67 protein-coding genes and 6 pseudogenes are annotated in these 87,194 nt (G+C 66.4%); 41 read left to right on the forward strand and 32 right to left on the reverse strand.

From position 1 onward, the window contains the following. The first annotated feature begins 58 nt into the window (after positions 1–58). On the forward strand, positions 59–433 hold the full coding sequence (locus ABZ420_RS09075) for a helix-turn-helix domain-containing protein (protein ID WP_357119224.1): 375 nt from the start codon (positions 59–61) through the stop codon (positions 431–433). 100 nt (positions 434–533) lie between these two features. On the opposite strand, the gene ABZ420_RS09080 is transcribed toward ABZ420_RS09075, so the two are convergent. From ABZ420_RS09080 to ABZ420_RS09110, 7 genes are read right to left on the reverse strand one after another with little or no spacing between them, the layout of a single operon-like run. Beyond that, complete coding sequence (locus tag ABZ420_RS09080) at positions 534–1,295, reverse strand: alpha/beta fold hydrolase (RefSeq protein WP_357119227.1); 762 nt, start codon at positions 1,293–1,295, stop codon at positions 534–536. Between the two features lie 2 nt (positions 1,296–1,297). Next, positions 1,298–2,560: an FAD-dependent oxidoreductase gene (locus tag ABZ420_RS09085; protein ID WP_357119230.1), complete on the reverse strand. Its 1,263-nt coding sequence runs from the start codon at positions 2,558–2,560 to the stop codon at positions 1,298–1,300. Beyond that, positions 2,548–3,474, reverse strand: coding sequence for an MBL fold metallo-hydrolase (locus tag ABZ420_RS09090; RefSeq protein ID WP_357119233.1), 927 nt, complete (start codon positions 3,472–3,474; stop codon positions 2,548–2,550). Before ABZ420_RS09090 ends, ABZ420_RS09085 begins: the two co-directional genes overlap by 13 nt. Beyond that, positions 3,471–4,415: an aromatase/cyclase gene (locus ABZ420_RS09095; RefSeq protein WP_357119236.1), complete on the reverse strand. Its 945-nt coding sequence runs from the start codon at positions 4,413–4,415 to the stop codon at positions 3,471–3,473. The genes ABZ420_RS09090 and ABZ420_RS09095 overlap by 4 nt, the downstream gene beginning before the upstream one ends. Then, positions 4,412–4,666, reverse strand: a complete 255-nt coding sequence (locus ABZ420_RS09100; RefSeq protein WP_357119239.1) for a phosphopantetheine-binding protein — start codon at positions 4,664–4,666, stop codon at positions 4,412–4,414. Before ABZ420_RS09100 ends, ABZ420_RS09095 begins: the two co-directional genes overlap by 4 nt. A 24-nt stretch (positions 4,667–4,690) precedes the next feature. Further along, positions 4,691–5,905: a ketosynthase chain-length factor gene (locus ABZ420_RS09105; protein ID WP_357119242.1), complete on the reverse strand. Its 1,215-nt coding sequence runs from the start codon at positions 5,903–5,905 to the stop codon at positions 4,691–4,693. After that, complete coding sequence (locus ABZ420_RS09110; protein ID WP_357119245.1) at positions 5,902–7,170, reverse strand: beta-ketoacyl-[acyl-carrier-protein] synthase family protein; 1,269 nt, start codon at positions 7,168–7,170, stop codon at positions 5,902–5,904. The genes ABZ420_RS09105 and ABZ420_RS09110 overlap by 4 nt, the downstream gene beginning before the upstream one ends. Positions 7,171–7,369: 199 nt before the next feature. Here ABZ420_RS09110 and accA point away from each other — a divergent pair, with 199 nt between their 5' ends. Further along, on the forward strand, positions 7,370–9,061 hold the full coding sequence (gene accA, locus ABZ420_RS09115; RefSeq protein ID WP_357119248.1) for an acetyl-CoA carboxylase carboxyl transferase subunit alpha: 1,692 nt from the start codon (positions 7,370–7,372) through the stop codon (positions 9,059–9,061). 10 nt (positions 9,062–9,071) lie between these two features. Beyond that, entirely contained in the window at positions 9,072–10,421 is a 1,350-nt protein-coding gene (locus ABZ420_RS09120) for an acetyl-CoA carboxylase biotin carboxylase subunit (RefSeq protein ID WP_357119251.1), read from the forward strand. A 21-nt stretch (positions 10,422–10,442) separates the two neighbouring features. Here the strand turns inward: ABZ420_RS09120 and ABZ420_RS09125 are convergent, their stop codons facing one another. From ABZ420_RS09125 to ABZ420_RS09135, 3 genes are all read right to left on the reverse strand, one after another. Beyond that, entirely contained in the window at positions 10,443–11,375 is a 933-nt protein-coding gene (locus ABZ420_RS09125; protein ID WP_357119254.1) for an AfsR/SARP family transcriptional regulator, read from the reverse strand. A gap of 431 nt (positions 11,376–11,806) precedes the next feature. Then, positions 11,807–12,172: an HPF/RaiA family ribosome-associated protein gene (locus ABZ420_RS09130; RefSeq protein ID WP_357119257.1), complete on the reverse strand. Its 366-nt coding sequence runs from the start codon at positions 12,170–12,172 to the stop codon at positions 11,807–11,809. Between the two features lie 102 nt (positions 12,173–12,274). Continuing rightward, entirely contained in the window at positions 12,275–12,745 is a 471-nt protein-coding gene (locus ABZ420_RS09135; RefSeq protein ID WP_357119259.1) for a hypothetical protein, read from the reverse strand. A 134-nt stretch (positions 12,746–12,879) separates the two neighbouring features. On the opposite strand from ABZ420_RS09135, the gene ABZ420_RS09140 reads away from it, so the two are divergent. Continuing rightward, positions 12,880–14,889 (forward strand): polyprenyl synthetase family protein, encoded by a 2,010-nt coding sequence (locus ABZ420_RS09140; RefSeq protein WP_357119262.1) that lies wholly within the window; start codon positions 12,880–12,882, stop codon positions 14,887–14,889. Positions 14,890–15,057: 168 nt separating this feature from the next. Here the strand turns inward: ABZ420_RS09140 and ABZ420_RS09145 are convergent, their stop codons facing one another. Continuing rightward, positions 15,058–16,008, reverse strand: a complete 951-nt coding sequence (locus ABZ420_RS09145) for a TIGR03564 family F420-dependent LLM class oxidoreductase (protein WP_357119265.1) — start codon at positions 16,006–16,008, stop codon at positions 15,058–15,060. An 89-nt stretch (positions 16,009–16,097) separates the two neighbouring features. After that, positions 16,098–16,856: an IclR family transcriptional regulator gene (locus ABZ420_RS09150; RefSeq protein WP_357119268.1), complete on the reverse strand. Its 759-nt coding sequence runs from the start codon at positions 16,854–16,856 to the stop codon at positions 16,098–16,100. Positions 16,857–17,140: 284 nt separating this feature from the next. Between ABZ420_RS09150 and ABZ420_RS09155 the strand changes: the two genes are divergently transcribed. The 9 genes from ABZ420_RS09155 to ABZ420_RS09195 all read left to right on the forward strand — a co-directional run bounded on the left by ABZ420_RS09155 (position 17,141) and on the right by ABZ420_RS09195 (position 25,589). Next, a complete protein-coding gene (locus ABZ420_RS09155) occupies positions 17,141–18,184 on the forward strand; it encodes an NrtA/SsuA/CpmA family ABC transporter substrate-binding protein (protein WP_357119271.1) in 1,044 nt (347 codons plus the stop codon). Between the two features lies 1 nt (position 18,185). Beyond that, entirely contained in the window at positions 18,186–19,031 is an 846-nt protein-coding gene (locus ABZ420_RS09160; RefSeq protein WP_357119274.1) for an ABC transporter permease subunit, read from the forward strand. Continuing rightward, positions 19,028–19,783, forward strand: coding sequence for an ATP-binding cassette domain-containing protein (locus ABZ420_RS09165; protein ID WP_357119277.1), 756 nt, complete (start codon positions 19,028–19,030; stop codon positions 19,781–19,783). The genes ABZ420_RS09160 and ABZ420_RS09165 overlap by 4 nt, the downstream gene beginning before the upstream one ends. After that, entirely contained in the window at positions 19,784–20,833 is a 1,050-nt protein-coding gene (locus ABZ420_RS09170; protein WP_357119279.1) for an ABC transporter substrate-binding protein, read from the forward strand. It begins immediately after the preceding gene. Next, complete coding sequence (locus tag ABZ420_RS09175; RefSeq protein ID WP_357119282.1) at positions 20,830–21,960, forward strand: LLM class flavin-dependent oxidoreductase; 1,131 nt, start codon at positions 20,830–20,832, stop codon at positions 21,958–21,960. Before ABZ420_RS09170 ends, ABZ420_RS09175 begins: the two co-directional genes overlap by 4 nt. After that, positions 21,957–23,120 carry an LLM class flavin-dependent oxidoreductase gene (locus ABZ420_RS09180; RefSeq protein ID WP_357119285.1) on the forward strand — a complete coding sequence of 388 codons (1,164 nt, stop codon included), beginning with the start codon at positions 21,957–21,959 and terminating at the stop codon, positions 23,118–23,120. The genes ABZ420_RS09175 and ABZ420_RS09180 overlap by 4 nt, the downstream gene beginning before the upstream one ends. A 12-nt stretch (positions 23,121–23,132) precedes the next feature. Further along, entirely contained in the window at positions 23,133–23,840 is a 708-nt protein-coding gene (locus ABZ420_RS09185; RefSeq protein ID WP_357119287.1) for a class II aldolase/adducin family protein, read from the forward strand. 33 nt (positions 23,841–23,873) lie between these two features. Further along, positions 23,874–24,824, forward strand: coding sequence for an ABC transporter substrate-binding protein (locus ABZ420_RS09190; RefSeq protein WP_357119288.1), 951 nt, complete (start codon positions 23,874–23,876; stop codon positions 24,822–24,824). 90 nt (positions 24,825–24,914) lie between these two features. After that, a complete protein-coding gene (locus ABZ420_RS09195; RefSeq protein ID WP_357119290.1) occupies positions 24,915–25,589 on the forward strand; it encodes a DUF6461 domain-containing protein in 675 nt (224 codons plus the stop codon). A 275-nt stretch (positions 25,590–25,864) separates the two neighbouring features. Here ABZ420_RS09195 and ABZ420_RS09200 read toward each other — a convergent pair whose 3' ends face one another. From ABZ420_RS09200 to ABZ420_RS09210, 3 genes are all read right to left on the reverse strand, one after another. After that, complete coding sequence (locus tag ABZ420_RS09200) at positions 25,865–26,203, reverse strand: hypothetical protein (protein WP_357119292.1); 339 nt, start codon at positions 26,201–26,203, stop codon at positions 25,865–25,867. A 73-nt stretch (positions 26,204–26,276) separates the two neighbouring features. Then, a complete protein-coding gene (locus tag ABZ420_RS09205; protein WP_357119295.1) occupies positions 26,277–26,792 on the reverse strand; it encodes a hypothetical protein in 516 nt (171 codons plus the stop codon). A gap of 197 nt (positions 26,793–26,989) precedes the next feature. Then, positions 26,990–27,415, reverse strand: a complete 426-nt coding sequence (locus tag ABZ420_RS09210; protein WP_357119298.1) for a hypothetical protein — start codon at positions 27,413–27,415, stop codon at positions 26,990–26,992. A gap of 919 nt (positions 27,416–28,334) precedes the next feature. On the opposite strand from ABZ420_RS09210, the gene ABZ420_RS09215 reads away from it, so the two are divergent. The 8 genes and pseudogenes from ABZ420_RS09215 to ABZ420_RS09250 all read left to right on the forward strand — a co-directional run bounded on the left by ABZ420_RS09215 (position 28,335) and on the right by ABZ420_RS09250 (position 34,191). After that, complete coding sequence (locus tag ABZ420_RS09215) at positions 28,335–28,517, forward strand: hypothetical protein (protein ID WP_357119301.1); 183 nt, start codon at positions 28,335–28,337, stop codon at positions 28,515–28,517. Positions 28,518–28,714: 197 nt separating this feature from the next. Beyond that, positions 28,715–29,350, forward strand: a complete 636-nt coding sequence (locus ABZ420_RS09220; RefSeq protein ID WP_357119303.1) for a hypothetical protein — start codon at positions 28,715–28,717, stop codon at positions 29,348–29,350. A 187-nt stretch (positions 29,351–29,537) separates the two neighbouring features. Beyond that, positions 29,538–30,200 carry a YcnI family protein gene (locus tag ABZ420_RS09225; RefSeq protein WP_357119306.1) on the forward strand — a complete coding sequence of 221 codons (663 nt, stop codon included), beginning with the start codon at positions 29,538–29,540 and terminating at the stop codon, positions 30,198–30,200. Positions 30,201–30,438: 238 nt separating this feature from the next. Further along, positions 30,439–30,882, forward strand: coding sequence for a hypothetical protein (locus tag ABZ420_RS09230; RefSeq protein WP_357119309.1), 444 nt, complete (start codon positions 30,439–30,441; stop codon positions 30,880–30,882). Between the two features lie 390 nt (positions 30,883–31,272). Continuing rightward, positions 31,273–31,806 (forward strand): annotated as a pseudogene (gene sigC / locus ABZ420_RS09235) (RNA polymerase sigma factor SigC); the annotation flags it as partial. A 125-nt stretch (positions 31,807–31,931) separates the two neighbouring features. Further along, positions 31,932–32,570, forward strand: coding sequence for an ABC transporter ATP-binding protein (locus ABZ420_RS09240; RefSeq protein WP_357119312.1), 639 nt, complete (start codon positions 31,932–31,934; stop codon positions 32,568–32,570). Next, entirely contained in the window at positions 32,567–33,409 is an 843-nt protein-coding gene (locus ABZ420_RS09245; RefSeq protein ID WP_357119315.1) for a metal ABC transporter permease, read from the forward strand. The genes ABZ420_RS09240 and ABZ420_RS09245 overlap by 4 nt, the downstream gene beginning before the upstream one ends. Then, positions 33,406–34,191, forward strand: a complete 786-nt coding sequence (locus ABZ420_RS09250) for a zinc ABC transporter substrate-binding protein (RefSeq protein WP_357119318.1) — start codon at positions 33,406–33,408, stop codon at positions 34,189–34,191. Before ABZ420_RS09245 ends, ABZ420_RS09250 begins: the two co-directional genes overlap by 4 nt. Before the next feature lie 58 nt (positions 34,192–34,249). On the opposite strand, the gene ABZ420_RS09255 is transcribed toward ABZ420_RS09250, so the two are convergent. Together ABZ420_RS09255 and ABZ420_RS09260 are read right to left on the reverse strand one after the other, a co-directional pair. Then, positions 34,250–35,887, reverse strand: a complete 1,638-nt coding sequence (locus ABZ420_RS09255; protein WP_357119321.1) for a class I adenylate-forming enzyme family protein — start codon at positions 35,885–35,887, stop codon at positions 34,250–34,252. After that, positions 35,884–37,683: a CoA transferase gene (locus ABZ420_RS09260; RefSeq protein WP_357119324.1), complete on the reverse strand. Its 1,800-nt coding sequence runs from the start codon at positions 37,681–37,683 to the stop codon at positions 35,884–35,886. Before ABZ420_RS09260 ends, ABZ420_RS09255 begins: the two co-directional genes overlap by 4 nt. 123 nt (positions 37,684–37,806) lie before the next feature. On the opposite strand from ABZ420_RS09260, the gene ABZ420_RS09265 reads away from it, so the two are divergent. After that, entirely contained in the window at positions 37,807–38,982 is a 1,176-nt protein-coding gene (locus tag ABZ420_RS09265) for an acyl-CoA dehydrogenase family protein (protein ID WP_357119327.1), read from the forward strand. A 7-nt stretch (positions 38,983–38,989) separates the two neighbouring features. Here ABZ420_RS09265 and ABZ420_RS09270 read toward each other — a convergent pair whose 3' ends face one another. Both ABZ420_RS09270 and ABZ420_RS09275 read right to left on the reverse strand, forming a co-directional pair. After that, positions 38,990–40,042 (reverse strand): hypothetical protein, encoded by a 1,053-nt coding sequence (locus tag ABZ420_RS09270; protein WP_357119330.1) that lies wholly within the window; start codon positions 40,040–40,042, stop codon positions 38,990–38,992. A gap of 112 nt (positions 40,043–40,154) precedes the next feature. Beyond that, on the reverse strand, positions 40,155–41,330 hold the full coding sequence (locus ABZ420_RS09275) for an MFS transporter (protein ID WP_357119333.1): 1,176 nt from the start codon (positions 41,328–41,330) through the stop codon (positions 40,155–40,157). Between the two features lie 299 nt (positions 41,331–41,629). Here ABZ420_RS09275 and ABZ420_RS09280 point away from each other — a divergent pair, with 299 nt between their 5' ends. After that, on the forward strand, positions 41,630–43,588 hold the full coding sequence (locus ABZ420_RS09280) for a cytochrome c oxidase assembly protein (protein WP_357119336.1): 1,959 nt from the start codon (positions 41,630–41,632) through the stop codon (positions 43,586–43,588). Positions 43,589–43,601: 13 nt separating this feature from the next. Here the strand turns inward: ABZ420_RS09280 and ABZ420_RS09285 are convergent, their stop codons facing one another. From ABZ420_RS09285 to ABZ420_RS09295, 3 genes and pseudogenes are all read right to left on the reverse strand, one after another. Further along, the gene (locus tag ABZ420_RS09285; RefSeq protein WP_357119339.1) at positions 43,602–45,860 is read right to left on the reverse strand and encodes a heavy metal translocating P-type ATPase; all 2,259 of its coding nucleotides are present in this window, start codon (positions 45,858–45,860) and stop codon (positions 43,602–43,604) included. 14 nt (positions 45,861–45,874) lie between these two features. After that, positions 45,875–46,615 carry a zf-HC2 domain-containing protein gene (locus ABZ420_RS09290; RefSeq protein WP_357119342.1) on the reverse strand — a complete coding sequence of 247 codons (741 nt, stop codon included), beginning with the start codon at positions 46,613–46,615 and terminating at the stop codon, positions 45,875–45,877. Between the two features lie 75 nt (positions 46,616–46,690). After that, a pseudogene (locus ABZ420_RS09295) lies at positions 46,691–46,867 on the reverse strand (helix-turn-helix domain-containing protein); the annotation flags it as partial. A 477-nt stretch (positions 46,868–47,344) separates the two neighbouring features. On the opposite strand from ABZ420_RS09295, the gene ABZ420_RS09300 reads away from it, so the two are divergent. Continuing rightward, positions 47,345–48,499, forward strand: coding sequence for a hypothetical protein (locus tag ABZ420_RS09300; protein ID WP_357119345.1), 1,155 nt, complete (start codon positions 47,345–47,347; stop codon positions 48,497–48,499). Positions 48,500–48,690: 191 nt separating this feature from the next. Here the strand turns inward: ABZ420_RS09300 and ABZ420_RS09305 are convergent, their stop codons facing one another. Then, the gene (locus ABZ420_RS09305; RefSeq protein ID WP_357119348.1) at positions 48,691–49,137 is read right to left on the reverse strand and encodes a hypothetical protein; all 447 of its coding nucleotides are present in this window, start codon (positions 49,135–49,137) and stop codon (positions 48,691–48,693) included. A 692-nt stretch (positions 49,138–49,829) separates the two neighbouring features. On the opposite strand from ABZ420_RS09305, the gene ABZ420_RS09310 reads away from it, so the two are divergent. Genes ABZ420_RS09310 through ABZ420_RS09320 form a run of 3 tightly spaced genes read left to right on the forward strand, consistent with a single transcriptional unit; the run spans position 49,830 to position 51,766 of the window. Further along, positions 49,830–50,735, forward strand: coding sequence for a restriction endonuclease (locus ABZ420_RS09310; protein WP_357119433.1), 906 nt, complete (start codon positions 49,830–49,832; stop codon positions 50,733–50,735). A 13-nt stretch (positions 50,736–50,748) separates the two neighbouring features. Beyond that, on the forward strand, positions 50,749–51,327 hold the full coding sequence (locus ABZ420_RS09315; RefSeq protein ID WP_357119351.1) for a hypothetical protein: 579 nt from the start codon (positions 50,749–50,751) through the stop codon (positions 51,325–51,327). A 16-nt stretch (positions 51,328–51,343) separates the two neighbouring features. Next, on the forward strand, positions 51,344–51,766 hold the full coding sequence (locus tag ABZ420_RS09320) for a hypothetical protein (RefSeq protein ID WP_357119354.1): 423 nt from the start codon (positions 51,344–51,346) through the stop codon (positions 51,764–51,766). An 855-nt stretch (positions 51,767–52,621) separates the two neighbouring features. Here ABZ420_RS09320 and ABZ420_RS09325 read toward each other — a convergent pair. Both ABZ420_RS09325 and ABZ420_RS09330 read right to left on the reverse strand, forming a co-directional pair. Continuing rightward, positions 52,622–53,893, reverse strand: a complete 1,272-nt coding sequence (locus tag ABZ420_RS09325) for a helix-turn-helix domain-containing protein (RefSeq protein WP_357119357.1) — start codon at positions 53,891–53,893, stop codon at positions 52,622–52,624. A gap of 236 nt (positions 53,894–54,129) precedes the next feature. Next, positions 54,130–54,576: a MarR family transcriptional regulator gene (locus ABZ420_RS09330; RefSeq protein ID WP_357119360.1), complete on the reverse strand. Its 447-nt coding sequence runs from the start codon at positions 54,574–54,576 to the stop codon at positions 54,130–54,132. A 1,115-nt stretch (positions 54,577–55,691) separates the two neighbouring features. Here ABZ420_RS09330 and ABZ420_RS09335 point away from each other — a divergent pair. Further along, on the forward strand, positions 55,692–57,989 hold the full coding sequence (locus ABZ420_RS09335) for a bifunctional SulP family inorganic anion transporter/carbonic anhydrase (protein WP_357119363.1): 2,298 nt from the start codon (positions 55,692–55,694) through the stop codon (positions 57,987–57,989). A gap of 151 nt (positions 57,990–58,140) precedes the next feature. On the opposite strand, the gene ABZ420_RS09340 is transcribed toward ABZ420_RS09335, so the two are convergent. Further along, on the reverse strand, positions 58,141–59,535 hold the full coding sequence (locus tag ABZ420_RS09340) for an AarF/ABC1/UbiB kinase family protein (protein WP_357119436.1): 1,395 nt from the start codon (positions 59,533–59,535) through the stop codon (positions 58,141–58,143). A 169-nt stretch (positions 59,536–59,704) separates the two neighbouring features. On the opposite strand from ABZ420_RS09340, the gene ABZ420_RS09345 reads away from it, so the two are divergent. Both ABZ420_RS09345 and ABZ420_RS09350 read left to right on the forward strand, forming a co-directional pair. Beyond that, on the forward strand, positions 59,705–60,367 hold the full coding sequence (locus tag ABZ420_RS09345) for a helix-turn-helix domain-containing protein (RefSeq protein ID WP_357119366.1): 663 nt from the start codon (positions 59,705–59,707) through the stop codon (positions 60,365–60,367). 339 nt (positions 60,368–60,706) lie between these two features. Continuing rightward, positions 60,707–61,936 carry a helix-turn-helix domain-containing protein gene (locus tag ABZ420_RS09350; RefSeq protein WP_357119369.1) on the forward strand — a complete coding sequence of 410 codons (1,230 nt, stop codon included), beginning with the start codon at positions 60,707–60,709 and terminating at the stop codon, positions 61,934–61,936. A 270-nt stretch (positions 61,937–62,206) separates the two neighbouring features. Here ABZ420_RS09350 and ABZ420_RS09355 read toward each other — a convergent pair whose 3' ends face one another. The 3 genes and pseudogenes from ABZ420_RS09355 to ABZ420_RS09365 form a co-directional block, all read right to left on the reverse strand. Then, on the reverse strand, positions 62,207–63,544 hold the full coding sequence (locus tag ABZ420_RS09355) for a TetR family transcriptional regulator (protein ID WP_357119372.1): 1,338 nt from the start codon (positions 63,542–63,544) through the stop codon (positions 62,207–62,209). Between the two features lie 69 nt (positions 63,545–63,613). Beyond that, a pseudogene (locus ABZ420_RS09360) lies at positions 63,614–63,721 on the reverse strand (IS3 family transposase); the annotation flags it as partial. 78 nt (positions 63,722–63,799) lie between these two features. Next, positions 63,800–64,112: pseudogene (locus tag ABZ420_RS09365) on the reverse strand (IS30 family transposase); the annotation flags it as partial. Between the two features lie 80 nt (positions 64,113–64,192). Between ABZ420_RS09365 and ABZ420_RS09370 the strand changes: the two are divergent. Beyond that, entirely contained in the window at positions 64,193–64,627 is a 435-nt protein-coding gene (locus ABZ420_RS09370) for a DUF6802 family protein (RefSeq protein WP_357119375.1), read from the forward strand. Positions 64,628–65,456: 829 nt separating this feature from the next. Further along, a pseudogene (locus tag ABZ420_RS09375) lies at positions 65,457–67,550 on the forward strand (Tn3 family transposase); the annotation flags it as partial. 511 nt (positions 67,551–68,061) lie between these two features. On the opposite strand, the gene ABZ420_RS09380 reads toward ABZ420_RS09375, so the two are convergent. Further along, a complete protein-coding gene (locus tag ABZ420_RS09380) occupies positions 68,062–68,760 on the reverse strand; it encodes a helix-turn-helix domain-containing protein (protein WP_357119378.1) in 699 nt (232 codons plus the stop codon). A gap of 142 nt (positions 68,761–68,902) precedes the next feature. On the opposite strand from ABZ420_RS09380, the gene ABZ420_RS09385 reads away from it, so the two are divergent. From ABZ420_RS09385 to ABZ420_RS09420, 8 genes are all read left to right on the forward strand, one after another. Continuing rightward, complete coding sequence (locus tag ABZ420_RS09385; protein ID WP_357119381.1) at positions 68,903–69,577, forward strand: SDR family oxidoreductase; 675 nt, start codon at positions 68,903–68,905, stop codon at positions 69,575–69,577. A 72-nt stretch (positions 69,578–69,649) separates the two neighbouring features. Continuing rightward, entirely contained in the window at positions 69,650–70,021 is a 372-nt protein-coding gene (locus ABZ420_RS09390; protein ID WP_357119385.1) for a DoxX family protein, read from the forward strand. A 289-nt stretch (positions 70,022–70,310) separates the two neighbouring features. Then, entirely contained in the window at positions 70,311–71,087 is a 777-nt protein-coding gene (locus ABZ420_RS09395) for an oxidoreductase (protein ID WP_357119388.1), read from the forward strand. 846 nt (positions 71,088–71,933) lie between these two features. Further along, the gene (locus ABZ420_RS09400; protein WP_357119391.1) at positions 71,934–72,539 is read left to right on the forward strand and encodes a TetR/AcrR family transcriptional regulator; all 606 of its coding nucleotides are present in this window, start codon (positions 71,934–71,936) and stop codon (positions 72,537–72,539) included. A 575-nt stretch (positions 72,540–73,114) separates the two neighbouring features. After that, positions 73,115–74,647, forward strand: a complete 1,533-nt coding sequence (locus ABZ420_RS09405; protein WP_357119394.1) for a MorD protein — start codon at positions 73,115–73,117, stop codon at positions 74,645–74,647. Positions 74,648–74,668: 21 nt separating this feature from the next. Further along, complete coding sequence (locus tag ABZ420_RS09410; RefSeq protein WP_357119397.1) at positions 74,669–75,475, forward strand: CbbQ/NirQ/NorQ/GpvN family protein; 807 nt, start codon at positions 74,669–74,671, stop codon at positions 75,473–75,475. A gap of 145 nt (positions 75,476–75,620) precedes the next feature. Further along, a complete protein-coding gene (locus ABZ420_RS09415; RefSeq protein ID WP_357119400.1) occupies positions 75,621–76,346 on the forward strand; it encodes a hypothetical protein in 726 nt (241 codons plus the stop codon). A gap of 37 nt (positions 76,347–76,383) precedes the next feature. Then, positions 76,384–76,827: a hypothetical protein gene (locus ABZ420_RS09420; RefSeq protein ID WP_357119403.1), complete on the forward strand. Its 444-nt coding sequence runs from the start codon at positions 76,384–76,386 to the stop codon at positions 76,825–76,827. Positions 76,828–77,255: 428 nt separating this feature from the next. On the opposite strand, the pseudogene ABZ420_RS09425 reads toward ABZ420_RS09420, so the two are convergent. Continuing rightward, a pseudogene (locus ABZ420_RS09425) lies at positions 77,256–77,492 on the reverse strand (transposase); the annotation flags it as partial. 172 nt (positions 77,493–77,664) lie between these two features. Beyond that, positions 77,665–85,488 carry an amino acid adenylation domain-containing protein gene (locus tag ABZ420_RS09430; RefSeq protein WP_357119406.1) on the reverse strand — a complete coding sequence of 2,608 codons (7,824 nt, stop codon included), beginning with the start codon at positions 85,486–85,488 and terminating at the stop codon, positions 77,665–77,667. 424 nt (positions 85,489–85,912) lie between these two features. Here ABZ420_RS09430 and ABZ420_RS09435 point away from each other — a divergent pair. Next, positions 85,913–87,194, forward strand: a 1,282-nt coding sequence (locus ABZ420_RS09435; protein ID WP_357119409.1) for an FxsB family cyclophane-forming radical SAM/SPASM peptide maturase, incomplete at its 3' end; no start/stop codon positions are given.

The following is an 87,194-nucleotide window of genomic DNA, read 5'->3' on the forward strand; positions in this document are numbered from 1 at the left end:
ACATTACTTTCCAAAGTATAGTAGTAACCAAGGGGAAAGTGACTTACCGGGAGGACGTATGACCACCGCGCCAGAAACGCCTATCGACCCCTGCCCGATCACACCGGTCATCGATCTGGTGTTCGGTCGCTGGTCCACTCAGGTCCTCTGGGTGCTCACCCACGACGGCAGGCTGCGCTTCACCGAATTGCAACAACGGATCCCCGGCCTGACCCCGAAGGTCCTCACCCAGCGCCTGCGCCAGCTGGAACGCGACGGCCTGGTCGCGCGCACGTATCATCCCGAGGTCCCGCCGCGCGTCGAGTACGAGGCGACCCCGCTTGCCCAGACGCTGACTCCAGTGTTCAGCAGCATCGTGGCCTGGTCCGGCGAACACCTCGGTGAGGTCCTCGCGGCGCGCGCCGCCTATGACGCCGCCGGGATTGCGAACTGACCCCTCAGCCGTGGCGGAGGGACGCCGAGCGCAGCTGCGCTACGGCGTCACCCGTTCGATCGAGATCTACTCCGCGCCGTCTCGCTCACCAGCCGGACACTCACGCCGCCGGCGCTGGTCGAGCGGAGAGCTCGAGCAGGCATCCGGCCAATTCGCGCGGCATCGTGATCATGCAGTCGTGCCCGGTGGGGAGCACGTGGAGCCGCTCGGGGGGCAGGTCGGCGGGCGGCAAGGTGCGCGGCATGGCCGCGCGCATCGCCTTGAAAGCCTCGCCGCCTTCGCTGCAGTGGACGTGCGTCACCGGAATCGCCGCCAGCGCCTCCGGATTCGTCAAGGTCATCGGCTGCTGGAAGGTCTTCAGCGGTTGCGGTGTCTGCATCGACGCCACCCAGCTGAGGTCGGGTTCCGCCGTGACCCCGTACAGTCCGCCGTCGCCGACCGGTTCGGTTTGTGGCGGCACCCGCCAGCCATCGCCGGCGGCGTCCGCCGCGGCGGCGAAGGCCTCGACCATGCCCGGCATGATGTCGGCCACCGCTTCGCCGTCGCGGGGCACGAAGGTATCGAGGTAGACGAGTTCGGCGATGCGGTCCGGTACGGCGTCGGCCAGGGCGGTGACGACGATTCCGCCGTAACTGTGCCCGACCAGGACGACACCGGTCAGGTCCTCGGCGGTGATCAGGGCGATGAGGTCCTGTACGTGGGTGTCGAGGCCGACGTCCGCGGTGAGCAGGTCCGCGCGGTCACCGAGACCGACCAGTGAAGGGGCGAATACGCGGTGGCCCGCGCCTTCGAGCAGGGGGGTCACCCGCTGCCAAACCCATCCGCCATGGAAGGCGCCGTGGACGAGCAGGTAGGTCGACACGATCAGTTCTCCCTGAGTTTCGATAGGGCCGTAGTGGTTTCGGACGAAGTGACCGCGGGCGGCACCGGCTCGGGGCGGACACCGAGGCCGATCACCCGGGCTACAAGCCGGGGTAGGCGCGGGAAACGGCGGAGCAGCCGGACCAGCAGCGGTTTGTCGGTTCCCGCCCGTCCCGCGCTGGGGTAGAGGTCGGCCAGTAGGTGCAATTGCGCGAATTGCACTACCCGCATGGGAAATTCGCGGCGGCGCTGGATGGTGCGCAGCTGGGCCGTGGTCGGAGTCGCGCCCGTGGCGAGGATCGGCGCCAGCAGCCGGGCGGCCGCGATGGCGTCCTGCACGGCCAGATTGATCCCGACGCCGCCTGCCGGGGACATCGCGTGCGCCGCGTCCCCGATCGCCACCAGCCCCGGCCGGTACCAGCAGCGCAGCCGGTCCACCCGGACGTCGAGCGGCTTCACGTCGCCCCAATCCGAGATCTCCGCCTCCAGATGTGGCGCCAGCGCAGGATAGATGGCGGCCAGATCCGCGCGGAACCGCGCCAACCCCGCGGTCCGGATCGTCGCGAAGCCGCCCTTCGGGATCATGTACGCGACCTGAAGATAATCGCCGCGATCGATACAGACGATGAAGAACCCTTTCCCGCTGCGCACGGTGGGCAGACGATCGCCATCGGGCTTGCTCACCCGGAACCACAGCACGTCCATCGGCGCGGCGCTGGCGGCGACCTCGAGCAGGCCCGACCTGCGCACGATCGAGTGCCGTCCGTCCGCGGCGATCACCAGGTCGGCGGTGATCCGCAGGGGTCCGTCCGGCGTCCTGGCGCGTGCGCCGACCACCGTGCCGTCGCGCTGCACCAGCTCGGTGACCTCCGCCTCCTGGACGAGGCGGAAGCCGGGGTAGCGGCCGGCGGCCTCGGCGAGGAAATTCAGCACGTCCCACTGCGGCATGAACGCCACGAACGGAAAAGGGCCGGGTAGAGCGCTGAAGTCCGCGAACACCACCGGACCGGTGCCGGTCGCCATCGGCAGCTGGGGCAGCTCGACGTGCGGCAGCGCGAGGAACTCCTCGGCCAAGCCGAGTTCGTTCATCGCCAGCAGCGTCGATGTGTGCACCGTGTCACCGCGGAAATCCCGCAGGAAATCCGGATGCTTCTCCAGCACGAGCACGTCCACGCCGGAGCGTGCCAGCAGCAGTCCGGTCATCAGTCCGGCGGGGCCGCCGCCGATCACGCAGACTCGCACCGATTCGGTGCTCACGCCAGGCATGTGGGCACCTGCCCGCCGTTGTAGAGCACCATCTCGTCGAAGATCGCCAACACGTCCAATGGCTCGCCGAGCCGGCCGCCGGTCAGTTCCGCGTCCGCGCGATACAGGTTGCCGACCAAGCGCTCCTGATCGACCAATTCGGCGAACTCGCCGTGGTCGGCCTCCAGCGCGATCGCCAGCGGCGTCAGACCGAGCGCGCGTCCCTCCGCCGCCAGGTCCTGCACCCAGCGCAGATACCGCAGCGTCTGGTCGAAGATCTCCGGCCCCGTGACCGGACCGTGCCCCGCGACGACCGTCTCCGCGCCAAGCGCGGCCAGCCGCCGGACCGCCGTGATCGCGCCGCTGACCGACCCCATCAGGCAGAACGGCGCCGCGCCCGCCATCACCAGGTCCCCGGCGAACAGCACGCGCTCCTCGGGCAGCCACGCCACCACGTCATTGGTGGTGTGCGCGGCGGCCCCGAAGTGGATGAGCTCCACCCGGCGCTCGCCCTGGTGCAAGGTCAGGTGATAACTGAAGGTGACGCTCGGCAACGTGACCCGCACATCACCCCAGTCGACTCCCGGCCACAGCTTCGTCAGCGCCAGCCCGGTCTCGATCATCTCCGGCCGGATCCGGTCGTGGCCGATGACGACGGCGGTCGGCCCGAACAGGTGGTTGCCGAAGTTGTGGTCGCCGTGGTGATGGGTGTTCACGATGGTGCGCGCCGGGCCGGTGCCCAGCCCGTCGACGAACTCGACCAGGGCCCGGGTACGTCCCTCCGTCGCCAGCGTGTCGATCACCACCGCGCCGTCCGGCCCGGTCAGTACGCCTGCGTTGCTGACACACCAGCCGCCACGGCTGTGCGTGTAGGCATAGACGCCGTCGGCGACCTCGTGCACGCGCGGTATGGCCGCCGTCTCGGTGGCTGTCATGTCGGCGACTTCGTCGTCGCGGCGTAGCGCTCCGCGCACCGCAGCGTGTTGCGGCTGTTGCTCGACAGCGCCTCTGTGAGATACGCGCGGGCATCGGCGAGATCGGTGGCCTCGCCGAGTATCTCGCGCGCGGCCGCCGGATTGATCGCAACCGTGTGCCGTGCGCTCACCACGGCGCCGTCCGGCCCGTCGGTGAATCCCCAAGCGCCGCTGTGGCCGAACAGTATCGTGGGCGGCACCAGCTGCTTGTAATCGATTCGCTCGCCGGGGAAGCACACCCGGATCGATTTGGTGGTGTGCGGAATGCCGCCCGCGGTCACCGTGTCCATCTCCATCAGCTGCACGCCCGCGGAGTCCTCGGTGAGATCGATGCGGCCGACGTGCGGCACCTGCTCGGGCCAGCGTTCGCTGTGGTAGACGAAGTCGTATGCCTCGGCGGCCGAGCACTTCAGCGTCACCGTGTCCTCGAAGGTGTGGATCACCTCTTCCACCGGATGGCCGAGTTCGGCGATGCGGGCCAGCGCCGCGAGCTCGGTCTCGCTGTTGCGGTGCACCGACGCCGAGACTTGCTCGGGTTCGACGCCGTTGACCACCGTGAAATGGTGGTCCAGCGTGACTTTCGTCGTGGCGGGACCGATCTCGCGGAACGACCAGCCGCCGCCCATCGAGGCGATCGGCGCCTGGCTGCGTTCCTGCTCGAAGGCGATGTGGCGCTGCCCCGCGTCCAGCACCCGCCGCGACGTCCAGTTCTTCACCGCGCCGCCGACGGTCGCCCACAGCCGGAAGCGCTCCTCGTCCGGCCCGCGGTGCAGGTGGCGCACCAGCACGCTCGGCTCGAAGATCACCGGCCACCTGGTCACGTCGGCCACCAGGTCGTAGACGACCTCGGGTGCGGCGTGCACCACCTTGGTGTGGCTCATCACGATGGTGTTCATGCTCATGCCGCGCCCTGCAGCTGCGCGTTGACGATCTCCACCAGCTCTTGGGGCGTCCTCACCTCGATGAGCTGCTCCTCCGGGATCGTGACGCCGAAGTCGCGCTGAATCCGCGCCGCGGTCTCGATGAGCGCGAGCGAGTCGTAGCCCAGCTCCTCGAACTCCACGGCGGCGATGTCGCCGCCGAGTTCGGCGAGGTCCTCGCCCCCAGCGCATTCGACGAGAATCCGGCGTAGTTCGGTGATGGTCATGGTCATGATCGGCTCCTGGGATGGCGGTACTCAGTCGGATACGGCGCGCGCGACGACCGCGGAGTTGAACCCCCAGCGTCCGCGGGCCAGAACGAGCGCACCGCCGACGGTGGCGGTGCGCGGGGCGCCGAGGACCAGGTCGATCCCGTAGCCCTCGGCGAGCGTGGTGGTGTGCGCGGTCGGCGGGATGACCGAGTCGCGCATCGCCAGCAGTGCGGTCACGATGTCGAGCGGGCCCGCGCCGGAGAACAGGCGTCCGGTCAGCGGTTTCGACGCGGTGACCGGAACCCCGCCGGGCCCGAACATCGCTTCGATGGCGGCGGCCTCGTCGCGGTCGCGGTCGGGTATGCCGGAGGCGTCGGCGAACACCACATCGATATCACCGGGCGTCATCCCGGCGTCGGCCAGCGCGAGTTCGGCGGCGCGGCGCAGACCTGTCGGGCGCCCGGAACCGGGCGGCGGGTCGAATGTCGAAGCGTATCCGGCGATTTCGCCGTGCACCTTGGGGACACCGCGGGCCCGCGCCGCGACGGCATCCTCGACGACCAGCATCGCGCCGCCCTCACCGGGCACGTATCCGGCGGCGGCGGCGTCGAACGGCAGATAAGCGCGTTCGGGGTCGGCCGCGGTGCTCACCCCGCCGCTGGACACGTGCGAGGCCCAGCCCCACGGATCCAGCGCCGAATCGACGCCACCGGTGACCACCAGCGGCGTCCCGCGTCGCACGGTGCGCCGCGCGTGGCCGATCGCGTCCAGCCCGCCGGCCTGTTCGGCGACCAAGGCGCTGCTCGGTCCGCGCATGCCGTGCCGGATGGAGATCTGACCGGTGTTGACCGCGTAGAACCACGCGAAGGACTCGTACACGCTGACGTGCCCGGAGCCGAGCGACCACAGCTTGTTGAACTCCCGGTGGGTGAATTCGAAGCCGCCGGAGGCGTTTCCGGTCACCACGCCCATGTCGTAGTCGGTCATCGTCGCGGTGTCGACCTTCGCGTCGTCCAGCGCCCACTGCGCGGCGACCAGCGCCATCCGCGTCGAGATGTCGGTCTGCGGCAGCAGTCGGCTCGGCAGGTGCTCACCAGCGTCGAAATCGGTCACCTGGCCGGCCAGCCGCGTCGCCGAGCGGCTGGTGTCGAACCGGGTGAGCGGCGCGATGCCACCACGTCCGGCCAGCACGGCGTCCCAGAAACGCTCCACACCGAGTCCGTTCGGTGCGAGCACGCCCATTCCTGTCACCAGCATCATGTCGCCACCGCCTCGGATTTGCGCAGCACCATCGCGCTCTGGAATCCGCCGAATCCGCTGCCCACCGTGAGCACGGTGTCCATCCGGTGGTCCCGGGCGACCAGGGGGACGTAGTCCAGATCGCATTCCGGGTCGGGCTCGTGCAGGTTCGCCGTCGGCGGCACCACCTGGTATTCCAGCGCGAGGAGCGAGGCGGCGATCTCGACCGATCCGATCGCGCCGAGCGAGTGCCCGACCATGGACTTGATCGAGCTCATCGGCGTGCCGTAGGCGTGCGCACCGAGACTGCGCTTCACCGCGGCGGTCTCGTGCCGGTCGTTCTGCCTGGTGCCCGAACCATGTGCGTTGATGTAATCCACGCCGGTCGGGTCGATCCTGGATTCGTCGAGCGCGACCCGGATCGCCTCGGCCATCTCGCGACCGTCCGCCTTGAGCCCGGTCATGTGATAGGCGTTGCACCGAGTCGCGTACCCGGTGATCTCGGCGTAGATGTGCGCGCCGCGCTTGCGTGCGCTCTCGTATTCCTCCAGTACGAACATCGCGGCGCCTTCGGCGAGAACGAACCCGTTACGGGAGTTGTCGAACGGCCGCGAGGCCACTTCCGCCTCGTCGTTGCGCGGTGTGGTCGCCTTGATCGCGTCGAAGCAGGCCACCACGATCGGTGTTATCGGGGTGTCCGACGCGCCCGCCACCATGACGTCGGCCGAGCCCTCACGGATCAGCTGCACCGCATGCCCGACCGAGTCCAGTCCGGACGTGCACCCGTTGGAAACCATCGCCACGGGCCCCTCCGCCCCCACGCTCCAAGCCACTTCGGCGGGCATCACGCTGGGAATCATGTAGTCGAACATGTGCGGGGACAGATACGTCTCGTCGACCAGCCAGTTCTTGCCGGAGTCCGACAGCACCAGGTATTCACGCTCCAGGCTGGTGGCCGCGGCGACCGCACTGCCGAGGCTCACACCGAGCCGGTGCGGATCGACCGCCGCGAAGTCCAGCCCGCTGTCGACCACCGCCTCACGCGCGCAGACCACGGCGAACTGCACCGCACGGTCCATGCGCCGAATCTCTCTGGGCGACAACCCTTCCCGCACGGGATCGAAGTCCGCCTCGCCGGCCACCTGGGACCGGTACGGCGAGGCGTCGAAGAACGAGATCCGTCGCGTCGCGGTGCGGCCTTCCGACAGCAGCTTCCAGAACTCGTCCTTGCCCGACCCGCCGGGCGCGCGGACCCCGAGCCCGGTGACGACAACGCGGCGGCTCATCGCGCACCACCGGATGCATTGATGCTCATGGCGATTCTCCCTTCGATGGTGTGATCGAGCATCGAGGACAGCCCTCGAACATCGCTCGAGCGAACGGATCGAGTTGTTCTCGAGCGGCGGGGTGCACGCTGTCGTTGTGATCGTCCGGCCGGCGCCGTCCGGACCGATCACCCGTTCCCCGAGCAAGGAGACACGCGTGATGAAGTCAGCACACGGCCAGGAGGGCGCCGGCGCGGACTGGGTGCTCTGCCCGGCATGCCTGATCCCGCTGTACGGCAAACGGTTCGCCCGCGACCTCGGCGTCTGCGGCGAATGCGGCAGGCACACTCCGATCACCGCCGAGCAGCGCATCGGGCAGCTCGCCGACGAGGGACGCTTCGAGCCGCTGCCGGTCGCCGCCACCGACGACGACCCGCTGACCTTCACCGATACCAAGTCCTATTCGGATCGCCTGGCAGCCGCCCGGGCCCGCACCGGCATGCACGACGCGGTGCTGTGCGCGCTGGCCGCGATCGAGGGCAGGCCGGTGGTGATCGCCGCCATGGACTTCCGCTTCCTGGGCGGCAGCCTCGGCACCGCGGTCGGCGAAATGATTACCGCCGCCGCCGAAACAGCGCTGGCGCAACGTATTCCGCTTATCATCGTCACCGCGTCGGGCGGTGCCCGGATGCAGGAGGGCCCGCTGTCGCTGATGCAGATGGCCAAGACCAGCGCGGCGCTGGAGCAGCTGGACCGGGCAGGCATCCTCACCGTCAGCCTGATCACCGATCCCACCTACGGCGGCGTGGCGGCCTCTTTCGCCACTCTCGCCGACGTGCTGATCGCGGAGCCGGGCGCGCGACTCGGGTTCGCCGGTCGCCGGGTGATCGAGCAGACCATCCGGCAGGAATTGCCGCCGAAGTTCCAGACAGCCGAATTCCTGCTGGAACGCGGGCTCATCGACATGATCGTGCCGCGCGCCGGCCTGCGTCAGGCGCTCGGCGCGCTGCTGCGGGCCGCGTGCCCGGTCGATCCGGCCGAGACCTTCGTCCCCGCGGACGCGGGAGCGATCACCGATCCGGCCCGCATTCCCCCCACCGATCCTTGGACGCAGGTGCGCCGCGCACGGGCCCCGCAGCGACCGACCGCGCTCGACTACTTCGCACTCGCTTTCGACGAGTTCCGGGAATTGCGCGGCGACCGGATCTCGGGCGACTGCGCCGCGGTGGTGGGCGGAACGGCGCGGCTGGGCGAACGACCGGTGATGGTGATCGGCCACCAGAAGGGGCACGACCCAAAAGAGCTGATGGCACGCAACTTCGGCATGCCGACCCCGGCCGGCTATCGCAAGGCGGCACGGCTCATGCGGCTGGCCGAGAAGCTCGGGTTGCCCGTCATCACCTTGATCGACACCCCCGGGGCGTATCCGGGCGCGACCGCCGAGGAGCAGGGGCAGGCGATCGTCATCGCGGAGAACATCCGTTTGATGTCCGCGCTGCGCGTGCCGGTGATCAGTGTGGTGATCGGCGAGGGCGGCAGCGGCGGGGCTTTGGCGCTCGGTGTGGCCAACCGGGTGCTGATGTTCGCGAACGGGACGTACTCGGTGATCAGCCCGGAGGGCTGCGCGGCGATCGTATGGAACGACCCTGCCGCCGCGCCCCGGGCCGCGGCCGCGCTCGCGCTCACCGCACGTGACCTCCTTCGTCTCGGTGTGGTCGACGCCGTACTCCCCGAGCCGGGCGAGGACGTGGGCACGGCTCCCGTGGCCGCGGCCGAACAGTTGCACCGCGCTTTGGTCGCGACCCTCGGCGAGCTGGTCGGGCGCAGCGGTGCGGAACTCGCCGACGAGCGCCGCGCCCGCTTCCGGCGGTTCGGTGCGCGGCAGCAGGTTCTGGTCCGGTCGGTCGCGTAGGAGTGCCGCCATGTTCGAGAAGATCCTGATCGCCAACCGCGGTGAGATCGCGTTGCGCGTCGCCCGCACCTGCCGTGAGCTCGGCGTGCGCACCGTCGCGGTGCATTCGGTCGCCGACGCGGGGTCGGCGGTGGTGCGTTTCGCCGACGAAGCGGTGCAGATCGGCCCCTCCGCCGCCAAACGCAGCTACCTGAACGCCGCGGCGATCCTGGCCGCAGCCGAACTCACCGGCGCCGACGCCATCCATCCCGGGTACGGATTCCTCTCGGAATCACCGGATTTCGCCGACGCCTGCCGGGCTGCGGGCATCACGCTGATCGGCCCGCCCGCCGACGTCATGGCCCAACTCGGGGACAAGCAGTCGGCGCGCACGCTGATGGCAAAGGCGGGACTGCCGCTGCTGCCGGGCAGCCTCGATCCGCTCGAACTCGACGAGGCACACGCACTCGCGGATTCGATCGGCTTCCCCGTGATCATCAAGGCGGCCGCGGGTGGTGGGGGGCGGGGCATGCAGGTGGTGCACGAGAGCGCGGCGTTCCCGCGTGCCTATCAGGAGACCAGGGCGACAGCGCGGATGTTGTTCGGCGACAGCCGGGTATATCTGGAGAAGTATCTCGCCGCGGCCAGGCATGTCGAGATCCAGGTGCTGTGCGACGGCGAGGGCAACGGCGTGCACCTGGGTGAACGCGACTGCTCGGTACAGCGCAGGCATCAGAAATTGATCGAGGAATCACCTGCTCCGCTGCTGCCGGAAGGGCTCGCCGAGCGAATGGGCAGATCCGCCGTGGACGGAGTGCTCGAAGCGGGCTATATCGGTGCGGGAACCGTGGAATTTCTGGTCGATCGGGATGGTAATTTTTATTTTATGGAGGTGAACTGCCGAATTCAGGTGGAACACCCGGTCACCGAAATGGTGACAGGCATAGATTTGATCGCAGAACAGATTCGTGTGGCGGCTGGGCAATCGCTCGGCATCGTCCAGGACGATATTGTCCTGCGTGGCGTCGCGATCGAATGCCGGATCAATGCCGAAGATCCTGCCGATGAATTCGCACCCGCGCCGGGAATCCTGGCGGAATTCACTCCGCCCGGTGGTCCGTTCGTCCGAGTCGACACGCACGCGCATGCCGGCTATCCGATACCGCCGCACTACGATTCGCTGCTGGCCAAGCTGGTCGTATGGGCGCCGGACCGCGACCGCGCGCTCGCCCGGATGCGGCGGGCGCTGGAGGAATTCCACATCTCCGGCGCCCACGTGGCGACCACCCGGGACTTCCTGCGCGAGGTGCTCGACCACCCGGCCATGCGCACAGCGACGCATACCACAGCACTGGTGGACGAGCTCCTCGGGCGGGGGTGAGTGCCGAGCGTTCGCCCCGAATCAGGCGGTCTCGGCGGAGGCGGTGCGGAACTCGGGGGAGTACCACCCGATCAGATAGCCGGCGTGGCGGCTGTTGAGCATCGCGCTCACCGAGCCGTCGGAGGCGGCCAGGATGTCCCGGTGCAGCTTCTGTAGCTTCTGGCAGGGGTCGAGCCCCAACTCATGCTGCATGGACCGGCTGAACTGCTGATAGGAAGCCAGCGCGCGGGCGCGCTGTCCCGAGCGGCACAGGGCGAACATGTAATACGCTTGCAGCCGCTCGTGCAGCGGATGCTGCATGGTCAGCCGCGCCAGGTCGGCACACGCCTCGCGGTGCCTACCCAGCCGCAACTCCGCCTCCACGCGCAGCTCGATGTCGGTAAGCCGCAGTTGGTCCAGGTGCGAGATCTCGGCCGCGAGCGGGATACCGCCCTCCACGTCGACCAGGGCTGGACCGCTCCACAATGCCTCCGCCGCGCTGAACAGGTCCACCGCGCGCTCGTCGTCCCCAGCCTTCGCCGCGCACCTGGCGGCGGCGGACATGGACTGGTAGTCGCGCAGATCGAACACGCAGTCCTCGACGTCGAAGGAATAGCCCTTGTTGCGGGTGCGGAGGAAGCGCTCGGCTACCTCGGCCTGCCCGACGCCGAGCTGAACGGCCATCTTCTTGCGAATTCCGAGCACGTATGTCTGCACGACTGTCACCGCGCTGCGCGGTGGATCGTCGTTCCATAGTTCTTCGATCAGCGTCGTCACTGGCACAACGGTGTCGTGCCTGATCAAAAGTAGTGCCAGCAACTGCCGCTGCTTCTGTGCAGTCGGCGTCGCGTTGTGATTGTTGAGAGCGAGCGTCAATGGACCTAGAACACGAGCGCACACTGGATATTTCACTGGGAACTCTCCTACGGGCGACTTTTCCCCCGGCCTACGTGAGATTATCGAGTCCCACCGCATTGTAGGTACCGTCAACAGTAGCGATGAATTCGTCTCGACTCCATTAATCCTGAGTAATATCGGAGTTAACTCCACGCGGTACTCACTCGAATTTACCTGTGTTGCAAGGAGATTCGCTCGCGATTAGCGAGGCCATGGAGGTGTCGAATTCATAGGATGTCGAAGAGCGCGTTGGTCTATCTTCGCCCACCACCGCAGGTGGGTGGGGTCAGGCCGATTCACCGTGACGGAGGCGGTGCGCTCGTACTTCACCGACGCCGCCTCCAACCCCGGCATCCACACAGTGCTACTCGGGAGACGACCGCCTGCGTATCGAACAGTACGCAGGCGTCGCGGGTGAGATTCGATTCGGTTTCCAACGCGGCTGCGTCGCTGTCGACGGTGTACCGATCGCGGCGGCCGGCCTCACCGAGCAACCAGGTGCTGCCGACTCAGTTCGTGTGCGGGGGATTCTTGTGCGGGTGCCTGATGGAGTCGCCACCCTTTGTCTCGTGCAACCGGCCGAACCGGCTGGCGAGCAGATGCGCCATGCTCTCGGCCGCGCCCCGGCACGCGTCATCGATCGTCGCGGCGTTGTGGGTCACCGCGACCGGCTGCTGACCGGTCGGACGCGCCTGCAGCACGCATCGCTTGTCATCCGGTCCGCCTTTGCCCGCGTTCTGGTCACTCAGGTGGGCTTCCACGCTGGTGATCTGGTCACTGAAACGCTCGAGCGTCGACGCAATCTCCTCCTCGACGTGCCGGATCAGCTTTTCGCCGCTGTCGATGTTGCTGTCGGTGTTGACCTGAATCTGCATGTGCGTATCCATTCCGCTGGGTGGTAACTGTTCCTCGGACGGAAGCGGATGATGTTCGTCGTCGACTCCGCCGCCGCAGCTTGCATCGTCTATACCCGTTATTCACCGTAATCCCCGAGGATCATCGAACTGAGCGGTCCGGGTCGCCCAACTTTCGGCGAAAGCGATGCCCCGGAGTTTCAAGGCACCCATGAGGGCCTGGGCGCCGCCCGGGTCCGCAGGCGGCGCCTCCCTGGACACCCGGCCGGGGACCTCCTGCCGGTCAAGACTCGTCGCTTCCAGCGGCCGGTGAGCGCGACGAGCCGCGGCGGCGACTGTGAATACCGCGATCATCATGAGAAATGATTCCTGGCTCAGGAGGATCATGAGGTTGGCAATTGCGAAGAGCGCCGCTCTGATGAGGAAGATGGCGCTCTGGCCTCCGCGTCGTTCGGCATGCTTCAGCCGCGGAGATAGGAGTTGCCAGTAGAACCCGCCGCCTCGTGTGCGCAGCCGGACAAGACAGTTGTCTCGGTCGAGATCGTAGAGCGCGAGGTCGATGACAGCTTGCCGTTCGTCGCCGACGGCACTCATGGATGGTCGTCACCACCGTTGCAGTGAACGTCGAAATTGGCCGATACCAACATCTTCCGCGTGATGGTGGTGTCGAATTGACCTTGATCGACGGTATTTGTGGATGACCGATGTAGCCAGTCAGGAGTACCCGCGTGCCACGTGAAATAGATTCTGCTGTCTTCCCGCACCTGGAGGCGGACCTCGACCGCGTCCGTGACGTTCTCGGACCCGTGCGGTTCGAGGGCAGGCCGGAGTTGACCGCACTCACCGACGAAGGGCCTGAAACTTCCCGCCGCATGGTCCGCCCCACCTTGACGTTGCTGTCGTATTATCTGCTCACCGATCCCGCGAGCCCGGCCGACGACCGGGCGGTGCGCGCCGCCGCCGCCGTGGAGTTGCTGCATCTGGGCTCGCTGTATCACGATGACGTGATCGATCACGCCTACCAGCGCCGCGGTCGTGCCAGCGCCAACGCGGTGTGGGGACCGCACATGGCCGTACTGGCTGGAGACTCCGTGACGACCGAGGGCGGGCGCGTACTGATCGAACTCGGCCGGCGCGAAGGGCTCGCGGGATCGACCGCGAGTGCGCAGATGTGCGCGGGCATGGTGCTCGAGGCCGCCGACCAGTACGTGAGCTCCCGCAGCGAGCAGTCCTACCTGGAGTCGATAGACGGCAAAACGGCGGCGCTGCTGTCGCTGGCCTGCCGGGTGGGCGCGATGCAAGCCGGCCGCCCCGAGGATCAAGAAGAGGCGTTGGCGGTGTTCGGTCGCCAGTTCGGGATGGCCTACCAGTTGTATGACGACATTTCCGATTTGACCTCGACCGCCGAGGAAATGGGCAAACCTGTCAACGCGGATCTGCCCGAGGGCATCTACACACTTCCCGTGATCCGCGCCGCTGCCCGTGACCGGGGCCTTGCCCGCCTGCTGCGCGGCAGAATGACCGGTGAGCAAGCCGCACGCGCCCGCGAACTCGTCGTCGCCTCGGGCGCCGTGGACGAGGCCCTGGCGCGAGCCGAGGAATTCATGGACCAGGCTGCCGGTCAGCTCGCCGCCCTGCCCGTCGACCCCCGCGCCCGCCACGCGATGACCGCCTACGCCCGGTCCATACTCGATCGGCGAACTCCTGGTCCCACGGTCTCCCGGCCCTCGACGCAGCCACCCCAGACCCACAGTGAGGTGGTCTCTGCGCAGGCCGCGTCATGGTTGCGGAGCTGGCTGGTGGACACCGGCTTGGCCCTCACGCCGACCGAGGCCGATTATCACCGGTGGACGGGAGGGCTCCGGATCCCCGCACACACCTGGGTCCCGGCAGCGGACGCGGCCCGTGAACAGACCTTCGCCGGCATGTTCACGCTGGCCCTTGTGTGGGACGACCTGTTCGAGGATCCGCAGCTGACCGATCCCGAAGCCGTCACCGCGCTGCGGCGTGGCCTGGTGGCCATGCTGCGCCAGGACCCGCAGGCGCCGTCGCGGCCTGGGGCGATCCCGACGGCGTGGGCGAGTTTGTGGCCGCGCCTGCGCGAGGGCCGCGGCACCCGCTGGCAGCAGCGGTTCCTCGACAACCTCGAGGAGTGGTTCGAAGCCTCCGAACGCGAAGCGCACCATCGCATCAACGGACACATCCCCGCCACGGCCGACTACCTGCCGCTGCGGAAGTCGACCAGCGGGTTCGAAACCGCCATCGCCTGCCTGGAGGTCTACCAGGACCGTGAGGTGCCGTCGATGCTGCGCAACCACCCGGTGATCCGCCGTCTCGAAGAACTGCTGTTCTTTGTGGTCTTCGTGGAGAACGACCTGGCGGGGCTGGATCGGGACGAGGCCGACCAAGTCCCCTACAATTTGGTCCGCGCGGTCCGTCACGAGACCGGCTGCACCCGTGACGAAGCCGTCGAGCAGGTGCAGCGCCGGCTGGCCGAGCAACGCACCCAACTCGAGACGGTGATCCGCTACATCCCCGCGCTGCTCCGCGTGCTTCCCGGCCTGTCCGGTCAGGGGAAGGACTACGCCGAGATGTACACGAACATCACGAGCGGGGGGCTCTGGGTGAATCAAACCGATCGGTACACGCAAACCTTCGATTCCGCGGCGCCGGACCTGGAGCGCTTACGCCGTGAGATCTACCATCCGGCCGCCGAACCAGCTCAGACCGCGTCGTAAGCCTCGCAGCCGGTCCGGGATGCCAGGTTCGACGCCTCGACCGGCAGCTGGCGCCGATATCGATCAGTTGCTCGACGACTAGATATGCCAACGAGCCTTCGACCAGGCCGCATAAGTAAGCGTCGACGCCTGGAACTGGATGGAGCGACTACGGCTAAAACAACCGCATCAAACCGCGGGCAGGGCAGCCGCCGCAGAGGAGCCGGCCCGGTCGGCCGCGAGTGCCCCGGCCAGCGCCCAGGTGCGGTGCTGATCGTTCGGACCGGCCAGATCCGTGGTGGTCAGCACGACCTCGGTGGCGCCCGCGTCGTAGTAGCGCTGGATTCCGGCGGCGATGGTCTCCTCGTCGCCGATGAGCGCCAGTTCCGCCGCCCGCGTGGCACCTTCGAGTTCGATGACCCGGCGATAGGACGGCACCTGCTCGTAGAACGCCAGCTGTTGCAGCGCCGTCGCGCGGGTGCCCTCGATATCGGAGGTGACGACTGCGGGGACGAAGGCGACAATGCGGGGTGCGGTTTGCGATGTCTGCGTGATCACCGGCACGATGTGCTCGCTCAGGGTCTTCGGGCCCGCCAGATACGGCAGGGTGCCGTCGGCGAGTTCGCCGGTGACGCGTAGTGCCTGCGGGCCCATCGCGGCCACCAACACCGGGACCCGTGGTTCTGCTCCGGGAACCGCGGTCGGCAGCGGGGGTGTGACCGTCAACAGTTCGCCGTGGAAGTCGGCGGTGCCCGTGTCGAGCAATTCCCGCAGCGCGGTGAGGAACTCGCGTAAGCGGGCAATGGGCCGATCGAAGGCTGTGCCGAACGCACCGGCGGCCAGCGTCGAACCGACGGCCAGACCCAGATGGTAGCGCCCGTGCGTCGCGGCTTGGGCGGTCTGCGCCTGCGAGGACACCAGCAGCGGATGGCGCCCGACCACGGGGATGGCCGAGGTGCCGACCTGTATGCCCGGCACCTCCCGGCCCACGATGGCGGCGAGGGCGGGGGAGTCGTAGTCCATCCGCTGTCCGAACCACACCGACCCGATACCCAGCTCGGCGACCGAGCGGGCCTGCGCCACGATCTGGTCGACGTAGTTGCCCGAATTCGAGGCAGCGAGCGCAATTCCGATAGTCATGCCAGGGGCAACTGGTGCGCGTGCGCGCCTGTTCCCGAACGAAGAGATGAACTCAGCTTGATCACAAGGGGTTTCGCAATGTTCGGGTGTCACTCGCCGGTTCGATCGGCGGCGAAGCGGGCGGCGATCTCGGCGGCGGTCACCTTGGCCAGCTCGACGAGGAACGGGAGGCGTTCGGGGATCATGAGGGTGGCGGGGCCGCGCAGGCCGAGGGCGAAGCGGGCGTCGCCGGTGGGGGTGAGGATGGGCAGACCGATGGTGCGGAAGCCGGGGTCGAGTTCTTCGTCGTTGTAGGCGTAGCCGCGGGATCGGGTGCGGGTGAGTTCTTCTCGCAGTTCGGCGGGGGTGGAGACCGAGCGGGCGGTGCCTTCGTCGTAGGGCAGGGTGGCCAGGAAGTCGTCGGGGGTGTCGGACCAGGCGAGCAAGGCTTTGCCCAGGGCGCTGGCGTGTAGGGGAAGTCGAACGCCCATGAGGCGGTGGCCGTCGCTGTCGCGCCAGCGGCTGGTGCCGAGCAGTACGGCGTGGATGCTGTGGCGGATGGCGACCGAGGCGCTGGCGCCGGTGGTGGTGGCGAGCTGTTCGAGGCTGGGTTCGGCGAGGTAGATGCGGTGCTGGCGGTAGGCGATCTGGCCGTATTCGGCCAGGGCGCCGCCCATGCGGTAGCGGCTCGAGGTTTCGTCCTTGTCGAGGAATCCGGCCTGCACGAGGGCGCTCAGTAGCCGGTGGGTGGTACTGACCGCCAGGCCCTGCCTGCGGGCGATCTCGGACACGCCGCGTTCCTCGCCGCCGCGGAAGCAGTCCAGCACAGACAGGGCACGGGCGACGGTCTGCACTCCGGAAGCTTCCACACCGGGGACGCTAACACGGCGCGACGGTGCCACGCAGCGGCAGCTCTTTCCGGCATCTGGAAAGCGTGGCGTGATCCAGGTTCTGCTCACGATGAGCAAAAAGAGGCTAAACAGCTGGACTTTCGCCCGGGCGGCCGAAAATGGGTACCCAATAACGCTTCCATGTGTACGTGTCAATCCTTCCGATCCTCGGAAAGGATTACCTCCCAACGCCGCGGCTGGCACCCCTACTGTCGCTGCTCATGGATCGGCTTCGATCCCTGATTCGGAAGAGGTGCTTCACGATGTTCCGCACGCGCAGGCCAAGCCGTCGGCGTCTCGCGCTCGCGCTCGCCCCCGTCGTTGCTCTGGTGGCGGCGTGTGGCTCGGGAACCGCCACCGAGGCGGGCCCGCAGGCGGAGCTGGTGCTGAAGGTGGCCGACCCTGGCAACTCCGGTCCGCTGGCAGTGGCCAAGCGTGACGGCACTTTCGACAAGGCGCTCGCGCCGCTGGGCGCGAAGGTCGAATGGGTCACCACCACACCGGGATTCAGCTCCATGCTGAAGCTGTTCAACACCAAGGAACTCGACGTCTCCGGCGCCGCGTTCAGTCCGGTGGTCGGTGCGCTGTCCAAGGATGTGGCCGTGCGCATCGTCGCGGTGCAGGACCCGGCGGGCAAGGATCAGAGCGGCATCATCGCAGGCAAGGATTCCGGCATTCACTCCGTCGCGGATCTGGTCGGCAAGCGGATCGCGGTCAATCCGGCGGGTAAAGGCGAATACATCGTGCTCAAGGCGCTGGCGCAGGCCGGTATCCCGGCCGACAAGGTGACGCGAGTGCCGTTGCAGCAGAAGGATGCGGCCTCGGCGTTCGCGACCGGCAAGGTCGATGCGTGGGCGTCGTTCCTGGTGCCGTATCAGGAGGCCAAGGCCAACGGCGGCGTGGAGATCGCGACCGAACAAAGCATCGGCTCGAAGGACAACTCGGTGGTGGTCTTCCGCACCGAGATCCTCGACAAGCGGCCCGAGGTCGCGGCCAAGTACCTCGAAGTGCTGCAGAGCCTGGCCGCTCAGCAGCACGACAATCCCGCCGGGTTCGAGAACGTGTTCGAGCAGACCGGTCCGCGCGCGCTCAGTGGTGCCCGCCTGTCCGACGCTTTGCGGGTCGGAGCGGAGACGACCGTGCCGCGGCTGCCGATCGATTCCGATGCCGCCGATCTGGCCGATGTGGTGAATCTGTTCGCCGACAACGGTGTGATCACACGCAAGATCACTGCCTCCGACATCTTCTACGACCTGAAGGCAAAGCTCACTCCTGAGCAATTAGCCGCGCTGAAGGCGGGCCGCTGACATGGCTGTGCTCACGGTCCCCGCCGCCGAGGAAGATCTCGGCACGCTCGCTCCGCCGCGGACCCGAATCGAGAAGTCCAGGCCCGCATGGCTGTCGGTACCGCTGCGTTTCCTCCTGCCCGCGTTGATCGTCGCCGCCTGGTGGATCGGCTCGGCCACCGGTGCGCTCTCGCCGCAGGTGCTGGCCGGACCGCCCAAGGTCTGGTCGGCGTTCACCGAACTGCTGGGCAGTGGTCAGCTGGTCGCCTTCGCGGTGGCCTCCTTCAGCCGCGCCGCGTTCGGTGTCGGACTGGGCGTCGGTGTCGGGTTACTGCTCGGCCTGATCGCCGGATTGTCCAGCCTCGGCGAGGAATTGGTGGACTCCACAATGCAGATCGTGCGCGCGGTGCCGTTCCTGGCGCTGGTGCCCTTGTTCATCGCCTGGTTCGGCATCGACGAGCTGTACAAGGTGGCACTCATCGCGGTGGCCACCGTCGCGCCCATGTACGCGTACACCTACCTGGGCGTGCGCAATGTGGACCGCAAAGTGGTCGAGGCTGCGCGTGGATTCGGTTTGAGCGGAACGCGGCTGGTGCTCGAAGTGATCCTGCCCTCGGCGCTGCCGGGCATCCTGATGGCGCTGCGGGTGTGCTTGTCCATCAGCATCACCGGTCTCATCGCCGCCGAACAGGTCGGTACCAGCGAGGGTGTGGGCTATCTGGTCACGTTGGCGCAGGAGTACAACCGCACCGACTACATGGTGCTGTGCGTGGTGCTGTATGCGGCGCTGGGCTTGATCTTCGACGCCGTGGTGCGGCTGGCCGAACGATATGCGATGCCCTGGCGGCGGCAGGTGGCAATCCGATGACCGCCGTCGAAGAGTTGTCGCGTGCCGCCGCGCCGGTCGCCGTGCGGATCACCGCGCTGCGCAAGGCCTTCGGTGACAAGATCGTCCTCGACGGGGTGGATCTGACCATTCGCCGCGGCCAGTTCGTGGTCCTGCTCGGTCCGAGCGGCACCGGCAAGACCACCCTGCTGCGCCTGCTCACCGGCCTGGAAACCCCTGACGCAGGGCAGGTGCTGGTGCCAGCGGTGCGCACCACCGTCTATCAGGAGCCGCGGCTGATCCCGTCCAAGCGGGTGCTGGCCAATGTGACGGTCGGGCAAGGCCGTTCGAAGCAGACCCGGGAGGCGGGCCTGCGGGCGCTGGCCGAGGTGCGTCTGGACGGTAAGGCCCGGCAGTGGCCTGCGACCCTGTCCGGTGGTGAAGCCCAGCGTGCGGCGCTGGCGCGGGCGCTGGTGCGCGAACCCGAACTGCTGTTGCTGGACGAGCCGTTCGCCGCGCTGGACGCGCTGACCCGGTTGCAGATGCAGGACTTGGTGGGGGAGTTGGTGACCCGCCATCACCCCGCGGTCCTCATGGTGACCCATGACGTGGACGAGGCGGTGCGCCTGGCCGACCGCGTGCTCATTCTCGATCGCGGTCGCTTCGCGGTGGACACCGAGATCGACCTGGCTTATCCGCGCGACGGCAACGACCCCGCCGCGCTGCGCTATCGCGCGGCCTTCCTCGCCGAACTAGGCGTCGGCGCCGCGCCCTCGAAGAACTCAGGAGCATAGATGACCACCACAGCACAGCCTGATCCCGCCGGCACCTTCTGGTACACCCGCTGCCCGGTGCCGACCGCCAGCGGGCTGGCCCACAGTCTGGGCTGGCTGGGCGAGACCGCGCGTACCCACGGCCTGGACTTCGGTGTCCTGCAGGATGCAGGCCCGGAGCTGGCCGCCCGCCACTTCGACCACACTCTCGAGGGTTTGGTGCGTGAAGGCGGCAACGTGCCCGCGCTGGCCGCGCGCGCTCAGGGCTCACCGACCCGGCTGATCGGGCTGACCTGGATCGACGAAGCGCAGGCCATTCTGGTCGGCCCGCAGTCGCCGGTGAGTTCACCGGCCGAACTTGCGGGGCTACGGATCGGCGTCCCGGCCTGGGCGCAGGATCAGGCGCGCAGCTTCCCGCGAGCAATGGCCCTGCACGGGTTCACCAGCGCCTTGCGCCTGGGTGGTCTCACCCTCGCCGATGTGCGGGTCGTGGAACTGGGTGTGGAGCGGAATCCGCAGGTGCGCACGGAGGTGCAGCAGCGTGCCCGGTCCATCACCTGGGGCGCCGACGAGTTGCTGCGCGGTGAGGTGGACGCCATCTACGTCAAGGGTGCCCGCGCTCAGGAAGTCGCCGCGCAGCACGGGCTGCGGGTGGCGGTGGACTTGGACGCCACCGACACCAAGCGTCTGCGCGTCAACAACGGCACCCCGCGCCCGATTACGGTGCATCAGGATCTGCTCGACACCAACCCGGAAGCCGTGATCGGGTTCCTGGCTCAGAGCCTGCGGGCCGCGGACTGGGCGGCCGACAATCTCGACGGTGTGCGTGAGGTGCTGCAACGCGAAACGCTATCCGGACCAGAGGGAGTCGTGGCCGCCTACGGCACCGAGTTCCATCGTGGTCTGCATCCGTCGCTGGATCCCGAACGCCTGGAGCTGCTCGGGGTGCAGAAGCAGTTCCTCTACACCCACGGTTTCCTGGCCGCCGATTTCGACCTCGACTCCTGGGTAGCCCACGAGCCACTGGCGCGGGCGCGGGAGCTGGTCGCCACCGGGCAGGTCGCGGCATGACCGAATATCTGTGGCGGCTGCCGAGCCATGGTGACGGGCGCCGGGCGCGCCCGCAGTTGCGTCACCGCGGTGGATTCGGTGACTCCGCCCCGACGCCGGCCGCTGGGCGCTTCGGTGCGCGCCCGGATGACCGGGAGCCGACCGATGTACGCCCTGGGCACTACGGGCCTTTCGATGATCTGCATCAGGTGATCGACGCCGCCGAGCTGGCGGGCCTCGATGGTGTGTTCGTGCCGTACGACCCGCTGGGCGAGGAATCGTGGATCGTGGCCGGCGGTGCGTTGCGCGCCACCCGCCACGCGCGCGTAATCGTCGAATTCCAGTCTGCTTTCGGCACTCCGGTGTACGGGGCGAAGGTCTCGGCCACCCTGCAACGGCTGTCCGCGGGACGGCTGGGCTGGCGGCTGGCCGTGGACACCAGCGCCGAGGATGCGCGTGCCCGCGGTGACCGCGTCAGCGGGGACGCCCGGTACGCGCGGGCAGCAGAGTTCCTGACCGTGGCGCGCGGAGTGTGGAATGCCGACCCGGTGCCCGGCGCCGGGTTCCAAGGCACCGGGTTCGATTTCGCGGGCGAATACTACGACGTGATCGACGGCGGCTTCCGTGGCATCCTGTCCGGGTTGCCGTTCCCGACGGTGTACCTGTCGGGCACTTCGGAACCGGCACTGAATCTTTCGGCCCGCCACGGCGATGTGCACCTGTTCACCGAATCCACCGACGGTCCGGCCGCGGCGCTGGCGCGGCTGCGAGAGCGCACCGCCGAGACCGGGCGCCGTGTGCGCGCCGGGCTGGAGCTGCCGGTGATCGCCCGGGAAACCGAGGACGAGGCGTGGGCGCGCGCGGAACGCCAATGGCGCGAAGTACATCCCGACGGTCCCGGCGCGCGATCGCTGAGTCTCGACGGTGCGCGCTGGGCCGGGTTCGCCGAGCTCGGCTATCCGCAGGCGGTCGGCCTGGTCGGCAGCTACGAGCGTGTCGCCCATCAGTTGCAGGTCTACGAGGCCGCCGGTTTCGACAGCATTGTGTTGACCGGGCACCCGCACATCGAGGAAGTGCACCGCGCCGGTGAGCATTTGCTGTTCCTGGCCGATCCGACCGGCCGCATCCTGCAGGAGACCACGGCATGAGCATCGACATCTATTGGCGCATCGGCATGGAAGGCGACCACGCCTCCCTGCGCACCCCGCGCCGCTACAACCGCGGCCATGCCAACGGATACGGCCCTGGCAATATCGCCCCCGCCGTGCGCGGGGGAGCACTCGATGGCTACAGCTACATCGACCACGTCGCCGCCGTCGCGAAAGCCAGTGAATCGGCCGGGTTCCTCGGCGGCCTGTTGCCCTCGTTCCCAGTGACCGAGGACCCGTGGGCCTTTGCCGCTGCGCTGGCCCGCGAGACCACCACCTATCGGTTCATGGTCGCCTTCCAGCCCGGGTTCCTGCATCCGGTTCAGGCAGCGCGCATGTCGGCCAGCCTGCAACGCGCCACCGGCGGACGGCTGGTCTACAACGTCATCAGCGGAGGCGGTGGTCCGGCCCAATTATGGTGGGGCGACAAAGTCTCCCACGACGACCGCTACGCGCGGACCAGCGAATTCCTCGACGTACTGCGCGGAGTGTGGGATGGACAGCCCTTCACCCACGAAGGCCGGTTCTTCCGCACCGACGCCGCCGCCCTGCCGCCGGGCCTGGCCGGGCAACCGTTCCCGGAGGTCTACTTCTCCGGGTCCTCCGGTGCGGCAGTGCAGGCCGCCGGCCGTCACGCCGACTACTACCTGTCCTGGCTCGAGCCCTACGCCGATCTGCGCGCCAAGTTCGACGGGGTGCGCGCACACGCCGAAACGATCGGACGGACCCCGAAATTCGCGGTCCGCATCGACATCGTGGCCCGTCACACCGAGGAAGCGGCCTGGGCCGAGATCCGCAAAGGCTGGGCCTTCGTCGATCGCGACGCTGCCAACCGCGCCGCTCGAGGTGATTCGGTCGGTGCGGCCCGCATCAAAGGCTGGGTGCCCGAGACCATCACCGGATACCGCGATCTGGAAGTGCAGCCCAACGTCTGGTGCGGGTTCAGCCTGATTCGCGGCGGGCCCGCCTTCGGTCTGGTCGGCAGCTACGAACAAGTCGCCCAACGCCTCGACGAATTGATCGATCTCGGTGTCGACGCCTTCATTCTGGCCGGTAACCCGCATCTGGAAGAGGCCTACCGGGTCGGTGAGGAAGTTCTGCCGCTGTTGGGACGCACCCGTCCGACCACCCCGACCACTCCCGTGCTCACCCACGCCTGACCAGGAGAAGCCATGACAACCACCGAGATCCGGCTCGACGAGAATGTGCAGGCCTTCGTCGTGGCCGCGACCCGCGACGCGGAGAAGGCGTTCCGAGTGCTGCGTGAGACCGGCACCGTCACCGGCAACGGCACGATCAATTTCGTCGAACGCGTACCGGGTACCGAGATCGCCGTCGCCCTCAACGAACCGGGCCCGTGGGCCGACGACCGCACCGTCGTGCCGGTAGTGGCCGGCTTCAACGGAGACGTGCTCTCGGGCGCCGGATCCGCCGGGTTCGTCACCGGCTACGCCAAGGTGTTCCGCGCGCACCCGGAGATCACCTCCGTGGTGCACGTGCACAGCCCGTGGCTGGGCGGTTGGGCCCAGACCCACCGCGTATTCCCCATCCGCTACGCCGCGGTGCAGCGATTGACCCTGTCGCGCCGGATTCCGCCGCATATCGACCGCAGCGTCGGCGCCGGGGATTTCATCCTCGACCAGCTCACGCGGGACCCCGACCTGATCGCCATTTTCGAAGCCAACGGTGGCGCCAACGTCATCGGCCGCGCCGGACTGCTGGAGCTGGCCAAGCTGGTGGTGCTGCTCGAGGAAGGCGCCCAGTATCAGGCCATCGCCGAAACACTCGGCGGGTCAGTCGATTTCGACAAATCCAACCTGGCCGTCCAGTGGGGCCGCACCGGCCTCGCCGACGAAGCCCGCCGCCGCGGCCTGATCTGACCATCACTTCCGAGCATCCCCAGGAGCCTCTCCATGACCGTTCGCGTCGGCTACTTCCCGCACAACAACTCCCTGTTCGTCCTGCGCCACCGCGGCATCCTCGAGCGCACCCTGTCCGATGTGGAATGGGTGGACCTGCGCGCCCTGCCACAGCCGCAGCGCGTGGATGTGAAAACCCAACTGCCATCACTGCATTCGGACTTCTTGTTCACCGATCCCGGCTACGACTTCATCGGCACCGGCTTCACCCCGCCGGTCACCGCCCTGGCCCGTGGCCGCGACATCGTCTACGTCGGCATCTCCGGTCCGCGCATCGAGAACGGGCGCCTGGTCACCAAGGCCGACAGCGGCATCGAATCGGTCGCCGATTTGAAGGGCAAGCGCGTCGGCATCGCCCACGGCTCCTGGCAGACCACCCTGCTGCTGTTCGCGTTGGAGAAGGCCGGATTGGGCTGGGCCGACATCGAACCGGTCGACACCGACGTGCACGACGGTGGCGCCGCACTGATAGCCGGCGACCTCGATGCCTGGGTCGGCGCTTACCCCGGGTTGACCGCCGTGGAGGCCGCGACCGAACTGCGGACGCTGATCGACACCGAGTCGCTGTTCAGCCATCCTTCGCTGTGGTTCACCCGCCGCGACTTCGCCGAGAACAATCGCGAAGCCCTCGGGGCGATCATTGCCGCGCTGCAGGAATCCGATGCGTGGATCGCGCAGAACCCGCGCGCGGCCGCCCAGTACTTCGTCGACGACATCGTTGCCCGGGGTGGCAACGCCGACTTGGATGCATGGGAGGCGGCGCTGCGCGGTCGTCCGTTCGGCATCGGCCCGGTCACCGAGGAATTCCTCGACGAGCAGCAGCACGCCGCGGACTTGCTCGCTGCGAACGGGCTACTGCCCCAGACGATTCGCGTGCGCGATGCGGTCGACGCCTCGATCGGCGATTTCGTCCTCGCGAGCCGCGAACCGGTGACCGCCAACTGACAAACGCCGTCCGGCCGCTCGAGTGAGCGGTCGGACGGCCATGGATGTCGGTGGCTCATGGCAGTGTCACCGCTGTGACTGCTTCAGCTGATGACGACGCCTGGGTTCACGATCATGGACTGTGTTGCCGACCTTGATCGCGATCAACGAACTGGGGGCGGCGTGAACACCATGACCGGTGGCCTTGGGTGGATGTACGGCAGGGATCTGCCGCTGCTCAGCCTCACCTTCGCGCGTCAGATCAACGCCCAGGAGCTATTGGAGCGGATGGGCGTCGACCAGAACACCGTGGCGGTGCGCGAGCCGGATGACTTCCACTACGAGCTGGGCGGCCTTCTCTACGCATCCGACGGATATGTGGTCAGCGCAGGGCATTACCGAAGCTGGGCCTGGGCGTGGGAGCACGGTAGTTGGAAATGCATCGAAGACCGAGGACTGGTGCTGCGCGCCTCGATCGGAACCGCGGCATTGGGGCTGTACGCCGGCGGGAAACCGGGAGTGGTGTTCCAGTACGCCGAGGACGGCCGCCTCATCACCGGACTCGACACCACGGACATCTTCAAACGGACAGGCAGTGACCCGCACCGCTTCGACACCGAGATGCAGGCGCTCGGCGCCCGACCCGAAGAAGACGAATACGGCCCCTTGGGGTCTCGCGGAATGTTCTACAGGCTTGCAGAGAACCTGGGCGTCGGGGTGCCTCTGGATGACCTCAACGAACGTCCCGTCCTCAGCGGCCGGCTCCTGCCCCCGGCCTCGCGGTAGCTGCCGAGTCACTCAACGCGCGCGCTGAGCTTCGGCTTCCGGTGTAGCCACGGCGCCTCGCCGCGATCAACCTTCGGTCCTCGTCATCGAGGTGCCAGCCAGGCGACCAGCGCGGAGCGGGTGCCCTGCCGCGCAGGGACGGTGAGCGAGCCGCCGGTGGAGTCGGTGATCGCGAGGGTGCCGGGCCAGTCGCCCAGGTCCAGGCCGGTCAGGGCGCCCGCTGACGACCTAACCGCACCAGGGGTCCCGGCCAGTCCGGGACCCCTGGCTCACGGCTACTGGAACCAACTGAGGTTGTTCACCTGGTTGCCTCGCAGATCCCCGCTGAAGTGGTACCAGATGGTGCCGGAGGAGCAGTCGTATATCTGGTGGGTGCTGTTCCCCAGCAAGCAATAGATGGTGCTTCCGTCATCGAACTGCTCGCTGGTGGTGCCGGCGGCTACGGAGACCACCCCCAGGCGGGTCCCGCTGGGGCCGGCTGCTCGCACAACCTCGACGGGGACGTCCAAATCGTTGTGCAGCTTGTACCAGCCGACCGAGGTACGTTCGGCCGACTTCGATGCTTCCGACAGAGCCTCCTGCTTCACCTCGAGCTGTTGTTCCGCTTTGGTCATTGCCTCCTCCTTCGAAGGAAGTGGTGGCGCGAACCCGCCCAGGCACACTCGAGCCCACGCCGAGCTGCCGGTATCACTCCAGGATCTGGCTCCACGCGTCCTCGAGGTGGCGCGCCAGGTCGCTGAAGAATCCGATCACCTGACCTGCCTGCTGGGGCGTGTTCGATGTCAGCGATTCGAGGAAGCCGAATTCTTTGCCCAGCACCTGGGTAAGAAGGTCGCTGACCGCGTTGAACGCGGAGAGGATCGTCCGCTGCCAGTCGGGGTGCTGCTGGCCGAGGCTTTTGAGCTTTGCCACGGTCGAATCCTGCAGCTGATGGAACTGGGTTTCGGCGCTGTCCATCAGTTGACTGATCAGGTCGTCGAACTCATCGGCGGAGATGTCACCGGCGAGGACACGCTGAGCATCCGAGGCCGCGGTGGCGCCGGTGTATCTGAGCTGGTCCAGCATCCCGGTCTCGGCGGGTTGAAGGGCGTCTTCGACCTCCTGCGGAACATCCGCCGCCGCGACCTCGGGGATGTGAATGGAGGACTCCGCCGAAACGGTGCCGTCGCCGGCGCTGCGGCGCTGGGCGATGGTGTCGAGCAAGGTGGTGAAGTTCTGTGAATCGGTCCTGGTCATTGCCCCTCCAACAAGATCGTGCACTGGCCTTGCCATCGACGACACGAACCCGGCCAGAGCACGCGAACTCCTCGAGCCGTGTCGGGCTGAGCCGGTCGAACGGTCACCGCCTGCGGCAGTCCCGCACCGTGGCTCCCCATATCTCCTCCATACGCAAACACAGGCTATGAGCGCCTGCCCGGGACATGGATCACCTCGAACGGATGAAAACCCGAGGAATGTCGAGAACCGAACGATTCCTCGACACTGAGAGACGCACTCCCTTCCTGCTGGGCCGTGTCGGGTCGGGTGGTCAACGGCGTGCCCGGAAAGCCCGGAAGGTGCCGAATGACGAAGCCGGTGGCGGCGGTGAGGATGGTGGCGCTGGCGTTGCCGACGACCACGAGCACGAGCACCGCGGCCACGATCAGGGCGAAGGCCGCCAGTTCGATCGTGCCCCGCCGCCGCGCCGGTCCAGGGTTGGCGGGATGTGGGGCTTTGGGGTGGTTGGTGAGACGCGAGACCACGGAGCGGACGGCGGCGGAGGCGGCGCGCTGATCGGCCACACCGACCGCACCCCCGATCCGGCCCAGCATGCTGCTGCCGGGCAACCCAGAGCATCCTCCAGAATCCGCGGCCGCAGACCAGACAATGCCGTAAACGATCGATTCTCGATGGTGCTCGCGCTTCGCGATCTGTCTCTGGTCATGGACGGTGAAGACGAGACAGCAACGGTAGGTAGTCGATTCGTCCGCTGCCTGCCGTCAAGGCGTTGAACACTACTATTTTCCCGGCGTGAAGAACACCGTACCGCAGCGAAAATACTGCACTCTCTGATGTAGACATCCTGTGAAGCCAAGTATACAGTTGCTGTCGTTGGAGATGAAGAGTCTGGTTGGCCAGGCAGGTGAACTGCCCGGAAAGCAAGAACTACCGTCCCCTCCGGCGGAGAAGAGAACCCGGTGCAGTCGGCCGGGCCGCCGGAGGGGATGACGAAATACCGCAGGTCTCGTTCGTCGATCCGGGAGGTGGTCGCTGAAGCAGGTACTTACACCTTGCGCGCCCGGGAAGTGCCGGGCGCAGTGTTCGACGTCGGCTCTGCGGGTCGGCGATTGGAATTGATATTCAAACCCCCTCGATCCCGGGCCCCGGCGCACAGTGCGCCGGGGCCCGTCGGCGTTGAAACCAGTGGTGTAGTGCGGCAACCGAACACAGACCCCACAGACTCGATAGACCCCGTCGACGCTCCCAGTGCCGGGACGCGTCCTCGACGCCGATACCACTGGCATGCCCGAGTGGGCGCCGCACCGCGGCCCGTGCCTGCCCCAACGAGACGGCCTCGAGATCCAACTCCACAACAACGCCGTCCACGCGGTCATCGGTACGCGCCGGAACCAGTGTCGAAACGCCCACCCTGCACCCCGTGGGACGCATGAGACGAGTTCAAGTGCGGCCGGCTACTTGCCTCTGATGGAGCTGAACTGCCACCTGGCTTTGGTGGGGTGGTCGGTGCGCTGGAGGTGGGGGTTCGTGGCGGCGCGGGTATTCGCGGACGAGGAGTCGGCGGGACTGCGGGAGTTCCCGGAGATCAGCCGCGTGGAGTTGTACCGGTTCTTCGAGCTGACCGGATCGGACTCGGCGTTCCGGGAGTACTCGTCGACGAACATGTCGAACGCGATCCGCGTCCGAATCCGGGAGCGATCGGCATCGTAGGAGGTGGCTGCGAGCCACTGGCTTGGCAGCAGGGGCGTCGGACTTGCCAAGGCGAACTTCCGGCATGTGTTGTGCGTCACATCAGGAACTGGTTCGACAACTTCTCCGACCTTTTGACGGCTGCGAATCCACGCTGCCACAAGGAAATCGGGAGTGAGACGACAGTGATGTTTCGCAACGGTGCTGCGGTGGCCGCCATGGCCATCTCGGCTTTGTGTATCTCGGCGGGAACTGCCACGGCGGATCCCACGCAGGAGACTCCGGAGGTGCACTTCCAGGCCAACGTGGTCGACCGATCGGTTGTGCTCACCATGGATGCCGGGGCGTTGACCGTCGACGATGGTCATCTGCAGTTCATCGATCGCAGCGGCACGTCCGTCGCGACTCTTCCGTTGACCTACGTCCACGGCGACAGCGCGATGCCGATCGCAGCGCAGCTCGACGGCGATACCGTCACACTGACCCCGAGCACCGATCCCGCCGACGCGCGCCCGATCAGCGCGGCGACGGCGCAGGAGATCGATGCACTGTCTCATCCGAATTACAACGCGGCCCTCGGCAACTTCAGCATGTCGATGATGGCAGCGGCGACTGTCGGCAGCCTGCTGGGTAGTGCGATCGGCGGCGGCATCGGATGCGTCGCCGGTGGCATCGTCGGCGGAGCGACCGGGGGTGTCGTCTCGATCGGTCTGCTCGCGGTTCCGGCAGCGATCGGCGGTTGCCTCATCACCGGCGCGGCATTGGCAGGCATGGGCGCGGTGGCGGGCACCGTCATCGTGGGCGTCCCGGCGTTGATCGCAGCCGGCATCCAATTCTGGAACGACACTCACTGAGCATTCGATAGGTCCGAAGTCGTGGTCGGGTGCCGGACCCTCCACGACGCCCGAGCGTGGCGCACTGCGCCTTCGTCGCCACGACGGCGCTCACCGGAGATGCGAGGCTCTGGCTCAGCCGTGGCATATCGTCGTCGGCGAGCATCTGTTGCGTTCGTTTTCTCACCGTGAAGGAGAGGTCTCGACGATGAACAGTTCCAGGTTGGTGCGTGCTGCGGCGGCAGGCGCTGCCGCGGCCTTCGTGGCGACTGTGCCGGCCGCTCCAGCGTTCGCGCACATCACTGTCTCTGGGCCTGATGCGTCTCGCGGCGGATCGGGGGTCCTGGTTTTCCGGGTGCCGAACGAGTCGGGCACCGGTAGCCCCACGGTCGAAGTTGCGGTGCAGATTCCCGGGGTGACGGCGGCGGATACCGAAGCTGTGCCGGGATGGAAAGCTGTAGTGCGAAAAGATGCTGGACGCAACGTCACCAACGTCACCTGGACGGCTGATGCCGGGGGTGGCATCGGGCCGAGTCGGTTCGGGCAGTTCTCCGTGCTCGCGAACGGGTTGCCGGATGCCGAGACGGTGACGATCCCCGCCGTGCGAACCTATGCGGACGGTCAGGTCGTGCGCTGGGACCAGAAGACGGACGGCGACGGGTCCGAGCCGGAGCGTCCGGCTCCTGCGCTGACGTTGGCTGCCAAGCAGTCCGATGGCGTCGACAACCATGGTGACATCCAGTCGGCGGCGTCCAGTCCGAGCTCGTCGAGCGATACGACCGCTCGCCGGCTCGGCGGGATCGGCATCGTGCTGGGCGTATTGGGCCTGCTCGCGCCCCTCGGCATAGGAGTGGCTCGTCGCAGGTCCTAGATCATGCTCGGCCGCTGCAAGATTGGTCTCCCCGGTGCTGCGGCGAGGCCGTGATGGAAGCCCCCCGGGACAGTTCAGGCATGTGAATGTCATGATGGACGGCGCTATGAACACTGTGCGCGCGCCCCGGAACGCGCGGGCGGCACGTGCGGTCGTGTTCGCGGGGATCGCGGTGTTGTTATCGGCTGTAGGGCATGTGGCTTCGGCGGGGCACAGTGTGTCGGCGTCGGCTTTGACCGTGGCGTTCGCCGCGACGGGTTCGATGGCGTGGGCGCTGGCCGATCGTCAGCGTGGCTTGCTCGCTATCGGCGGTGGACTGGCGGTGATGCAGGCGGTCTTGCACGTGTGGTTCGGCATGGCGTCGATGTCGACCGTGCACGGCGCTGCGACTGAAACCGTTGGCTCGCAGGGCGATCCTGTCACGATGTTCGTCGCGCACGCCACGGCCGCGCTGGTGTGCGCTGTGTGGTTGTGGCGCGGGGAAGTCGCCTTCTTCGCGATCCTGGCGGCGCTGTACACACGGATTCTGGCGCCTCTGCTTCTGGTTCTGGTGCATCCGTCGGTCGACAGCGAGCCCCGAACCGTGCCGGAAGTCGACCATCACATCGAGGCTTTTCACGAGGGTGTACTGCGTCATGTGATGGCGCGGCGTGGCCCACCGGTGGCCGCGATTCGGTTCTGAGAGTTCGCCATCGGGGGCACCCCGCGTCTTGTGCTGCCGCAGAGGCAGACGCTGTCCGACTGATCGTCGATCGGCGCGATTCTGCGGTGCCGGTATTCCGGGGCGAACGCAGTCGTTCGTGTCATCGAAGCACGTGCGCAAGCCGTCAGGGCCTGCCGCGACGCCGGTGAGCACGCCCGGCTTCCCGTCCAGCGGCAGTCGGTCCTCTGTGCCGGTGTGCGCACCACGCGTCCGGCTGCCGGTCTCTCCGCACCACCGAATGGCGGTGTCGTGAACAGAAATCGTGCAAATGTTTTCTCTTTCTCTGCTGTCGGCTGCCCGCCGCGGCGACGGTCCTTCTCCCCGAGCGCTTGGAAGCGCTGAGCGCCTTCCCATGTGCCGGACGCGTCGATGTGGAGGCCGCGGATGTCCGACGAACTCCTGACCGCGCTGGCGTTGTCGGCTGGTGCAGGCAACCGAAAAGCTCTGGAGCAGTTCATCCATTCGACGCAGCGCGATGTATGGCGTTTCGTCGCGCACCTGACCGATGTCCAATCCGCTGACGACCTGACCCAGGAGACGTTCTTGCGGGCCATGGGCAGTCTGCCGCGGTTCGCCGGGAATTCGACCGCACGAACCTGGCTGCTGTCGATCGCTCGCCGCGTGGTGGTGGATCGGTTCCGCAATGTCGCCGCCCGTCCGAGGACTACTCACGTGCCGGAATGGTCGCAAGTTCTCGAGCAGCGCCCTGATCGGCGTGCACCGGATTTCGCCGAAGAGGTGGCGTTGAACGACCTGCTGTGCAGTCTGCCGCAAGAGCGGCGCGAGGCGTTCGTCTTGACCCAAGTCTTGGGTATGTCTTACGCCGAGGCGGCGCAGACGGTGGGCTGTCCGGTCGGCACGATCCGTTCCCGGGTGGCCCGCGCTCGCGAAACCCTTGTCTCGGTGGTGCGAGGAATCGATGGGTCCGCCAACGACGGTGATCATGTCGCGGAACCAATGGGCGTGGTGGTGCGACTACTTCCGGGCACACCGGTCGGCGTGCGGGTGACGGCCCGAAAGGAGGTGGGATGATGGCAGGGCTGAACCTGCGCTTGCGGGGAGTGTCGTGCCGGCACGGACGTGTCGACGTGGTCAGTGCTGTCGACCTAGACATACCGGCCGGTCAACGGGTCGCATTGACCGGCACCAACGGCTCCGGCAAGACGACGCTGCTGCGCGCGGTGATCGGCCTGCACACGGCTGTGCGGGGCGAGATCTCCGTCGGAGGCCGCGGTGGCCGCACATCGGCGGACTACCTGTGGCGGCGGCGGGTGTGCGGGTGGATTCCCCAGCGGCCCGCGGCGGGCCGATTCCCGCTGCTGGCCGGTGAGCTCTTGGCCAGTAGCGGAGACGCCGGGCACGCACAGGCGATGGCGACGCGGCTGGGCGTAGGCGAGTTCCTCGGCCGACCACTCGACACGCTCTCGGGCGGGCAACTGCAGCGTATGCACCTGGCCCGCGCGGCAGGGTGCGTGGCAGCCGGTGCGAGCGTCGTTCTGGCCGACGAACCAACGGCCGCACTGGATTTCGCGGGCCAAGAAGAGGCCGCCGATGTACTTACCGAGCTACCTGTCACCCTCATCGTGGTCACCCATGACCGCGCCATGGCGCGACGTTGCGACCGAGTCCTGGAGATGGCCGCGGGCCGACTGCGGGAATTGTCGTGAACGGGCCCGCGCAGGTGTTCGATCTACTCGGAATGGGGTCGGTGCAGCGTGCCGGTGTGGCGCTGTTGGTGGGCTCGGTCGGGCTGCCGGTGGTCGGCGTCGCCATCGTGGGACTGGACATCATCCCGGTTCGGTTCGCGATGATGCACGTCGCGCTGCTGGGTGCTGCTGTCGGCATGCTGACCGGATGGGATCCGGCGTTGTGCGGCCTGCTCGCGTGCGCGGTCGCCGGGGCTGGGATCAGTCCCTTAGCCCGCACGCCGGAAACGCTCTCCGGTGCGATGGGGTTGCTGATGAGTCTGGCCGTCGCGGCGGCGTTGCTGGTGCTGGCGATGGCCGGAGTGAACGCATCGGCGGCGTTTTCGCTGCTGTGGGGTTCGATTCTCGCCGTCCGGGTCCAGGACGTCGTCGTGTTGGCGGTGCTCGCGGTGGTAGTGCCGGTGCTGTTCTGGTGGCGAAGACGTGATCTGGCGCTGCTGTTGCACGATCGCGAGCTGGCGTTGGTTTCCGGTGTGGCGGTGGGGCGGCTCACGCTGATTCTGCTGGTGCTGATCGCGGTTGCGGTGGCCGGAGCGATCCGGCTGACCGGTGCGCTTCTCGTGGATGCGCTCACATTGCTGCCGGCGCTGGCTGCGCGGCGGTTGGGCCGCTCGCTGATTTCGATCATCGTCTGGAGTGTCGGTATCGGCGTTGCCGTGAATCTCGTCGGATTCCTTCTGGCGCTGGCCTTCGACCTTCCTCCTGGGCCGGTGCTGGTCCTTACCGCGGGCGCAGTTGCTTTCGCGGCTCATCTGATTCCTGAACGGAGAACACTCTCATGGCACGCTTTCGACCATTGACCACCGGTTCGAGCCTGACGACGAGCGCGGTCGCGGCAATCGTGTTGCTGGGCGGCTGTTCCAGCTCTGGAGGCGAGCAACACGACCACCATGGCCACGCTCATCCGGTGGTCGTGGCGACCACGACCTGGGAGGCGGCGTTCGCCGAAGCGGCGGGCGCCGAGGACGTGAAAGTCATCGTTCCGCCATCGGTTCGTCATGCTCCGGACTACGATCCCAAGCCGTCTGATCTGACCGCGGTGGCGGAGGCGGATTTCGTGCTCTACGCGCCGTTCGAGCCGTTCGCGGCCAAAATCAAGGAAGCTGCGGGATCGAGAGCCGAATTGATCGAAGTCGATCTGGACAACTCCGCGGACAAGGTGAAAGCCCAAGTGCAGGCGCTGGGCCGGCGTTTCGGCACCACCGAGGCGGCGCGGGCGTGGACCGCGACGTTCAGCAGCGAGTACGACAAGCTCAGCGGGGACGTTCGCTCGGCATGGCCGGGCGGGAAGCAGCCGACCGTCATCGCCCAGGTGTTCTCGACGTGGGCGGCCGACCTGGCCGGTGCGCAGATTGTGGGCACCTATGGTCCTGAAGCCGTCACGCCCGGTGAGCTGGCGGAAATGACGGCGAAGAAGCCGCGGTTCGTGCTCGACAACGCGCACATGTCCACCGGCACCGTGCTGCCGGACTCGGGTGTCGCACAGGTGTCGATTGTGAACTATCCCGAGCAGGGCGAGGACCTGCTGTCTGTCTATCGGAATGCCGCGACCACGCTGAAGAAGGCGTTCTCCGTGGCCTGATAGAACGGGCCGGGAGGAAGCGGGGCAGCCGTGGAAAACGGCTGCCCCGCAATACTTTTCAGTGACGGGCCGTCGTCAACCGAATTTGCAGTGCCGCTCGATCGGGCTTGCCCGCCGGGGTCAAGGGCAGGGCATCGAGCAGCAGGAGCGATTCGGGGTGTTTGCCGCGCTCCATGCCGTTGGCCGCCAAGTGAGCACACAACCCTTCCAGGTCGACCACGCTGCCCGGCCGTGGCACGACGCAGGCGGCGAGTCGTTCACCGAGCACGTCGTGGGGAACGCCGATGCACGCCACATCGCGGACATCGGGATGCGTGGCCAGCATGCGTTCGACTTCGGCGGGACTGATGTTCGCGCCACCGCGGATGACGATCTCCTTGAGCCGTCCGACCACGTGCAGGCGGCCTGCGGGGTCGAGTACGCCGAGGTCACCGGTGCGTACCCAGCCGTCGCTCGTGCGGTAGCGCGAGTCCAACCGGGGGTCAGCGACGTAGCACAGTGGTGTCATCGGACCGCGGGCGACTATTTCTCCGGTTTCACCCGGCGCCGCGATCCGGCCGGTGTCGACCCGGTCGATGCGGATCTGTGCCACGCGCGGGTCGGGCCGCCCGACCAGGACTCCCGAAATTCCATCCTGGGAATGAATTTCATCGATGTCCGTGTGGCAGTTGACGCCGTCGGCCGACCCGTAGAGGTTCACCACTGTGCATCCGAAAGCACGTTGCGCCTCCCGAGCGGTGGTGGCGTCGAGTTGCGAACCACCGAGCACCAGTGCCGTCAGTGCGGAGGTGTCGGTCTCGGCGGCACCGTTTTCGAGCATCATCCGGATCATGGTGGGGACGCCGAGCACATGCGTGGGACGATGCCGTTCGATCGCCGCCAACGCCTCCACCGGCGAGAAGTGATCCAGCAGAATCAGGGCGCCGCCGTGGCGGGCCAGCGTCACCGCTGTGCCGTTGCTGCCGAATGCCGTGGCGAGCGGTACGAGAAACAGGCTGCGGGGCGGTCGGTCGTCGGTCAACAGCGATGCCATGAAGTTGCCGCGGCCGCCTGCCAGCGCGTTGTGGGAGTAGGCGACCATTTTCGGTTCCGACTCCGACCCGGAGGACACCAGGATACGAGCGGCTGCGTCCGGATCAGGACGAGCCGGGACGAAGTCGTAGTCGTCGCCGGTGAACAGCTCCGCAAAAGGATCACAGCCCTCCGGCGCGGAATCGGTGCCGACGGCGACGACGAAACGCAATGTCGGCGATCGGCCGAGCAATTGCGCGAGATCTGCGGCGTGGGTGTGTCCACGGAACTGGGTGGCGGCCAGGACACCGACGGCTTCCGATCTTCGCAGCAGCGACTCGGCCTCGCGCATGCCGCGACCGGCGGGGAACGGTAGGGCGACCGCGCCCAGTGCGCCCAAAGCGAGGTCTGTGATCACGGCGGCGCGGCAGTTCGGCAGCTGGACGCCGACGACATCGCCGGCATGGACGCCTCGGGCGGCCAGACCGGTGGCCAGCTGCCGGGCCAAGGTGTCCAATTGCGCGTAGGTCACCTCGCCCTCGTTGTCCGCCAGCGCCGTTCGGTGCGGGTGCTGGCAGCGGCGTGCCCGGAACAGCGAATACAGGTCCAGGTCGGGGTAGCTGCCGTCAGCCGCCCAGGTCCTGCGTAGCTTGCGGGGGACCAGATCGTGTAGTGCCACGCTCATCGGAACCTCCAAGGCGACGACACGGCGACGGCGCCGTGGTCGTCCCGTGTCATGGCGCCTGCGAAGCGGGTATCGGTGGGAAGGGTTGTCAGATCGGTCGTTACGGGGGTGGTGATGATGCCTCGGCCGTGAAGCATCGCGCGAGCGTCGTCGGTGGACAGCGCACGTACCTGTGCCGCGATGTCAGCTGCGGCGGCTGCGTGTTCGTCAGCGGGTGCGAGGAGCCCGTCACCGGTCGGCAAGGGGCGACGGAATCCGGCGGGTCGGCGTAGGGGATGACCGTCGCGCGCCCGGTGCAGAGCCGGTGTGGTGAGCAGCTGGGCGGCGGCGAGGAGTGAGGATTCCACGCGGACGCCACGGCCGGTGCGTTCGCGGGTGAGCAGTCCGGCAAGGATCGCTTCGGCGCCCAGCATGCCGCCCAGCACGTCGAGCAGGGTCATCGGTGACGGTATCGGTGGTTCGTCGGCTGGGCGCGCGGCCTCTCCGACAGCGGTGCGGGCTTGCACCATGAAGTCGGTGCCCATGGGTGCGCCGGGGAGCCGCTCTGCCCAGCCGCTGGTGTAGGCGTAGATAAGGCCGGGGTTGGCGGCCGATAGTGTGTGGGCGTCGAGTCCGAGTTGCTCGGCTTTGCCGGGCGCCCAGTTGTGGAGGAAGACGTCGGCGTCTGCTGCCAGTTCGAGCAACCGTCGTCGGTCGGAGGGGGACTTGATGTCGATTTCGACCGCGTCCTTGCCCCGATTGAGGGCCAGCCAGCGTGCGGAGATGTCCGAGCAGGTGGGTGGCATGCCACGTAGCGGGTCACCGCCTGGCGGTTCGATTCGCACGACGGTCGCGCCGAGCAGTCCGAGGAGGTGCGCGGCGAGTGGAGCCTGAACTCGACGCCCTGCCTCGAGCACGGTGAAGCCCGCGAGAGGACGCTCGCCGCTACATCGGCCGCGTGCCGGTAGCGCCGCAGGGATCCCCGGGTGTGGGGCCAGTTCCCATGGCAGCGTCGATTCTCCGCCGTCGTGCAGTTCCGTCGAGCGTTCGGCGAGGGTGTGTAATCGGCAGACGTCGGCGCCGGATTCGGCCGCGGCGGCCTGTACCTGCGCCCACGTGCTGCCCAGCGTGGTGTGATGCAACTCGTCGGGGATCGGAGCGCAGGCGGTGGCATAGCGGAACTGGAAGGGCCGCCATCCTTTTCGCGCCGCTTGCATGGGTGCTCGCATGGCCTGCCAGAATTCGGCCCACACCGCGACGTCCAGTGCTTCGAGTTCGAATCGAACGCCGTCGGCAGTGGTGAATGGTGGCCCACCGGGTGCCAGTGGGCTGGCTTCGTCGTCCTCGGCGCACGCCGCGGCGAGGTACTGCGAGACGGTCAGCAGCGCCACGCGGTCGAGGGAGACGTCCGCCGAGGTGACCGAAGTGCCCCTCGCGCGGCCGATGAGCGCGGCCAACAGGCCTTGGACGGCGAGTACACCGGAGGCGGTCGAGACGTAGTCCACGGCCAGTCCGCGGGGTGAGCCGTCGCGACGTCCGTGCACGAGCATCAGTCCTGCGGCGGCCTGCATGGTCGCCTCGTCGCATACCTCACTGTCCGGCCTGCCCCAAGACAAGCGGGTCTGGACCGTCGCGCCGTCGGCATCGGTGAGAGTCAGCGCGTCATGCTCGCCTGTGGAAGGTTCAGCGCCCAGCAGCCGCAGGTGCTGCGCCGCGATCGAGACCGGACCCGGCGGTCCACCGGTCTCGAGCTGCACCCCCTGCAATGGTTTCGCCGTCAGTTGGTTGTCGGAGGTCCGCGTAGCGCCGAGTGTCATGGCTCTCCTTCTCGAACAGAGTGACCGCCGCGGGAACTCGGTGGCGATCGCCGCCGACCACTCCCGCGGACAACAGCAGTCGCAGCGCGGGGACGTCGAGTTCCCGGCAGACCAGGAGAAGCCATGGACCCGTTTGCCTCTTACACCCGTATGTCCGCCGGCGGGGTCGACGGCACCTCGCTGCGTGAGCGTGTGGAAGCATTTGTGGCAGAACGAGTGATGCCGCAGGAGGTTCTGCTGGACGCAGGTGGCGCCGGCGCTGCGGCAGTGCGTTCGCAGTTGACCGATGCCGCGCGGGCGGCCGGGCTGTGGGCGTTGCCGCTGCCGAGGGATCTGGGTGGTCAGGGACTTCCGTTCGGCGAGTATGTGTGCTTGGCCGAGGCCGAGGGCGCCAGTGATCACGGGCCCGCGGTACTCGGCTCGGCCTCGCTGCTGGATGTGCGGATGTTGCAGCGTCATGCCGGTGACCGCGTTCGGGAGAGCTACCTGAAGCGACTGGTTTCCGGGGAGATGCGTGCCGCGTACGCGATGACCGAACCCGACGCACCGGGCACCGATCCGACGTTGACGGCCACCCGAGCGACGGAGGCGCCGGACGGTTCGTGGGTCCTGTCCGGTCGCAAATGGTTCGTCAGCGACGCCCAGGACGCCGATGTGATCACTGTTCTGGCTCGCACCGACGGGCGGGCTTCGGATCGGGATGGATTGTCGTTGCTGCTGGTGCCGACGGACACTCCGGGCTTCCGGCTCGTGCGTGAACTTCCCGTCCTCGGTGTGGGTGGGCAGTGGGAGATCGTCTTGGACGAGGTCCGGCTGCCGAAAGACCATCTCATCGGCGAGCGGGGAGGTGCGTTGCCGATCGCGCGGCAGCGACTGCAACTGGGCCGGACGTTGCGCTGTCTGCGTTGGCTCGGCCAGGCGCAGCGGGCCTATGACCTGATGTGCGAGCGAGCTCGCACGCGCAGTCAGTCGTCGGGAACGCTGGCGCAGCGCCAGCTGGTGCAGCAGCATGTTTTCGAGTCACTGCTGGCCATCCGGAGCACCCGGCCGCTGGTGCACAAGGCGGCCGCGCTCCTCGACGCGGGTCATGACGCTCGCGTGGAGTCCGGTTTGGCGAAGGTGGCCGCGGCGCGGACACTGCAACAAGTGGCCGATTCCGCGATCCAGGTGTACGGGGCTGCTGGGCTGGGACCGGATACCGCACTGCCGGGACTGCTGCGGATGGGGCGGATGGCGCGCTTGCTGGATGGCCCGGACGAACTGCACATCACCTCTGTGGCCAGGTCGATACTGCGCTGAGGCCGCGTCAGGTGTCGAAGGGAGCGACCAACCCGGTCTGCATGGCCAGAGCCGAGGCGAAGAAGAAATTGCCCCAGATCAGCTCATGGCTGGTGGCAAGCCCGCGGCCGAAGTCATAACATCCGCCACCCAGCCTGCCCCCGGGTTGCTGGGTGCCGGGACCACTCAGGAAGTCGGTGACCAGCCGTCGGGTGATCTCGGTGGCTCGCAAACGCATCGCCGAAGATTGTGCTGTGTGTGATTGTGCAGCAGCAAGTTTCAGGAGCGCAACTGCCTCGATCGCGGCGGCCGAGGTGTCCGGGGGCGCGTCGGGGCGGTTTTCGGCCCTGGGCACCAGTGGTTGGTCGGCGCCGAGGAGCGCGCAGGCATCGACGAGGAATTCTGGGGACAAGTACCGGCAGGCGTCGGCCAGCGCGAGCAGGAGCCAGGCCCGGCCTCGGCTCCACCCGCGCTGCGGTTGCGGCGAGGGCAGCCACGTGCCCTCCGACCAGACCCATGCCGGCGTGCCGATCGGCGTTGTCCGCCAGAGGCTCAAGTGTGTGGCGAGATGTTCGCGGGCGATGTCCGGGCCGCGTGGGTCCATGTCCGTGGCCAGCAGCGGTACCAGGCCCGGAATTCCGTCCACCCGAGCGAGGAGGCGTGGGCCACCGAACACCGAACCCCATGGCAGTACCCCGAGACCATGATCGAAGTCGGAACGGCAATGGCGTGCGGCGCCCTCGCGGAGCGCCGATGCGCTTGCGTCTCCACCGCGCCCGGCTGCCAGAGCCGTTCCGTACCAGAGGATCAACCCGCGCGTGGAGGTGTCCGACGTCACCCAGCCGGCCAGGCGTTGTGTCGTTTCCGCGGCGGCGCTGCGATGCTCGTGCCGACCGCTTGCCAATGCACGCAGCCAGAGCAGGCCGGCCCAGAAGCCGCCGGTCCAGGATCCGCGGGAGGTGGTTGTCCATTCGCCGGAGGTACTGTCGGCGTAGAGCGGAAACCGTGTGCCGACGGCGGCGTGTGTGCTCGATACGCGGTCCATGACGGCTTCGAATGCCGCGCCTGCCCAATCCGTCACCACGGTGCGCCCCCACGCGATTCCGCCGTATGCAGCTGTTGTGAGGAATCTCGTGAAATAGTTTGTGGCCGAGTAGCTTCAGGTCTTCCGTGGCGGGTGTCGTGCATAGTCGTCACGCCTGCACCTCGACGCGGGGCGCTCGATCGCGCACTGCCCACAGCGCCGCGACCGCCGCCGCGACCGCGAATTCCGCCGCGACGATCAGCCAGCTGTTGCTGTATCCGATCGATGGCACTACGGCACCGAAAAGCGGTGGCCCTACCGCGAACCCGGCGAAGAACCCCGCCGACACCAACGCTGAGTTGCGTCCGGCTCGTCCAGGGACCGAGCGCTGAATCACCAGCACCATGGACACCGCGTTACCCGCCATACCGAAGATGCCTATGGCGATCACCGCGAGCCACACGACCCCGGTCATCAGCGCGGAAGCGGCCAGCAGCAGCGCCGCGATCCCGGATCCGAACGCCAAGCCGGCCGGCAGGACGACGGCCGCGCGCGGGTTCCCCGCCACACGGGCCCAGCCGATGCGGCCTGCGATGCCCGCTACGCCGAGCACGGCCACGAGGGTCCCCGCTGCCGCGGCGCCGAGCCCGAGCCGTCGTTCACCGAACAGCGCCAGGTAGGTGTTGATCGACGCCATGGCGGCCCCCAGAAACAGGGAATACACGGCCAGCCAGTACACAATGCCATCGGTCCCGCGTTGTTCCGGCTTACCGATGGTCGAACTGGACGTGCCGTGGTGCTGCCGCGACGGGTCGGCCGGCAGGGAACGCCACACCCACAGCACGACCAGCAGCGCGATACCCGCTGCCGTCCACACCGCGGTACGCCAGCCCGCCGAAGCGGCCAGCGCGGTGAGCGGCAATCCGGCGGCAATCGCGCCGAGCTGAACACCAGACTGTTTGGCGCCGGTCACACCTGCGCGATCGGCCGGCGGGATCGCCGCCAGGATCGCCTTGTTCGTTGCGGGGTTGGCCAGCGCCTGCGGCACGCCGCCCAGTGCCACCGCGGCGAGGAGAGCGGCGTAGGCCGGTGCGGCGGCGATGACGCCGAGGGCGACCGTGACGGTCAGCAGCAGTGTGATCAGGCATCGTCGTGGCCCCAGCAGATCCACCGCTCTACCGGCCAGCGGTGACAGCAGCGCAGCTGTCCCGAAACCGACGGTGGTGGTCAATCCCAATGCGGTGGTGGACATGCCGAGATCCGGAACGAGGCGAGGACCCAGCGCGCCGAGGATGAACAACTGGAGCATGGAGAAGGCCATGGCCGCTGTCAGTACGCCTGTCACCGAGGCTGTCGTCAGCCGGTCCCGTCCTACCGCGGGGTGTGTCTGCACTGCCGTCCTCCCAGCCACGCCACGCCGCCCGTGAGCGGCCTCGAGGTCAGATAGTCGGGTGGCGTACGGGATCGGTTCCGCCGGGGGCGGATCGGGGGCCGCCGGTCCAACCGATCGGAGAAGCCGTCGGCGGTGCAGTGGCTTCTGGTTCACTGACGTCGGGAACTTCCCGTCCGCACGATCCGACCACTATGCGCGAGCTGTCTCTTCTGGAGGCAGTAGTTTCTGGTTGGAGGTCGGGTGGATCGACGGTGGACGTGAATCGCTGGGATGTCCGTTGTGTTCGCATCGTCGCGGTGGTGGTGTCGCTGGCGCTGGTCACCGGCGCCGTGCTGGCGATGGGCGAGATTCCCTACCGCGCGGCCGGAACGGCTTATCCCGGGCTTGCGTCCGCGTTGGGCTACGCGATGTTGCGGACGGTGGCCGCGCTCGCGGGCGCGGTGACACTCGGCTCTCTGGTCTACGCGGTGTGCTGTACGCGAGTCTCCACGCAGGGCCGGATTCTGGTCGACGGCTATGCGGGCTTGCGGCTGGCCGAGCGCGCCGGTTTGGTCTGGTTCGTCTCGGCGCTGGCGTTGATACCGGTCACAGCGGCCAATTCGGGTGGGTTGAGCCTGTCGGGTCTGGTGCGCACCGGCGCGCTCGGGGCACTGCTGGAGGCGAGCGAGAAACCCAAGGCATGGGTTGTCGTCGCGGTGCTGGCCGCCGCGGTGAGTCTCGGCGCGCGGCTGACATTGTCCTGGATCGGGGTCGCCCTACTGACGTTGCCTGCGGCCGTGGCCGTGCTACCGCCCGCGTTGGTCGGCAACGCGGGCGAAGGACCGAACCACGATTACGGCACCGGCGCGATGATCCTTTTCCAGCTCGCGGTGTCGGTGGGGCCGGGGTTGTTCTGGTGCGTGGCCGAGCAGCTGCGGCGTGGTGGTTCGGACACAGCGGTCACAGCTCGGCGCGCCGTTGTCATCGGGGCCCTGTGCACAGTGACCGCGGTGGTGAGCGGGCTGGTGCTCGTGCTCGTGTTGTTGCCGTGGTCGTGTGTCTTCACGACGGGGTACGGCAGGTTGGCCCTGTTCGCAGCGGTGGGGCTGGTCGCGTCGGGGTGGACGCTGTGGCGCTCTTACCGCACTCGGGTGCCGAATGGCGAGAACGTGTGGGTATTCGCCTGGAGCGCAGCACTTTCCGCACTGATACTGAGCGTGCTGGTGGCGATGTCGGTGCAACCGGCGCCCGCGTTCGCCGACCGGTCGTTCACAGCGCAGGAGGTGTTCCTCGGTTTCGAACTGACGGATCGGCCCACTTTGTGGCGGCTGCTGGTGTCGTGGCGCTTCGATTTCGTGCTCGGGACGGCGGCGTTGGTCGGAGTGGTGGCGTACGTCCTCGGCGTGCTGCGGCTGCGTCGCCGTGGAGACCGGTGGTCACGATGGCGCACTCTGTCGTGGATGGGTGGTTGTCTGGCTCTACTGATCGCCACGTCCTCGGGCATCGGTACCTATGGTCTCGCGATGTTCAGCGTGCACATGATCACTCATATGGCCCTGAATATGTTCGTCCCGGTACTTCTTGTGCTCGGCGCGCCGGTGACGCTGTTGCTGCGGGCTTTACCCTCGGGCGCACGGTCCGCGGTGCATGGGCCGCGCGAATGGGTGCTGGCACTGTTGCATGCCAAGCCGACCGCTGTCCTGGCTTACCCCGGCACAGCGATCGCGCTGTTCGTGGTCTCGTTGTACGGGTTGTATTTCACGACACTGTTCGAGAACCTGATCCGCTACCACTGGGGCCACGTCCTGATGAACGTCCATTTTTTGATCGTCGGATACTTGTTCTACTGGGGCATCATCGGCATAGACCCGGCTCCGCGCAGGTTGCCTCATCTGGGACGGCTGGGGATGTTGTTCGCGGTGATGCCGTTCCACGCGTTTTTCGGCATCGCGATCATGTCGATGAATACCGTTGTCGGCCAGCGGTTCTACGACAATCTCCAGTTGCCGTGGGCGATCGATCCGCTGGCCGATCAGCACGTCGGGGGTGGCATCGCCTGGGTTTCCGGCGAGGTCCCGATTCTGCTGGTGGTGGGCGCGTTGCTGACGCAGTGGACGGCCCAGGATCGGCGCACCGCGGTGCGCACCGACCGCAAGGACGACGAGTACGGCGATTCCGATCTCGCCGCGTACAACGCGATGCTGGAGCAGCTGGCCCGCAGCCGTCGGTGACGCCGGGCACCGATCAGCCGCCCAGACGTGCTCGACGCAGGCGCAGGCTGTTGGAGACCACGAAGAACGACGAGAATGCCATCGCCGCACCCGCGATCAGGGGGTTCAGCAAACCCAGCGCGGCGACCGGTATGGCGACGATGTTGTAGCCGAAGGCCCACACCAGGTTCCCTTTGATGGTGCGCAAAGTCGCGTGCGCGAGCTCGATCGCGTCGGTGGCCGCGGCGAGGTCTTCGCGCACCAGGATGACGTCGGCGGCGGCGATCGCGACATCGGTGCCCGCGCCGATCGCCATGCCGAGGTCGGCGGTGGCCAACGCCGCGCCGTCATTGATGCCGTCGCCGATCATGGCGACTCGATGTCCGTGCTCCTGCATCTGCGCGATCAGCTCGACCTTGCCCTCGGGCAGTAGTTCGGCCACCACCTCGTCGATGCCGATTTCGTCGGCGACGGACTGCGCGACGTACGCGTTGTCGCCGGTGAACATGCACACGCGCAGGCCGAGTCGATGCAGTCGGGCTACAGCGGGAGCCGCGCTGTCTTTCACTGTGTCGGCCACCGCGAGGAGCGCGACTGCGACCCTGTCCACCCCGACCAGCACCACAGTGCGACCGACTCGTTCTTGGCGGCGGAGCTCCCGTAGCAGGGCCGGGGGCACGTCGATGCGTTGTTGATGAAAGAGCCGGAGCCTTCCCACGCGCACTTGTGCACCTTCGACGGTGCCGCGTGCACCCAATCCCGGGAGTGCCTCGAACGATTCGACCGTGGGCAAGGTGTCGTGCGCCTGTCGTGCGTGCCGCGTGATCGCAGCCGCGACCGCATGTTCGGAGGCCGATTCCACGGCCCCGGCGAACCGCAGCACCTCGGTGTCGGTGAGTGCGCCCTCGACGGTTACGGCGACGACCTTCATCACCCCGTGGGTGAGGGTGCCGGTTTTGTCCAGCACTACCGTGTCGACGTCACGGGTCGCTTCCAGCGCTTGATGGCCCTTGATGAAGATGCCCAGTTGCGCACCACGGCCGGATGCCACAAGCAGAGCGGTGGGTATGGCCAGACCCAGCGCGCACGGACAGGCGACGACCAACACCGCCAGCGCTGCCGCGGCCGCACGCTCGCCTCCGCTTCCGGTCATCCACCACACGCCGAAGGTCGCGCCTGCGAGCAGGAAAACGCACGGCACGAAGACCGATGACACGCGATCGGCCACGCGCTGCATGCGCGCCTTGCCGGTCTGCGCCTGCTCGACGAGCCGGATCATGCCCGAGAGTTTGGTGTCGGCACCTACCGCGGCGGCCTCGACGATCAGCCGTCCGGTCAGCGCGGTGGTACCGCCGATCACCGCCATACCCGGCGCGATGTCGACCGGGAGCGATTCGCCGGTCATGGCCGAGGCGTCGATGCTGGACTCGCCCGATACCACGAGTCCATCAGTGGCGATCGTCTCGCCCGGACGGACCACGAACCGCTGCCCCTCGACGAGTTCGCCGATCGGAATGCGCATTTCGTGATCGTCGCGGGTCAGCACGGTGACCTCGCGGGCGCCGAGGGCGGCCAGCGCCCGCAACGCGCTGCCCGTCGCGCGCTTGGCCTTGGCCTCGAAGTATCGCCCCGCGAGGACGAACGAGGTGACGCCCGCCGCGACTTCGAGATAAATGGCGTCACTGGCCCAGATCGCGGCCCACACTCCTTTCGGCGCGGTTCCGGTCCGGGATGGGTGCAGATACATCGTGTCCAGTGACCACAAGGTGGCGGTGAGGACGCCGACCGAGACGAGGGTGTCCATACTCGCTGCGCCGACTTTCGCGCCCGCCAACGCGCGGCGGTGGAACGGCGCGGCGGACCACAGCACCACGGGCAGCGCCAGCGCGGTGAGGATCAACTGCCAGCCGGGAATCCTGGTGGTGGGCAGAGTCGCGAACATCACCGACAGGTCGGCCAGCGGAAAGAACGCCAACAGTGCGACCACCAGGCGCCGCAGGAGGTCTTTGACCTCGGCATCCTCGGGGGCTGCGCTGATCGCCTCGGCGTGCTCGGTGATGGGCGACGCGCCGTATCCCGCGGCGTCGACTTCTGCGCAAAGGTCTTCGGCGGTGACATCGTCGGCGGCATCAATGGTGGCGACTCCGGTCGCATAGTTCACCGACGCGGTGACACCGTCGACTTTGTTCAGCCTGCGCTCCACCCGGCTCGCGCACGCGGCGCAGCTCATCCCGGTGACCGCCAGCGAGATCCGGTTGGGTGTCAGGATTGTCGAGTCGAGCTCGATGGTCATGTGAGTCCCTCTTACTATGCGGCGGGATCTTGGGTCGAGCGGAGATGATCTGCGCGCTTGCCCAATCGGGCACCTGCGGGCAGGACGAATTCGGTGGGTGCGCGGTCGCCGACCGGGGGAGAAGTGTGAGGTTGTCGCGTGCGGTGAACGATGGTGACCAGCGCCAGCGCGACGACCAATACGCCATGCGATGCGACACGCGGCAGCGGCACCATGCCGGCATGCAGGTCGGCGACTACGAAGGCGCTGAGTACTGCGACGACCGACGCGAGCACGGGCAGCACGCCTGCGGTGGCCGACGGACGTATCGCGCAGACGACCAGTCCGACTCCGATGGCCAGGTTCCACGCGGTGCTTTCGTTGAGTAGGTGGCGGGTCATCTCGACACCGTGGTGGCTCATCCCGAAGTCGAGGCCTGCGATTTGGGCCAGTGCGAGGCCGACCTGCGCGGCGCCGAGCAAACCCAGCAACAGTCGTGTCAACTCGGCACGGGAGTTCGGGACGATGCCGCGCAGTGTCGAGCAGACCGATCGCCTCGGCCGTTGCAGTTCGGCTGCGGCGAAGATCGCGTCGGTGAGGTCGGGCGCGTGCGATCGGCTGCCGCGCACGAGCTTCGAGACCTCCACGGCCGTGACATACCAGGAACAGCACTCCCGACACTGCTCCAGGTGCTCGTTCACCCGCGCCGAGGGGACGGCTTCGGGCTCACCGTCGATCCGAGCAGACAGTGCTGTCCGGCAAACTTCGCACTCCACGTGCAGATTGTCGTCCACTCCGACACTCGAGTTCCCCGAGGGCCACGATTACCGTCCGGCGGGTAACCCGCAGCCTCAGACCGAGCGGGGCGCGGAGGCATGGGTGGCGCCGAGCCAGTGCAAGAGTTGGTGAATCGTTTCGTCGGCGAGGCGGTAGCGCACGATTCGGCCGCTTTTGGATGCGGTGACCCAGCCTCGGTGACGCAACTGGCGCAGGGCATGTGAGGCGGTCGCCGTCATGCCGACGGCGCTCCCGTACGACTTCGTGCGATGTCTGGTCGGGGCCGCAGAGCCCGCCAGGATGGGTGCCGGACGCCGCCGTCGCTGGTCCATTAGGTGAAGGACACATCGCCCACGAGTCGGGGCTCGACCCAGATGGCGTCTTTGACGTCCACTTCGACGGTGTGCGTTTTGCTCTGTAGTGGTGGAAGTTTCGCCAAAAGGCGCGCAGCATCGCGTCGGTGAGACCGGTCCCTACACTGCCGACATAGGCGGCGGTCATCAGCGGTCGGCCCAGAGATTCGTGCCACCTGCAGCACCTGGACCGATGGGATCGCGCCCGCTGTTGGGAGCCGAGCGAACGTCACTTCATAGCCGCTGCGACGGACGCGCAGCAACCGTCGTATCGGGCAGCGGCACATCGTGATCGGCCTACCACTGTGCGGGGCACCCAGCGTGTAACGGGTCGGGCGAGGACGACGAATCCCGGGTGACAGGGAGGAGTCAACCGTGCGGGGTGAGTTCACCGGACACGTGAAGCAGCTGAATCCGGCGCTGGGCGATGAACACTTTCATAGAGTGTTCGCCAGGTGTTTTCCCGAGTTCGAGAACCAGGTCGGCGCCCACCGCAACCTCGGTGTCGGCAACGTGATCACCAGCACCGGCTTCTATGAGGTGGAGAAAGGCCGCCGGAGACGCTTCGCGGGAGGACCGGATCTACCGGTCAGCCGCTACCACTCGGTGTGCGGGGACGCATCCGGTCACGACGACGGGACCATGTGCTACGAGCTGATGACCTATTGGAGCGGGCGGCTCAGCGGCGGCGTGTTCCCGTCGGTGTTCGACACCAGTAGCCATCCTGGCGCGGACCGGTTCGTCGAGTCCCTCCGGGGGTTTGTGGCGGAGTCCCCGGACCTGCGGTACCGCGACTCGGCCGAGCGTTTGCTCGACAGCGGACGACCATTCCTGTCGGTCATTCCCATGCGCGCGCATGCCTCGGTGCGGGAAACGCAGGATGCGCAGGAATTCGTGGATTTTCCCGGGTTATGCGAACTGACAATCCGCGAAGTCACCGTGCCGGACTGCCTGGACCTGCGGCTTGAAGCGCACCGCGAGTTCTTCTGCACCGAGCTGGTGGAAACCGAACCGATGAATGCGCGAGCACAGTTTGCCGGCACCCGCCATGAGTCCACGGTGGACTTCATTTCGGTGATGAGCGCCATGATCTTTCCCGAACTGGGCGGCGAGATGTTCCACGCCGCGGTCGGACATGTACTGCGCAAGCGCGGCTATCAGGGCCTGGTCTTCCCGTCCGCACGCAACGACTCACGGGTCGTCAATGTCGATGGCGTGCTCGTGGAGCACGGCGGGTGGAACTTCGTCGACTACCGGCGCGCGCCACAGATCAGCGAGCGCGGCGTCCACTATGGCGTGCCGATCGGCCGCGTGCTGAACCGGCAGAGTCTCGCCGACCTGGGCGTGGAGGCCTACATCGTCGATCAGCACCCACGCGACGGCGTGGAATGCGACGCCACCGGATACATGACGGAGGGTGTCGCGGCCCAGGAATGGCAGCGGATCGAGCACGAGCTGACCCAGCTCGCGGCGGGCAGGACGCCGGGGTTGCACTACGACCGGTTCTCGTTGCGGCCGCTGCGCGAGTGACGCACACCGTTGCGGCAACCGATGTCAAGACGTGGACGAAGTGCCGAATTGCGGTGTCGCTAGCGAGAGTCTCAACCTTCGACGCTGCGCGCGGTGGAACCTAGAAGATCATCGGCGACGAGCTCCGCCCGCGACGGCGGCGCGCACCCGGCTGTCGGTGAACGCCGCCGAACGCAATCACGGTGTGGGCACTATCCCAGGGTGAACACGTTTGCCTTGCCGGAAACGACAACGTCGTTGCGATCGACCAACGCGACCCGCACCTGCACTGTCTGCCCCGCCGACAGCGACGCGTCCTCCCCATCGGCTCCGACCATGAGGACCACAGCGGTATGTCGGGCTCCGTCGCATATGACGGTGTTCTGCGCGCCGGTAGCCGACGGCCTGTCCGCATTGGGATCGCCAACCATCGCCTTGATGCCGGCCACTCCGGCCGAGGCATCGCAACTGTAGTCGACCCCCACGTTGGCGGGACCCACGCCGCTGATGTCGACTGTGTTGTCGGCGAGCGCGGGAGCAGCGGCCGAGACAACGGCCAGCCCCGCCGCTGAGAAAACAGTCACGATGAGGGCAGTACGTCGGTAGTTCCGAATAGTCACCATGGATCTTCGTCCTCTCGGGTAGCGGAAGTAGATCACGGAACACAATCGAAAGGGACCGCGGCGCTCACCGGCGTGGAGATGACAACCCACTTGCGCCGATCACCCGCTACAAACCTACGTCGGAGACGCGTTTCCACGACGGAGAATGCCGAAGGAGGCCCGGTGGAAATCGCGTCGTCACGTCCGCCAGGGCCGAGAATTCCGGGAGTGCCGTACCTGCGTGTAGCGAATGTCATGCGCGGCTACCTGGACTTGGACGAGATCAAGACCATGAAGGTAACGTCAACTGCGATGGAGCGGACCCGGCTTAACTAGGGGGCCTGCTCGTTGCGGAAGGCCACGGCAACGCCCACGAGATCGGGAGAGTAGCAGTATGGGATGGACCAATCCCGGAGGGTACGCATCAGAACCACTTGATTCGTCTTCGGTGCCATGATGTCATCCATCAGCAGTTTGCCGCCTACTATCTGGATCCGCTGGAGAGGGTGGGCCCTTCTTCGCTCAGCGAAGACAACGTCGGGACTGAACACGATCAGTGCAGCGCAGGTGAACTCGGCGCCAATTGTAGTGCCACCAACCGAAGTCTAGGATCAGTTGGTGCAAACCCCGGAAAGCGTCATGTCGATGGGTGCGTGCCACCGCACCGCCCTCGCTGAACTCGACTCCCTCTTCGCATCTCTCCAATCCCGCGCCTTCCGAGGCGAACTGTGACCGCACCGGTGTCGGCGATGCCGATATGGTCGGGCTTTCTCACGCCGGTGCTGGAAATCCTTACTGACGGCCAGATCTGGCGTAAGCGCGACCTGCACACGGCGGTGGAGGACCATCTCGGGCTGACAGCCGAGCAGCGGGCCGAGGTGCTGCCGTCGGGGCAGGGGCGCGCTGACAACCGGATCGGGTGGGCGCTCAGCGGGCTGTACCGCGCGAAGCTCGTCGACAAGCCGGCCCGCGCTACCTTCGTCATCACCGATGCGGGCCGAGCTCTGCTCGCCGCTCACCCCGCAGGGATCACCGAGAAGATCCTGAAAGCGCTACCCGAGTACCAGGACTACACACCGGCGCGGACAGGCTCCTTGAATGGCCACACCGTAGCCGACGCACATGTCGCCGACGAAGTAGTCGACCCACTCGAGCAGATCGAGCGTGGTGTCGAACGCCTCCATTCCGAGGTCGCCGCCGACCTGCTGGCACGGCTGCGCGGCCAGGATCCGGCGTTCCTCGAACACTCGGTACTCGACGTTCTCGTCGCCATGGGATACGGCGGCACCGAAGGCCGGGCCGCCCGGATCGGCGGGTCCGGTGACGGCGGAGTGGACGGCGTCATCGATCAGGACCCGCTCGGCCTCGAACGCATCTACGTGCAGGCCAAGCGCTATGCTGCGGACAACACCGTCGGTCGGCCGGAAATCCAGGCGTTCGTCGGCGCGTTACACGGCGTCGGAGCCGCCCGCGGCGTCTTCATTACCACGAGCGCCTTCACCTCGGGTGCCCGCGAGTACGCGCAGAACATCGGTACCCGCATCATCCTCATCGACGGCAGGCGCCTCGCCGAGCTGATGATCCGCTACGGCGTCGGCGTCCAGACGCGACAGACCTTCACGGTCGTCGAGGTCGACGAGGACTACTTCGAGTGACCCCAGGACTCCCATGAGCACACTCCACCACTCCGCCAGCGACGAGAACTTCGCCGAGCTACAGCAAGACCCGTTCTTCGACCCCGCGGTCGACCTCATCGCCGATTACCTCGCCGCCGCGTTCGACGACCCCGCCGACGGGGAGGTGGACCGGTGGACGCTGAGTGCGCTACCCGCCACGAACAGGACCGCCGCGCGTCAGCGCCTGTTCACGCTGAACGTCGGGCCGATGGAAGTGCTGTATGTCGAGCGGTTCCTGGAGGGCAACGGCATCGTGGACTACCGCATCGCGATGTACATGTCGGAGTACGCGCTCACCGGAGAGACCCTTCGCACCCTGGATCAGTTGAAAAACACCCTTCCACTATTGCATTTTCAGCGCACCGGACTGGCCTCTGCGGGCGGCGACGGGATCGTCGTCCACTGGTTCGTCTCCGACGAAGGCGCCGACGAGCAGTTCTTCGGCCTGCCCCTCGCCGCAGCGGTCCGACGCCTCGCTGAGCTCCTTGTAACCAGGGGGCGTGGACCGTACGCGCCGTATCACAACCGCGCCTTTGCCGCTGACGTCCTCGGGCGCATCGGCGGCGCCTGAGGAACCGGGCCTTTCCATGGCCCGCCTCGACGGCGTCCAACGTGAAATCCGGCTGCTGGTCGACCATCGTGACGACCTGGTGGCCGAGCGCACCCACCTCGCTACCACGTTGAGATCCAGTGCGGGCGACTTCGGGACGCCACAACCAGACATCGACCACACCGTTGCGTCGGTAGTCGTCGTGCCTGCGGGTCCATTCCTCATCGGTCAGCGGGCCGCCCTGGACCTCGAGAGCAACCTCACGGCCGTCGCCGAAGGCTTGCGGCATCACCTGAAATCATATGGTGTTGCAGGCCAACGGCTTCGGCCACGAATCTACGAACTCAGCGATCTCGGACGCGAGCAGAATCCTGCCCGTCCCCGGGTGACGCGCACGCGACATCGCCACCTTCGAAGGCCGAACACCGGCGCGCGGTCGCGACTCGCTACGACAAACTAGCGAGCACCTACTGCGCCGGATTCACGCTGGCCCTCATCATCGAATGGCTCAAATCATTGGGAGACACGACCCAGCCCCACCGCGTTGACGAGCGATTTCCGCGCGACCGGCCGAGATGCCGTCGCGCCATACCGTGGATCGGCGACTGCCGGACGCCTGGATCCCCGCCGATCCGGATGAACGGCCTCGGGTTTCATGCCCACAGGTATGTGACGAGGTTTGGCATCATGCTTTTGAAGTACTACGTGGCAACGTAGGCCAAGGGGGGTGAATAGTTTCAGCGTAGGGCTGCAGCAGTGGGCACGGCGTCGGGATCACCTCCAACGCAATTGTCGACACCGTGGCTGCGGTGGGATGAGTTTGGTCCAGAAGTCGTGGCGTACTGCGTCCCACAACTTGGCCATTTCCGGAAGGAGTTCTCGTGCTTGCGCGAGATCCGGAAAGTCCTCGGGGCCGAAGGATACGATCGGCGTGACACCGGCTGTCTCGTGGACTGCGACGATGGAGATCAGGTGGTTCTGGAACGGCCGCCATGTCGCGCGCAATCCGCCGGCTTCGGTTCGTCGCATATCATCCATTTCGTTTTCCAACTCGTCGACTTTCTCGAGAGCGATTCCGACCGTTGTCGAGGCCGATCTTCCGCTGATTCTCTTGCGCGATTACCATCGGCCGGTTCCGGCTCCGGATCGGCGTGGAAAACGCAAAGTTCTCTCGTTTCACAAATCGTAGGCGTGCCGGGTCGTGGAATCCTTCGGTCGGTGGCGCTTTCCAGCGCGGGCGAGGCCGTTCTGCGGCGGCGGGAACGGTGGACGCTGATCGACCGGAGTAATTCCGCGTGAGCCCGCCCGCGCCTGCTTACCTTCGGTAAGTGCGGGCAACCAATGCCGAACGCAGATGCCACAACCCGCTCGCCATGGTGGGATCGAATCCGGTGAGCTGACCGATCCGCTTGAGCCGGTAGTCCACGGTGTTGGTGTGTACGTGCAGTAGCCGCGCAGTGCGCCCGCGGTTCAGGTTGTGCGCGATATGGACCTGCAGGGTCTCCAGCAGTTCGGGATGCTCGTCCAGTGGGTCGAGCAGCGATCCGAGATGTTCACGGGCGGGCCCGGGGCGGGTGAGCTGGTATTCCAGGGCCAGATCGTCGAAGTGATACAGGTCCGGCACCGACCGTAACCGGGTGACCATGTCGAGCAGTTCGTGGGCTTGATCGGCAGCGGTGGGCACGGCGTCGGTGGTGGCGGTGACCGCCGTCGCGGTGATGTGCACGCGGGCCGCCCGCGATAGATGCTCGATCAGTTCCTTCAGGGTGCCCTTGGTGATGTGATCGGCGGGGATGAGCAGGGTGCCGCCGTCGACCGAAAGCAGCGACAGCACGGTGTCGTCGCAGCGAGTAGCCAGTTCCGCCTGCACGCGCCGGAGTTTGCGGCGCGCAACGACTTTCGCGTCCAGTATCGGGTTGGACTCGTCCGGGTGGGGCGGGATGGCGAGGGCTATGACGCGATAGCGGTCGGAGATGTCGATGCCACACTCGCGGGCCATGGTGGAGGTGGGGTGGCCCCCGAGCAGCGCTGAGGTGAGCGTGTGCACTGCCGTGTGGTGCTCCGACACGACCGCGCGCAGTTCACGCACATAGGCCGCCGAGACCGCCGTGGTCATGGTGTCGAGCATTTCGACGACGAGTTTGGCGCCGTCGAGGATGCTTTGATAGTCGGCCAGGCTGGGAGTACACATCGGTTCGGTGTCGGCCGAGCCGGAGGCCCGCTGCCGGGCCGAGGTGGTGGACACCACCAAGTCGAAGCCGATCTTGAAGCCCTCGTGGATAGCGTGGTGAATGGTACCGATGGGCACCCCTTCGCGAGCCCACTGGGCCGCCGCGTCCTCGAGTTGTTCGGTCTTCTCCGGAATGTTGCTGCCGTCCAGCATGCTGACTGCCAGTTCTAAGCACACACGGGTGATGATCGTGATGTCGCCGTGGATCGCGTCACCGGGCAAGGTGCCACAGGGGGCGACGGTTTCGACGAAATGGCCGACCATCTGCCGCGACAGGGCGCGGACATCTTTCAGCGGCAACGACATGGGCCGGCCGGATACCGTGAGCCCTTGTCGGCGTGTGGTGGTGACAGGCATAGCCGGACTTCCTTTCACCCCCGTTAACTGCACTATTGCTCCAGAATAGCCAGAGCAAGATTCAGAGGGGCGGTTTACTCCGAGTAACGTGAATTTCGGGAGGAGTGATCGGTAAGCGGTAGTGATAGTTCACAATGACGGTTCGGCCAGAGCCTCGACCTGATTTGCCGAGAGGCTGGTGAGCCGCGCAGCATACCTATCGGCGGTGCGCTCGCCTGGCGCACGACGTGGGTGGATCACCCGTAGGCGATCTTCTCCAGCAGATCCAGCGCTTCGTCCACCTTTTTCAGTTCGTCGGACGGCAAGTTCTCCAACAGAACTCGCGCGAGAGCATCGTTCAGTACCCCCTGGTGCCCGCGCGCCCAAGCCAGGCCGTCGTCGGTGAGCATCAGGTTCACGCGGCGTCTGTCGATCGGGTCGCGTACGCCGACGATCAAACCTCGATCTCGTAGCCCGTCGATGACATTGCGCATCGTCTGCGGGCGCAACATCTCCAGGCGAGCCAGATCGACAGCGGCCATGGCTCCGCCTCGATGCAACCGTCCCAGTACCGCCCACTGCGTCGCGGACAATCGACACTCATTCGGATCTCTCCGGATGCGGCGCAAAATCACGGTCAATGCAATGCGCAGGCGCGCCGCTGTCACGGCCAGTGCTGTGGGGTCTGCGGCATCTACGGCCATGCAACTCCTGACTCTCACCCGACCCGAAGCGAATGGTGGGTGGCGTTCTGCCTCGGCCCGCCTGCCGGGTGCTTGGTCATGTCGAGGGCCGATGCGCCGTCCGGGCCGCCCCATCGCGCTCGGTGACCGTGCCGGTGTGCGGGGCCGTTCGCCTGATCCCGGCGTCGACACCAGCTCCTTCACCGCCCGATCAGCGAGGGTGTTCAACGCGGGCTGTCTTCGGTGTGCCTTGCCTGGCGTCGCTCAGCCGACGGCCACGTTGCGCAGGCTGCGCGGCGGTGACGGCTTCGAACTGGGAAGCGCGCCGTGGTGCTCACCTGGACCGTGTCGGCACCGCCGCGTGCCAGTCGAGCTAGCCGATAGGCAGGCAGAAGGTGTTCTCGGCCGAGCCAAGGGGGATGGGAATGCATAATTCCACCGAGCCCGTGACGGGGGTGGCCGCGGACGCATCCGCTGAGGCCGTGCCGACACTGAGGGCGGTGGCCGATAGTGCGAATGCGGCCACGGCGAGCGGGCGGATAATTTTCGAGTTCATACAGTCATCCTCGGTCGTGTTCGTGGAGAATTCCCGGGGTTCGGGACGGGACGATCAGATCACGAACTCGAAGGTCCCTGCAATGTCGTTTCCAGAATTTGGATTTCTAGATCAACTCTTTCCGAAGTCGTCGTAGATCATCACAGTAACCAGTGGCATCAACACTGACTGTGACCCGAATGTACACGATAGTTCTGCTCGTTGCTTGTGGCATTTCGCCGCCCGGTATCGAATATGCCGACGCCGACCACAAGGGCCTGTCGTGCTACACCCGATCCCTGTGTTGTCGGGTGAACCTCGGCACAGCGGTGTGCCCGCCGTCGCAGGAAACTAATTTCTGAAGCAAATTTTCCCGGTGGCGCGCTGTGAAGCTGAGGAAGACGCTGCTCCTCGGAATAGTGCCGGTCACAAACATTCGTTCGTCCCGTTTTTCGCTGCGCTATTGCCAGTACGTTGATCTTGGGAACTCCCATGCCGGAGAGGCTGCAGGCATTGATAACCGTCGTCCGCGGCTGCCTTCGATGCCTGGAGAACATGTTCGACCGACCGGACCGGCCCGCAGGCCTGGCGAAGGAGAAATATGTCCACCAACACCGATGCGACCCCTTTATCGGCCGTTCCACCGGGGAGCCGCTGGTCTGATCGACTTTCCTCGATCTCCCGCCATGATCTGCCCGCCTCGATCGTGGTTTTCCTTGTCGCTCTGCCGTTGTCGCTCGGCATTGCCATCGCCTCCGACGCCCCTGTTGCCGCCGGCCTGATCGCGGCCGCTGTGGGTGGCATCGCGGTCGGCTTCCTCGGTGGGAGCCCGCTGCAGGTCAGTGGTCCGGCGGCCGGCCTCACTGTGGTCGTCGCCGAGACCATCCACCAGTTCGGTTGGAAGACCACCTGTTTCATCACCGCTGCGGCCGGCCTGTTGCAGATCGTGTTCGGTTCGAGCCGGATCGCGCGGGCCGCGCTGGCGATTGCGCCGGTCGTCGTGCATGCCATGCTCGCCGGTATCGGTGTCACTATCGCGCTGCAGCAGGTGCACGTACTGCTGGGCGGGGCGTCGCGCAGCTCGGCCTTCGAGAACATCACCGAACTTCCCGGTCAGCTGCTGAACGCGCATGGTGACGACTTCGTCATCGGAGTGATCGTCGTGGGCATCATCGTCGCCTGGCGCCGGGCACCCGAGAAGGTCCGCCTGATCCCAGGTCCGTTGGTCGCGGTGCTGACGGGTACGGTGCTGTCGCTCGTGCTGCCTGGCAATCCGGACCGCATCGAGATCGACAGCTCGCTGTTCGACGCCATCGGCCTGCCCGCTCTGCCCAGCGGCAACTGGGGCGGGGCGGTGCCGGCGGTGCTCACCATCGCCTTGATCGCCAGCGTGGAGAGCCTGCTGTCGGCAGTGTCCGTGGACAAGCTGCACACTGGCAGGCGTACCAACTTCGACCGCGAGCTGGTGGCTCAGGGCGCGGCCAACATGATCTCCGGCATGCTCGGTGGACTTCCGGTCACGGGCGTGATCGTGCGCAGCTCAACCAACGTGGCCGCCGGTGCGCGCACCCAATTCTCGGCGATTCTGCACGGCGTGTGGATCCTGGTGTTCTCCATTGCGCTCGTCGGCGTCGCGCAGCAGGTCCCGAAGTCGGCGTTGGCCGGGTTGCTCGTCGTGGTGGGGGTCCAGCTGGTGAAGCTGGCCCATATCCAGCTTGCCCGTCGCACCGGCGACCTGGCGGTATACGCGGTGACCATGGTCAGCGTGGTGTTTCTGAACCTGCTCGAGGGCGTGCTGATCGGCCTGGCTATGGCGATCGCAATGCTGCTGTGGCGAGTGGTAAAGGTATCGGTGCAGGTCACACCGGTGGCGGGCACCGACCGCTGGATCGTCCGCGTCGAGGGCACGTGCACGTTCCTGGCACTGCCGAAGCTGACCAAGAAGCTGGCCACTGTGCCGACCGGTACCGACGTACTTGTCGAGCTGACTGTCGACTTCCTCGACCACGCCGGCTACGAGGCCATCCACGACTGGGCCCAGCAGCACGAAAGTATCGGTGGCGAAGTGGAATTCGTCGAGATCGGTACCGCGCGCATGGAACACGTCATGACCGGCCCGCCCCGGCGCGGCCGGGCTCGCGGCATGCTCGACGAGGTGCTCGGCCCGTGGCGTGAGCGCAACGGCGACGCGGTCGCAGCCGGCGTGGTCGCCTACCATCGCAGTCACGCCAACGCAATGCGGCCGCACCTGGACCAGCTGCATGACCGGCAAGATCCGCATTCGTTGTTCCTCACCTGTGCCGACTCGCGCATCGTGCCCAATGTGATCACCAACAGCGGTCCTGGTGACCTGTTCACCGTCCGCAACGTCGGCAACTTGCACCCCGCGGACGGCTCGGACGCCTCGGTCGAGGCGGCCCTGTCCTTCGCGGTGGACAACCTGACGGTGCACAACGTGGTGGTATGCGGCCATTCCTCTTGCGGTGCCATGAAAGCCCTGCTGGCCGGCGCCTCCATCGGACCGGGACTGGACACCTGGCTCGCCCATGCCCGCCCTAGCCTGGATGCCTACCGTGCCGGGCACCCGGTGCGGGCCGTTGCGGCTGCCGCGGGTTATGACGAAACCGCCCAGCTGAGCATGGTCAACGTCGCCGTTCAGCTCGAGATCCTGCGACGCCACCCGGTGATCCGTCAGGCCGCCGCTGCACGCGGCCTGACGGTATCGGGCCTGTTCTTCGACATCTCCACCGCCCGTATGCTCGAGGTCACCACTGATGGCGTCAGCGAATTCAACGACCAGGTTGCCGAACCGGTCATGGTGCCTGGTCGGATGTTGTGGCAACACCATCCAGGCCACACATCGACCGCCGGAATCCGCAGTACGCCATCACAAGGATGAGCCCAACCGCAACGGCGGCGCTGCGACCAACACTCCCGGTCGGGTCCCCGCCGTTGTGCCACACCGTGAGTGCGTGGCACTGCCCGCCGTTACATCGGCGAAGAAGGGTCGAGGAGCGGATCGACTTCTCCGCAGTACGATGATGGCCTGGTCAGCGGTGGGAAGGTGGTCCCGACAGTCGCCCGGCTCGCCACCGTGCCGTTGCCCGCCCGATATCGGTTGCTGGAGGCTCGCCGTAGAGCCACTCACGGGCCAGCCTATGCCAATTGTTGGTCGTCTCCAGTTGGCCGAGTGCGGCGAAGGTGAACAACTCCGCCCGCCTGGAGAACACGTGCTCGGCCGGAAGCAGTTGATGCCGCATACCGCGGAATTCGTCCGCCCTCGGGTCGACGGCGAGCACCACTGCCGCGGTGGCGAGTTCGGGGGTGATCGTGATCTCCTCGTCGAGTAACTGCCAACCCGAGGCGGCCCACACGTACTCCAGGCATTCCTGTGGTGTGACGCTCGCGTCCGGATCGATGATGCCGCGGCCGATCCACGCCTGGTACAGATCCTCGGCCCGGTGTTCCCCGGCGGCGAGCAGGGACGCACGCTCGAACTCGGCGTCCGTGGGGTTCATCCGGTGATAGAGCCCGAAATCAACGAAGGCGAGGCGACCGTCCTTGTCCAGGAGGATGTTGCCGGGATGCGGGTCACCGCAGAACTCGTAGTCGGAGAACAGCGAACCGATGTAGAAGCGGTAGATCAGCTCACCGATCCGATCTCGGTCGGCCCCGGGCAGCGCCTGAATCTCTTGGAAGGGCTTCCCTTCGACGAATTCTGTCACGAGAACGTGATGCGTGCAGTGTTCTCCGACGCTGTCGGGGACGGTGATGAAGGGATGTTCGTGAAAGCGCGAGGCGACTCCATGCTGAGTCCGCGCTTCACGCAGGTAGTCGAGTTCACCGCCGATGTTGCGAGCGATCTCGTCCAGCACGGCGGCGTCGGCGGCGCTCGGCAGCACGGATCTCCAGAGCTTGGCGAACAACTGCAAGTTTCGCATGTCCGCGTGGACGGCCTCGTCCACACCGGGGTATTTCACCTTCACCGCGACCATGCGCCCGTCATGCAATCTCGCCCGATACACCTGGCCGATCGAGGCTGCGGCCACCGGCGTCTCCTCGAACTCGGCGAACACTCGGGACATCGATCCGAGATCACCCTCGATGACCTTCCGCATCGCGCTGAACGGAACCTCCGGTGCGCGATCTCGAAGTTCGGCGAGCTTCGCCCGAAACAGTTCACGGTGGGATTCGGGGACGAGGTCGACATCGAGAACCGACAACATCTGGCCCAGCTTCATCGCCGCACCCTTCATGCCGCCGAGCACCGTGACCATTTGCTGCGCGGCTTGCAGAGTGGACCGCTCGGCGAGTATCTGCCGGGCTTCCTCGGGCCGGCCGATCATGAACAACCGGGTCCCGACTCCGCGCACCGCCCGCCCCGCGACCAGTCGGCCCAGCCGAGTGCCCCGCGCCAGTCGACCTCTGGGCAGCTGACCGGTCATCATCAGCACCTCCGTGGGCCAGCCTATGACCAAGATCGCGTACCGCTGGTCTCAGCAACGTCGGCCGTCGATTCAACGGTCTAACAACTTACAACAAGCGGCAGTGGTATTCGACAGCTGAAGTTAAAGTGAGCAAAGCTCATTTTTCAACCCTAGACAGGGAAGTGTGATGCCGCACAAGGCCGCCCGACAGCGCCGTCGCCCGACCCAGCAGCGCGCGAAGGAGACGAGGGAGCGGATACTCGACACCGCGGCGCGGTTGTTCGGTGAGTATGGAATCGCTGAAACCTCGACGAACCGGATCGCAGCGGAGGCCGGCTTGAGCATCGGCGCAGTCTATCGGTACTTCCCCGATCGGACCGCGATCGTCGATGAGCTGCTCGAGCGCCTACTCGAAAACGCGGAGCGGCGTTTTACCCACTGGGTCTACGACTTGTCGCAGCGCCCGATAACCCAGCGGCACCCCTCGGTTCCGAAGGTATCCACCGAGATGCTGGAGTTGTTCGCCGAAGAGTTGGTCGCCAACGCGCATCTGGTGCGCGCCCTCGGCGGCGAAGTCCAATCCCATGGCAGCCGCGTTCCCGAGTTCGAACTGCGTCTGCGTCCGCTGGTCAAGGTCCTGTTGATCCAGCTCCTCGGTCCGGGAGACGATCACAAGTACGACCTGATGGCCTACGTGCTGATCAATATCGGCTTCGCGGCGCTGCTGCGCACAACGGCGAGGGAGGTCGACGACGACCAACGGCGCGAGGCCATCGCGATGACCGTTCAGATGATCGGCGCATGGCTCGAGAATGAAGTACGGGCAGCTCAACTGACGTCGCTGCCCTGAGCCGGCAGCAGGATCGCGCAACTGCCAGCCGCCGTTCGCTGTGCGACCGACTTGTGAGTGCTACCGCGAAATGTGAGCAAACCTCTCACGCAACCACCGGGAGATTTCTTCGAACGCCGTGGCGAGTGGTCTTCCGCCGCAGGTCAACGCCGTGATTCACCGACATCGGGAGGTTCGGCAAAGAAGAGTGGAAGGCGAGTTCGGGATCCTCTTATCGTTGGACCAACCGATCATGGGCCGCAGGTCGAATGCGTTCGCCGTGCGAGTTCGGCCGCGCGCGGCGTCCGACCGAACCATCGGCCGGTAGAGCCGTAGCAACTGGGCGGAAGGAAGTCGACGATGACAGCCAACGGGGCACTCCGGGATGGATTGACCGTCTCGGGCGAACCGATGCCATTACCCACACAGGGCGTGCGGGGGGTGTCTCGGCAGCTGGCCGGGCGCTCCATCGACAACGTGATGACCCACGCCGTGCTGCCCGGTGACGACGTCACCCGCTTCTGTCTCGAGCTGTCCGTCAGCATGCTGGACGGGCACGATATTCCGGCGAAGACCGGCTGGCTGGCCGATGCGGCGGCCGATTGGGCGCGGGATGGCGTGCCGATCGACACGATCCTGCATTCGATTCATGAAGGATCGAAGCTCGGTTTGGACTTCATCTTCTCGAAAGGGACGGTGAAGGCCTACGCCGATCTGGTGGACGGCATGAACCTGGTTGTGGAGATGCTCGACATCATGAGCGCCACTGTCGCCTGCGCTTATGTCCGTGAGCACAAGGCGGCGGTCAGTGAGCACCACACCGCCGTCCACACTCTGGCTTCCAGGCTGCTGGGGGGATACACCACCGCACCAACGGCCCGCGAAGACGGAATAGGCATCGCCGAGGAGTATTCCGTTCTGGCAGTGGATGTTCCGAAACACCCGGACGAGCAGCACCCGATGCTCGACGGCAAAGTCGTCGCCCGCCGCAAACTGCGCCGCCTGCAGGCCGAACTCGCTACCCGCTGCGGCGAGAACGCACTCGCGCTGCTGAGTGTGGACGGCGGGACGATCCTGATCCCGACTGCGACGATGAGCGACGAGAGCCTCGACGAACTGCTCGCCCAGCTGTCGGCGGCCGCGCGCGTACCGGTGACAGCGGTCGTTGTCACAGCGTCGGCCATTGGAGTGCCCGGTGCGGCCGATCGCGCTCACGAGCTGCTCGACATGGTGCGGCAACTGCAATGTGCCCCCGCCCTGTATCGTTTCGCCGATATGGCGCTGGAATACCAGCTGACCAGGCCGGGGCCGGGTCGTGAAACTCTCGGGTCGCTACTGGATCCGCTCGACGATCGCCCCGAGCTGTTCCAAACCTTGCGGAGTTATATCAGCAACAACCTCAATCGCCAACGCGCCGCCCGCTCGTTGCAGATCCATGCCAACACCGTCGACTATCGGCTCAGGCGCATCAGCCAGCTGACCGGACTCGATCCCACCACCACGTCGGGCGTGTGGCAGCTACGTTCGGCGCTCATCGCCCGCGCGTTCAGCAAGCGCGGCCAACCCGATAGCCATGTCGACGCAGTGTGAACGGCAATACGAATTACGATCGGTGTGACGAAGTTTCGTGATTGCACGAACATCGGGATCGCAGTCGGAGCCGGTCAGCTCAGCTTCGGCCGGATGCCGCCATCGAATGCGGAGCCCCAACCGGCGATCCATTCTCAGACGGACATACGCGCCGAATTCATCTGCCTGCCTCATGTTGTGGGCGGGCTTGCGCGCGCGGTGTCAGTCGCTGAATGTAACCGCTACGCGCATCAGAGCGGCCAGTTACCCCGCTCCGGTGCCTAATGATGTTTATCCGAAGCTCGATGATGCCACGATTTCGGCTTCGGCTCCGGCCGCGATCAGGCGGGCAGTCATCGCGATGATTTCCTGCCGCTCGCCGGTGTGGGCGTCGACCAACGCGGCGCGGACCGCCGCCGCGAAACCGACGTTGACCAGTACGAATGCTATCACGTCGTGGCCGTTTTCATTGCCGGGGCCGAGCACCCGGATCAGCAGAACGTTCAGCAGGGCGCGCAGGCGCGGTTCGAATCCCGGGAGACCGCTGTTATAGTACGCCAGTCCTGCCGCCAGCGCCCGCACCAGTGGGGCGTTGACCACCAATTCGTCGGTGATGGCCTCGAGAATGGTGACGGCCAGTTCCAGAACGCTTCTGTCGGCGGAATCGGACACGCTGCGAATGAGGTGCTGTTCAATACTTTCCAGCAGCTTTTCCAGCAATTCTTCCACAATGTCCGTACGGTCGGAGAAGTGGCGATACACGGTATTGACACTCACCCCGGCCTCGGCCGCGATCCGGTTGGTCGAGGTGTTGGCGATGCCGTGTTCTCCGAAAAGGCGTGCGGCGGTATCGAGGATGTGCTCCCTGGTGGCCTTCGCGCGTTCCTGCGTCGGACGGCGAGTCGCCTTCCTCGGCGGGGTCATGTACTCGCTCCTGTCTGCCGGCCCGGGAAGGCCAGGTGCTGCGCGACTAACGGCGCGCCGCTTGTTCGGCATTCGACCTGCGTCAGGCCGAGCTTGTGTGCGTTCGGATTCGATCCACGCCGCGACAGCACGCGCGGTGATGGTGAGTGCCTGCCTACGTTGCTGGGTGTCATTCTCGAGCACCGATGCGCGGAGCGCTGCCGCGATCCCGGTGTTGACCAACACGATGCTCATAATGTCGTATTTGTGGTCGTCGCCCGGGCCGAGCAGCTGGATAACCAGCACCTTGGCGAAGAGACGTAGACGGAGTTCGAGCTCGGGGATGCCGGTGTCATAGAACGAGACGCCGACCGAGAGCGCACGTATCAACTGGGCGTTAGCCGTCAACTCGTCGGTGATGACCTCCAAGATGGACGCCATCAGTTCTGCGGTGGTTTGCTCGGCGAGGCCGAAGACACGCTGAGTGAAGCGTTGTTCGGCATTTTCGAGTAGCCGCTCGATCAGCTTGTCCACCATGACGGTGCGGTCTGTGAAGTGACGGTAGATGGTGCCGATGCTCACTCCGGCCTCGGTGGCGATCCGGTTGGTCGAGGTGTTCGCGATCCCGTGCTCTCCGAAAAGGCGTGCGGCACTGTCGAGGATGTGCTCGCGGGTTGCCTTCGCGCGTTCCTGGGTCGGACGACGGGTCCCACTGTTCGGCGGCATAAGTTACTCCTGCCTGCTGTCTCCGGGAAGGTCACTGGACCGTCACGGTGAGGGACTGGCGCTTCGGTGTCAGACCAGCGCCGGTCGGCGTGGTGGTTGTTGAGCGTAGTAGGCGGCTTCGTACTCGGCTGGGGTTAGGTAGTCCAGGCGGGAATGCAGACGGGCGTTGTTGTACCAGTCGACCCATTACATGATTGAACAGGCCGATGATCGATCCGCGAGGGCGTTGTCATAGCGATCTCCGACTGGGCGGATTCAACTGGTCGACGCAACATGTTGTTGCAGCGATCGTAGGTGCTCGGCCATCGCTACGGCCGGTGTCCGTCATCGGAGGACTTCCCGGGGACGGTTGTTGAGCGCGAGTGGGCCACTGCGGCCAGCTCGGCAGCGCTCCACCGGGAAAGGTCGGTGGCCTTCGGAAAATATTGTTGGAGAGGCTCCTTCGTGTTCTCGTTCGTGCCTCGCTGCCACAGGCTGTGAGGATCGGAGAAGATCACCGGGATCCCGGTCTTGCGGGTGATGTCAGCGTGCCCCCACATGCCTTGCCGCGGTCCCACGTCAGCGATCTCGAAGCGCTGAGCTCCAACTCACGCCCTCACCCCGAGCCGCCGTACGCCGTTTTCCAGTCACGCCTTCGCGGGTGCGCAGGTGGCCCAGGTCGGCTTTGAATTCGGCGACCAGTGGTACAAGGTATTGAATGGCGACCACGACCTCGATACTCTGGGCCGATGCTGGCCGAGTTCTTCGAAGGTATGGTGCCCGAAAGCAGGTGCCATGGTCACGTCGGGTGATCTTCCGGGACTAGATCTACCGCATATCGACGCGCACGCCGAATTAGGCGGCCTCGGTACCGTCGAACTGCACCATCCCACCCAGGATATCGACCAAGACGGTCTGCTCGACAGCGTGACCATCACCGGCGACGATGCCATGCAGGTGTGGACCGACGTTGATCACGACGGCTTCGCCGATCACGTCAAGGTGGTGGAGAAGGACGGCGACTATACCGCCTGGGAGTTCCATCGACACCCGGACGGAACCTCGGAGTGGATTCGGACGGATCAGGGGCGGCTGGGCACTTGAGCGGTGCCGCCTTCCCGTTGAGGGAGGCTGCGGCAGCGCCGGGTCGGGCTATGTCGGAACCGCGCCGACACTCGTTGCACGACACCATGCGGATGGGTTGTCGATTCGGCGAGATAGCGACCCCCGTCAGCACTTTGCAGCGTCTGAAACAGCTACCAGCTGGCAGTCGGTCACCGAAAGATCCCATCGGTCTCCGGGCGGGTGCGGCGGGATCGATCTCGTCGTGGGCGCTGAACCACCACCATCCTGTATCCCCTTAGCGGCGAAACAGTTCGAACTGGTTACCAGTTCGACGGCAGAACCAGGTTTGACCCAGCCCTTCTCGACCGAATTCAGCCACCCCATTCGCGACACAAGCTCCGTGAGTGGGGTAGTACAACCAACGCGAGGACTTCACGGGTTTGCCGCACAACTCTGCCAACGGGATTCACCGGGTCCCGGCCGATACTTGTGGCGTCCCAACCGGTTCGGCGTCGTCGTACTCCAAACATTCAAAAGGAACACCCACCGCGTCAATACTGAAAGGACACCCACGTTGTACAAATTTCAGCGGATACACCCACACTGGGTGAATTTTCGTTGTCGATTAATACAAAGGCACCCACGCTGGGCGACTTTCAACCCAGGACCCCAGACCGGGTAGCTATGCGGCCTCGGCAGACGAAGCTGACGACCACGGCTGCCGAACAGGCCACCGCGACGCGACGAGCGGACCGAACACCGCCCCGCAGCCATGCTTGGTTCGGTCTGCGGTGAAGGCCGGTTGCTGGTTGGCGTGTCTCCCAACGCTGATGGTGGGTGCGGGAGGTCGGTTTCGTGGCGACGCGGGGTGTTCGCGGATGAGGAGTTGGCGCGTCTGCGGGAGTTCCCGGAGATCGGGCGTGAGGAGTTGTTCCGGTTCTTCACGCTCTCGCCGGCGGATCTGGCGTTCGTCGATCCCGGGCGCGTGGTCGTGGTCCGGCTGATCGGCTCGGTATCGCTATCGCGCTGTTCACGTTGCCGTGGCTGGGATTCGTGCCCGATCGCGTGGTGACCGCCCCGCCGGTCGCGGTAGCCAGGTTGGCCGAGCAGTTGCGGATGGATGGCACCGAGATCCGTTCCTACGGGTGCCGTGCCCAGACCCGCACCGATCAACTGCGGCTGGTCGCCCAGTACCTGGGCTGGCGGGCGGCCGGTGCGCTCGAACTCGAGGAGCTCGACGAGTTCCTGCTCGCGCGGGCGATGGAGCACGATTCCCCGACCTTGTTGTTCCGGTTGGGATGTGAGTATTTGATCTCGGCGCGGGTGATCCGCCCCGGCCCGGTGAGCATGGTCGAACGCATCGCCCACGCCCGCGAGCAGGCCCAGCGCGAAACCGACGACCGCCTGTCCCACGAGTTCACCCCGGCCCGCTGCGCCGAACTGGATGCGCTGCTGGCCGTCGACGCCTCGCTCGGGGTGTCGCGGTTGCGGTGGCTGTCGACCGGGCCGGTGGAGGCCTCGGCGGCCGCGGTGCGGACCGAGGTCGAGAAGCTGGCGTTCCTGCGCGGGTTGGGTGCGGACCGCCTGGATCTGTCGGTGCTGCCCGCCGAGCGCCGCCGGTTCCTGGCCACGATGGGCCGCCGGTTGACCCCGCAGGCGCTGGAACGCCGGGACCCGCAGCGCCGGTATCCGATCCTTCTCACTGTGTTGGCCCAGTCCGGCACCGATGTGCTCGATGAGGTCGTGGCGTTGTTCGATCAGGCGATCTCGGCGAAATTCGGTGCCGCCGAACGCCGGATGCAGGCCGAACTCGCCGAGCGCGGCAAGTCCGGCGAGGACCGCCAGGCCCTGTTGGATGATCTGCTCGCGATCGTCACCGATCCGGCTGTCGCCGATGAGGAGATCGGCGCGCTGATCCGCGGCGAGAAGGTCGGATGGGACCGGCTGCGGGCGGCGATCGCGCAGGCCAAACCCGGTTGCCGCGTGACCACGGACATCTGGCCGCGCTGGATTCCTGTTCGTACCGGGCTCACGCCGCTACGCCGACCCGGCCGCCTACCTACTCACCAGCGACCAGTGGGAACCACAACGCGACGAGTTCTGCCGCCTGGTCGGGCGATCGGCCGACCCCGGCGTCGCCCTGGCCGGCGTGGTCGAGGAGTTGCACACCGCGGTCGCCGAACTCGAGGCGGTGCTCGCAGAAGGAGAGGGCCCGGGGCGCCTGGACGGCGAGTCCGGGGATCTGATCATCTCCCCGCTGACCGCCGAAGACGTTCCGGCCGAAGCGATCGCGCTCAAGGCTGAGCTGACCGAAATGCTACCGTTCGCCCCGATCGTCTCGCTACTGATCGAGCTGGACAAACGCACCGGCTACCTGGACTGCTTCACCCACGCCGGCGGTCAGGCCACCCGAACCCCGGAGTTGAAACGCAACCTGATCGCAGTGCTGCTGGCGCACTCGACCAACCTGGGATTGATGCGGATGGCCGAGGCCTGTGGCATCTCCGACGACATCCTGTCCTGGATCGACGAATGGTATGTGCGTGAGGAGACCCTGCGCGCGGCCAACCTCGCGATCATCGACTACCACCAGCGGCTCCCGCTCACTCCGGTGTTCGGCGCCGGGACGCTGTCGTCCAGTGATGGGCAGCGGTTCCCGACGCGCGGGAAATCGACCACGGCGCGACCGTTGAGCCGCTGCTTCGCGAACGAGGGCCTTTCGACCTATACCCATGTCACCGACCAGCGCGCCACCTACGGCACCAAGGTGATCGTGGCGACCAAACGCGAAGCCCACTACGTGCTCGACGAGATCCTGGGCAACGCCACCGATATGCCGATCACCGAACACGCCACCGACACCCACGGCGTCACCCTGGTCGACTTCGGCCTGTTCGATCTGCTCGGGATGCAACTGTCCCCGCGGATCCGGGACCTGGGCCGCATCACCCTCTACCGGCCGCTACGCGTGCGCGACACCTTGTTCTGAGCTCTGGCATATCCGGCCGCCGCTCTGCGGTGCTGATCGCCACTGTTCGGGTGGCGAGTCAGCGCTGCGCTGCCCGGGGCTCGGGGCTCGGGGCTCGGGGCTCGGGGCTCGGGGCTCGGGAAGATTCGATCATGCAGTCGCGCAGTCGTTTCCCCGCCTGCGGTGCATTGTGCTGCGTGCTGCGGACCAGGCCGCCGTTGGTGTGCTGCAGCATGAGCAGGTCGCTGTGGTGAAAGTCCGGACGGACCGCACCCGCGGCCTTCGCGCGTTCGGCGAGGGTGATCCATGGCAGGTGCGCCGGGACCAGTCGTCATACGTCGCGATGATGTGGCTGACGACTCCGCCTTGCGCGGGCGCTGTGGGCCCTCGGGGGGTCTGCTGCGGGCCTGATCTCCGGTTCAGCCGCGGTCATGTTCGCCGCTGCACATAGCGCGTACAGCCCCTGCAGGGCCTGGCGTCGGGGAGGCCGGTGGCAGCATGGCCCTCAATCCTTCTTCGCTGGTTCCGGCGAGGCGGAGCGCTCCTGACTGGCACGCAGCATGGCGTTGTAGAGGGCGCGGGGCTCGGGCGAGTCGGGCAGGGGGCCGCGGGCCGGGGCCTCGAAGGACTGGAGCATCAGAGCGACGACACGTTTCCAGGCATCGGGCGCGGCGTCGCCGGTGGCGTTGACGACGCCGGCAGTGACCATGTGCACCAGCACCAGGTCCTCGGGGGTGAAGTCCTCACGCAGACGTCCTGCGGCCTTGGCGCGGCCGATGAGCTGGACAACGGCCTCGTACGCCTGGTCTCGGCGCTCCTCCAGAGCCTTGGCCGTGGGGAAGGTCATGGTCAGCACGTCGGCGAAGCCGTAGTCGGCGGCCTGCATCGCGCAGGCGGTCTCGATGAACCCCGCGAGACCGTGCCAGGGATCGGGGTCGTCGAGCGCGACGCCGACCGCCTCGACGTAGGCGTCCATACGGTCGGCGAAGACCGCGGCGACCAGTTCCTCCTTTGTCGGGAACCTGCGGAACAGCGTGGCGATGCCCACTCCCGCCTCGCGGGCGACGGAAGCCATGGAGGCATGCAGGCCCTCACGCCTGAACAGCGTGCGCGCGGCGGCGACGATCCGCGCGCGGTTGCGCTCCGCGTCGCTGCGCAGAGGGTGCGCGGCAGGGTCGTCGCTGGCTTGGGCGTCAAGGTTCATGACACTCACCCTACCTAATCGGAATACCCTATCCGATTCTAGTGTTATCGTAGTCATCGCGAAACGGACAGGCCTTTCCAAATCGCGAATCGGATAGACCTTTCCGCATCGAGTGATACCTCCCCATCGAAAGGACTTCACCATGCCCAGCATCGCCATCGTCGGAGCCGGCCCCGGAATGGGCCTCGCCATCGCCCGCACCTTCGGCTCGCGCGGCTTCGACGTCGCTCTGATCGCCCGCAACCGCGCCAAGCTCGACGACCTGGTCGGCCGGCTCACCGCCGAGGGCATCACCGCCGCGGCGTTCCCGGCGGACGTGCTCGACCACGACGCGCTGACCCAGGCCCTCGAGGACGGCGCCTCCCGCTTCGGCGGCATCGACGTCCTGGAGCACTCCCCCGCTCCGAGCATCGGCTCCATGACCCTCACCTCCCCGTCCCAGACCAGCGCCTCCGATGTACAGGGATGGATCGACTTCCTGCTCTGCAGCGCCATCACCGCCACCCAGGCCGTCCTGCCCGCGATGCGTGAGGCCGGCGCGGGCACCCTGCTCTTCACCAACGGTGCCGGCTCGGTCGACCCCAACCCGATGCTCGGCAACGTCAACCCCGCCCAGGCGGCGCTGCGCAACTGGGCGCTCAACCTGCACAAGGAGCTGGCCGGCACCGGTATCCAGGCCGCGCACGTCGCCATCGGCGTGTGGATCGGCGCGGGCGGCCCTCCCGAAATCCCGACCGCCGAAGCCGAGGAGATCGCCCCTCTCTACTGGGACCTGCACACCCAGCGCGACGAAGCCGAACGCGTCTTCACCGTCTGAGGCCCCGCCCTCTCCTGATCCGCCGCGGCGTTCTCCGCCCCGGCGCCACCGAAGAAGAAAGTCCCCGCTCCGATGAACATCTTCCTGTGGATCCTGCAAGGCGTCCTCGCCACCCTGTTCGTGGCCGCGGGCATCCTGAAGTCCACCCAGCCCCGGGACAAGCTCATATCCCAGCTGCCCTGGGTCAGTGACGTCCCCACACCCGGGGTGCGTCTGATCGGCGTCGCCGAACTCGCCGGCGGCGTGGGCATGATCCTGCCCGCCGTCACCGGCATCGCCACCGTGCTCACCCCACTGGCCGCCACAGGCCTGGCTGGGATCATGATCCTGGCCGTGGGCCTCCACGCCCGCCGCAAGGAACCGCAGGCGATCGGGTTCAACGCGATCCTGCTCGCCGGCGCAGTCCTCGTCGCATGGGGACGGTTCGGGCCCTACGCCTTCTGACCGTCGGCACCGCGCCGAACAGGTCGGCGACCGACATCACCCTGTACGACTACGGCGCCTTCCCCCGTCCGGAATTCATCGACCGCACCGCCGGTATCGCCGATGTACACCTCACCGATGCCGAGATGGCGGACCTCCTCGCCTTAGGTCCTGGGCGAGGAGGTCCGCTACGAGCGAGACGTTCCGTAGTGGTGAGTGTGCACACAGACCAGCTCCAAGCCTGCGAGCGGGGCCGAACGTCTCGCCCGCGGCCCCAAGCACAACAATCGTTCCCGACATTGGAGAAACCATGAATCTCGATCTCGCCGACAAGACAGCCGTTGTCACCGGCGCCAGCCGGGGTATCGGACTGGCCGTCGTCCGCACCCTGATCGGTGAAGGCGCCCGGGTCGTCGGTGCCGCCCGCACCATCACTACCGAACTGAAAGACACTGGCGCGTATACCGTCTCGGCCGACCTGAGCACTCCCGGCGGCGTGTCCGCCCTGGCCGATACCGCGCTGGCCGAGCTGGGTGGTGTCGACCTGCTGGTCAACAACCTAGGAGGCGGGGAGGGAAGCTTCGGTTTCCTCGATGCCGATGACGCCGAATGGGCTCGCATGTTCGACGTCAATGTGTTGAGCGCTGTCCGTACCACACGGGCGACCCTGCCCAGCCTGATCGAGCGCCGGGGAGCGATCGTCAACATCTCCTCCACCGCCGCCCGCACACCCGGGAATGTCCCGGCCACCTACAGCGCGGCCAAGGCGGCCGTTACCGCCCTCGGAAAGTCCCTGGCCGAGGAATTCGGACCCCGTGGCGTTCGCGTGAACACCATTTCCCCCGGCCTGGTCCGCACCTCCATCTACGAAAACCCCGACGGCCCGGTCGCCAAAGCCGCCACCGCGGCCGGCCAGAGCCTGCCCGAGTTCATCGAGCAGCTCACCAACGGCTCGCAGATCACGACCGGCCGGATGACCGAGCCCGAGGAAGTGGCCGCCCTGGTCGCATTCCTCCTATCCGATGTCGCCGCCAACATCACCGGCGTCGACTACGTCATCGACGGCGGTGCAATCAAAACGGTCTGACCCGTGTCGCATCGTCATACCACGGTGTCGAGCGGCACCCACCGCCCTGCAACGCCTTCGCAGTCCGATCCGTCGGTTCAGCGACCACCCGTCGGGGATTGCCTGATAACCAGTGCTGTGTCAGGCAACGTTCGGTAGGTAATCGGGCTGTCGGATCTTCGAGCCGACGGAAGCCACGGAAGGTCCGGCGTGCTGGTTGAGCCAGCGGATGTAGTCACAGATCGTCGTGTCCTGCTCGTCGTGGCTGCGGTGATCGATGAGGTCCGTTCTCCACCTCGTCACGGGTCCGCCAGGCCCGGCGATAGACCAGCTCGGCCTTCAATGTGGAGAAGAAGTTGTCCATCAGCGCATTGGTGTCCTGAAGAGAACAGGAGGTTCTTGGTGTAGAACACGAATTGCGTTGTGCTCGTGCTGTTGTGGAGATGAAGATAAATCCTTCGGCACCGGCACCGGCGCCGGCATGCGGGTGCAGGTGTCAAACCGCCCCGAGCTGCTGCGGTGAATGAGTCGTGGTGGTGATCGTCGCTGCTGTGGAACGTCACACCGAGTTGCCCTGGGTGGTGCTGTGTGTGAAGCGGTATCGACCGAAGCTCCTGCGAGTTCTCGCTGCTGCCTGACCGCGCCCGCCACCGCCGGTCGACGTCTGTGCCGACTCCCAATTCGATGACTCTGGTCAGCTATTGTCGACAGTTCCCGCTGAGGACCTGCGGGTGCCGTACTTGCCAACCCGGTCGGGTGACTGGCGCATTCCCGCGTTATCCGCGCCTGCGGGCCGTTGAGGCAGTCGGGTCAAAGTGGATGATAAATTGACCTCAGTCATGTCAACTGTGGAAATGGTGGTCTTTCATGCCCGCGCGCGCGACGACGTCGATCCGTGATCTCAAGCGTCAGCAGACGCGGGAACGGCTGCTGGCCGCGGCGATCGTCGAGTTCCGGCGTGCCGGGTTGGCCGCCGCGGAGATCAGTACCATCGTCGCGGCCGCCGGTGTCGCCCACGGTACGTTCTTCTTCCACTTTCCCACCAAGGAACATGTGCTGATCGAGCTCGAGAAGCGCGAAGAGACGCGGATGGCCGCCGAGCTGCGCAAGGTCTTCGCTCAGCCGCACGATCTGCGGACCGTGCTACTCGAGACGGTCCGAGTCGTGGAGAAGCTGGAAGTGCGCTTGGGGGAACGCCTGTTCAAGGATTTCCTTGCGCTGCACTTCTCGACCAGCCGAGGCCCGTCCGAGGAATGGGCCGAGCACCCGATGATCGTCGCGGTCGTAGAGGAGATCGAGCAGGCGCGCCAGGCGGGGGAGACCAACGGCCTGACCGACTCCCTGCACCACGGCGTGTTCTTCCTGCTCGGACTCTACGCGCTGCTGATCACCGTCCCCGGCGATCCTACGGTCCGCGGCCCGGTGCTCAACCAGTTCGTCGCTACGACCCTGCACGCCATGACCGCCGCCTGAGCGGATTTCGTCCCACCCTTTCAGCCCGCTGCCGCAGATGCGTCGGTGGCCCTCGATCCCGGCCCGTCGGCTCATCCTGGCTATCCGCGCCGGGTTCCCACCCGATCGGCGGATGCGCCCCGACGCTCTGTGTATGGCGGAGTCGGCTCGCGACGCTCGCCGTGCTCGCTCGTGTCTCGAGATTCTGACTCAGATCAGCGATATGCACAAATTATCAGGGGGTTGTCCGAGGTATTGCCTGTAAGAGTAGGGTTTTGCGCTTTTCTTGGACTCGGCTTATTGACGTGAATCAGTGAAGTCGGGTAGAAATCTCTCATGGACACGGTGCACTCTCCTCGACCGGGCTTCGCAGCGAGGTCGAGGGGCAAGGGGTTGCTCGTCCTCGCCGTCGAAGCGGGATCCGGGCGCGTCCGCCCGGCCGCGTACCGAGAAGAGAGGTTCGATCATGTGGCAGGACATCGTTCGTTTGCTCGTGTCGTGGGCGGCGATGGGGGCCGTGATCGGCTTCTGGTACTGGGTGATGCGCAATATCGGGACCTTCTGATCCCGGCGCGGCGTCGAGGAACGGTCGCGCGGTGAGCGCGACCGGCGACCTCGACTCGGCGGCCGAACTCGAGCACAGCTGCGCCGTGGTCGCCGTGGCCGTCTCCGACGACCGACGCGACGGAGTCCGGATCGTCACCGGCGACAGTCGCAGTTTCGGCCTCGACGCGACCCGCCGATTCGTGCACGTCCCGTTTCCCTCGCTGCGCGCGGACTGGACGCTGCGATCGGTGACCTGCGGTGTGGCGCTGCAATGTTCGCCGTCCAAGGAACGGATCGCGGAATCGGGCCTGCGCGAGCTGTCACCGCGTGAACGTCGAAGCTTGTCGATGGTCGAGGGTGGCGTGGCGGCCGACTGGATCGGTGAGCGACTGCCCGGACTGCTGCCCGAGATTCACCGCGCCATCCCCGAGTTGAGCATTCTCGATTCGGGTCTCGAGGGGTGGGAGATGCTGGAACGGGCTCGGCAGTGGGCGCGTGATCACCCGCGGGTGGCAGCGCATCCGCTGCTCGGAGTGCTACCGCTCGGCGCCCCGGGCGGAAACGCGGTGACCGCGGCGGTGCGGCGCATGTACGGGCGCATGCCGTGGACCACGCCGCGCACCGACGCCTACCGGGCGATGTCGGTCCCGGTGGGCGGCGAAGGCGGGGTGCGCAATCCCAATGAGCCGCCGCCGAGTCGGCCGGAGAACGAGGACATCGCCATCGATCCCGATCACCGGGTGGGGATTCCCTATCCGGAATGGAACATGTGGACCCAGAGCTACTTGCGCGACCACGTCGCGGTACTCGAACGCGCGCTGGCGCCCCCGCGCCACGCGGCGGCCGCGGTGTCGCCCGAGATCCGCCGCTGGTTCGAGCACCGCACCCATCGGGGCATGCGCGGCGGCCTGGAAGACGGATCCGACCTCGACATCGACCGCTACACGAGTTATCACGTGGACACGCTGACCGGTCCCGCGTCCGCGGCGCGGGTCTTTCGCGATCTGGCGCCGCACTCGCGTGACGTGGTGACCGCGGTGCTGCTCGATGGCAGCTCCTCACTCAGCGCGCACGGTGGCCGGGTGTTCCGACTCGAGTTGGCGTGCGCGGACGCGCTGTCGCGCGCCATGTCGGCGACCCGACAGGCACACGCGATCTTCGTCTTCACCGGCAACACCCGCCACCGTGTGGAAGTGCTGTGTCTCAAGAACTTCGACGAACGCGGCCACATCGACCCCAGCGCCGCTGGACTCGGGACCGGGGGATACACGCGTCTGGGCGCGCCGCTGCGGCACCTGACCGCTCGGCTGCTGGGCCAGCGTGCCGAGCGTCGCCAACTCCTGGTCCTGGGCGACGGATTGATCTCCGACGAGGGCTACGAGGGCCGCTACGCGTGGGCGGACGCGGCGCAGGCGGTGCAGGAGGCCACCGAGGCCGGGGTCAGCGTCTACTACCTCGGCGTCGGCCCGGTCCGTGTCGATCCGTTGCCCACTGTGTTCGGGGAACCCCGCTCACGCCGTCTGCGCCGGATCGAGGATCTGCCTCGCGCACTGGCCGAAGTCCACCGCGAACTGGTCTCTTGACCACAGGATCGAGAGTGTGAGATGAGCACCGACTGCTACATCGCCTCCGGCGACGACATCACAGTGTTCGAAAGGGCGTTCCAGCAACAGGTCCCGGTCATGCTGACCGGGCCCACCGGGTGCGGAAAGACCCGCCTGGTGGAGCATATGGGACGGCTGCTCGGTCGACCCGTCGTTACGATCAGCTGCCACGACGACCTGACCAGCTCGGATCTGGTGGGCCGGTTCCTGGTCTCGGGTGGCGACGTGATCTGGAACGACGGCCCCCTGACCAGGGCGGTGCGCACCGGCGCGATCTGCTATCTCGACGAAGTGGTGGAAGCGCGCCACGACTCGCTGGCCATCCTGCACTCGCTCACCGACCACCGCCGCACCCTCTACCTCGACCGCGCCGACGAAACCATCCACGCGCCCGATACTTTCATGCTCGTCTGCTCCTACAACCCCGCCTACCGCAGCTCGCTCAAAGACCTCAAGCCATCGTTCCGGCAGCGATTCGCCACCCTGGCGATCGACTACCTCGACGCCGACCGCGAGGCCCAAGTGGTGAGCACCGAAGCCGGGATCGAGTACCCGGTGGCGCGACGTCTGGTCGCGTGCGCGGCATTGATCCGTCGAGCCGAGCAGGTTCACCATTTCGACCCGCCCTCGACACGAGTCCTGGTCGCGGCGGGGCGTCTCATCGCCGCGGGCGTACCCGAGATCGAGGCGGCCCACGTTTGCGTATTGGCCCCGTTGAGCAGCGACGGCGCCATCGACGACGGATTGCGCGAGATCGCAGCCGCCACGTTGTCCCCGACGGGATCGACACCCGCGCAGGATCGATAAGGAGGGCTCACCGCCTCATGAATGAACAGGATCGCAGGCGCCGCCGCGCGCTGATCGCCGTCCAGGTCTTCGCCTACGGATTCCTGCTGGCAATGTTCCTCATCCAACTACACATGTACTCGGTTCGGGACTGGTAGGAGTCGCGATGAAGTTCCTCACCCTCGCCCGGCGTCGCACGAACGAGACCACACCCCCCGACCGGTCCGACAGCTACGATCGCCACCACGAAGACAGTAAGCGAGCACAGCGCGAAGCGGACCGGTGGCTGACCGCGGGCACCCTGCTGATGGGCACCCTGGTCCTGGGCATCGTCGGACTGCCCGTCTTTCTACGTGGGGTGCTGCTGCAACGCAGAGCCCAGCAGGCCGGCCTGTCGGTGCGACCGATCATCGTCACCCTCATCGGCTACTTGGTCATCCTCGACGCCGCCCTCAACAGCCTCGGCTGGGCCCTGGACCTGCTCGCCAACCACACCCTCATCGCCCGGGTGATCCTCACCGCCTGGGGCAATTTCTTCGACGCCGGCTACTTCTGGCACTACAACGAACTGTGGATCGGCGGCGCGGGCGCGCCGGGGGAGAAGAGCTGGGAGGTCGCGCTCATGCTCACCGTGTTCCCCATGCGCATCGCCGCGGCGATCGCCTTCCTCCAGATGAAGCGCTGGGGCCACCAATGGATGATCGTCACCTGCTGGTTCGGCCTGGTGATCTGGGTCGGCTACACGTTCAACATGACCATGTACGCCGACGTCCGCTACGCCGGCGTCGTGCTGCCGGTGATCGGCTGGTGGCTCTACGACATCTTCTACATCACCCCGTTCCTCGCGATCCCCTACCTGCACACGGTCAACCGCGAGATCTTCTCCGACTGAACCGCCACACGCCCTTCCAGAACGCCGAGGTCCACCCATGACGAAACCCGCACCCGCGCAGACGAAATCGGACAGCACCGAGCTGCCGCCGGGCACCACCGCCGAGAACGCGCGCATGCACCGATGGCTGCGGCGTGCCATCTTCGTCTGCCTGTTCGCCCTGGTCACCGAGGGCGCGTTCACCGTGCCCGCCCTGGCGCTGTGGTACGGCTGGCCGACGCTGTCGTTCACCGAGATATGCAGCGAACTGATGAAGGTCCGCTACTCCGACGACACCGTCGAGTGCGAACACCCCTACCCACTGAGCGGCCCGCCCTTCGGCGGCGCCCCCGAAGCCGCGGGCCAGGCCACCGCCCGCGACGACTGGGGCATCCAACCCAAGCCGGGCTGGGACCGCATCGGCTTCCGTGAACTCGTCCGCATCCACGAAGAACGCATCGCGCGTCAGGAAGCCGCCAGGAACGCACCGCCGCCACGCTGAGGAAGAGTGCCGAAAGGTCCGGGTGCGGCGCCGCGGTGACGAACCCGGACCTTTCGGCTGCCGTCCTTCCCACAGACACCGACCCCTGACAGGTGAGCGCGCTCCAGCGGCGCGTGACGTAGGGCCTGTAAATACAACGGTGTAACTCCCGATCAAGGAGTGGCACTTGATGTCTGAGGTGAAGCGGCCGAGATGGCCGATGGTATTGGGTCATGAAGAACATCGGAACCTTCTGAGAGAATCAGCTTTCGGTCGGCCGACAACAGCGTCTACCTAGCCTCGATCTTTCGCGGGGGTGAGGTGCTGGCCTGAGTGGGTTCGGATTGGTGTTTCGATGTAGTTTCCCGATTGCGGGTGCGGCAGTCAGCCCGCGCAGCGGGCTGACTGCCGGGTTCCACGGACCTTGGGGGGTTGGTTTCCTTGGTTGGCCGCAACAACGCCAGGTCCGCGGCGCAATCACCACCGATCGCGCGGGCCACGGCTAGATCCGGGACGATCTTGCCGGGATCGTGGATGGCCAACGGTTTGCGCCAAAGCCTCAACTGTTCCGATGAACCGCTGCTCTACCCGATCTTCTCGGCAGTGCGCAGCAGTAGCGTCGAACCTGCGTGTGACACCACGCCCGAACCTTCACCGTCGATGACCAGCCACGGAGACGGCGATATGGACTAGCTCACCGCGCGAAGATCATGGCCGGCAGGCGAATAATCAGTGAGACAGTCCTGATCTCCGGTGAGCCCGAACATCGCGGCCGCCACCGGATCGGCAGCCGCGTACTCGGTGACGACCCGGTCACAGATCCGATGGACCCTCTCGCCTGATGCAATGCGGCGCACGCTACCGCCCGTCCGCTGGGTCGGGCACTGACCGCGTTGTGCCCACGATCGAATCGAGGGTGCCCGATATATCGAGATCATCGATGGTAACGGCGGGATCGCGGGTAACCGTACAAAGTATTCGCAGGTATCGGGCGATGACCGTATCGATCGTCGATCGATGGAAGAGGTCCGTCGCGTATTCGAGGGTCACGGGATACCCGTCGGCGGGTTCGGGGCTGTCGGTGATGGAGAAAATGAGGTCCGACCGCGAAATCCCGAGCGATACGGGATAGCCGGTGACCTGTATACCGGGGAAGCGGACGGCCGGGAAGACGTGACTCTGGAATACCAGTGTTACTGGTACCACGGAGGTCAGCAGTCGATCGAATGCGCCGGATCCGTCCGGATCGAGTAGCTCGACGAGATGTTGCAGCGGAAGATCCTGATGGGCGTATGCCGCCAGGGCCTTTTCTCTCACTGCGGCGAGTAGTTCAGCGAATGAAGCCGGCCCCTCGACGGAGACGCGGAGAATCCACGAAGCGTGGAAGAATCCGATGAGGTCGGTGAGGGCGTCGTCGACGCGGCCCGCGATCGGAGAGGCCATCGAGATATCGCCACCTCCGCCGAGTTGGCCGAGCAGCACCACCAGGGCGGCCTGGAGCACCATCGGGGCGGTGGCCCCGTGAAGACGTGCGATTCGCTGTATTCCAGCGCGGGTTCGGCTGTCGATTGTGAACTCTGCCGCGCTGCTGGGATGGCTGGGCCTTGCTCGACGCGGCAGGTCGGTCGGTAGTAGGCGCTCAGTGGGGAGCCCGGCGAGTTCTCGCTTCCAATAACGGGATTGGCGGGAGAACTCACTCTCGGGATCGCTGGGGTCGCCCAGAAGCTGGTTGTGCCATTGGGCGTAGTCGGCGTATTGGACCGGCAGCGGGGTCCATCGGGGTTCGGTGTGGCTCCGACGTGCGGTGTACGCGTGCGCCAGGTCACGGCCGAGCGGATGCAGGGACCATCCGTCGGCGGCGATGTGGTGAAGAACCAGCAGCAGCACGTGCTCGTCCGTACCAGTGCGCAGTATCGCCGCGCGAAAGGGTATATCGGTTGCGAGATCGAATGGGTGCCGGGCGAGTTCGTCGACGATTCGTGCTGCGTCGGTCGCGTCCACCGGCGAACAGGAGGTGATGGTGATCGGGCAGTCGACGGGGTCGTGGATGTGCTGGTAGGGCTGCCCGGAGGGGGCCTGTCGGATAGTGGTGCGCAGAATCTCGTGGCGCACCACGAGGTCGTGTATCGCGTCGGTGAGCGCGGTTGTGTCGAGGGGGCCGGTCAAGCGCGCGGCGAGTGGCATGTTGTAGTTCGCCGAGGGGCCTTCGATGCGGTGGATGAGCCGAAGGCGTTCCTGGTTGGCCGACAGTGGGGGCCGCGCCGGCCGCTCCTGTGGGGTGAGGGACGGGCGTGGGGTGATGGTGTTGTCGAGGCGGGTGGTGAGTTGGGCGATGGTGGGGTTGTCGAAGATGGTGCGGAGGGGGATTTCGGTGCCGAGGGTGGTGCGGATCAGGGAGGCAAGGCGCGTGGCGCGCAGCGAGTGGCCGCCGAGATGGAAGAAATCGTCGTCGATGCCCACTGCGGGGATGTCGAGTATTTCGGCGAAGAGGCCGGTGAGTAGGCGTTCGCGGGCGGTGCGGGGGGCGCGGTATGCGGTGGTGGGGGTGCGAGTGGGTTCGGGCAGGGCGTTGCGGTCGAGTTTGCCGTTGGGGGTGAGCGGGAGATTCTCGAGTGTGACGATTGTCGTGGGGACCATGTAACGGGGTAGTAGCGATGCCGCGAATCGGCGTATCTCGTCGAGGTCGGGATCGGCTGCGGTGTCGGTGACGATGTAGGCGGTCAACTGTGTGTCGCTGGTGTTGTCACCGTGGGTGTGGGCGAGTACTACGGCGTGAGTGATATCGGGATGGCGGGTGAGTGTGTTCTCGATGTCGCCGGGTTCGATGCGGAAGCCGCGGATCTTGATCTGGTCGTCGGTGCGGCCGAGGTATTCGAGTGCGCCGTCGGGGCGCCGGCGGGCGAGGTCTCCGGTGCGGTACATGCGTTCGCCTCGAATGAATGGATCGGCGACGAACCGTAGCGCGGTCGGTCCGGGCCGATTGCGATAGCCGCGAGCGAGCTGGGCGCCGGCCACATAGAGTTCGCCGGCGACTCCGGTCGGTACCGGCTGTAGCCACGAATCCAGTACGAAAACCCGGGTATTGGCCAGCGGATGCCCGATCGGTATCGGGCGATCGGGCGCGTCATCGGCGGTGAGTCGGAATATTGTCGCGAGAACCGTCGTCTCCGTCGGGCCGTAGCCGTTGAAGATGCGAACGCCGGGTAGGGCGGCCCGGCTCTGTTCGACGATTCCACGCCGGAGGGGCTCTCCGGCGAAAATAATTGTTTCTGTGATGCTTTCGCTGTCCAATTCGTCGACCACCGCGGTGAACGCCGTAGGCACCGTGCTGACTATGCTTCCGCGCGAGTGGTTCTTCCGCAGCTCGAGAATGTTTTCTACGAGTTCTATGGATGCGCCGGAGCACAGGGCGGCGAATATCTCGAAAATCGAGACGTCGAACGCCGCGGATGTACTTGCCACGATCCGGGTATCGGCTGTAATGCCCACTGCAGACGAAAGTTCGGTGATGAGGTTGGTGGTGTTGGCGTGGGTGATGGTGACGGCTTTGGGTCTTCCGGTGGTGCCGGAGGTGTAGATGAGGTAGGCGGGGTTGTGCGGGAGGGGTGGATTGTAGGTTGCGGGTGGGGTGGGCGTGTGGAGATGCCGGGCGTGGAGGTGGAGGCGAGGTGTGCTGGTCGGAGGTAGTGGGGTGGTGGTGTCCGTGAGGATCAGGGTGGGTCGGGCGTCGGTGATGATGTCGGCGAGCCGGGCCGGTGGGTGAGTGGGGTCGAGGGGTAGGTATGCGGCGCCGGTTTTCAGGACGGCGAGCATGGCGATGATGAGGTCGGGGGTGCGGGGTATAGCGATGGCGATGATGGTTTCGGGCTGTGCGTTGTGGGTCGTGAGGTGGTAGGCGAGGTTGGTGGCCCGGGTGTCGAGTTCGCTGTAGGTGAGGGTGCTGGTGCCGGTGTGGATGGCGATGTTGCCGGGGGTGTCTCGGATTCGGGCGTGGAGTAGGTCGACCAGGGTGGTGGGGTCGGTGTGGGTCTCGGGGGTGTGGCGGAGTCGGCGTAGCTCATCGGCGGTGAGCAGGCCGAGGCGGCCGACGGCGACGGTCGGATTGGTCGCCGCAGCGTGGAGGAGCTGCTCGTATCGCGCGATCAGGGTCTTGATCGTGGCGTCGTCGAACAGGGCGGTGGCGTATTCGATGGTGATCGGGTAGCCGTCGGTGGGGTTCGAGGCATTGGCGATCGTGAACGAGATGTCGACACGGGAGGTACCGCTGGTCATGGGCCGTGGAGTGGCGCGAAGATCCGGCAGTGTGAGGGTGGGTGGCGGTTCGTTGAGGAAGGTGAACAGGACTTGGAAGATGGGATGGTGTGCGGCTGTGCGGGTGGGGTTCAGCTGTTCGACGATCTGGTCGAAGGGGGCGTCCTGGTTGGCGTATGCCGCGAGCGCCTTCTGCTTGACCTGTGCCAGTAGCTCGGTGAACGGCGCGTCAGGGGCGATGATGGTGCGCAGGACCCAGGTGTTGACGAAGAATCCGACCAGGTCGCTGAGCGCTTCGTCGGTGCGGCCGGCGATAGATGAACCGACGGGGATGTCGCGGCCCGCGCCGTACTTGTTCAGCAGGAGGGCCAGCGCGGCCTGCAACACCATGGCCGGAGTCGCGTTGCCCTCCCGGGCGAGTTGTTCGACGGCGAGACGAATGTCGGGTCCGATATGGAACGTCGCGGTGGTGCCCCGGTGATCGGCCGCGCGTGGGCGCGGTCGGTCCGTGGGGAGAGGGAGCAGATCCGGGAGCCCTGTCAGTTCGGCAGTCCAGTATCGAAGTTGTCGTGAAAGTAGGCTGTCGGGGTCGTCGATGGAGCCGAGTAGTCGGTTATGCCAAAGGGCGTAGTCGGCATAGTGGACCGGCAGCGGCGTCCACACGGGTTCGTGGCCGTCGCGGCGTGCCCGGTACGCGCTGGTCAGATCTTGTATCAGCGGAACCATCGACCAGCCGTCGCCCGCGATGTGGTGCAGTACCAGGGCGACGGTGTGGTCGTGATCGTCGTGCCGAAAGATCGAGGCCCGCAACGGAATATCGGACGACAGCTCGAAGCGATGGCTCGCCAGTTCGGCCAGTGCGGCCGTTGTGTCGGCCTCGGAGGTACTGCGATGGACTTCGATGGGAATGTGCAGATCGTCGGGATCCAGGATGCGCTGGTGGGGTGTTCCGTCGGCATCGGCGTATACCGTGCGCAGAGTCTCGTGCCGGGCGACGACATCGGCGACGGCGGTGGTGAGCGCGGCGAGGTCGAGTGGCCCGTTCATCCGCACGGCCATCGGCATGTTGTAGGTGGCCGATGGGCCTTCCGAGCGGTGAAGGAACCACAGACGTCGTTGAGCCGAAGACAACGGCACCACCGCTGGCCGCCGCTGTGGTGTGAGGGGGGCGCGTGGGGTGGTGGTGTTGTCGAGGTGGGTGGTGAGTTGGGCGATGGTGGGGTTGTCGAAGATGGTGCGGAGGGGAATCTCGACGCCGAGCGCGGCGCGGATGCGGGAGGAGAGGCGGGTTGCGGAGAGGGAGTGGCCGCCGAGTTGGAAGAAGTCGTCGTCGATGCTCACCTCGGGTAGGCCGAGGACATCGCTGAACAGATCGGCCAGTGTCTCTTCCTGGGCGGTACCGGGTTTGCGGTATGGGACCGTGGATCGCATCTGCGGTGCAGGTAGGGCGCCGCGGTCGAGTTTGCCGTTGGCGGTGAGCGGGAGGTTGCCGAGTGGTATCAGCGCCGTCGGCACCATGACGTCCGGCAGTTGTGCCGCGAGGAACTCGCGGACTTCCCGGATGTCCACGGCGGCCGCCGGGTCGGTTACCAGGTAGCCGACGAGTCGGGTGTCGCTGGTGTCGTCGCTGTGGGTGTGGGCGAGGACGACGGCCTGGGTGATGCCGGGATGGCGGGTGAGGGTGGCTTCGATTTCGCCGGGCTCGATGCGGAAGCCGCGGACTTTGATCTGGTCGTCGACGCGGCCGAGGTATTCGAGCATGCCATCCGGGCGCCAGCGGGCAAGATCGCCGGTGCGGTACATGCGTTCGCCCGGGGCGAAGGGGTTGGCCACGAATCGGGCCGCGGTCGGTCCCGGCTGCGTGTGATAGCCGCGGGCGAGCTGACCACCGGCCACATAGAGTTCACCGGGCGCGGCCGGAGGAACGGGTTGCAGCCAGGGATCGAGGAGGAAGGCGTGGGTGCCGGCGACCGGTGTGCCGATGGGTATCCGATCGGGCACGGGGTCGGCCGGGGTGAGTGCGGCGGTGGTGACGTAGACGGTTGTCTCGGTGGGTCCGTATCCGTTGACGATGTGAGCGTCGGGGAGCCTGGAAAGGGTCCGACGGACGAGCGCGCCGGTCAGCGGCTCACCGATGAACACGACGGTATGCGGCGTGAGAGTCGCTGGAGCATCGATAATTGCGGCAAACGCGGAGGGGACGGTGCTGACCAGTTCCCCGGCGGTCCCGGGGCGCCGGGTGAGTTCGAGGATGTTGCCGATCAGGTCCACGGTGCCACCGGTGGCGATCGTGGTCAGGATCTCGAACACCGAAACGTCGAATCCGGCGGAGGTGGCCGCGACGACTCGACCCGGGCCCGGCGGTCGAAGTGCCGCGGCGGCGGCGATGTGGGTCGCGAGGTTCCGGTGAGTGATGGCGACGCCCTTCGCGGCGCCGGTGGTCCCGGAGGTGTAGATGAGATACGCGAGGTTGTCGGGGTGGACGCGGACCCCGGCGTCGGGCGCTGTTGCGTCTGCGTCTGCTGCGGTGGAGTCGAGGCGGACTCGGGGTATCGCGGTGGGGGGCAGCGTGATGGTGCTGTCGGTGACAATGAGCTCCGGTCGGGCATCGGCGATGATGCGGATCAGCCGAGCCGGTGGATGGGTGGGGTCGAGGGGGAGGTAGGCGGCGCCGATTTTGAGCACGGCAAGCATCGCGATGACAAGATCGGGGGTTCGGGGCAAGGCGATGGCAACGATCGAGTCGGCACCGAGGGCCGTGGTCGTGGAGCCGATCAGGCGGCGGGCGAGCCGGGAGCTACAAGTGTCGAGTTCGGCGTAGTCGAGGTGTTGATCGCCGCATATCAATGCCGTTGCGCCCGGAGTCTTCCGGACATGGGTCGCAAACAACTCCGGCATGGTCGGGCCGATGTTCCCGGCGTCCGTAGCGGCTGCCGCCCCGCTCCGGACACGCAGAATCCGATCACGCTCGTCGGGGGTGAGCACCGAAAACCGTCGTACTGCCTCGGCCGGATCCGTTGCGGCGAGGGTATCCAGCAGCCCCAGAAACCGTCGATGATGTCCGGCCGCGGTCTCGGCCTCGTAGCGGTCCGCGTTGACGACAAGGTCGATACGTGTGCGGCTCGGAGTTCTCGGCAGGTCGTAGATGTCGAATGCCGCGTCCTGAACCAGTCCCGCCGAAACACTGTGTGCCGCAGCGCGATGGCCACCGAAGTCGAAATTCTCCAAAGATGACATGAAATTGAGCTGGAGTCCGGCAGAGTTTTCTACCCCGGTCGCGGCCCGCAACTCTCGGGTAATGCTCTCGCCGCGATACCGATGATGCCGAACAACAGCGGATACTTCTCTGCCGACGGCGAGTAATAGTTCCGATATCGGCCCATCGGGATGAACTTCGATGCACAGGGGAACCATATTCGCGACCGTGGCGGGCATTCGACGCAATACGCCGGATGCCCGCGCCGATACGGGAAGTTGAAGGAGCATCTCACAGCGGCCCGTCAGCTTGTGCACGTAGAGTGCCGCGGCGGCGATGAATACAGTCGACAGTCGAATACCGAATTCTGCGGCTGAACGCTGCAGTGCGGCGACGGTATCGGTATCGAGGTAGCCGGTGTGGCGGATTACGGAGGAGACCGGGCTACGCGTATTGCGATCCGCCAGTGTGGCAGGCTCCGGGGAGCCGTCGAGGCGGCCCCGCCAATAGTCGCGGTCCGCACGGTATCGATCCGAGTTCCGATACATGTTCTCGGCATCGACCAGCGCGGCAAGCGACTCGAATCGTGACGGGGACGGCAACCGGCCGGCCGAATATGCGGAATAGATGTCTGCGACGCGCTGAGCGATGAGGGTATAGCCCACACCGTCCATGACGATGTGGTGGTACCCCTGATACCAGGCATTGCGATCGGCCGCGAGCTTGAACAGCGCAAATGTGACGAGACCACCAACTTCCGGCCGCCGTGGATCGGAAAGCTCCGATCGCATCCAGTCTTCGGCGCGGCCGATCGGATCCGGATCGGTGCTGAAGTCGAACACCTGCAGAGTTCTCGCCGGCCGATCCGCGACGTACTGATACAGCGTGTGATCGGGCTGGGCGAATCGGGTCCGGAGCGACTCGGCTTCACACATCACCTGCCGGCATGCGCGGTCCATGAGCGTGGGATCTATCGGTCCGTCGATGAGGAAGTAGCCACCGAACCGATGGATCAGCGAGGACGGATGCAGCTGGTGCGTCAGCCAGATCTCTTGTTGCGCTTGGGTTGTCGGTAGCGGCGTACCGGGCGCAGTGCCGTTGTTCATGCTCGCGCTTTCTCGATGCCTCGCCGGGCGGCCCGTGACTTCCTGAGTGGCACAGTGGTATCCATTCCTGCCTACGAACTTCGACCTGACCGAGCCGACGTCGGTGCTCGCTGCGACTGCACGGACCATCCAATGGCTAGCACGCGGAAACGGTGCACCGCAACGATTCCCATCGCTGGTGAAGTTCGCGCCTCTCAGCTCGATAACCTCGTGGAAGGCCGCCGCGGCCAGTTCGATTCGGCCTGGTTGTCGAGAGTGACGCGGCCGGATTGGAGAACGATCATGAACGCAACGACGGGGAGTATCGCGTCCGCGGTATCGGACCTCCGGGCGACTCCGCTCGGTCAGCTGTCGGGCCAGAGCCTGTCCGACCTGATGAAGAACCTCAGCAACTCATCGGTTACGACCCTCTCCTTCAGCTCCAGGGTCTGATAGTCCGACGGAGCGAGCGAAGGCCGACTGAACCATGCACCCGAATTATGAACCGCTTCCTTTCCGGCAGTACGTGATAAAAGTGCACAGTCGGTGCGATCTGGCGTGCGACCACTGTTATATGTACGAGCACGCCGACCAGTCCTGGCGCGGCCGCCCCATGGAGTTCGCTCCGGAGACTGCCGCCCAGGTCGGGTTCCGCATCGCCGAGCATGCCGCGGGCCATGCGCTGCGGCGTGTCTCGCTCGTTCTGCACGGTGGCGAGCCCTTGTTGCTCGGTCCGGCCCGTACCAGGGAAACACTGGCTACGCTGACGGCGGCGATCGCCCCGGTCGCCGAGCCGGACCTCTACATCCACACCAACGGGGTACGGCTGGATGAAGAGTTTCTCGATCTGTTCGTGGAATACAATGTCCGCGTTGGTGTCTCGCTGGACGGCGACCGCGTCGCGAACGACCGTCATCGTCTCTACCGCAACGGGCGCAGTAGCTACGACAAGGTGCTCGCCGGTCTGGAGTTGCTGCGAAAGCCACAGTACCGGCAGCTGTACACCGGCCTGCTGTGTACCGTGGACATCGCGAACGACCCGGCGGCCGTGTATCGAGGCTTGCTCGAACAAGAGCCTCCCGCGCTGGATCTTCTACTTCCGCATTCCAATTGGGAACACCAGCCGCCTGGTCTGCGCGCGCCGCGCGACCCCGACGACCCGACTCGCGGCGGCGGTGAGTATTCCGACTGGCTGATCGCGATGTTCGAGGCGTGGAACGCCGATGGACGGCCGGTGCCGTTACGCACCTTCGATTCGCTGCTGGCAGCGATGTACGGACGGCCCAGTGGCGCGGAGTCGTTCGGGCTGGATCCGGTCGACCTCCTGGTCATCGAGACCGACGGCACATTGGAACAGGTCGATTCGTTGAAGACGGCGTATCCCGGCGCGGCGGCCACCGGCCTGGATGTCTGGCGCAACAGCCTCGACGAGGCGGCCGCGATTCCGGGAATCACCGTGCGCCAGCAAGGCGTCGACGGCATCGGCGAAACATGCCGGTCCTGCACGCTGGTGCAGGTCTGTGGCGGTGGCTTCTACCCGGATCGATACCGGCCGGGCGCCGGTTTCGACAATCCCTCGGTGTATTGCGCGGATCTCAAGGAGTTGATCGAGTACATGGCGAAGACAGAAGCCGACGCAGGTCGGGGTGGTGCGCAGACAGCGGCTCGGGATTCCGCGGCGTCGGCACACAGTTTGTCGGATGAGCAGTTCGCTCGGTTGGGGGCTGGTTTCGGGGATGCTGCGGCGGTGAGTTGGCTGGGGGCGGCGCAGTCGTCGATTCAGCGTGAGTTGGTGGCGGCGGTGGGGCGGTTCGGGCCGCAGGGGGATAAGCGTTTCACTGATGCGTGGGATTTGC

This window comes from Nocardia sp. NPDC005745, from assembly GCF_040630775.1.
In the GTDB taxonomy this organism is placed as follows: Bacteria; Actinomycetota; Actinomycetes; order Mycobacteriales; family Mycobacteriaceae; genus Nocardia.

Coding starts and splice junctions, on each gene's coding strand:
- ABZ420_RS09350 (WP_357119369.1), top strand. CDS start 60,707: ATGACAGCCAACGGGGCACTCCGGGATGGATTGACCGTCTCGGGCGAA.
- ABZ420_RS09190 (WP_357119288.1), top strand. CDS start 23,874: ATGACCGTTCGCGTCGGCTACTTCCCGCACAACAACTCCCTGTTCGTC.
- ABZ420_RS09315 (WP_357119351.1), top strand. CDS start 50,749: ATGAGCACACTCCACCACTCCGCCAGCGACGAGAACTTCGCCGAGCTA.
- ABZ420_RS09325 (WP_357119357.1), bottom strand. CDS start 53,893: ATGCCTGTCACCACCACACGCCGACAAGGGCTCACGGTATCCGGCCGG.
- ABZ420_RS09175 (WP_357119282.1), top strand. CDS start 20,830: ATGACCGAATATCTGTGGCGGCTGCCGAGCCATGGTGACGGGCGCCGG.
- ABZ420_RS09160 (WP_357119274.1), top strand. CDS start 18,186: ATGGCTGTGCTCACGGTCCCCGCCGCCGAGGAAGATCTCGGCACGCTC.
- ABZ420_RS09135 (WP_357119259.1), bottom strand. CDS start 12,745: ATGAGTGCCGTCGGCGACGAACGGCAAGCTGTCATCGACCTCGCGCTC.
- ABZ420_RS09430 (WP_357119406.1), bottom strand. CDS start 85,488: ATGGTCCGTGCAGTCGCAGCGAGCACCGACGTCGGCTCGGTCAGGTCG.
- ABZ420_RS09100 (WP_357119239.1), bottom strand. CDS start 4,666: ATGACCATGACCATCACCGAACTACGCCGGATTCTCGTCGAATGCGCT.
- ABZ420_RS09410 (WP_357119397.1), top strand. CDS start 74,669: ATGAGCACCGACTGCTACATCGCCTCCGGCGACGACATCACAGTGTTC.
- ABZ420_RS09130 (WP_357119257.1), bottom strand. CDS start 12,172: ATGCAGATTCAGGTCAACACCGACAGCAACATCGACAGCGGCGAAAAG.
- ABZ420_RS09285 (WP_357119339.1), bottom strand. CDS start 45,860: ATGACCATCGAGCTCGACTCGACAATCCTGACACCCAACCGGATCTCG.
- ABZ420_RS09395 (WP_357119388.1), top strand. CDS start 70,311: ATGAATCTCGATCTCGCCGACAAGACAGCCGTTGTCACCGGCGCCAGC.
- ABZ420_RS09165 (WP_357119277.1), top strand. CDS start 19,028: ATGACCGCCGTCGAAGAGTTGTCGCGTGCCGCCGCGCCGGTCGCCGTG.
- ABZ420_RS09200 (WP_357119292.1), bottom strand. CDS start 26,203: ATGACCAAAGCGGAACAACAGCTCGAGGTGAAGCAGGAGGCTCTGTCG.
- ABZ420_RS09380 (WP_357119378.1), bottom strand. CDS start 68,760: ATGAACCTTGACGCCCAAGCCAGCGACGACCCTGCCGCGCACCCTCTG.
- ABZ420_RS09310 (WP_357119433.1), top strand. CDS start 49,830: ATGCCGATATGGTCGGGCTTTCTCACGCCGGTGCTGGAAATCCTTACT.
- ABZ420_RS09420 (WP_357119403.1), top strand. CDS start 76,384: ATGACGAAACCCGCACCCGCGCAGACGAAATCGGACAGCACCGAGCTG.
- ABZ420_RS09340 (WP_357119436.1), bottom strand. CDS start 59,535: ATGACCGGTCAGCTGCCCAGAGGTCGACTGGCGCGGGGCACTCGGCTG.
- accA (WP_357119248.1), top strand. CDS start 7,370: ATGAAGTCAGCACACGGCCAGGAGGGCGCCGGCGCGGACTGGGTGCTC.
- ABZ420_RS09390 (WP_357119385.1), top strand. CDS start 69,650: ATGAACATCTTCCTGTGGATCCTGCAAGGCGTCCTCGCCACCCTGTTC.
- ABZ420_RS09110 (WP_357119245.1), bottom strand. CDS start 7,170: ATGAGCCGCCGCGTTGTCGTCACCGGGCTCGGGGTCCGCGCGCCCGGC.
- ABZ420_RS09180 (WP_357119285.1), top strand. CDS start 21,957: ATGAGCATCGACATCTATTGGCGCATCGGCATGGAAGGCGACCACGCC.
- ABZ420_RS09385 (WP_357119381.1), top strand. CDS start 68,903: ATGCCCAGCATCGCCATCGTCGGAGCCGGCCCCGGAATGGGCCTCGCC.
- ABZ420_RS09355 (WP_357119372.1), bottom strand. CDS start 63,544: ATGCCGCCGAACAGTGGGACCCGTCGTCCGACCCAGGAACGCGCGAAG.
- ABZ420_RS09260 (WP_357119324.1), bottom strand. CDS start 37,683: ATGACACTCGGCGCTACGCGGACCTCCGACAACCAACTGACGGCGAAA.
- ABZ420_RS09330 (WP_357119360.1), bottom strand. CDS start 54,576: ATGGCCGTAGATGCCGCAGACCCCACAGCACTGGCCGTGACAGCGGCG.
- ABZ420_RS09265 (WP_357119327.1), top strand. CDS start 37,807: ATGGACCCGTTTGCCTCTTACACCCGTATGTCCGCCGGCGGGGTCGAC.
- ABZ420_RS09095 (WP_357119236.1), bottom strand. CDS start 4,415: ATGAGCATGAACACCATCGTGATGAGCCACACCAAGGTGGTGCACGCC.
- ABZ420_RS09120 (WP_357119251.1), top strand. CDS start 9,072: ATGTTCGAGAAGATCCTGATCGCCAACCGCGGTGAGATCGCGTTGCGC.
- ABZ420_RS09220 (WP_357119303.1), top strand. CDS start 28,715: ATGGCCATCTCGGCTTTGTGTATCTCGGCGGGAACTGCCACGGCGGAT.
- ABZ420_RS09105 (WP_357119242.1), bottom strand. CDS start 5,905: ATGATGCTGGTGACAGGAATGGGCGTGCTCGCACCGAACGGACTCGGT.
- ABZ420_RS09185 (WP_357119287.1), top strand. CDS start 23,133: ATGACAACCACCGAGATCCGGCTCGACGAGAATGTGCAGGCCTTCGTC.
- ABZ420_RS09240 (WP_357119312.1), top strand. CDS start 31,932: ATGATGGCAGGGCTGAACCTGCGCTTGCGGGGAGTGTCGTGCCGGCAC.
- ABZ420_RS09415 (WP_357119400.1), top strand. CDS start 75,621: ATGAAGTTCCTCACCCTCGCCCGGCGTCGCACGAACGAGACCACACCC.
- ABZ420_RS09345 (WP_357119366.1), top strand. CDS start 59,705: ATGCCGCACAAGGCCGCCCGACAGCGCCGTCGCCCGACCCAGCAGCGC.
- ABZ420_RS09225 (WP_357119306.1), top strand. CDS start 29,538: ATGAACAGTTCCAGGTTGGTGCGTGCTGCGGCGGCAGGCGCTGCCGCG.
- ABZ420_RS09195 (WP_357119290.1), top strand. CDS start 24,915: ATGACGACGCCTGGGTTCACGATCATGGACTGTGTTGCCGACCTTGAT.
- ABZ420_RS09255 (WP_357119321.1), bottom strand. CDS start 35,887: ATGAGCGTGGCACTACACGATCTGGTCCCCCGCAAGCTACGCAGGACC.
- ABZ420_RS09155 (WP_357119271.1), top strand. CDS start 17,141: ATGTTCCGCACGCGCAGGCCAAGCCGTCGGCGTCTCGCGCTCGCGCTC.
- ABZ420_RS09090 (WP_357119233.1), bottom strand. CDS start 3,474: ATGACAGCCACCGAGACGGCGGCCATACCGCGCGTGCACGAGGTCGCC.
- ABZ420_RS09170 (WP_357119279.1), top strand. CDS start 19,784: ATGACCACCACAGCACAGCCTGATCCCGCCGGCACCTTCTGGTACACC.
- ABZ420_RS09145 (WP_357119265.1), bottom strand. CDS start 16,008: ATGACTATCGGAATTGCGCTCGCTGCCTCGAATTCGGGCAACTACGTC.
- ABZ420_RS09335 (WP_357119363.1), top strand. CDS start 55,692: ATGTCCACCAACACCGATGCGACCCCTTTATCGGCCGTTCCACCGGGG.
- ABZ420_RS09085 (WP_357119230.1), bottom strand. CDS start 2,560: ATGCCTGGCGTGAGCACCGAATCGGTGCGAGTCTGCGTGATCGGCGGC.
- ABZ420_RS09400 (WP_357119391.1), top strand. CDS start 71,934: ATGCCCGCGCGCGCGACGACGTCGATCCGTGATCTCAAGCGTCAGCAG.
- ABZ420_RS09125 (WP_357119254.1), bottom strand. CDS start 11,375: ATGCGGTGGGACTCGATAATCTCACGTAGGCCGGGGGAAAAGTCGCCC.
- ABZ420_RS09320 (WP_357119354.1), top strand. CDS start 51,344: ATGGCCCGCCTCGACGGCGTCCAACGTGAAATCCGGCTGCTGGTCGAC.
- ABZ420_RS09075 (WP_357119224.1), top strand. CDS start 59: ATGACCACCGCGCCAGAAACGCCTATCGACCCCTGCCCGATCACACCG.